Origin of the sequence: Flavobacterium ginsenosidimutans (genome assembly GCF_003254625.1) — a bacterium.
Taxonomy (GTDB): Bacteria; Bacteroidota; Bacteroidia; order Flavobacteriales; family Flavobacteriaceae; genus Flavobacterium; species Flavobacterium ginsenosidimutans.
Window position 1 is genome coordinate 57,672 of record NZ_QJRJ01000072.1, and the last position, 115,343, is coordinate 173,014.

114 protein-coding genes (2 of these 114 cut by a window edge) are annotated in these 115,343 nt (G+C 31.5%); 101 read left to right on the forward strand and 13 right to left on the reverse strand.

Features of this window, described 5'->3' with window-relative positions; all coding sequences use genetic code 11:
* Nucleotides 1–3,081, reverse strand: the beginning of a protein-coding gene (locus tag DM444_RS06710; protein WP_111285031.1) for an alpha-2-macroglobulin family protein. 3,198 nt of this gene lie to the left of the window's left edge; only the first 3,081 of its 6,279 coding nucleotides appear in the window; the start codon lies at nt 3,079–3,081; its stop codon lies off the left edge, out of view.
* Nucleotides 3,082–3,295: 214 nt separating this feature from the next.
* Between DM444_RS06710 and DM444_RS06715 the strand changes: the two genes are divergently transcribed.
* From DM444_RS06715 to DM444_RS06730, 4 genes are all read left to right on the forward strand, one after another.
* Nucleotides 3,296–4,651 carry a UDP-N-acetylmuramate--L-alanine ligase gene (locus tag DM444_RS06715; RefSeq protein ID WP_111285032.1) on the forward strand — a complete coding sequence of 452 codons (1,356 nt, stop codon included), beginning with the start codon at nt 3,296–3,298 and terminating at the stop codon, nt 4,649–4,651.
* A gap of 144 nt (nt 4,652–4,795) precedes the next feature.
* Nucleotides 4,796–5,485 (forward strand): RadC family protein, encoded by a 690-nt coding sequence (radC, locus tag DM444_RS06720; protein WP_111285033.1) that lies wholly within the window; start codon nt 4,796–4,798, stop codon nt 5,483–5,485.
* A 3-nt stretch (nt 5,486–5,488) separates the two neighbouring features.
* Nucleotides 5,489–6,175 (forward strand): YjjG family noncanonical pyrimidine nucleotidase, encoded by a 687-nt coding sequence (locus DM444_RS06725; RefSeq protein ID WP_111285034.1) that lies wholly within the window; start codon nt 5,489–5,491, stop codon nt 6,173–6,175.
* A gap of 2 nt (nt 6,176–6,177) precedes the next feature.
* Nucleotides 6,178–6,942 (forward strand): hypothetical protein, encoded by a 765-nt coding sequence (locus DM444_RS06730; protein ID WP_204251669.1) that lies wholly within the window; start codon nt 6,178–6,180, stop codon nt 6,940–6,942.
* A gap of 16 nt (nt 6,943–6,958) precedes the next feature.
* Here the strand turns inward: DM444_RS06730 and DM444_RS06735 are convergent, their stop codons facing one another.
* Entirely contained in the window at nt 6,959–8,236 is a 1,278-nt protein-coding gene (locus DM444_RS06735) for a replication-associated recombination protein A (RefSeq protein ID WP_111285036.1), read from the reverse strand.
* A gap of 174 nt (nt 8,237–8,410) precedes the next feature.
* On the opposite strand from DM444_RS06735, the gene DM444_RS06740 reads away from it, so the two are divergent.
* Nucleotides 8,411–9,178, forward strand: coding sequence for a rhomboid family intramembrane serine protease (locus DM444_RS06740; RefSeq protein ID WP_111285037.1), 768 nt, complete (start codon nt 8,411–8,413; stop codon nt 9,176–9,178).
* A 58-nt stretch (nt 9,179–9,236) separates the two neighbouring features.
* On the forward strand, nt 9,237–9,743 hold the full coding sequence (locus DM444_RS06745) for a hypothetical protein (protein WP_239455604.1): 507 nt from the start codon (nt 9,237–9,239) through the stop codon (nt 9,741–9,743).
* A 1-nt stretch (nt 9,744) separates the two neighbouring features.
* Here DM444_RS06745 and DM444_RS06750 read toward each other — a convergent pair whose 3' ends face one another.
* From DM444_RS06750 to DM444_RS06790, 9 genes are all read right to left on the reverse strand, one after another.
* Nucleotides 9,745–10,548 carry a DUF2490 domain-containing protein gene (locus tag DM444_RS06750; protein WP_111285038.1) on the reverse strand — a complete coding sequence of 268 codons (804 nt, stop codon included), beginning with the start codon at nt 10,546–10,548 and terminating at the stop codon, nt 9,745–9,747.
* Between the two features lie 49 nt (nt 10,549–10,597).
* Nucleotides 10,598–11,332: a 23S rRNA (guanosine(2251)-2'-O)-methyltransferase RlmB gene (rlmB, locus tag DM444_RS06755; protein WP_111285039.1), complete on the reverse strand. Its 735-nt coding sequence runs from the start codon at nt 11,330–11,332 to the stop codon at nt 10,598–10,600.
* An 84-nt stretch (nt 11,333–11,416) separates the two neighbouring features.
* A complete protein-coding gene (locus DM444_RS06760) occupies nt 11,417–11,875 on the reverse strand; it encodes a lipid-binding protein (RefSeq protein ID WP_162614929.1) in 459 nt (152 codons plus the stop codon).
* A 63-nt stretch (nt 11,876–11,938) separates the two neighbouring features.
* Nucleotides 11,939–12,574, reverse strand: a complete 636-nt coding sequence (locus DM444_RS06765; RefSeq protein WP_162614930.1) for a DUF5011 domain-containing protein — start codon at nt 12,572–12,574, stop codon at nt 11,939–11,941.
* A gap of 13 nt (nt 12,575–12,587) precedes the next feature.
* Nucleotides 12,588–14,033, reverse strand: coding sequence for a SusD/RagB family nutrient-binding outer membrane lipoprotein (locus DM444_RS06770; RefSeq protein WP_111285042.1), 1,446 nt, complete (start codon nt 14,031–14,033; stop codon nt 12,588–12,590).
* 16 nt (nt 14,034–14,049) lie between these two features.
* Entirely contained in the window at nt 14,050–17,232 is a 3,183-nt protein-coding gene (locus DM444_RS06775) for a SusC/RagA family TonB-linked outer membrane protein (RefSeq protein WP_111285043.1), read from the reverse strand.
* 566 nt (nt 17,233–17,798) lie between these two features.
* Complete coding sequence (locus DM444_RS06780; RefSeq protein ID WP_111285044.1) at nt 17,799–19,259, reverse strand: SusD/RagB family nutrient-binding outer membrane lipoprotein; 1,461 nt, start codon at nt 19,257–19,259, stop codon at nt 17,799–17,801.
* A 12-nt stretch (nt 19,260–19,271) separates the two neighbouring features.
* On the reverse strand, nt 19,272–22,550 hold the full coding sequence (locus DM444_RS06785) for a SusC/RagA family TonB-linked outer membrane protein (protein WP_111285045.1): 3,279 nt from the start codon (nt 22,548–22,550) through the stop codon (nt 19,272–19,274).
* Between the two features lie 88 nt (nt 22,551–22,638).
* Nucleotides 22,639–23,958, reverse strand: coding sequence for a BamA/TamA family outer membrane protein (locus tag DM444_RS06790; RefSeq protein ID WP_239455605.1), 1,320 nt, complete (start codon nt 23,956–23,958; stop codon nt 22,639–22,641).
* 563 nt (nt 23,959–24,521) lie between these two features.
* Between DM444_RS06790 and rpsL the strand changes: the two genes are divergently transcribed.
* From rpsL to ctlX, 37 genes are all read left to right on the forward strand, one after another.
* Nucleotides 24,522–24,905, forward strand: a complete 384-nt coding sequence (gene rpsL, locus DM444_RS06795; protein ID WP_007136570.1) for a 30S ribosomal protein S12 — start codon at nt 24,522–24,524, stop codon at nt 24,903–24,905.
* A 24-nt stretch (nt 24,906–24,929) separates the two neighbouring features.
* A complete protein-coding gene (rpsG, locus tag DM444_RS06800) occupies nt 24,930–25,406 on the forward strand; it encodes a 30S ribosomal protein S7 (RefSeq protein ID WP_026727879.1) in 477 nt (158 codons plus the stop codon).
* Nucleotides 25,407–25,417: 11 nt separating this feature from the next.
* The gene (gene fusA, locus DM444_RS06805; protein WP_111285046.1) at nt 25,418–27,574 is read left to right on the forward strand and encodes an elongation factor G; all 2,157 of its coding nucleotides are present in this window, start codon (nt 25,418–25,420) and stop codon (nt 27,572–27,574) included.
* A gap of 10 nt (nt 27,575–27,584) precedes the next feature.
* Entirely contained in the window at nt 27,585–27,890 is a 306-nt protein-coding gene (rpsJ, locus tag DM444_RS06810; protein ID WP_007803605.1) for a 30S ribosomal protein S10, read from the forward strand.
* A gap of 404 nt (nt 27,891–28,294) precedes the next feature.
* Nucleotides 28,295–28,912 carry a 50S ribosomal protein L3 gene (gene rplC, locus DM444_RS06815; RefSeq protein ID WP_111285047.1) on the forward strand — a complete coding sequence of 206 codons (618 nt, stop codon included), beginning with the start codon at nt 28,295–28,297 and terminating at the stop codon, nt 28,910–28,912.
* Entirely contained in the window at nt 28,912–29,541 is a 630-nt protein-coding gene (gene rplD / locus DM444_RS06820) for a 50S ribosomal protein L4 (RefSeq protein WP_111285048.1), read from the forward strand. Before rplC ends, rplD begins: the two co-directional genes overlap by 1 nt.
* A 7-nt stretch (nt 29,542–29,548) precedes the next feature.
* A complete protein-coding gene (rplW, locus tag DM444_RS06825; protein ID WP_008464286.1) occupies nt 29,549–29,839 on the forward strand; it encodes a 50S ribosomal protein L23 in 291 nt (96 codons plus the stop codon).
* 9 nt (nt 29,840–29,848) lie between these two features.
* Nucleotides 29,849–30,673 carry a 50S ribosomal protein L2 gene (gene rplB, locus DM444_RS06830; RefSeq protein WP_110347732.1) on the forward strand — a complete coding sequence of 275 codons (825 nt, stop codon included), beginning with the start codon at nt 29,849–29,851 and terminating at the stop codon, nt 30,671–30,673.
* Nucleotides 30,674–30,679: 6 nt separating this feature from the next.
* Nucleotides 30,680–30,958, forward strand: a complete 279-nt coding sequence (gene rpsS, locus DM444_RS06835) for a 30S ribosomal protein S19 (RefSeq protein WP_008464288.1) — start codon at nt 30,680–30,682, stop codon at nt 30,956–30,958.
* A gap of 6 nt (nt 30,959–30,964) precedes the next feature.
* Nucleotides 30,965–31,378: a 50S ribosomal protein L22 gene (rplV, locus tag DM444_RS06840; protein ID WP_007803631.1), complete on the forward strand. Its 414-nt coding sequence runs from the start codon at nt 30,965–30,967 to the stop codon at nt 31,376–31,378.
* Nucleotides 31,379–31,383: 5 nt separating this feature from the next.
* A complete protein-coding gene (rpsC, locus tag DM444_RS06845) occupies nt 31,384–32,142 on the forward strand; it encodes a 30S ribosomal protein S3 (protein WP_008464292.1) in 759 nt (252 codons plus the stop codon).
* A 19-nt stretch (nt 32,143–32,161) separates the two neighbouring features.
* Nucleotides 32,162–32,587, forward strand: a complete 426-nt coding sequence (gene rplP / locus DM444_RS06850; protein ID WP_008464295.1) for a 50S ribosomal protein L16 — start codon at nt 32,162–32,164, stop codon at nt 32,585–32,587.
* Between the two features lie 13 nt (nt 32,588–32,600).
* Nucleotides 32,601–32,792: a 50S ribosomal protein L29 gene (rpmC, locus tag DM444_RS06855; protein ID WP_008464297.1), complete on the forward strand. Its 192-nt coding sequence runs from the start codon at nt 32,601–32,603 to the stop codon at nt 32,790–32,792.
* Between the two features lie 17 nt (nt 32,793–32,809).
* Nucleotides 32,810–33,070, forward strand: coding sequence for a 30S ribosomal protein S17 (gene rpsQ / locus DM444_RS06860; protein ID WP_007803646.1), 261 nt, complete (start codon nt 32,810–32,812; stop codon nt 33,068–33,070).
* 2 nt (nt 33,071–33,072) lie between these two features.
* Complete coding sequence (rplN, locus tag DM444_RS06865) at nt 33,073–33,441, forward strand: 50S ribosomal protein L14 (protein WP_007803649.1); 369 nt, start codon at nt 33,073–33,075, stop codon at nt 33,439–33,441.
* 11 nt (nt 33,442–33,452) lie between these two features.
* Nucleotides 33,453–33,767, forward strand: a complete 315-nt coding sequence (rplX, locus tag DM444_RS06870) for a 50S ribosomal protein L24 (protein WP_007803650.1) — start codon at nt 33,453–33,455, stop codon at nt 33,765–33,767.
* A 2-nt stretch (nt 33,768–33,769) separates the two neighbouring features.
* Complete coding sequence (gene rplE, locus DM444_RS06875; protein ID WP_111285049.1) at nt 33,770–34,321, forward strand: 50S ribosomal protein L5; 552 nt, start codon at nt 33,770–33,772, stop codon at nt 34,319–34,321.
* 3 nt (nt 34,322–34,324) lie between these two features.
* The gene (gene rpsN, locus DM444_RS06880) at nt 34,325–34,594 is read left to right on the forward strand and encodes a 30S ribosomal protein S14 (protein ID WP_031456037.1); all 270 of its coding nucleotides are present in this window, start codon (nt 34,325–34,327) and stop codon (nt 34,592–34,594) included.
* Between the two features lie 104 nt (nt 34,595–34,698).
* Nucleotides 34,699–35,097, forward strand: coding sequence for a 30S ribosomal protein S8 (gene rpsH, locus DM444_RS06885; protein WP_008464306.1), 399 nt, complete (start codon nt 34,699–34,701; stop codon nt 35,095–35,097).
* A gap of 18 nt (nt 35,098–35,115) precedes the next feature.
* Nucleotides 35,116–35,658 carry a 50S ribosomal protein L6 gene (gene rplF, locus DM444_RS06890; RefSeq protein ID WP_111285050.1) on the forward strand — a complete coding sequence of 181 codons (543 nt, stop codon included), beginning with the start codon at nt 35,116–35,118 and terminating at the stop codon, nt 35,656–35,658.
* Nucleotides 35,659–35,669: 11 nt separating this feature from the next.
* Nucleotides 35,670–36,020: a 50S ribosomal protein L18 gene (gene rplR, locus DM444_RS06895; protein ID WP_111285051.1), complete on the forward strand. Its 351-nt coding sequence runs from the start codon at nt 35,670–35,672 to the stop codon at nt 36,018–36,020.
* Nucleotides 36,021–36,023: 3 nt separating this feature from the next.
* Nucleotides 36,024–36,548, forward strand: a complete 525-nt coding sequence (gene rpsE, locus DM444_RS06900) for a 30S ribosomal protein S5 (protein WP_085949269.1) — start codon at nt 36,024–36,026, stop codon at nt 36,546–36,548.
* A 10-nt stretch (nt 36,549–36,558) separates the two neighbouring features.
* Nucleotides 36,559–36,741: a 50S ribosomal protein L30 gene (rpmD, locus tag DM444_RS06905; RefSeq protein WP_008464315.1), complete on the forward strand. Its 183-nt coding sequence runs from the start codon at nt 36,559–36,561 to the stop codon at nt 36,739–36,741.
* Between the two features lie 11 nt (nt 36,742–36,752).
* The gene (gene rplO, locus DM444_RS06910) at nt 36,753–37,205 is read left to right on the forward strand and encodes a 50S ribosomal protein L15 (protein WP_095931496.1); all 453 of its coding nucleotides are present in this window, start codon (nt 36,753–36,755) and stop codon (nt 37,203–37,205) included.
* A gap of 13 nt (nt 37,206–37,218) precedes the next feature.
* Nucleotides 37,219–38,565: a preprotein translocase subunit SecY gene (gene secY / locus DM444_RS06915; protein ID WP_007803669.1), complete on the forward strand. Its 1,347-nt coding sequence runs from the start codon at nt 37,219–37,221 to the stop codon at nt 38,563–38,565.
* A 7-nt stretch (nt 38,566–38,572) separates the two neighbouring features.
* Complete coding sequence (infA, locus tag DM444_RS06920) at nt 38,573–38,788, forward strand: translation initiation factor IF-1 (RefSeq protein WP_007136545.1); 216 nt, start codon at nt 38,573–38,575, stop codon at nt 38,786–38,788.
* Between the two features lie 12 nt (nt 38,789–38,800).
* Entirely contained in the window at nt 38,801–38,917 is a 117-nt protein-coding gene (ykgO, locus tag DM444_RS06925; protein WP_002987490.1) for a type B 50S ribosomal protein L36, read from the forward strand.
* Nucleotides 38,918–38,919: 2 nt separating this feature from the next.
* Nucleotides 38,920–39,294, forward strand: coding sequence for a 30S ribosomal protein S13 (gene rpsM, locus DM444_RS06930; protein ID WP_008464322.1), 375 nt, complete (start codon nt 38,920–38,922; stop codon nt 39,292–39,294).
* An 8-nt stretch (nt 39,295–39,302) separates the two neighbouring features.
* A complete protein-coding gene (rpsK, locus tag DM444_RS06935) occupies nt 39,303–39,686 on the forward strand; it encodes a 30S ribosomal protein S11 (RefSeq protein ID WP_026727866.1) in 384 nt (127 codons plus the stop codon).
* Between the two features lie 92 nt (nt 39,687–39,778).
* Nucleotides 39,779–40,384 (forward strand): 30S ribosomal protein S4, encoded by a 606-nt coding sequence (gene rpsD, locus DM444_RS06940; RefSeq protein ID WP_008464326.1) that lies wholly within the window; start codon nt 39,779–39,781, stop codon nt 40,382–40,384.
* A gap of 21 nt (nt 40,385–40,405) precedes the next feature.
* The gene (locus DM444_RS06945; RefSeq protein ID WP_008464329.1) at nt 40,406–41,398 is read left to right on the forward strand and encodes a DNA-directed RNA polymerase subunit alpha; all 993 of its coding nucleotides are present in this window, start codon (nt 40,406–40,408) and stop codon (nt 41,396–41,398) included.
* Nucleotides 41,399–41,460: 62 nt separating this feature from the next.
* A complete protein-coding gene (rplQ, locus tag DM444_RS06950) occupies nt 41,461–41,952 on the forward strand; it encodes a 50S ribosomal protein L17 (RefSeq protein ID WP_095931493.1) in 492 nt (163 codons plus the stop codon).
* A 243-nt stretch (nt 41,953–42,195) separates the two neighbouring features.
* Nucleotides 42,196–43,305: a glutamine-hydrolyzing carbamoyl-phosphate synthase small subunit gene (carA, locus tag DM444_RS06955; RefSeq protein ID WP_111285052.1), complete on the forward strand. Its 1,110-nt coding sequence runs from the start codon at nt 42,196–42,198 to the stop codon at nt 43,303–43,305.
* 111 nt (nt 43,306–43,416) lie between these two features.
* Complete coding sequence (gene eno, locus DM444_RS06960; protein ID WP_111285053.1) at nt 43,417–44,709, forward strand: phosphopyruvate hydratase; 1,293 nt, start codon at nt 43,417–43,419, stop codon at nt 44,707–44,709.
* A gap of 153 nt (nt 44,710–44,862) precedes the next feature.
* A complete protein-coding gene (locus DM444_RS06965) occupies nt 44,863–46,140 on the forward strand; it encodes a citrate synthase (protein WP_111285054.1) in 1,278 nt (425 codons plus the stop codon).
* A gap of 63 nt (nt 46,141–46,203) precedes the next feature.
* Nucleotides 46,204–47,118, forward strand: coding sequence for a dimethylarginine dimethylaminohydrolase family protein (locus tag DM444_RS06970; protein WP_111285055.1), 915 nt, complete (start codon nt 46,204–46,206; stop codon nt 47,116–47,118).
* Nucleotides 47,119–47,223: 105 nt separating this feature from the next.
* On the forward strand, nt 47,224–48,159 hold the full coding sequence (ctlX, locus tag DM444_RS06975) for a citrulline utilization hydrolase CtlX (RefSeq protein ID WP_111285056.1): 936 nt from the start codon (nt 47,224–47,226) through the stop codon (nt 48,157–48,159).
* 77 nt (nt 48,160–48,236) lie between these two features.
* Here ctlX and DM444_RS06980 read toward each other — a convergent pair whose 3' ends face one another.
* The gene (locus DM444_RS06980; RefSeq protein ID WP_111285057.1) at nt 48,237–48,863 is read right to left on the reverse strand and encodes a MarC family NAAT transporter; all 627 of its coding nucleotides are present in this window, start codon (nt 48,861–48,863) and stop codon (nt 48,237–48,239) included.
* Between the two features lie 152 nt (nt 48,864–49,015).
* On the opposite strand from DM444_RS06980, the gene DM444_RS06985 reads away from it, so the two are divergent.
* From DM444_RS06985 to DM444_RS07270, 58 genes are all read left to right on the forward strand, one after another.
* Nucleotides 49,016–49,381: a CoA-binding protein gene (locus tag DM444_RS06985; protein WP_111285058.1), complete on the forward strand. Its 366-nt coding sequence runs from the start codon at nt 49,016–49,018 to the stop codon at nt 49,379–49,381.
* Between the two features lie 140 nt (nt 49,382–49,521).
* Entirely contained in the window at nt 49,522–50,142 is a 621-nt protein-coding gene (recR, locus tag DM444_RS06990; protein ID WP_111285059.1) for a recombination mediator RecR, read from the forward strand.
* 73 nt (nt 50,143–50,215) lie between these two features.
* Complete coding sequence (locus tag DM444_RS06995; RefSeq protein ID WP_111285060.1) at nt 50,216–51,007, forward strand: polysaccharide biosynthesis/export family protein; 792 nt, start codon at nt 50,216–50,218, stop codon at nt 51,005–51,007.
* 14 nt (nt 51,008–51,021) lie between these two features.
* The gene (locus tag DM444_RS07000) at nt 51,022–53,469 is read left to right on the forward strand and encodes a polysaccharide biosynthesis tyrosine autokinase (protein ID WP_111285061.1); all 2,448 of its coding nucleotides are present in this window, start codon (nt 51,022–51,024) and stop codon (nt 53,467–53,469) included.
* 10 nt (nt 53,470–53,479) lie between these two features.
* Nucleotides 53,480–54,463: an SDR family oxidoreductase gene (locus DM444_RS07005; RefSeq protein WP_111285062.1), complete on the forward strand. Its 984-nt coding sequence runs from the start codon at nt 53,480–53,482 to the stop codon at nt 54,461–54,463.
* A 24-nt stretch (nt 54,464–54,487) separates the two neighbouring features.
* A complete protein-coding gene (locus tag DM444_RS07010) occupies nt 54,488–55,879 on the forward strand; it encodes a UDP-glucose 6-dehydrogenase (protein ID WP_111285063.1) in 1,392 nt (463 codons plus the stop codon).
* A gap of 67 nt (nt 55,880–55,946) precedes the next feature.
* The gene (locus DM444_RS07015) at nt 55,947–56,411 is read left to right on the forward strand and encodes a UpxY family transcription antiterminator (RefSeq protein WP_111285064.1); all 465 of its coding nucleotides are present in this window, start codon (nt 55,947–55,949) and stop codon (nt 56,409–56,411) included.
* Between the two features lie 280 nt (nt 56,412–56,691).
* The gene (locus DM444_RS07020) at nt 56,692–57,981 is read left to right on the forward strand and encodes a nucleotide sugar dehydrogenase (RefSeq protein WP_111285065.1); all 1,290 of its coding nucleotides are present in this window, start codon (nt 56,692–56,694) and stop codon (nt 57,979–57,981) included.
* Nucleotides 57,982–58,013: 32 nt separating this feature from the next.
* Nucleotides 58,014–59,021 carry a mannose-1-phosphate guanylyltransferase gene (locus tag DM444_RS07025; protein ID WP_111285066.1) on the forward strand — a complete coding sequence of 336 codons (1,008 nt, stop codon included), beginning with the start codon at nt 58,014–58,016 and terminating at the stop codon, nt 59,019–59,021.
* Nucleotides 59,022–59,034: 13 nt separating this feature from the next.
* The gene (gene rfbB / locus DM444_RS07030; RefSeq protein WP_111285067.1) at nt 59,035–60,081 is read left to right on the forward strand and encodes a dTDP-glucose 4,6-dehydratase; all 1,047 of its coding nucleotides are present in this window, start codon (nt 59,035–59,037) and stop codon (nt 60,079–60,081) included.
* 50 nt (nt 60,082–60,131) lie between these two features.
* Complete coding sequence (locus DM444_RS07035; protein ID WP_111285068.1) at nt 60,132–62,552, forward strand: SLBB domain-containing protein; 2,421 nt, start codon at nt 60,132–60,134, stop codon at nt 62,550–62,552.
* Between the two features lie 7 nt (nt 62,553–62,559).
* Complete coding sequence (locus tag DM444_RS07040) at nt 62,560–63,618, forward strand: Wzz/FepE/Etk N-terminal domain-containing protein (protein ID WP_111285069.1); 1,059 nt, start codon at nt 62,560–62,562, stop codon at nt 63,616–63,618.
* Between the two features lie 3 nt (nt 63,619–63,621).
* Complete coding sequence (locus DM444_RS07045; protein WP_111285070.1) at nt 63,622–64,590, forward strand: SDR family oxidoreductase; 969 nt, start codon at nt 63,622–63,624, stop codon at nt 64,588–64,590.
* A gap of 44 nt (nt 64,591–64,634) precedes the next feature.
* On the forward strand, nt 64,635–65,912 hold the full coding sequence (locus DM444_RS07050; RefSeq protein ID WP_111285071.1) for a nucleotide sugar dehydrogenase: 1,278 nt from the start codon (nt 64,635–64,637) through the stop codon (nt 65,910–65,912).
* Between the two features lie 67 nt (nt 65,913–65,979).
* A complete protein-coding gene (locus DM444_RS07055; protein ID WP_239455607.1) occupies nt 65,980–66,546 on the forward strand; it encodes an acyltransferase in 567 nt (188 codons plus the stop codon).
* A 194-nt stretch (nt 66,547–66,740) separates the two neighbouring features.
* Nucleotides 66,741–68,195, forward strand: a complete 1,455-nt coding sequence (locus DM444_RS07060; protein WP_239455609.1) for a lipopolysaccharide biosynthesis protein — start codon at nt 66,741–66,743, stop codon at nt 68,193–68,195.
* Nucleotides 68,196–68,245: 50 nt separating this feature from the next.
* A complete protein-coding gene (gene wecB / locus DM444_RS07065) occupies nt 68,246–69,367 on the forward strand; it encodes a non-hydrolyzing UDP-N-acetylglucosamine 2-epimerase (protein WP_111285073.1) in 1,122 nt (373 codons plus the stop codon).
* A 10-nt stretch (nt 69,368–69,377) separates the two neighbouring features.
* Entirely contained in the window at nt 69,378–70,466 is a 1,089-nt protein-coding gene (locus DM444_RS07070; protein ID WP_111285074.1) for a polysaccharide pyruvyl transferase family protein, read from the forward strand.
* The gene (locus DM444_RS07075; protein WP_162614931.1) at nt 70,459–71,544 is read left to right on the forward strand and encodes a glycosyltransferase family protein; all 1,086 of its coding nucleotides are present in this window, start codon (nt 70,459–70,461) and stop codon (nt 71,542–71,544) included. The genes DM444_RS07070 and DM444_RS07075 overlap by 8 nt, the downstream gene beginning before the upstream one ends.
* 8 nt (nt 71,545–71,552) lie before the next feature.
* On the forward strand, nt 71,553–72,653 hold the full coding sequence (locus DM444_RS07080; RefSeq protein WP_111285076.1) for a glycosyltransferase family 4 protein: 1,101 nt from the start codon (nt 71,553–71,555) through the stop codon (nt 72,651–72,653).
* 3 nt (nt 72,654–72,656) lie between these two features.
* Entirely contained in the window at nt 72,657–73,778 is a 1,122-nt protein-coding gene (locus DM444_RS07085) for a right-handed parallel beta-helix repeat-containing protein (protein WP_111285077.1), read from the forward strand.
* Between the two features lie 9 nt (nt 73,779–73,787).
* The gene (locus DM444_RS07090) at nt 73,788–74,810 is read left to right on the forward strand and encodes an EpsG family protein (protein ID WP_111285078.1); all 1,023 of its coding nucleotides are present in this window, start codon (nt 73,788–73,790) and stop codon (nt 74,808–74,810) included.
* 26 nt (nt 74,811–74,836) lie between these two features.
* Complete coding sequence (locus DM444_RS07095; protein ID WP_111285079.1) at nt 74,837–75,955, forward strand: glycosyltransferase family 4 protein; 1,119 nt, start codon at nt 74,837–74,839, stop codon at nt 75,953–75,955.
* A gap of 375 nt (nt 75,956–76,330) precedes the next feature.
* On the forward strand, nt 76,331–77,479 hold the full coding sequence (locus DM444_RS07100; RefSeq protein ID WP_204251667.1) for a glycosyltransferase family 4 protein: 1,149 nt from the start codon (nt 76,331–76,333) through the stop codon (nt 77,477–77,479).
* A complete protein-coding gene (locus tag DM444_RS07105) occupies nt 77,472–78,077 on the forward strand; it encodes a sugar transferase (RefSeq protein WP_111285080.1) in 606 nt (201 codons plus the stop codon). Before DM444_RS07100 ends, DM444_RS07105 begins: the two co-directional genes overlap by 8 nt.
* Complete coding sequence (locus tag DM444_RS07110) at nt 78,064–78,681, forward strand: acetyltransferase (protein ID WP_111285081.1); 618 nt, start codon at nt 78,064–78,066, stop codon at nt 78,679–78,681. The genes DM444_RS07105 and DM444_RS07110 overlap by 14 nt, the downstream gene beginning before the upstream one ends.
* On the forward strand, nt 78,678–79,817 hold the full coding sequence (locus tag DM444_RS07115; protein WP_111285082.1) for a DegT/DnrJ/EryC1/StrS family aminotransferase: 1,140 nt from the start codon (nt 78,678–78,680) through the stop codon (nt 79,815–79,817). The genes DM444_RS07110 and DM444_RS07115 overlap by 4 nt, the downstream gene beginning before the upstream one ends.
* 19 nt (nt 79,818–79,836) lie before the next feature.
* Nucleotides 79,837–80,385: a dTDP-4-dehydrorhamnose 3,5-epimerase gene (rfbC, locus tag DM444_RS07120; protein ID WP_111285083.1), complete on the forward strand. Its 549-nt coding sequence runs from the start codon at nt 79,837–79,839 to the stop codon at nt 80,383–80,385.
* Nucleotides 80,385–81,236, forward strand: coding sequence for a dTDP-4-dehydrorhamnose reductase (gene rfbD, locus DM444_RS07125; RefSeq protein WP_111285084.1), 852 nt, complete (start codon nt 80,385–80,387; stop codon nt 81,234–81,236). The genes rfbC and rfbD overlap by 1 nt, the downstream gene beginning before the upstream one ends.
* A 56-nt stretch (nt 81,237–81,292) precedes the next feature.
* Nucleotides 81,293–82,177, forward strand: a complete 885-nt coding sequence (rfbA, locus tag DM444_RS07130) for a glucose-1-phosphate thymidylyltransferase RfbA (RefSeq protein ID WP_111285085.1) — start codon at nt 81,293–81,295, stop codon at nt 82,175–82,177.
* Nucleotides 82,178–82,261: 84 nt separating this feature from the next.
* Entirely contained in the window at nt 82,262–84,229 is a 1,968-nt protein-coding gene (locus tag DM444_RS07135) for a polysaccharide biosynthesis protein (protein ID WP_111285086.1), read from the forward strand.
* Nucleotides 84,230–84,360: 131 nt separating this feature from the next.
* Nucleotides 84,361–85,224, forward strand: coding sequence for an ABC transporter permease (locus DM444_RS07140; RefSeq protein ID WP_111285087.1), 864 nt, complete (start codon nt 84,361–84,363; stop codon nt 85,222–85,224).
* Entirely contained in the window at nt 85,225–86,523 is a 1,299-nt protein-coding gene (locus tag DM444_RS23585) for an ABC transporter ATP-binding protein (protein ID WP_162614932.1), read from the forward strand.
* Nucleotides 86,510–87,781, forward strand: coding sequence for a glycosyltransferase family protein (locus tag DM444_RS07150; protein ID WP_111285088.1), 1,272 nt, complete (start codon nt 86,510–86,512; stop codon nt 87,779–87,781). Before DM444_RS23585 ends, DM444_RS07150 begins: the two co-directional genes overlap by 14 nt.
* Entirely contained in the window at nt 87,744–88,736 is a 993-nt protein-coding gene (locus DM444_RS07155) for a glycosyltransferase family 2 protein (protein ID WP_111285089.1), read from the forward strand. Before DM444_RS07150 ends, DM444_RS07155 begins: the two co-directional genes overlap by 38 nt.
* Entirely contained in the window at nt 88,733–89,680 is a 948-nt protein-coding gene (locus DM444_RS07160) for a glycosyltransferase family 2 protein (RefSeq protein WP_111285090.1), read from the forward strand. Before DM444_RS07155 ends, DM444_RS07160 begins: the two co-directional genes overlap by 4 nt.
* Nucleotides 89,681–89,687: 7 nt before the next feature.
* Entirely contained in the window at nt 89,688–90,464 is a 777-nt protein-coding gene (locus DM444_RS07165) for a glycosyltransferase (RefSeq protein ID WP_111285091.1), read from the forward strand.
* Nucleotides 90,461–91,234 (forward strand): glycosyltransferase family 2 protein, encoded by a 774-nt coding sequence (locus DM444_RS07170; RefSeq protein WP_111285092.1) that lies wholly within the window; start codon nt 90,461–90,463, stop codon nt 91,232–91,234. The genes DM444_RS07165 and DM444_RS07170 overlap by 4 nt, the downstream gene beginning before the upstream one ends.
* Before the next feature lie 67 nt (nt 91,235–91,301).
* Complete coding sequence (locus DM444_RS07175) at nt 91,302–92,375, forward strand: glycosyltransferase family 2 protein (protein ID WP_111285093.1); 1,074 nt, start codon at nt 91,302–91,304, stop codon at nt 92,373–92,375.
* A complete protein-coding gene (locus DM444_RS07180) occupies nt 92,375–93,505 on the forward strand; it encodes a glycosyltransferase (RefSeq protein ID WP_111285094.1) in 1,131 nt (376 codons plus the stop codon). The genes DM444_RS07175 and DM444_RS07180 overlap by 1 nt, the downstream gene beginning before the upstream one ends.
* A 41-nt stretch (nt 93,506–93,546) precedes the next feature.
* Nucleotides 93,547–95,022, forward strand: coding sequence for a hypothetical protein (locus tag DM444_RS07185; RefSeq protein WP_111285095.1), 1,476 nt, complete (start codon nt 93,547–93,549; stop codon nt 95,020–95,022).
* 66 nt (nt 95,023–95,088) lie between these two features.
* Nucleotides 95,089–96,255, forward strand: a complete 1,167-nt coding sequence (locus tag DM444_RS07190) for an acylneuraminate cytidylyltransferase (RefSeq protein ID WP_111285096.1) — start codon at nt 95,089–95,091, stop codon at nt 96,253–96,255.
* Nucleotides 96,242–97,117 (forward strand): N-acetylneuraminate synthase family protein, encoded by an 876-nt coding sequence (locus tag DM444_RS07195; RefSeq protein ID WP_111285097.1) that lies wholly within the window; start codon nt 96,242–96,244, stop codon nt 97,115–97,117. The genes DM444_RS07190 and DM444_RS07195 overlap by 14 nt, the downstream gene beginning before the upstream one ends.
* 5 nt (nt 97,118–97,122) lie before the next feature.
* Nucleotides 97,123–97,941 carry a polysaccharide pyruvyl transferase family protein gene (locus tag DM444_RS07200; protein ID WP_111285098.1) on the forward strand — a complete coding sequence of 273 codons (819 nt, stop codon included), beginning with the start codon at nt 97,123–97,125 and terminating at the stop codon, nt 97,939–97,941.
* Between the two features lie 38 nt (nt 97,942–97,979).
* On the forward strand, nt 97,980–99,377 hold the full coding sequence (locus DM444_RS07205; protein ID WP_111285099.1) for a glycosyltransferase family protein: 1,398 nt from the start codon (nt 97,980–97,982) through the stop codon (nt 99,375–99,377).
* Nucleotides 99,378–99,383: 6 nt separating this feature from the next.
* The gene (locus DM444_RS07210) at nt 99,384–100,817 is read left to right on the forward strand and encodes an MBOAT family O-acyltransferase (RefSeq protein WP_111285100.1); all 1,434 of its coding nucleotides are present in this window, start codon (nt 99,384–99,386) and stop codon (nt 100,815–100,817) included.
* Nucleotides 100,817–101,698, forward strand: a complete 882-nt coding sequence (locus DM444_RS07215; RefSeq protein WP_111285101.1) for a hypothetical protein — start codon at nt 100,817–100,819, stop codon at nt 101,696–101,698. Before DM444_RS07210 ends, DM444_RS07215 begins: the two co-directional genes overlap by 1 nt.
* The gene (locus tag DM444_RS07220; RefSeq protein WP_111285102.1) at nt 101,695–102,795 is read left to right on the forward strand and encodes an acyltransferase family protein; all 1,101 of its coding nucleotides are present in this window, start codon (nt 101,695–101,697) and stop codon (nt 102,793–102,795) included. Before DM444_RS07215 ends, DM444_RS07220 begins: the two co-directional genes overlap by 4 nt.
* 33 nt (nt 102,796–102,828) lie before the next feature.
* Nucleotides 102,829–103,983: a glycosyltransferase family 4 protein gene (locus DM444_RS07225; protein WP_111285103.1), complete on the forward strand. Its 1,155-nt coding sequence runs from the start codon at nt 102,829–102,831 to the stop codon at nt 103,981–103,983.
* A 98-nt stretch (nt 103,984–104,081) separates the two neighbouring features.
* Complete coding sequence (locus tag DM444_RS07230; RefSeq protein ID WP_239455611.1) at nt 104,082–105,512, forward strand: glycosyltransferase family 2 protein; 1,431 nt, start codon at nt 104,082–104,084, stop codon at nt 105,510–105,512.
* A gap of 51 nt (nt 105,513–105,563) precedes the next feature.
* Nucleotides 105,564–106,511, forward strand: a complete 948-nt coding sequence (locus tag DM444_RS07235) for a hypothetical protein (RefSeq protein WP_111285105.1) — start codon at nt 105,564–105,566, stop codon at nt 106,509–106,511.
* 45 nt (nt 106,512–106,556) lie between these two features.
* Nucleotides 106,557–107,543, forward strand: a complete 987-nt coding sequence (locus DM444_RS07240) for an exostosin domain-containing protein (RefSeq protein ID WP_162614933.1) — start codon at nt 106,557–106,559, stop codon at nt 107,541–107,543.
* Nucleotides 107,540–108,535, forward strand: coding sequence for a glycosyltransferase family 2 protein (locus DM444_RS07245; protein WP_111285108.1), 996 nt, complete (start codon nt 107,540–107,542; stop codon nt 108,533–108,535). The genes DM444_RS07240 and DM444_RS07245 overlap by 4 nt, the downstream gene beginning before the upstream one ends.
* A 1-nt stretch (nt 108,536) precedes the next feature.
* On the forward strand, nt 108,537–109,517 hold the full coding sequence (locus DM444_RS07250) for a hypothetical protein (protein ID WP_111285110.1): 981 nt from the start codon (nt 108,537–108,539) through the stop codon (nt 109,515–109,517).
* 1 nt (nt 109,518) lies between these two features.
* A complete protein-coding gene (locus DM444_RS07255) occupies nt 109,519–110,637 on the forward strand; it encodes a glycosyltransferase (RefSeq protein WP_111285112.1) in 1,119 nt (372 codons plus the stop codon).
* Nucleotides 110,634–111,722, forward strand: coding sequence for a glycosyltransferase (locus tag DM444_RS07260; RefSeq protein WP_111285113.1), 1,089 nt, complete (start codon nt 110,634–110,636; stop codon nt 111,720–111,722). Before DM444_RS07255 ends, DM444_RS07260 begins: the two co-directional genes overlap by 4 nt.
* Before the next feature lie 15 nt (nt 111,723–111,737).
* Complete coding sequence (locus DM444_RS07265; RefSeq protein WP_111285115.1) at nt 111,738–113,078, forward strand: O-antigen ligase family protein; 1,341 nt, start codon at nt 111,738–111,740, stop codon at nt 113,076–113,078.
* A 67-nt stretch (nt 113,079–113,145) separates the two neighbouring features.
* A complete protein-coding gene (locus DM444_RS07270) occupies nt 113,146–114,540 on the forward strand; it encodes a sugar transferase (protein WP_111285117.1) in 1,395 nt (464 codons plus the stop codon).
* A 2-nt stretch (nt 114,541–114,542) separates the two neighbouring features.
* On the opposite strand, the gene DM444_RS07275 is transcribed toward DM444_RS07270, so the two are convergent.
* Nucleotides 114,543–115,343: the 3' portion of a lipoprotein N-acyltransferase Lnb domain-containing protein gene (locus tag DM444_RS07275; protein ID WP_111285119.1), read on the reverse strand. 336 nt of this gene lie beyond the right edge of the window; the window shows 801 of its 1,137 coding nt (coding positions 337–1,137); its start codon lies off the right edge, out of view; its stop codon occupies nt 114,543–114,545.

Below are 115,343 nucleotides of genomic sequence, written 5' to 3' on the forward strand. Positions count from 1 at the left end.
CCCGATTCTTAATATGTTGTAAAACTCCTTCTTTAGCGGAATTTTTATTGTCGTTTCGTGGTTTTCTAAATGAATAATTTTTTCAAAAAAGACCTTACTATCATAATTTCCAATTGTTGAAATATAAAGTTCCGGAACGACAGAGGTTAATTTTAATAATACAAAACCATCTTTTTTCGCATCTTCATTTATCTGTACAGCGGAAAATAATACGCTTGGATTGAATTTATCTTTGCTTTGTTTAATCTGGAATTTAGTTGTGTTTTCTATTAAATTATCAAAACTATCTTTTGCTGAAAAGACAATTTTGTAGTTTCCAGATTTGTAATTTGAGATAAAATCTAATGCGATTTTTTTATCTTTTTCAGTGTCTACTTTTTTCGAATACACTAAGACTTCATCTTCTTTGCTATATTCCTGACCGTTTTGTTCGTACGGAAATAGTTTTTCAAAATCTTCATCAGATAGTATTTGAATTTCTGGCGTAGGCCATACTCGCTTTTTGAATTTGCTTGGCAAAGGACGTACGAAATATATTTTAATTTCACCTTTCACAGCTAAAAATTCACCATTTAAATTGGTGCTTTTTAGAATAATTTCATTTTTATCTTTTGTATTAATTTGTGGATTAATTACAGTTTCAAGAACCAAATCATGATATCCCACTTTTACATTTGTTTGTGCATCGTGAGTTTCTCCATTTATATCAGTTACTTGTGCTTCTATAAGATAATTGAAAACTGGAAGATCTTTTTTTGAACTTTCCTCAGAAGGAACAGCGATAAAATCAATCGCAAAATTCCCCGATGCATCTGTTTTGGTTTCGCCTGTTACTAAAACTTCATTTGAACTTGATGAATAGTAGTCTCTCGAGTAATAGCCTGCATATCGTGTAACTTTATAAGTAACTTTTGCATCAGAAATCGAACTTCCAGCAAAAGCTTTGGCGTTTCCTTTTACCTTTATGGATTGGTTTACTTTAAAAGTTTCTTTTTTAGGTTCAAAAGTGACTTCAAATTTTGGGCGTTTATATTCTTCAACTCTAAAGTAGGTTTGAGAATTTTCTAAGTCAACATGATCCCAAAACGGGTGATCGTTTTCTTTTTTATTATAAATAATATCATTTTTCGAATTGTCAGATTCTTCAGCAGAAATTCCAAAAGAACCTGTCAAACCTGATTTTGGTAAAATAAATTCGCCAGAAAAAGAACCAAATTCATTGGTTGTTACATCAAATTTATTGATTTCATTATAAGATGCGTCTCTAAAAATAATTTTAAAAGAAGTTTGCGGAACAACGCTGGTTTTGTTTTTCTTCTTTTTAATAGCAATTCCTTTAAAATAAAGAGTTTGCCCAGGACGATAAATGGCTCGGTCCAAATAAAATTCGACTTTTCCTTTGTAATCGTCATCTTCATCTTCAGTTTCACTTTTATTATAATCTACGCTGTAATTGATGTAATCTTTGTGAATTAGAATACTGTCATTTGAAGTAAACAATTCAAGCGTATCACCCTTGAATTTTACATTTTTAGTATTGTAAACTGCGATTCCATTTTTTCCTGTTTTAAAGGTGGCACTATAAGTTTTTATGGTAACATTTTCTATAGGTTTTCCCGTTTTTCGATCTAAAACCTGATATTTTTCGATTTCATTTTCTTGAGAGGCCAGAACACTAATGTTTGATGAAGTTATAGTTTCATACGTATAAGCTTTTGTATTTTTAATATCAGAATTGCTTTCAAAATAAACTAAATAAGATCCAGTTTTTATATTTGGCAAAAGTATTTCGGTGGTATATTTAAAATAGTCTTTTTTGTTTACCAGCGAATATTCTTTTGTGTAAGAAGGAGCATTTTTTAAAACAACGCTATTCACCAAACTATCTTTGTTTAGATTTCTTGTTTTAAAATCAAGAAGCAGTTTATGAGTTATTTTATAAAACGAAACTTTTAAAGTATCTACATTTTTGTAATGAATAAACGCCCTCGCATTTTGTTCATTGTAAATGTATTTCTCCAGCTGGACATATAAAGATTTGGAAAGAATGTTTGCTTTTCTCTGTATCGCAAGTTTATAAGCATTTGATCGATTATTTACTTTTATTATACTGTCAAGAATTGCTATGGCGTCGATATTATTATTTGGCTTCAATTCTCTTGATGCTTCTCGATCAAGAATTGAGGCTTTCTCCAATTGAATTTTCTGAATAAGCGAATTGTCTTTTACAGTTTTTTGAAAGCGAATTATGACATCAAGATACTCTTCATTGGAGAGATTCAATTTATTTTTTAGAAACTCAATGCGCTCCCATTGATTTTCCTGCTTTGGATTTATGGTTTCTTGTTTTTGGTATAATGATATTGCTAAACGTAAATCGTCATAAGCGATAAAGTCTAAATTTAGTTTTATGAAATTGGCAGAGCTTCCTAATAAGTCATTTTTGTATTTAATTATATCTTCTTGAGCAAAGCTAGCGGAATAAACTTTTGAACTATAAATGTCGATATTTTCTTTGATGATATAATCAAATAAATTTTCGTTTTTAAATTCTTCTAAAGTCGAATAGTCAAAAATCTGATCGTATTTTGAAAGTGAAGTATTTTTTAAAACAAGTTCATTTTCTAAACTCTTTTTTAAAATTAAATTGATTTGAGACATAAAATTTACTGCTGTCCAAGTTAAAAAGTCATCATTTAGAGTTTTGATATTTGTTCTATTTCGTATGGAATAATTATTTTGGATAAAATATTCATTAAGGCATTTTGCATAAATGAGATTCAAAATTGCTTTTGAAGGTATAGAAACTCGATTTATATCGGTTTTTAGATTATTTAAGATTTTATTCTGAGCATTTTCATCAATAAGAAGCAGATATTTTGAATGATAGAAAAAACATTTTATCATTTCGGCTTCATCTTTATCTGAAACGGCATCTTTATAGATTTTTTCAACTAATTCATTAGCTGATTTGGTTTTTCCTTCATTTTCAAAATCAATTACTTTTTCCCATTTCTTTTCATTTTGTTGTGCAAATACAGAGGTAGAGATAAATAATAAAACAAATAATATATTTTTCATAAGAGAGTTTTAATCTATAGATGATTAAATTTTAAAAAAGGTTGGGAAGACAGAATTACTTTTAAAAATAATTTTCGTACAAATTAATAATTTATTTCCAAAACCAAATAGAGCATTCTATATTTCATTATTTTTGAAGAATAATTACAGCGTTTTATTAGTTATTTGCTATTTCGATTAACCGATGAAACAGTTTAACGATTAAACATTTTAAATGAAAACACATTTCATCGCCATTGGCGGAAGCGCAATGCACAATCTGGCATTAGCATTACATAATAAAGGATACCAAGTTACAGGAAGTGACGATGCTATTTTTGAACCTTCAAAATCAAGATTAGAGAAAAAAGGAATTCTTCCTGCAGAATTGGGCTGGTTTCCAGAAAAAATCACTTCAGATATCGATGCAATTATTTTAGGAATGCACGCAAAAGCGGATAATCCTGAATTATTAAAAGCGCAGGAATTAGGTTTAAAGATTTATTCATATCCTGAATTTTTATACGAGCAATCTAAAAATAAAACGCGTGTTGTAATTGGTGGTTCTCATGGTAAAACAACGATTACGTCAATGATTCTTCATGTAATGCATTATCATAATATTGCAGTTGATTATATGGTTGGTGCGCAGTTGGAAGGGTTTGACACAATGGTACATTTGACTGAAGAAAATGATTTTGTTGTTTTGGAAGGGGATGAGTATTTATCTTCACCAATTGACAGACGTCCGAAATTTCATTTATATCAGCCAAACATTGCTTTGATTTCTGGAATTGCTTGGGATCATATTAATGTTTTTCCAACTTATGAAAACTATGTGGAGCAGTTTGAGATTTTCATCGAAAAAATTACAAATGGCGGAATTTTAGTTTATAACGAAAATGATCCTGAAGTAAAACGTGTTTCTGAGGCAGCGACAAATCCAATTAGAAAAATTGCTTATTCAACTCCAGAATATTCTGTAAACGATGGTGTGACTTTATTAAAAACTCCAGAAGGCGATATGCCAATTGAAGTTTTCGGAGCGCACAATTTAAACAATCTTGCCGGAGCAAAATGGATTTGCCAAAATATGGGAGTTGATGAAGCAGATTTTTACGAAGCAATTGCAAGTTTTAAAGGTGCTTCTAAGCGTTTAGAAAAAATTGCCGAAGGAAAAGGGAAAGTTGCTTATAAAGATTTTGCGCATTCGCCAAGTAAAGTTGCTGCAACGACAAAAGCGGTAAAAGAACAATATCCAAATAGAACTTTAGTAGCTTGTTTAGAATTGCATACTTATAGCAGTTTAAATGCTGAATTCTTGAAAGAATATGAAGGCGCTCTAGAATATGCAGATGTTGCGGTTGTTTTTTATTCGCCAGATGCGGTAAAAATTAAACAACTGGAAGAAGTAACTTATGAGCAAATTGCTACTGCATTCAATAGAAAAGATTTAATTATTTATACGAATCCAGCTGAGTTTAAAGAATACTTATTCAACTTAAATTTAGATAATTCTGCACTTTTATTAATGAGTTCAGGAAATTATGGAGGCTTAAATTTTGATGATGTTAAAGGTTTGATTGCCTAAATTCGTCAATTAGAAAATTAGATAATGTGCCAATTGTTTTTCAGTTGGCACATTTTTTTTGTAATTATCTAGTCAGAAAACATAATAATTATTTGAAAGACTTTTCTTATTTTTAATATCTTCGTTCTGTAAAATTTAAATAGTATGGAACAATCTCATTTCGCTATAAAAAACTGGTCAGATGATGACAAGCCGCGCGAAAAATTAATGCTCAAGGGAAAAGAAGCTTTGAGTGATGCTGAATTATTAGCAATTTTAATTGGCTCAGGAAGTCGTAATGAATCTGCGGTTGCATTAAGCCAGCGTATTTTAGCTAGTGTTGGCGGATTAAATTCATTAGCAAAATTATCTATTGCTCAATTAATGAAATTTAAAGGAATAGGAGAGGCAAAGGCTGTTACAATTGTTGCGTCTTTAGAGTTATGCGCACGTAGGAGATCAGAAAAAGCAGTTGAAATGACTAAAATAACTTCGAGTAAAAAGGTTTTCGATTTAATGCAGCCAGTAATAGGAGATTTATCTCATGAAGAATTTTGGGTGCTTTTTCTTAATAATTCCAATAATGTGATTTCAAAGGCTCAACTGAGTAAAGGGGGCATTGGCGGTACAACTGTTGATGTTAGATTGATTTTTAAATTGGCGTTTGAGAAATATGCTACAGCCTTGATTTTGTGCCACAATCATCCTTCTGGAAGTTTGATTCCTAGTGATGCAGATAAACAAATTACTAGAAAAATTCGCGAAGCAGGAAGTAAGTTAGATGTTAAAGTTTTAGACCATATTATTATTACTGAATCAAAATATTATAGTTTTGTAGATGAAGGAATTTTTTAATAGATGAATACCAAGATTACAGACATTTTTTTTGACTTAGACCACACACTTTGGGATTTTGATAAAAATTCGGAAATGGCTTTTGATCGTATTTTTAAAAGTAAATATCAAGAGATTATTACTGAAGATTTTATCAAGGAATATATTCCAATTAATCAAGAATGTTGGAGATTATATCAGAATGATAAAATTACGCATCAAGAATTGCGTTATAATCGTTTGAAGTTTTCTTTTGATGCATTGAATTATGCTATTTCAGAAGAAAATATTTTGGAAATTGCTAATGATTATATTGAATTTCTTACTGATAATAATTACCTTTTTGATGGCGCAATTGAAGTTTTGGAATATTTAAAACCTAAATACAAACTTCATATTATTACAAATGGATTTGCTCAGGTGCAGGAAAAGAAAATTAATAATGCTTCACTTGGAGGTTATTTTAGTACCATTACAAATTCTGAGTTAGCAGGCGTTAAAAAACCAAATAGTATTATATTTGATTATGCATTGAATCTGGCAAACACTTCAAAAGAGAACAGCATTATGATTGGCGATGATTTTGAAGCTGATGTGAATGGCGCATTGAATGCAGGTTTAGATGCCATTTTTTTTAATGAAAAAAAGCTGGATATTTCCGGAAATTATAAACAGATTAACCATTTACTAGAACTAAAAAAATATTTATAATGATGAAGATTAAAATTTTACTTACTGCACTTTTATGCTCATTTATTGGATTCGCACAGTCTGTTAATGATTACAAAGCTGTAATTGTACCTTTAAGATATGATTTTACAAAAACAGATAATCAATATCGTATGGCTACATTAAGCAAATCAAATTTATTAAAAGCAGGTTTTGAAGCTTTTTATACCAATGAGCAACTTCCTGAAGGATACACAGATCGTTGCCAGGTTTTGTATATTGATGTAATTAAAGATAGTGCATTTTTGACAACTAAACTTAGCGTGCAATTCAAAGACTGTTTTGGACAAGTTGTTTATACATCTGAAGTTGGAAAAAGTAAAGAGAAAGATTATGAAGTAGCATACAGAGAAGCGCTAGATAATGCTTTTAAGTCAATTTATGCTTTGCATTATAAATATAGTGGCAAAGAAGTTGCAACTTCAAGAACGCCAGTTGCTGCAAAAGCTGCTGTTGCAACAAGTGCTGTAACTACTGTGGCTGCAACTCAAGTTGTTTCAGTTACGCCTTCTCCAGATTTAAAAGATCCAAACTTGTTATATGCTCAGCCAACAGAATCTGGATATCAGCTAATCGATAAAACACCAAAAGTAGTTATGAAGCTTTTCAAAACTTCTCAAAGCAATGTTTTCATCGCTTCAAAAGATAATGTTCAAGGCTCTTTAATCTTAAAAGAAGATGGTCAATGGTATTTTGAATCTTATCAGAATGATAAATTAGTTTCAGAAAAAATTGTAGTTAAATTCTAAAAAAATAAAATACGGTTTAATAACCGTATTTATCCTTCCAACGGTTCTTTAAAAATTCGCGGTTGCTATTCTCTCGAGAATTGCTTCCCGGATTATAAAGAACCGTTTCTTTTATAGCGTCTGGTAAGAATTCTTGTTCGGCAAAATTATTAGCATAATCATGCGAATATTTATATTCATCGCCATATCCTAATTCTTTCATTAATTTAGTTGGAGCATTTCGCAAATGAAGTGGTACAGGTAAGTCGCCAGTTTGTTTTACCAATTGCTGCGCATTACCAATTGCCATATAAGAAGCATTGCTTTTTGGCGATGTAGCCAAGTAAATAGCGCATTGACTTAAAATGATACGGCTTTCTGGATATCCGATCGTAGTAACAGCTTGAAAGGTATTATTTGCCATTATAAAAGCTGTCGGATTGGCATTCCCAATATCTTCACTAGACAAAATAAGCATTCTTCTGGCAATAAATTTTACATCTTCTCCTCCTTCAATCATTCTTGCCAGCCAATAAACCGCACCGTTAGGATCGCTACCACGAATAGATTTTATAAATGCAGAAATAATATCATAATGCTGCTCGCCGGTTTTATCATACAAAACCGTATTTTGCTGTACCAGTTCTAAAACACGGTCGTTAGTTATAGTGATTTCGTCACCTTGGGAAGCATTAATTACAAGTTCGAAAACATTAAGCAGTTTTCTACCATCACCGCCCGAAATACGCAATAAAGCTTCAGTTTCTTTAAGGTTTATCTTTTTTGTTAATAAATAGGCATCCGTTTTCATTGCGCGTTCTAAAAGAGCCTCTAAATCGGCTTTTGTAAAAGCATTTAAGATATAAACTTGACAACGTGACAATAATGCAGGAATAACTTCAAAACTAGGGTTTTCTGTTGTTGCTCCAACTAAAGTTATCCAGCCTTTTTCTACAGCAGCTAAAAGTGAATCCTGCTGTGATTTACTAAATCTGTGGATCTCGTCAATAAATAGGATAGGATTTTTAGCTGTAAAAAGTCCGCCGCTTTGTTTTGCTTTATCAATAACATCGCGAATATCTTTGACCCCAGAATTGATGGCGCTTAATATATAAAAAGGCCTTTTTGATTCTTGAGCAATGATTTGTGCCAATGTTGTTTTTCCGGTGCCAGGAGGCCCCCAAAAAATCAACGAAGGAATTATTCCTTTTGATATTTGCTGTGTTAACGAACCGTTTGGTCCAACCAAATGCTGCTGGCTGATATAATCTTCTAATTTCTGCGGACGAATGCGCTCTGCTAATGGTGCTTCCATTTTACAAAATTACTATTTTAAGATTTAAATTTAATTCATTGAAAGTTAAAACAGCTTGCAGAGTGAAGGATTGTTCTGATTTGAGACAATTTAATGCTCTCTGGTATGACAAATTATCAGTAAAATATTTTTGGATAGTTTTTTGAGTTCTCCTAAATGTTATTTTGTAAAAATATGGGCGATAGTAATTTTAAGTTTTCAAATTCGGTTATAGGACTTCCATTGTTTTTTGTCCTTTTTTTATGGATTGTATACTGGCTACAAATCCGCTTTGATTTTGATTTTTACCGATACGGAATTTACCCAAGAGACCTTCTAGGTTTACAAGGCGTTTTATTCAGTCCGTTCATTCATGAAAACTTAGATCATTTATACAATAATAGTATTCCATTAATAATTCTATTGGCGGCAATGCAATATTTTTATCCAAAACAAACATTTGGCGTTATTGCATACGGAATAATATTTTCGGGATTAATTACTTGGATAGTTGGAAGAGAGAATTTTCATATCGGCGCTAGTGGGTTAATTTATGTTTTGGTAAGTTTCATTTTCTTTAAAGGAATTCAAACTAAATATTACAGATTGGTGGCTTTATCTTTGACTGTAATTTTGCTTTATGGCGGAATGATATGGTATGTTTTTCCAGATGTTGATCAATCTATTTCTTGGGAAGGGCATTTAGCGGGTCTTATTACGGGCTTTGTTTTGACATTGTTTTATAAAGCACCCGAATATGCAAAACCAATTGTTTACGATTGGCAGCGTCCAGATTTTGATCCAAGCAATGATCCTTTTATGAAACATTTTGATGAAGATGGAAATTTTATTGTTTTTTACAATGAAGACGAAGAAAACGAAATGGAATATTTTTCGTCTAGTCATTCGGTAAATTATATTGTGACCAAAAAGGAAGCACCAGAAGAAGATACTGCTCCGTGATTTTCTTTAAGATAAAAAGATTAAATTTGTTAGATAACAATTTAATTTTTCGGGCATTATGAAGAAAATGAAGGTTTTAGTTTTGTTCTTGTGTTTTGTTTTTAATGCAAAAGGTATTGCTCAATGTGAAATCAAAAATAGGATGCTGGCAGATGGCAGCATGATATATTACTTTGAGCCGGCTGTATTTTATACAACAAAATCAAAATCGCTTAAAATTAATATTGTTACAGACAAAGAGAATTATTTTGTTGCATTACAGCCAACGCCATTTCCTGAAAAGAAAATCGGAAAAAAGATTAAAGATGATCTTCTAATTCATCTTGCAGATAATAAAACATATAAGTTAGTGCATTATGATACACAATATCGACGTAACGATTCTATCATGCAGGTTCTTTATTTGATAGATAATAAAGATCTTGATGCGTTTTCTAATTACGAAGCGGTGATCGCAGAAATTAATATGCAGGGGACAGAATTTATGAGAAGCTATAATTTTAAGCTTCATAAAAATGCTATAATCGAGCAGCTTAAATGCTTTTTGAAGAAAGAAGAAGACTAAACTATTCTTCGTCTTTTGCTTCAGGATGTTTTTTGGCTTCAATTTTCTTTTGAAGGTTTCGAATAAGGTTACTGAAAGTTACGGTAAGCGAGGCCGCATTGGTTGTTTGATTTCCATTGTTACGTGGAAGATATTCATTGCAATAGGTTAGTTCAACCTGAATGTCATCTGAAAATAAATAACCAGCTCCAATATTTAAACGATTCCGATCAAAGAAACTTTCACCCGTGACTTTTGTTCCAGATTTGAAATAAAGCTCATCTGAAGCAATTGCGTATACAACGCCACTTCTTAATATTTTACTATTGATAGGTTGTATATATTTAATTTGCTGGCGATATCGAAAAACGTTTTCATAATCATCATCTTCATTCCTCATATGACGGAATTCAGTACGCATTCTTGTGCTTAAAGTGTATCCTGTTTTATGAAAATAGTAAATGCCTTGAAGAGCAAAACGTGTTTCGGGAGATTCGAACTGACCTATTTCGGGTACATCTCTATTATTAAAATAGGCAATAAAAGCGGAGAATTTCCATCTTGGAGAAAAGTAGTAATGTCCCCATCCTCTTATAGATCTTTGTATAGTATTTTCGAATAAGTTTGGTGAAGATTCGGTACTGCTGTAAGCTGAGGCAAAATCTATTTCAGTAGCCCATTTTTTACTCAAGGTCTGGTTAAACTGAATTTCATTCCAGAACTGATTATATGTAGTATTTTGTCCGTAGCTGTTTGTAATTAATAAAACTACAAACAGACATCGGAAAATTATGATTTTTGATTTTGAATTAGATTTTGAAAGCATTAATTAAAGGTATTTAATTATTCATTCGCATCTTAAATCTCAATGTGTTTTAGCTTCTTTGTCGAACGGCTTCGTATAGAAAAGCACCGCATGCAACCGAAACATTCAAGGATCCAATTGTGCCAAACATTGGTAACTTAGCTTTTTCATCTACTATTTTTAAAACAGAAGGATTAATTCCTCGATCTTCAGAACCCATAATAATAGCGACTGGTTCTGTTAGTGAAATATCATATATGTTTTGATCTGTTTTCTCAGTTGCAGCTACTGTTTTAATCCCAGAGCCTTGTAAATAGAAAATAGCATCTTTGATGTGTTCAACTTTAGAGATCGGGACATTAAAAACAGCTCCAGCCGAAGTTTTAACTGTATCTCCATTTACAGGCGCCGAACCTGCTTTTTGTATGATGATTCCATTTACACCTGTACATTCTGCTGTTCTAATAATAGCCCCAAAATTTCTTGCGTCAGAGATTTGATCTAATATTAAGAAAAGAGGTTTTTTGCCAGACTCGATTGTTGATTCAACAAGATGTTCTAAATCAATGAAGCCAATAGGAGAGATAGTTGCTACAGCTCCTTGGTGATTATTTGGAGTAAGACGATTTAGTTTTTCAACAGGAACATAAGAGAAGTTAATGTTTGCACGTTTCATTACCTTCATTAAGTCTTTCATAAGTTCACCAGAAATATCTTTCTGGATAAATACTTTATCTACTTCTTTTCCTGCCTGAATTGCTTCTATGATGGCTCTAATGCCAAATATTTGATGTTCTTTTTCCATTGGGCAAATATAGGTAATATGTTTATATAAAAAAACCACCCCAAATGAATGGGGTGGTTTAAATAATAATTCTTTATGGGAATATTAGTGTTCGTCTTCAAAGAAACCAGTTCTTTTATAACCTTTTATTTCATAGACAGTTCCTGCATCTGGGTCATCTGAGAATGTAGCTTTAAAAGAGATAGCATCAACAGTATGTCCTCCAGTAGATGTAGTACCATTTTTAGTGATTTTACCTTCTGTTATATTCACATTGATATCGTATCCATCAACGCTACTTGCTAAATTGCTTCCTGCAAATGACAATGCGCTAAGAGTTACAGGTGACTTTACTTTAAAATCCCAGATGTGGCCTTTATCATCAATCCACATCTCTTTTCCATCATTTGCTGATGTATTGTAAGTAGAAATAAGTGCATAGTCTGCTACTACTGTTCCATTAACTAATGTTTGAACGTACCAGTCTCCAGACATATCCTTTGTAGATGTTCCTCCTGGATTAGTATCGCCAACTTCATCACAAGCTGCAAACGACGTAAGCACAAGTACAGCTGCTAGAATACGTGTTATATTTTGTTTTAATTTTTTCATTTTAATATTTTTAGATTAACGTTTGAATATTCTATCAGCAGTACCGAAGAATGCAGTAGCAGTAATTGACCATTTCCAGTTGTTCTGGTCTGTAATTGTCCCAATGTTACTTTCTGCATCGATACCTGTCGAAGAAGCATCTTCTTTGAAAGGTGCATAAACTTGTTTGTCATCTATATTATAGAATTCCATCTGTAATACGTTTGGATCACCTACAAGATACCCAGTAGCGTTGTCTGTAAAATAGTGTCTGTCTCCTGTTCCTACTCTAGTTACATTATTTGCATTACCACTTCTAAAAAAAGTACCTGTCAAATCAATTGTACTTGGTTTGTTACTCAATACAACTACAGTACGTGTAAGTGAAGCAGGAAAACCATCACTATTTACTGCAGAGTATCTAAGTTTGTAAACTGTAGGTTTACTAGTATCAACTGTACCTGTAATTGTTACTGGAAGAGCTTTACCGTCAGCTTCCGCTTCTACACCAGCTTCTGTATATGTATCTCCTTGTGTAAGAACAACTAATGCATCACCATTCATGGTCAAGTTTGCATATGCAGTTACTTTTGAAACTCCATCGGTAGATTCTTCACATGAAGTTAATAATAGTCCTGAAACTACCATTAAAGCTATAAATATTTTTTTCATTGTTTTAATTTTTTTAGTTAACATCCCACCACACTGGAGCAGTTATTTTTGCTAGAGCAGGTGCGTTTGGATTTCTTGTTTTTACAGTATTTGGTAAAACAATTCTTCTAGGGAATAATCCACCTGTTACATTTTCAACAGATACTCTAAATTGTCCAGGGATGTAGTCTTCGTCGTCTTGAGGAACAGAAGATTCTTTAGGGAAACCAGTTCTGTTTTGCTCTAAGAAAGATTCGTAACCATTTCCAGGGAAACTAGCAATCCATTTTTGAGTGATAATTGCCTCGATTTGAGCAGCTGTTCCTGTTGCAGGAAAAGCATATTTACCACCTGCGGCAACAAAAGCATCTGCACTCAAAGTGTATTTTTTAAAATTCGCAGCAACACCTAAATCATATTTTTCTTTAGCTCCAGCTCCAGCGTAGTATCGTGTAAGCGCTTCAGCTTGTAAGAAATAGCTTTCTTCTGCACTTAAGAAATATACAGCAGTTGTTGGGTGTAAAGTTACTAATGAAAGCCCTGTTGCAGCATTTTCAAAATCACCTTGATTGTTAGGGTTTCCTGCTCCATAATATTTATCCAAACGAGGATCTAAATTTGACTGTAAGTAAGTGTATAAAGTTTTACTAGCTCTAAGGTTTAGAGTTGTGTTCAACTGTCTTCTGTCAGTTTCATACAATGGGTTACTTCTGTCTGCTGCATCTTCAAATTGATTATAAGGAGCTCTAGTATTCATTCCGGCATCAACATCCAAGAATTGAGCACCAGAATTAATTAAGGTAGTAATTCCTGATTGAGCCAAAGTAGGATCAACTTGTGTTAATCTCAAGTGTAATTTTAGCAATAAAGTATTACCAAATTTTGTCCAGTTATCCATTTGTCCTCCGAAAATGAAATCATCATTTGCTGGTGCTGAGCCTACTGAGCTGCTTAAGTCTTTTGATAAAGCTAGTTTTAAGTCCGCAATCATCAAATTATAAACTTCTTTTTGAGTATTGAATTTAGGTTGCAAAATGTTTGGGTTATTTGCTTCAGCATAAGGAATAGCATCGTATAAATCAGTCATTACTTGTGAAGCTTCTACTTCAAGAACAGTTGCAATTAAGTAATAATTCCAATTTCCTTCTTTTTCAGCTTGTGCTTTTACAACTCTAATGTCATTTAAAGCATCGAACATTGCTGTATAACCCAATTGATAATCATTAGTTCCAATACTATATTGATCAATATCTTTGTATTGATTTGAAGTAGTATTTTGTGTCCAGAATTGAGACCAGAATCCACCAATTAGGGCGTAATATGATCCTTGTGCACCTACAAGACCTGCAATACCTGCAGGTAAGATAGTGCTATTAGCTTGTCCAGGAGGTAAAGAATCTGGATCTCTATTAATGTCAAATGTTTCATCACATGACACCAATAAGAAAAGTGCTGCTATTAATGTTGTTATTTTTTTCATTTTTCTATATATTATTTTAGAATGATAATTTTAAAACTCCACCCACTGATCTTTGTGATGGGTTAGATGCAAATTCTCCAAAATCAGAGATTACGCCTGTACCGTAAGTTCCAGTTTCAGGATCTGTATATGGGTTTGCTCCTGGAGTCCACATGAAAAGGTTTCTTGCGTAAATTCCAAGTGAAATTTTGTTTAATCCCATATTTTTAGTAACTGAAGAAGGGAAGTCATAATTAAAATTAATCTCTCTTAATCTAACGAAAGTTTTGTCAATTACGTGAGTTCTTTCAATACCAGGGTTGTTTGTAGTATTGTAGAAATTAGTAACAGTTTCGAATGTAAGCGGAGTTGTGTTTTCAGTATAAGTAACATTTCCTGACGCATCTACATGTTCATTAACTGAGTTAGGAACGATAAATGGGTTTCTATCATTATAAGTAGTTTCGATACCATTTCCTACGAAATGAGAAAGTCTTTTAGTATAAGAATAGAATTCTCCACCTTGTTTCCAGTCTAATGAGAAAGCTAAGTTAAAGTTTTTGTACTTGAAAGTGTTTTGTAATCCCATTACGAAATCACGTTGTGAATTTCCAATTTTTTCAATATCGTCACTTACTTCGTACATACCAGTTGATGCATTTACAATATATTGTCCAGCTGCATTTGTTTTTGGAACTTGAGAATAGAAAGTACCGATTGGCTCTCCTTTAGTTGCTCTAAAAGTTACACCATAAGCACTTGTTAAATCAACATAAGAATTTCCTCCAGTTAATTCAGTAACCTCATTAAGGTTTTTAGTGAATGTATAAGTTAGGTTCCAAGAGAAATCCTTGTTTTTAATTGGACTACCACTTACAGAAAGCTCAATACCTTTGTTCACTACGTCTCCAGCATTAATAGCTTTAATTGTGTAACCTGTAGAAGGATCTAAAGGTAAGTTTACAATTACATCAGAAGTTGTTTTGTGGTATAATGCGATATCATAACTAATTCTGTTTTTGAAGAAAGATCCCTCAGCTCCAATTTCATACTCTACAGTACTTTCTGGTTTTAAATCAGGATTTCCAAGTCTTCCAGAAGCTTCAAAGAAACTTACTCCTCCAAGTGGAGATGCTAGTATACCAAAGTTTGCAGCTGCAGAACCTGAAATATAAGAATCTTCAGTTACATATGGTGAAGTATCATTTGCAATTTTAGATGCAGCACCTCTTAATTTTAAGAAAGTACTTCCGTTGTCAATTACAATTGCACCAAGTGATAAAGACGGGTAGAAATATGCGTTATTACTAGTTGGTAAAGTAGAAGTTTTATCTTCTCTTCCTGTAATAGTAGCAAAATATCTGTTCTTGAAAGCAAATTCAGCAGAAGCATAAACTGCACCAGTTCTTCTTAATGTGTTTGTTTGTGTAATTACTGGTCTAAGAGCTGAGTTTGAAAGCTCGTAGTATCCTGGAATTCCTAAATTAGTAACAGTATTGAATAATTGGTCAGATTCTCTTTTGTTGTAGTTGAAACCTCCTAAAAGATTCAATGTCCAATCTTCGCTTAAGTTTGTGTTGTAGTTAAGGTTAAAGAATGTATCGAATTCGCTGAATTCTGATCTTCCTTCTGTAACTCCACCAACTACTGGGTTTGCACCAGCTACATCTTGAGGAGTACCTGGAAGGTAATCTACAATTGCTCCATGACTTTTAAGTCTTTCTGTTCTATAGTTACCACCAATTTGCCATGTAGCTGTAAGCTTATCAGTTAATTTATAACTTAAGTTAATGTTACCAAAAAGGTTGTTTCCAAATATTTTTGTGCTGTTCTCGTTGATTGAGAAATATGGATTGGAAGCATAAGGAGTGAAATAATAGTCTGGAGTATTAAAAGGATTATTTTTGTAATCTTTTAAATCTACAATACTTATGTCACGTGGGATTTGTAATAAATCTTGCTGTAAAGTTGAACCTTGACCAGCATCATCACCTTGTCCTGTATTAACAGCACTTTGGTTTTTGTATACGTAATTAAAAGAAGTTCTTAAAGTGAATTTTTTACCTTTTAATCCTCCATTAAATCCTAATGATTGTTTTTGGTATAAGTCAGCATCAGTTGGAACAACTCCATCACTGTTTACATTAGAGAATACTAAAGAGAAATCTGAAGTATCACCACCTCCGCTAAGAGTTGCAGATTGTGTAGACATTACACCAGTGTTGTAGAAGTCTCTTACGTTGTCATTTAAGCTAACATAAGGTTTAAGCTGTTGAGTATTGTTGTATACAGTTCCCCATGGTCTAACTTCTCCATTGAATGCAGGTCCCCAAGAACCATTTTCATTACTGTAAGTGTTAGCTCCTGAATAACCTTGTCCACTCCATCCTTGTCCAAATTGGTTTTGTAAGTGAGGAACTCTCGCTACTTCACTAAATTCTGTTGAAGCTAATAAGTCAACTTTAATTCCAGAGTTTGCTTTCCCTTTTTTAGTTGTAATAATAATTACACCACCCCCAGCTCTTGAACCGTATAATGCAGATGCTGCAGCACCTTTAAGAACAGTCATACTCTCGATGTTATTCGGGTCAATGTCACTGATACCATTTCCAGCATCATATGATCTTGTAGTGGTAGTAGTTCCTGTAGCACTGTTGTTGATTGGTGTTCCATCAACTACGTAAAGAGGTCCATTGTTTCCTGTAATAGTATTCAAACCACGGATAACTACTTTAGTAGAAGCTCCTGGTTGAGATGGAGCAGTAATATCAACTCCGGCAATTTTACCAGAAAGAGTTTCAAATGGGTTAGTGTTAACTACTTGTGTAAGAGCATCTGCTTTTAAAGTTGTTGTCGCATATCCAAGAGATTTTTTCTCTCTTTTAATACCGAAAGCAGTTACAACTACGCCTTCAAGTTCTTGTGCTCCTGCATCTGCTAATTTTACATTTACAGTAGAAGAACTTGCAGCTACTTCTTGAGTTTTCATCCCAATGTAGCTAAATACCAAAATTTGGCTTGGTGACACTTTGATAGAGAATTTACCATCAAAGTCAGTTTGTGTTCCTGTTTTAGTTCCTTTAACTAATACACTAACACCCGGTAAAGGCATTCCTGCATTATCAGAAACTGTACCAGAAACAGCTCTTTCTTGCGCAAAAGAAAGTTGCGCGACTAGTACTAATAACAGTACTAAGAATCCATTGAACTTTAGTTTCATTTTTAAATATTTTGAATTAGTCCGACAAAAATCTTAATAATTTGTTAATCTACCTAATATAAAAAGCTTTTTTTTTAGTTAAATAATGATTTTGAGGTGGTATTTTGCTGTTTTATCGATTAAAACAGGCTTAAAATTACAAAAGCGTAATTTTTAGTGTTAAATTTGATAATAATTAAAAATTTTGTCAACCGCTTAAATGTTAAATTTATAGACGAAGGGTATTTAAATGTTTTTTTTATAACTTTTATCTTAAAAAAACATCTGGATTAACTGCAGAAATTTGTTAAAAAATCGTGAACCTTTAATATTCAGTGTTAATAGATATGTGAAAATTTTATGTTTTGATGATTCTTCAAAAATAGAGACAAAGACTTTTGTCTATTAAATAGATTAAAAATAATGTTTTCTTTTTGATGGTTTTAATGGTTACAGTTTTGCGATTTTCTTATGTTTTTTAATGAAATTAAGCTTAATGTAAAATTATAGTTAATAGTTTTTTTTAAATAAAAAAGCGGTTGCATGATGTTTTGCAACCGCTTTTTATTTATTGTAATATTTATAAGTTAGAATTTATCCCAAAACAATTTAGTTTCTGCAGCGTCGCCACCAATTGCGGCACTTGCTTCTGTATAACTTACTTTATTTAATGACTGTTCAATAATTGGATAAGTATAGCGCATCGGGAAACCTGATACAGCGTCAGGTGGTGCAACTAATACAGGAAAGTCTAATCTTCTGTAGAATGACCAGCCTTCAAATGAATTATTATAAAAAGCGATCCAGCTTTGAGTTCCTATTTTTTGTTTCCATGTCCCTTCAGCAGTTGTGTAAGCAACATCAGGATTTGCTAAGTAAGTTGTAGCATCAGCTTCTGTTCCTCCCCAATCTAAAATGGAAGCAGTTATTGCAGCATTATAATGTGCTTCTGCATCTGAAGGAGTTCCGTATAAAGATCTTTCAGCTGCTTCCGCCAATAGAAATTCAGCTTCAGCGTAGTCTAAGATTGTTCCTGGGAAGTCTGGAGCCTGAATCGTTGGTGTGATATGTGTTTTTTGTGCAAATGAATTACTTGCTCCATTTTCCCCTCCAATATATTCGATTTCTGGTGTCGATGGGTCGTCCATATTGTCGTCAAAGTATTTTGGACGTCTCGGGTCACTCAAATTGTTCATCATATCGATTATAGTACTAGTTGGAACAAAATCAGAACGGCCACTCGCAACAAGATCTACATATAAAGGATTGGTGTTTGGTGTAGCAGTAAGATACTTTAAATCTGCATTGTCAAGATTTGATGTGAACACAAACGGAGCAGCACTTGATACGGTTGCTTGTGCCAATGCGCTTTCGGTAGGGATATCAGAAATGGTTATACCCATTCTTAATTTTAGAGTGTTTGCAAACTTAATCCATTTTGGTATATCTCCTCCATAGATCCTGTCATTGTCTCCAAAGCTTTTACCACCAGTATCTAATTTGGCTATTGCGTTGTTTAATCGGGTGATTAAATCTTTGTAAATTGTTAAGCCATCGTCGTACTTTGGTGTTTTGTAGTTAAGGTTTATAGCTTGAGAATATGGGACATTTCCGAATGTCTCAACTAATATGGCATAGGTGTAAACGTTTAAAACTTCTATGATAGCAAGTTTGTTTTGTTTGTCTAAAGGGTTTTCTGTTAGGCCAAGCGGTGTATTGGTAATGTTTTTGGCGCTTTGGTCTAAATCCTTTAGCACGTCTTTATATAAGAATTGCCAGTGTTGTTCTGGGATTGTTCTTGTAACTAAGTCGTAATTACTTTCGTCTGTGTAAACCGTCTCTGTAAAATACTGATTAATTAATCTAATAATGTTATTGTTGACATTTGTGTTTGTCATTTGATCTACCAAACTTTTTTGGGCACTTGTAAACAAAGCTTCTCCCGGTACATTTGATGGATCTTTTACGTTAACATTTAAATTTTCTATATCATCAGAGCAGGACGAAAAGGTTACTGCGGTTAGTATGATTATAAATATCTTTTTCATGATTTCTTGATTTTAAAATTGGATTTTAATGTTGAAGCTGATGTCTCTTGTAGATGGTAAAGATCCTGTTGAGTAGCCTTGTAAGTTACCAGCTCCTAATCCTGATTCTGGATCTGCATCTGGTAAGTTTTTGTGTATAATCCAAAGATTTGTTCCAACAACGCTAAAAGTCATTCCATTCATGAATGTGTTTTTTAATACTTTTTCTGGTAAAGAATATGTAATTGCTGTTTGTCTTAGTTTGATATAGCTCGCATCATACACAAATGCTTCATCTGGCAAACCTCTTCTGTAACCTTGAGCTCCAAATCGGCTTGCTTCAATTCTGGTGGTATTTACTGAGCCATCAGGATTTACTCCAGGATTTATAAATCCTCCACTATCAGATCCAGAAGTCAATGGATTTCTGATAGGGTTTCCTAATTCATTTAAATATGCTGTGTCGTCTGGTAGACCTGTTGCTAAACCATAATAACGGTCTAGTGAGAAGATCTGCCCGCCTTTTTGCATATCTATTAAGAATTCAAAAGAGAAGTTTTTGTAAGTGAATTTGTTGTTTAAACCTCCTGTGTAATCTGGATTTGCATTTCCAATTGCATTGTCTGATGTTGAAGTTTTTATATATTGACCATTAGTAGGGTCAACAACTCGCTGTCCGTTTAAGTATGTGTATTTTGTGCCATATATTACACCGTATGGTTGTCCGATAGCAGCGTTTATTGTTACACCTCCTTGAAAAGATCCTAATTGTAGATTATCGATACCATCTAAAAGGTCTAATACTTTGTTGCGATTTCTGGCAAAGTTTAAATTTACTTCCCATGAAAAACTATCTGTTTTTACCGGAGTACCATTTAAACTTATTTCAATCCCTTTGTTTTCAATTTCTCCTGCATTAATTAATTCATAAAGATATCCTGTAGAAGCAGTAAGTCTTAATGGGATTATTTGGTCAATTGAATTAGATTTATAGTAAGAGAAATCAAATCCTAATCTCTTCTTGAAGAAAGAAAGTTCTAAACCTGCTTCGTAGCTTTTTGTACGTTCTGGTTTTAAGTTTGGATTGTTCTTAGTGTCTTTTACTGATGCTGATGCGGCTCCGAATGCTGTGTTAACTGCATAGGTGTCTAAGACTCTGTCGAAACCAGGGCTGTTTCCAACTTCAGCATAGTTAAGTCTTACTTTTCCAAAGGATAGCCAATCTGCTTTTACGAATTTAGAAAATACAAAACTGGTAGAAACGGAAGGGTAGTAGTAAGAACTATTTGCTTCTGGAAGAGTTGAAGAGTGGTCTCTTCTGATTGTTCCCTCAAGGAATAAATAATCTTCATATCCAAAAGAAGCGCTTCCGTAAAGACCGTCTACACCAATAGCTTCGTCTCTTTCAACAGGTGCTAATAGTGGACTTACAGTATTTTGTAGGGAGTATAATTTTGGGATAGCAAGTCCGCCGTTTGTTGCAGCGAATATTGAATTGTAATAACTTCTTCTAATGTTAACTCCGACAACACCTTTTAAATTTAGTTTTTCTGTGATGTCTGTGTTGTAGTTTAACATGAAGTCATAATTGTATTCGCTGAAACCTATGTTTTTTCGTGAGTAACCTGATGATGCTGGGTTTCTGTTAAGAGAACCATCTCCACCTCCAGTTCCAATTCCAAAATCAACTGGCACACTTCCGATGGCTCTTCGTTCTTCTTGAAGTTCATCATAGGTGTCTACTGACATTCTTCCGAAAGCATCTAGCCAACTTGCGATTTTATAGTTTAAAGAAACATTTCCAATGAATCTGCTTCTGCTGTCTGATTCGTAATTTTCATAACGTTGAAAATAAGGGTTGTCCCAAAATATAGGAGTTGGATTAGTGTACGAGTTAGGATTCCATGTTACATTTCGTCCAGTAAGTTGATAAGCTTGTTTTAGACCTTGTATGTCAACGTTAGTTTGCCACCATTGTCTAAAATTTCCAGCGATGTTGTCATTGTATCCTGTACTGTTTCTACCAATTGTACTTGTTTTTGTGAAATTTCCATATCCAGCTACAGTTAATCTGTCGTTGATCAGGGTAGACGCATTCAATGTGAAAGTGTTTCTCTTTAAACTACTGTTTGGCATTAAACCTGTTTGATCAAGATTGTTAGCTCCTAATCTTAAATAACCATTTTCTAAGCCTTTATCTATTGAGATAGAGTTGGTAAGTGCTACTGGTTTTTCAAAAAAAGTAATTGGACCATTTTTTGCGGCTACCCAAGGTGTAGCTTTCATGTAATTTGGAGATTCAGGGTAAAATGCATCCCATTGATAAACCATTAAATTTGGATCAAAAGCTTGTCCATACGAAGCATCTTCAGTTAATGGAGTTACATTGTCTAAAATTCCGTCTCCGTTTATATCAATATGATCTAAATACGAATCTTCATCGGGGCCATAATAAGGTCCATATCCACCACCATACTGTTTTTGATATTTTATGAAAGTGCTTTTGTCGATAGAACCAATTGTTACACCTGAATTAACAGTAACAGAGAAACCTTTTGCTTTTTTGTTTCCTTTTTTTGTTGTTATAACAACAACTCCATTAGCAGCTCTTGATCCATAAAGTGCACTTGCCGCAGAACCTTTAAGGACGTTGATGGATTCGATGTCTTCAGGGTTAATGTCTGATGCGGCGCTTCCGTAGTCATAACCTGCTCCAGATTGTTCCTGATCTCTTGTGTTTGAATTGTTGTTGCTTACTGGAACTCCATCAATAACAAATAAAGCTTGGTTGTTTCCTGTTAGAGAAGAATTTCCTCTAATTACGATATTGGTGGAACCTCCAAAGTTTGTTGTTCTTTTTACTTGTACTCCAGAAACTTTTCCTGATATCGCATTTACAAAGTTGTCGCTTTTAACTGCGGCAAGGTTTTCTCCTTTAACTTCTTGAGTTGCATAACCAAGAGATTTTTTCTCTCTGGATAATCCTAAAGCTGTAACTACAACTCCCTCTAGTTGTTGTGCGTCGCTTGATAGTTTAGCATTAATTTTTGTTGAGCTAGCTGGGAATTCTTGAGATTTCATTCCAATGTAGCTAAAAACTAAAACTTGACTTGGTGTTGCTTTGATAGAATATTTTCCATCAAAATCGGTTTGTGTTCCAGTTTTTGTTCCTTTTACTAATACACTTACGCCTGGTAAAGGCATATTTGCATCATCGGTAACAATACCTGAAACAGTTCTTTCTTGCGCAAAGGTTAGTTGCGCGATTAGTGCTAGTAAAAGCACTAAGAATCTGTTAAACTTTGGTTTCATATTTGGTAAATATTTTGAATTAGTTATGTAATATTCGTAATTACTTACTAAAATTCCTAATATTTTGTTAACAGATTTTTATAAAAGATTAAAATTTAACATTATAACAGATTGTGAGGATACTGTTATAAAATTTTATTTCGGTTTGATTTGTGCTTCCGTTGGCTATAATTATCTTTAATAAACCATTTTTTGTTAGTAGTCCTAAACCTATGCCAGCACTGATTAAACTGTTGAATTTTTCGCTGTTTTTTATTGAAGTTTGATCTTGGTAAATCCCATAGTCAAGTATGGTGTGTATGTATAAATTTGAACTAAGCAGGTATCTGTATTCGGTAATGAATAGATTTGCAATATTTCCTTGTAAGCTATTTTCTGAGAAACCTCGAATTGAATTTAATCCTCCAAATCTGAAAAGTTCATTTGTTATGTAATTGTCACTTTTTAAATATAAGATTTGAGGGTTGATATAGATAAAGTTCTTTTTGTTTAATTCGAAATTGTAAGAAAAATTTAAGTTAGCATAAAATTGATTGGTTGCTACTGCGGTTTCGGCAGTGTTGTTTGTGGTTCTTTTTCCATAACCCAATAATAGATTTGCATATGATTTTCTTGGAAGCAGGTAATTGGAGCTGTTGATTTTTTTGTATTCTAGGGTAGAGGTGAGGTATGAGTTTTTAAAATCACTTAGTGTTGTGCTGTTGGTATTCTGGATGTCGCTTGATTCTGTTGATTGGTATCCAATGTATATTTTAGAGTTGTAATTTAAATAATAGCCTAAATCTATTGCGGTTTTTGTGTTTTGAAATGTACTGTCTTGTTTAAAAATATTTAGTTGGGCTTTTATTCCTAGCGCGGTTTTAAAAATATAAGGAACTTCAAGTCTTGTGTTGAATGTTGTTTGTTTATTGCCGTCACTTTTCCAGTATAGTGAAAATTGTTCGCCTGCATGAAGAGTGTTTATTAAGGAAATATCTAAATATCCGTTAAGTTGTATTTTTTTGCTGTCATCGTTTGAAAATCCAATATAGCCGTCAAAAGTGTTTGCTTTTCTTTTGTCTAGATATGTGTAAACTTTTGTTGAGTCTTTGGTGAATAAGATTTCGGGATATTTGGTTTGAGAAATAAACTCAAAGCTATTAATATCGTCAGAAAGTTTTTTAACGGTTTCTTGGTTGAAGGTATTGTTGAGATATTTTCTATTCAATTGCTTTAATGCTCCTTTAGGAAAATAATCTTTCAAAGAAGGGTTGGTGTAATTTACAATAATTGAGTTGAGGGTTCTTTTTTTTTCGGAATCAAAATTTAAGTCAGCGTAAATTATTGAATTCTTTTTTTTGATATTTTCCAGTTTGATTTTTGAAAAAGCAAAACCAGCTTTTTCTTTATCTGATATTTCTTGGTTCAAAAAATTTTCAAGTTCTGAATAGGGGATAATTATGCTGTCTTTTGATGTTTTTTTTGAATTATACAAGAGACTATTTGTACCTATATATATATGTAGCTCTTTTATCTTGTTTTTTAAGTCTATTAAAACTGTATAAGTGCTGTCATTTACCTTTTTGTTTTCTAGTGTTTTGGAATCTATGTAGCCTTGTTTTGTTAGTTTGTTTAAAGTTTCAGAAATTTCATTGTTGAGAGATTTTATGTTAACATGTTTTCTGATGTAAGGAATAGAGTCGATTGTTAAGTTTTGTTGTTTGTTAATTCCGTTTATATTCAGATAAAAAGATTGCGCAAAACAATTTGTTGATAGAAGTAAAATGAGTATGTATTGTAATTGTTTCAAAAGCAATTGTTTTGTTAGTTAAATGTAAAGCAAATATCTAATGTTTCTTTGTGAAATCATAGATATAAATAATGTTGTTGAAAATTAATGATTTAACGTTTGTATAGTGAAAAATATTTTATACATTTGCAACCCCGTAAAAAGCGGGAATTTAATAAACATAATAATTTTTAGTATTAATTATGCCAACAATTCAACAATTAGTAAGAACAGGAAGAACTCAGATCACTAAGAAGAGTAAATCGGTTGCTTTAGATTCTTGTCCTCAAAGAAGAGGGGTTTGTACGCGTGTTTACACTACTACACCAAAAAAACCAAACTCTGCAATGCGTAAAGTTGCGCGTGTACGTTTGACAAATGGTAATGAGGTGAATGCTTACATCCCAGGAGAAGGACATAATCTACAAGAGCACTCGATAGTATTAGTGCGAGGTGGAAGGGTAAAAGATTTACCAGGTGTTAGATATCATATCGTTCGTGGAGCTCTTGATACGTCAGGTGTTGCAGGAAGAACGCAAAGAAGATCTAAGTACGGTGCTAAACGCCCAAAAGAAGCAAAAAAGTAATTTAAAAACTTTTAAGAAAAAGACATGAGAAAAAGAGCGGCAAAGAAAAGACCACTTTTACCGGATCCAAGGTTTAATGACCAATTAGTAACACGTTTTGTGAATAACTTAATGTGGGATGGTAAGAAATCTACAGCTTTTAAAGTATTTTATGATGCTATTGATATCATTGAAACTAAAAAGCAAAATGATGAGAAAACTTCATTAGAGATCTGGAAAGATGCTTTAACAAACGTTATGCCTCACGTAGAAGTACGTAGCCGTAGAGTTGGTGGAGCTACATTCCAAATCCCAATGCAAATTCGTCCAGACAGAAAAATTTCTATGGCAATGAAGTGGTTAATACTTTATTCAAGAAGAAGAAATGAAAAATCTATGGCTCAGCGTTTAGCTTCAGAATGTTTAGCTGCGGCTAAAGAAGAAGGTGCTGCGGTTAAGAAAAGAATGGATACTCACAAAATGGCAGAAGCTAATAAGGCATTCTCTCACTTTAGATTTTAATTCGTAAAGAAATGGCTAGAGATTTAAAATATACTAGAAATATCGGGATCGCTGCTCACATTGATGCTGGTAAAACAACAACAACTGAGCGTATTCTTTTTTACACTGGAAAATCACATAAAATTGGTGAGGTACACGATGGTGCTGCAACAATGGACTGGATGGCGCAAGAGCAAGAAAGAGGTATTACAATTACTTCTGCTGCTACAACTTGTACTTGGAATTTTCCAACTGAGCAAGGTAAGACTCTTCCAGAATCATTACCTTATCACTTTAATATTATTGATACTCCTGGACACGTTGATTTTACTGTAGAGGTAAACCGTTCTTTACGTGTACTTGATGGTTTAGTTTTCTTATTTAGTGCTGTTGATGGTGTTGAGCCACAGTCAGAAACTAACTGGAGACTTGCTGATCAATATAGAGTTCCTCGTATGGGATTCGTAAACAAAATGGACCGTCAAGGTGCTAACTTTTTAGCTGTATGTGGACAGGTTAAAGATATGTTGAAATCGAATGCGGTTGCAATTACTTTGCCTATTGGTGATGAAGCAGATTTTAAAGGTATTGTTGACTTGGTGAAAAATCAAGCTATTGTATGGCATGATGAAACTCAAGGGGCTACTTTTGATATCGTTGATATCCCGGCTGATATGGTTGATGATGTAAAACACTACCGTTCTATCCTTATCGAAGAGATTGCAACTTATGATGAGAATCTTTTAGATAAATACATGGAAGATGAAAACTCTATTACAGAGGAAGAAATCAACAATGCATTAAGAGCGGCTACTATCGATATGGCAATCATTCCTATGCTTGCTGGTTCTTCTTTCAAAAACAAAGGAGTTCAATTCATGTTAGATGCTGTTTGTAAATATTTACCATCTCCATTAGATAAAGAAGGTATCGAAGGAATTCACCCTGATGATGCTGAATTATTAGAAGAAGATCAAACTAAAATCTTACGTCGCCCAGATGTAAAAGAGCCGTTTGCTGCTTTAGCATTTAAAATTGCTACTGATCCATTCGTAGGTCGTTTAGCTTTCTTCCGTGCTTACTCTGGACGTTTAGATGCTGGTTCTTATGTTTTAAATACTCGTTCTGGTAACAAAGAGAGAATTTCTCGTATTTACCAAATGCACGCTAACAAACAAAATCCAATCGAATTTATTGAGGCTGGAGATATTGGAGCTGCTGTAGGATTTAAAGATATTAAAACTGGAGATACGCTTTGTGATGAAAAGAATCCAATTATCTTGGAGTCTATGAAGTTTCCAGAGCCTGTAATCGGTATTGCTATCGAGCCTAAAACTAAAGCTGACGTTGATAAAATGGGTATGGCTTTGGCTAAATTAGCTGAAGAGGATCCAACATTTACTGTAAGAACTGATGAGGCTTCAGGTCAAACTATTATTTCTGGTATGGGTGAGCTTCACTTAGATATCTTAGTTGATCGTATGAAACGTGAGTTTAAAGTAGAGGTTAATCAAGGTGAGCCACAAGTAGAGTACAAAGAGGCGTTTACTAAATCTGCTCAACATAGAGAAACTTACAAGAAACAATCTGGAGGTCGTGGTAAATTCGGTGATATCGTATTTAGAATCGAACCTGCTGATGAAGTTGATGGTAAAGTTCCAGTTGGATTACAGTTCGTAAATGAGGTAAAAGGTGGTAACGTACCTAAAGAGTATATTCCTGCTGTTGAAAAAGGTTTCCGTGAGGCTATGAAAACAGGTCCATTAGCTGGATATGCTGTTGATAGTTTGAAAGTAACTTTATTAGATGGGTCTTTCCATCCTGTGGATTCTGATGCTCTTTCTTTTGAATTAGCTGCTAGAATGGGTTATAAAGAGTCAGGACGTGCTGCTGGAGCTGTTATTCTTGAGCCAATCATGAAAATCGAAGTTATTACTCCTGAAGAAAACATGGGTGATATCGTTGGTGACTTGAACCGTCGTAGAGGTCAAGTTAATGACATGGGTGATAGAAATGGTGCTAAAACTATTAAAGCTGATGTGCCTTTATCAGAAATGTTTGGTTATGTAACTACATTAAGAACATTATCTTCTGGTAGAGCTACTTCAACAATGGAGTTCTCTCACTATGCAGAAACACCTTCTAATATTTCAGAAGAGGTAATCAAAAAAGCAAAAGGTAACGCTTAATTTTAAGAAAATGAGTCAAAAAATCAGAATAAAACTAAAATCTTACGATCATATGTTAGTAGATAAATCTGCTGAAAAGATCGTGAAAACAGTAAAAACTACTGGAGCAGTTGTAACAGGTCCAATTCCGTTGCCAACTCACAAAAAACTTTTCACTGTATTGCGTTCTCCGCACGTTAACAAAAAAGCGAGAGAGCAATTTGAAGTAATGTCATACAAGAGATTGATTGATATTTATTCATCTTCATCTAAAACTATTGATGCTTTAATGAAACTTGAATTGCCAAGTGGAGTTGAAGTAGAGATTAAAGTATAATTTTTTTATATTTTTTTATATAAAAAGCGAGACATTATTTGTCTCGCTTTTTTTGTTTTTAAAAGTTGCTTTTAGTTTGCGGAATTTGAATTTTTGCGATTTTTTAAAATTTGTATTTTTTTATAAAAGCCTTTGTTTTAAAGGGATGCGAGTTTTTTTTGTTGTGATTTAATTAATTTATTGTTAAGCCCGGAATGTTTGAAGGTTGAAAAAACAGAATCAAATTTTGTTGTAAATAAAGTTTGTTTTGACGGTGTTTTGATGCTTGGATTTTGATTATGAGCGATTTAATTTTCGCAACTGTTTGGTATATTCAATTTTAATATCTACTTTTGCACTCCCTGTTTGGAAATTTCTGTTATTTTCAAATTGAAGGGAATTTTAGTAATTAATAATTAATATTTATGTCTGGGTTAATTGGTAAGAAAATCGGCATGACTAGTATTTTTGACGAAAACGGGAAAAACATTCCTTGTACAGTAATCGAAGCTGGTCCATGTGTTGTTACCCAAGTCAGAACCAACGAGGTTGACGGGTACGAAGCGTTGCAACTTGGTTTCGATGACAAAAACGAGAAACATTCTACTAAAGCGGCTTTAGGTCACTTTAAGAAAGCTGGAACTGTTGCTAAGAAAAAAGTCGTTGAATTCCAAGATTTTGCAACTGAACAAAAATTAGGAGATCTAATTGATGTTACTATTTTTGAAGAAGGAGAATTTGTAGATGTACAAGGTGTATCTAAAGGTAAAGGTTTCCAAGGTGTTGTTAAACGTCACGGTTTTGGTGGAGTTGGACAAGCTACTCATGGTCAGCACAACCGTTTAAGAGCGCCAGGTTCTGTAGGAGCTTCTTCTTATCCATCTAGAGTATTCAAAGGAATGCGTATGGCTGGAAGAATGGGAGGAGAAAATGTGAAAATTCAAAACCTTAGAGTTTTAAAAGTAGTTGCTGAAAAGAATCTACTTGTTATTAAAGGATGTGTTCCTGGACATAAAAACTCTTATGTAATCATTCAGAAGTAATGGAAGTAAAAGTATTAGATTTCAACGGAAAAGATACTGGTAGAAAAGTTCAACTTTCTGATTCAGTATTCGCAATTGAACCAAATAATCACGCAGTATACCTTGATGTAAAGCAATATCTTGCTAATCAAAGACAAGGTACTCATAAAGCTAAAGAAAGAGCTGAAGTTGCTGGAAGTACGCGTAAGATTAAAAAACAAAAAGGAACTGGTACAGCTCGTGCGGGAAGTGCTAAAAATCCTTTGTTTAAAGGCGGTGGAACAGTTTTTGGGCCAAGACCAAGAAGTTATTCATTCAAATTGAATAAAGGCTTAAAGAGATTGGCTAGAAAATCAGCTTTCTCAATTAAAGCAAAAGAGGCTAACATTGTAGTTCTTGAAGACTTTAATTTTGAAGTACCAAACACTAAAAATTTCATTAACGTTTTGAAAGCTTTAGGGTTAGAAAATAAAAAATCTCTATTCGTGTTGGGTGAGTCAAATAAAAATGTATATTTGTCGTCACGCAATTTGAAGGCTTCAAATGTCGTAACTAGCTCAGAATTAAGCACTTACGCAATATTAAACGCTAATAATTTAGTGCTTTTAGAAGGTTCTTTAGAGTTAATTGAAGAAAATTTAAGTAAATAATAGGAATATGAGCATCATAATTAGACCTATAGTAACGGAAAAAGTAACCAAAGAAAGTGAAGTTCTAAACCGCTTCGGATTCGTTGTTAACAAAAAAGCAAACAAAGTTGAGATTAAGAAAGCTGTTGAAGCTGCTTATGGAGTGACTATCGTTTCTGTTAATACAATGAATGTGAGACCAGATAGATCTACTAAATACACTAAAAGTGGTTTAATAAGTGGAAAGACAAATGCATACAAAAAAGCAATTGTTCAAGTACAAGAAGGAGAAACAATTGATTTTTACAACAATATCTAAGATAGAAAAATGTCAGTAAGAAAATTAAAACCTATTACCCCAGGTCAGCGATTTAGAGTTGTGAATGGTTATGACGCCATTACAACTGATAAGCCGGAACGCTCTTTGATAGCGCCGATAAAAAACTCTGGAGGTAGAAATAGTCAAGGAAAGATGACCATGCGTTATACGGGTGGTGGTCACAAGCAGAGATATCGTATTATTGATTTCAAAAGAACTAAAGATGGAATTCCAGCTACAGTGAAATCAATCGAATACGATCCAAATCGTACTGCGTTTATCGCTTTATTAGCTTATGCTGATGGAGAGAAAACTTATATTATCGCACAAAACGGATTGAAAGTTGGTCAGAAATTAGTTTCTGGTCCAGAATCTCAACCTGAAATCGGTAATACTTTACCTTTAAGCAGAATTCCTCTTGGAACTGTTATATCTTGTATTGAGTTACGTCCAGGACAAGGAGCAGTAATTGCTCGTTCAGCTGGAACTTTTGCTCAGTTAATGGCAAGAGACGGGAAATATGCAACAATTAAAATGCCATCTGGGGAGACAAGATTGATCTTGCTAACTTGTTCGGCTACAATTGGAGCTGTTTCTAATTCTGACCACCAATTAGTTGTATCTGGAAAAGCAGGTAGAACAAGATGGTTAGGAAGAAGACCTAGAACTAGACCAGTAGCGATGAACCCAGTTGATCACCCTATGGGAGGTGGTGAAGGACGTTCTTCAGGAGGGCACCCACGTTCAAGAAACGGAGTACCAGCTAAAGGTTACAGAACTCGTTCTAAGAAAAACCCGAGTAACAAGTATATCGTAGAACGTAGAAAGAAATAATAAGATATGGCACGTTCATTAAAAAAAGGACCTTTCGTTCATTATAAATTAGACAAGAAAGTTCAAGAAAACGTAGAAAGTGGTAAAAATGCAGTTGTTAAGACTTGGTCTAGAGCTTCAATGATTACTCCAGATTTCGTTGGACAAACTATCGCAGTTCATAACGGTCGTCAATTTGTACCAGTTTACGTAACAGAAAACATGGTAGGTCACAAATTAGGAGAGTTTTCACCAACTAGATCTTTTAGAGGTCATGCTGGAGCAAAAAATAAAGGTAAAAAATAAGAAGCAATGGGAGTTCGTAAAAGAGAAACAGCAGATGCGAGAAAAGAGGCTAATAAGTCTATTGCTTTCGCAAAATTGAATAACTGCCCTACTTCACCTAGAAAAATGCGCTTAGTAGCGGACTTGGTAAGAGGTCAGAAGGTAGAAAGAGCACTTAACATTTTAAGATTCAGTTCTAAAGAAGCTTCAAGAAAATTAGAAAAACTATTATTATCTGCAATCAACAACTGGGAGCAAAAAAATAGTGAAGGTAATTTAGAAGAAGCTGGATTATTTGTTAAAGAGATCAGAGTAGATGGTGGAATGATGTTAAAAAGACTTCGTCCAGCTCCACAAGGTCGTGCACACAGAATAAGAAAACGTTCTAATCACGTAACAATCGTGCTTGGAGCTATCAATAACACACAAAGCAATTCTTAAGCAGCATGGGACAAAAGACAAATCCAATTGGAAATAGACTTGGTATCATCAGAGGATGGGACTCAAACTGGTATGGTGGAAATGATTACGGTGATAAATTAGCCGAAGATCACAAAATCAGAAAGTATATCCATGCTCGTTTATCAAAAGCTAGTGTATCAAAAGTAATCATCGAGAGAACTTTGAAACTTGTAACCGTTACTATCACTACTGCTAGACCTGGTATCATTATCGGAAAAGGTGGACAAGAGGTAGACAAGTTAAAAGAAGAACTTAAGAAAGTTACTGACAAGGAGGTTCAAATCAACATCTTTGAAATCAAAAGACCTGAGTTAGATGCTTATCTTGTGGCGACAAGCATCGCTCGTCAAATCGAAAGCCGTATTTCTTACAGACGTGCAATCAAAATGGCTATTGCTGCTTCAATGCGTATGAACGCTGAAGGTATCAAAGTTTTGATTTCTGGTCGTTTGAATGGTGCTGAGATGGCGCGTTCGGAAGGTTTCAAAGAAGGTAGAATTCCTCTATCAACTTTCAGAGCTGACATTGATTATGCACTTGCTGAAGCTCATACTACTTATGGTAGAATGGGAATCAAAGTGTGGATCATGAAAGGTGAAGTTTACGGTAAGAGAGAACTTTCTCCACTTGCTGGAATGGATAAAAAACAATCTGGTACAGGTGGTGGAAAAGGTGGAGATGCTCCTAGAGGCAAATCTAACTTTAACAAAGGTGGAAAACCAGACGCTCGTAAAAGAAAGTAAATTTTTAAACTAAAGAAAAATGTTACAGCCTAAAAGAACAAAATACCGTAAGGTACAAAAAGGTAGAATGAAAGGTAACTCTCAAAGAGGGCATGAACTTTCAAATGGAATGTTTGGTATTAAATCTGTACATGAAGATGGAATGTTCTTAACTTCTCGTCAAATCGAAGCTGCGCGTATTGCTGCAACTCGTTACATGAAGAGAGAGGGACAATTATGGATTAAAATTTTCCCAGACAAACCTATTACTAAGAAGCCTCTTGAAGTACGTATGGGTAAAGGTAAAGGAGCAGTTGAGTATTGGGCTGCTGTTGTTAAACCAGGAAGAATTATGTTTGAAGTTGGAGGAGTTCCGTTATCAGTTGCAAAAGAGGCATTGCGTCTTGCAGCTCAGAAACTTCCAGTAAAAACTAAATTCGTCGTTGCTAGAGATTTCGAAGCATAATTTATAATTTATTATGAAACAATCAGAAATAAAAGATCTTTCTGCAGCGGAGTTGCAAGAAAAGCTTAGTCAAACTAAGAAAGTATATGCTGACCTAAAAATGGCTCATGCTATCTCTCCAATTGCTAACCCACTTCAAATTAGAAGCGTTAGAAGAACAGTTGCAAGATTAGCTACAGAGTTAACTAAAAGAGAGTTACAATAATTGTATTCTGCTGAAAGATGGAAGAAAAAAGAAATTTAAGAAAAGAAAGAATAGGTGTTGTTACTTCAAATAAAATGGATAAGTCTATTGTTATTGCTGAAGTAAGAAAAGTAAAACACCCATTATACGGTAAGTTCGTGTTGAAAACAAAGAAATATGTTGCACACGACGAAACAAACGACTGTAACATTGGAGATACTGTAAGAATTAGCGAAACGCGTCCTTTAAGTAAAACAAAATGTTGGAGATTAGTTGAAATCTTAGAAAGAGCTAAATAATTATGGTACAACAGGAATCAAGACTAAAAGTAGCAGATAACACGGGAGCTAAGGAAGTTTTAACTATCCGTGTTTTAGGAGGTACCAAAAGAAGGTATGCCTCTGTTGGTGACAAGATTGTAGTATCTATTAAAGATGCAACTCCAAACGGAAACGTTAAAAAAGGAGCTGTTTCAACTGCAGTTGTTGTGCGTACCAAAAAAGAAGTGAGAAGAGCTGATGGTTCTTATATCCGTTTCGATGACAATGCATGTGTTCTTTTGAATGCTGCAGGGGAAATGAGAGGAACACGTGTTTTTGGTCCGGTAGCAAGAGAACTTCGTGAAAAACAATTCATGAAAATTGTATCATTAGCACCAGAAGTGCTTTAATTCGTTTTAAGATGATAAAGCTAAAAATAAAATCAGGAGATATCGTAAGAGTTATTGCTGGAGACCATAAAGGTGCTGAAGGTAAAGTTTTGCGTGTTTACCGTGAGAAAAATAAAGCGATAGTTGAAGGTGTAAACATGGTTTCAAAACATACAAAACCAAGTGCTAAAAACCCTCAAGGTGGTATCGTTAAGAAAGAAGCTTCTATTCAAATTTCTAACATTTCTCTAATTGATCCTAAAACTAAGGAGACAACTAGAGTTGGTATTAGAGTAGAGGGAGATAAGAAAGTAAGATTTTCAAAAAAATCTAATCAAGTACTATAGTAATGGCATATACACCTAGACTAAAAGAAGAATATAAGAGTAGAGTAATCTCTGCTCTTAAAGAAGAGTTCGGATATACAAACGTAATGCAAGTTCCAAAACTTGAAAAAATCGTTTTGAGCCGTGGAGTTGGTGCAGCTGTATCTGATAAAAAACTTATTGACTATGCTGTTGATGAGTTAACAAAGATCACTGGACAAAAAGCAGTATCTACAATTTCTAAGAAAGACGTTGCGTCTTTCAAATTGAGAAAAGGGATGCCTATTGGAGCAAAAGTAACTTTACGTGGAGAAAGAATGTATGAGTTTTTAGATAGACTTATTACTTCATCTTTACCACGCGTTAGAGATTTTAGTGGTATCAAAGCTACTGGTTTCGACGGAAGAGGTAACTACAATCTTGGAGTTTTAGAGCAAATCATTTTCCCAGAAATTGATATTGATAAAGTAAACAAAATTTCAGGAATGGATATTACATTTGTTACTACTGCAAAAACAGACAAGGAAGCAAAGTCATTATTGGCTGAATTAGGATTACCTTTTAAAAAGAATTAAGACATGGCTAAAGAATCAATGAAGGCCCGTGAGGTTAAAAGAGAGAAAACGGTAGCTAAGTATGCTGAAAAGAGAAAAGCTTTATTAGAAGCTGGAGACTATGAAGGTTTACAAAAATTACCTAAAAATGCTTCACCAGTTCGTTTACACAACCGTTGTAAATTAACAGGTAGACCAAGAGGTTATATCCGTCAATTTGGTATTTCTCGTGTAACTTTCCGTGAAATGGCTAATAATGGATTAATTCCTGGTGTTAAAAAAGCATCTTGGTAATCTCGCAATAAGTTATTACTTTTGCAAACCAAAAAATAATTTTAATTGATTAAAGGTTCGGGAGACGTGTGTCTCCCGAAAACCATAATCGCAATCAAATACATATGTATACAGATCCTATTGCAGATTATTTGACTAGAGTTCGTAACGCTGTGGCTGCAAACCACAAAGTTGTTGAAATTCCAGCTTCTAATCTTAAAAAAGAAATAACTAAGATCTTATTTGATCAAGGTTATATCTTAAGTTACAAATTTGAACAGAACACTGTACAAGGTTCTATCAAAATTGCTTTGAAGTATGATAAAGATACTAAAGAGCCTGTAATCAAAGATATCCAAAGAATTAGTAAACCTGGTTTACGTAAGTACGCAGGTGCTGCCAAATTACCTAGAATCCTTAATGGATTAGGAATTGCTATTGTTTCTACATCAAAAGGTTTGATGACTGGAAAACAAGCTAAGCAATTAAATGTAGGTGGTGAAGTAATTTGTTACGTATACTAATTTTAAACACTAGATAAGATGTCAAGAATAGGTAAAAGCCCAATTGTAATCCCTGCTGGTGTAACTGTTGAAGTTAAAGACGGTATTATTACAGTAAAAGGAAAAAAAGGTCAACTGGTTCAGGAGTTTTCGGACGTAACTGTAACTGTTGAAGGTGATCAAGTTTCAGTAGAAAGATCATCTGATCATAAAGACCATAGAGCAAAACACGGATTATTCAGATCTTTGATCAGTAATATGGTTGTTGGTGTATCTGAAGGTTTCACAAAAGAACTAGAATTAGTTGGAGTTGGTTATAGAGCTTCAAACCAAGGTCAAAAATTAGATTTAGCTCTTGGATATTCTCACAATATTGTTTTAGAAATTGCTCCAGAAGTATCTTTAGAAACAATATCTGAAAAAGGTAAGAACCCTATCGTAAAATTAACATCATTTGATAAACAACTTTTAGGTCAAGTTGCTGCGAAAATCAGAGGTTTCCGTAAGCCAGAGCCATATAAAGGTAAAGGTGTTAAATTTGTGGGTGAAGTATTAAGAAGAAAAGCAGGTAAATCAGCTTAAAAAATAAGATTATGTCATTAACAAAATCTGAAAGAAGACAGAGAATTAAATTCAGAATTAGAAAATCGGTTAGTGGTTCTGCTACAAGACCAAGACTTTCTGTTTTTAGAAGTAATAAAGAAATTTACGCTCAAATCATTGATGATGTAAATGGAGTTACTATATTAGCTGCATCTTCTAGAGAAAAAGAAATAGGAAAAGGTACTAACGTTGAAATTGCTGCTGCTGTTGGAAAATTAGTTGCAGAGAAAGCGTTAAAAGCTGGGATTGATACCATCACTTTTGATAGAGGTGGATATTTATATCACGGTCGTATTAAATCATTAGCGGAAGGCGCAAGAGCTGCTGGACTTAAATTCTAATATATTATGTCTAAATACAAAAATGTAGAATTGGTAAAACCTAGTGGTCTTGAACTTAAAGATCGTCTAGTAAGTGTTAATCGTGTTACTAAAGTTACAAAAGGTGGTAGAGCTTTCGGTTTTTCTGCTATTGTAGTTGTAGGTGATGAAAATGGAGTTGTTGGTCATGGATTAGGAAAATCTAAAGATGTTTCTGAAGCAATTGCGAAAGCAGTAGAAGATGCTAAGAAAAATTTAGTTAGAATTCCTTTGAACGGACAATCTGTTCCTCACGAACAAAAAGGTAAATTTGGTGGTGCACGTGTATTCTTAATTCCAGCGTCTCATGGTACTGGAGTTATTGCTGGTGGAGCTGTTCGTTCAGTTCTTGAATCAGTAGGTATTCACGATGTATTGTCTAAATCTCAAGGATCATCAAATCCACATAACGTAGTAAAAGCAACTTTTGATGCTTTATTGCAAATGAGAAGCGCTCATACTGTTGCAAAACAAAGAGGTGTTTCTTTAGAGAAAGTTTTTAAAGGTTAATTAGGAAATTATGGCTAAATTATTAGTAAAACAAGTAAGAAGCAAAATCAACTGCCCTCTTTCTCAAAAAAGAGGATTGGAAGCTTTAGGTCTACGTAAAATTGGACAAGTTGTGGAGCATGAGTCAAATCCTGCTATCCTTGGGATGATAAACAAAGTTAAACACTTAGTTTCTGTTGAAGAAGCTAAATAACAAATACTGTTATGAATTTAAGTAACTTACAACCTGCTGAGGGGTCTACACACAATCAAAATAAAAGATTAGGTAGAGGAGAAGGTTCTGGAAAAGGTGGTACCGCTGCACGTGGACACAAAGGAGCAAAATCTCGTTCTGGTTATTCTAAAAAGATTGGTTTTGAGGGAGGGCAGATGCCACTTCAAAGACGTGTACCTAAGTTTGGTTTCAAAAACATCAATCGTAAAGAATACGAAGGTGTTAATTTAGATACTCTTCAATTATTAGTTGATAACGGTGCAATTACTGATTCTGTTTCTATGACAGAGTTTGTAGCAAATCGTCTAGCTACTAAAAATGAAATCGTTAAGATTTTAGGTAGAGGAGAATTGAAAGCAAAATTAAAAGTAACTGCCCACAAATTTACTGCTACTGCAAAAGCTGCTATTGAAGCTGCTGGTGGAGAAGCTGTAACTATATAACTTATCTATTAAGATGAAGAAATTTATTGAATCAATAAGTAATGTTTGGAAAATCGAAGAACTAAAAAATAGAATCTTAATTACATTAGGATTGCTTTTAGTATATCGTTTTGGAGCACACGTTACGCTTCCTGGAATTGACGCAACGCAATTGACTGGTTTAGCGGGACAAACTAAAAATGGTCTAGGATCTATTCTAGACATGTTCACCGGGGGTGCTTTCTCTAAGGCTTCAGTTTTTGCCTTAGGTATCATGCCTTATATTTCTGCGTCTATTGTTGTTCAGTTGATGGGGATTGCGATTCCATATTTACAAAAACTTCAAAATGATGGGGAAAGTGGTAGAAAAAAGATTAATCAAATCACTCGTTGGTTGACAATCGCTATCACATTGGTTCAAGGTCCAACTTATATCTATAATTTATACAGAACATTGCCTAGTAATGCATTTTTGCTAGGCTTTAATTCTCCTGAATTTTTGTTCTCGTCTGTTATCATTTTGGTTACTGGTACAATTTTTGCTATGTGGCTGGGTGAGAAAATTACAGATAAAGGTATTGGAAATGGTATTTCATTGTTAATTATGGTTGGTATTTTAGCTCGTTTACCACAAGCTTTTATCCAAGAGTTTACAACTCGTGTTACCAATAACAATGGAGGTCCAATGTTATTAGTTATTGAAATTATTGTGTGGTTATTAGTTATCATTTCTTGTGTATTGCTTACAATGGCAGTACGTAGAATCCCTGTGCAGTATGCTCGTCGTACAACTACAGGAGATTACGAGCAAGATTTGGCAGGAGGTAATAGACAATGGATTCCTCTAAAGCTTAATGCTTCTGGAGTTATGCCAATTATTTTTGCTCAGGCAATTATGTTTATTCCTGCAGCTGTAGCTGGATTGTCTAAATCAGATACATCACAATCTATTGTTGGTGCATTTAGTAATATGTTTGGTTTCTGGTATAATTTTGTTTTTGCAACTTTAATTATTGTATTTACATTCTTTTATACTGCAATCACTGTACCTACTAACAAAATGGCTGATGATTTAAAAAGAAGCGGTGGTTTTATCCCAGGTGTACGCCCAGGAGCTGAAACTTCTGATTTCCTTGATAAAGTGATGTCTTTAATAACTTTCCCAGGATCTTTATTCCTTGCTTTGATTGCTGTGTTCCCAGCTATTGTTGTAAGTATTATGGATGTACAACAATCTTGGGCAATGTTTTTTGGAGGTACCTCATTAATAATTATGGTTGGTGTTGCAATAGATACTATTCAACAGATCAATTCATACTTGTTAAATAAACATTATGATGGTTTAATGAAGACTGGTAAAAATAGAAAAGCGGTAGCTTAATATATTTATGGCAAAACAATCAGCAATAGAACAAGACGGATCAATAATTGAAGCATTATCAAATGCTATGTTCCGTGTGGAGTTAGAAAATGGACATATTGTAATTGCTCATATTTCTGGTAAAATGCGAATGCATTACATCAAATTACTACCTGGTGATAAGGTGAAACTAGAAATGAGTCCTTATGATTTGTCAAAAGCAAGAATTACTTATCGATATTAAAGGATATTCACTATGAAAGTTAGAGCATCAGTAAAAAAGAGAAGTGCCGAGTGCATTATCGTGCGTAGAAAAGGGAGACTGTACGTAATAAACAAAAAGAATCCTAGATTTAAACAAAGACAAGGATAATTATGGCAAGAATAGCAGGGGTAGATATCCCAAAAAACAAAAGAGGTGTTATCGCACTTACCTACATCTTTGGATTAGGAAAAAGTAGAGCTATTGAGATTTTAGAAAAAGCTCAAGTTAGCCAAGATAAAAAAGTTCAAGATTGGAATGATGACGAAATCGGAGCAATTCGTGAAGCTGTTTCATTTTACAAAATTGAAGGAGAATTACGTTCTGAAATTTCTTTGAACATTAAACGTTTAATGGATATTGGATGTTACAGAGGTATTCGTCATAGATCTGGTCTTCCATTAAGAGGGCAAAGAACTAAAAACAACTCAAGAACAAGAAAAGGTAAAAGAAAAACTGTTGCTAACAAGAAAAAAGCAACTAAATAATAAGTAATATGGCTAAAGCAACTGCAAAAAAACGTAAAGTTATCGTTGAATCAACGGGTGAGGCTCATATTTCTGCCACTTTTAATAACATTATTATTTCTTTGACTAATAAGAAAGGTGAAGTTATCTCTTGGTCTTCAGCTGGTAAAATGGGTTTCAGAGGTTCTAAAAAGAACACTCCTTATGCAGCTCAAATGGCAGCAGAAGATTGCGCTAAAGTAGCACTTGAGGCAGGACTTAAAAAAGTGAAAGTTTATGTAAAAGGACCAGGTAACGGACGTGAGTCTGCTATCCGTTCTATTCATAACGGTGGAATTGAAGTTACTGAGATTATCGATGTTACTCCAATGCCGCACAACGGATGTCGTCCTCCAAAAAGACGTAGAGTTTAATTTTTTATTTTTATAGTATAAACAAGGTAGAACATAGATTATCGAAGGATTAGACCTGAATTCATAATTTCTACCTTAAATTTTTTTTTAAAATGGCAAGATATACTGGTCCTAAAACCAAAATCGCTCGTAAATTTGGCGAGGCAATCTTCGGAGATGATAAATCTTTCGAAAAAAGAAATTACCCACCTGGACAACACGGGATGGCTAAAAAAAGAGGAAAAAAATCTGAGTACGCTGTTCAGTTAATGGAAAAGCAAAAAGCTAAATATTCTTATGGAATTTTAGAAAAACAATTCAGAAATTTATTCGAAAAAGCATCAGCGACTAAAGGAGTAACTGGTGAAGTTTTATTACAATTATGCGAAGCAAGATTAGATAATGTTGTTTTTAGAATGGGAATTGCTCCATCTAGAAGAGGTGCGCGTCAAATCGTTTCTCACAGACACATTACTGTAAATGGAGAGGTTGTTAATATTCCTTCTTACCACCTTAAGCCTGGTGATAAAGTTGCAGTTCGTGAAAAATCTAAATCTCTAGAAGCTATCGAACGTTCTTTATCAAATTCAAGTCATGTTTATGAATGGATTACTTGGAACAATGATCTTAAAGAAGGAACTTTTGTTTCTGTACCTGCGAGACTTCAAATTCCAGAAAACATTAAAGAACAATTAATCGTAGAGTTGTACAACAAATAATAATTGACTTAGTCGAAATTTATGGCAATATTTAATTTTCAAAAGCCCGATAAAGTTATCATGATCGATTCAACCGATTTTGAAGGTAAATTCGAATTTAGACCTTTAGAACCTGGTTATGGATTGACAGTTGGTAATGCACTTAGAAGAGTTTTGCTTTCAGCATTAGAAGGTTATGCAATTACATCTGTTCGTATCGAAGGTGTAGATCATGAGTTTTCTACTATTTCAGGTGTTGTTGAAGATGTTACCGAAATTATCCTTAATCTAAAACAAGTACGTTTCAAACGTCAAATTGAAGATATCGATAATGAATCAGTTACTATTTCTGTTTCTGGTAAAGATCAATTAACAGCAGGTGATTTTCAAAAATTTATTTCAGGTTTCCAGGTTCTGAATCCAGACTTAGTTATTTGTAATTTAGATTCAAAAATCAAATTGAATTTCGATTTAACTATCGAAAAAGGTAGAGGATACGTGCCTGCTGAGGAAAACAAAAAACAGAATGCTGCAATTGGAACGATTTTTACAGATTCTATTTTTACTCCGGTAAAAAATGTAAAATATGCAATCGAAAATTTCCGTGTAGAGCAAAAAACAGATTACGAAAAATTAGTTTTTGAAATCAAAACTGATGGATCTATTAATCCAAAAGACGCTCTTACTGAAGCTGCTAAAGTTTTAATTCACCATTTCATGTTGTTTTCTGATGAAAGAATTACACTTGAGGCTGACGAAATTGCACAAACAGAATCGTATGATGAAGAGTCATTGCATATGAGACAATTGCTTAAAACTAAGCTTGTTGATATGGATTTATCTGTGAGAGCATTAAATTGCTTGAAAGCGGCTGAAGTTGATACACTTGGTGATTTAGTATCGTTCAATAAAAATGACCTAATGAAATTCCGTAATTTCGGTAAAAAATCTTTAACTGAACTTGATGAACTTGTTGCAGTGAAGAATTTAACTTTCGGAATGGATTTAGCTAAATACAAATTAGATAAAGAATAATTTACTTCATATTTTGCTCTCCATAGTGGATTGTAGCAAGATGAAGATAAAAAAAACACGTCATGAGACACGGAAAAAAATTCAACCACTTAAGCAGACAGACTGGACATAGAAAGGCTATGTTAGCTAATATGGCTTGTTCTCTTATTGAGCACAAACGTATTAATACTACTGTTGCTAAAGCTAAAGCGCTTAAACAATTTGTTGAGCCTTTAATCACAAAATCAAAAGAAGATACGACTCACAATCGTCGTATTGTTTTTGCTTACTTGCGCAGTAAATATGCGGTAACTGATTTGTTCAGAGATGTAGCTGCTAAAGTTGGAGACCGTCCAGGAGGATACACTCGTATCATTAAAGTTGGAAATCGTTTGGGAGATAACGCTGATATGGCGATGATCGAACTTGTTGACTTCAATGAACTTTACAACGGAGGTAAAAAAGAAGTTAAAAAAGCGAAAAGCCGTCGTGGTGGTAAAGCTAAAAAAGCTGAAACTGCTGCTCCAGAAGCTCCTGCTGCTGAAACAGAAACGACTACTGAAGCTTCTGAATAATTATGAGAGTAATCATTCTATAATATTAAAGGATAAACTAATTTTTAGTTTATCCTTTTTTTTTGATTTTTTTGAAATCATAAAAATGTAACTTATTTAAAATGTTAGGTTTTATTTTTACGAATGAAAGTTTTAAAAAATCTTGGAAGCGCTCTTTTAAAGAAGTAAATTTGCAAAATATCTAATTATAAATGAAGCTTTTTAGTTTCATACACAATTAAAAAAAACAATACAAATTAAAGAATGAAATACACAACACGACAAAGCGCCATTTTATTACTAAGTGATGGAACTATTTTTCATGGAAAGTCTATCGGTATTAGCGGTAAAACTTTTGGTGAAGTTTGTTTTAATACTGGAATGACCGGATATCAGGAGATTTTTACAGATCCTTCGTATTTTGGGCAAATTATGGTTACTACTAATCCGCACATCGGGAATTATGGTATAAATGATTTAGAAGTTGAATCAGACAGCGTGAAAATTGCTGGTTTAGTTTGTAAAAATTTTAGCTTTAACTATTCTAGAGAAGGTGCTTCAGGTAGCTTAGAAGATTATTTTGCAAAACAAAATTTAATCTGTATCTCTGATGTAGATACTAGAGCTCTGGTTAGTTATATTCGTGATAATGGTGCAATGAACGCTGTTATCTGTACAGATGGAACTTCAATTGAAGACTTGAAAAAAGAATTGGCAAATGTGCCAAATATGGAAGGTCTTGAGTTAGCGTCAAAAGTGTCTACAAAAGAACCTTATTTTATTGGAGATGAAAATGCGACATTCAAAATTTCGGCACTGGATCTTGGAATTAAAAAGAATATCTTGAGAAACTTTGCAAAAAGAGATTGTTATATTAAGGTTTTTCCATACGATACAAGTTATGAGGAGTTAAGTGCATTTAATCCAGATGGATATTTCTTATCTAATGGGCCTGGTGATCCAGATCCGCTTCATGGAGTAATAGAGGTTGCTAAGAGCATTATTGCAGATGATAAACCTTTGTTTGGGATCTGTTTAGGTCATCAGATTATTGCATTAGCAAATGGAGTTCAGACTTATAAAATGTTTGGAGGACACCGAGGGATTAATCATCCAGTAAAAAATCTTCTTACAGGTAAAGGAGAGATTACTTCTCAAAATCATGGATTCGCTGTAAAAAGAGAAGCTTTAGAAGGTCATCCAGAATTAGAGCTGACTCATATACATTTAAATGATGATACAGTTGCGGGGATGCGAATGAAGAATAAGAATTGTTTTTCTGTTCAATATCACCCAGAAGCTAGTCCAGGACCACACGATTCGTCATATTTGTTTGATCAATTTGTTGAGAACATTAAAAGTAGTAAGGTCTAAAACGATGTAGTTAATAAATAAAGGTGTTTAATGACTAAAATGCGTTTATAGTATTAAATATTTTTATAATTTCGAAAAAAAAATATAATTTATTAATAAAAAACAAAAATAATGAGTATTATAATTAAAGTTCACGCAAGACAAATTCTTGATTCTAGAGGTAATCCTACTATTGAAGTTGATGTAGTAACTGAAAATGGAGTTTTAGGTAGAGCTGCTGTTCCATCTGGAGCATCAACTGGAGAGCACGAAGCTGTTGAATTACGTGATGGAGGTAAGGCTTACCTAGGTAAAGGTGTTTTGAATGCAGTGAACAATGTAAATACTGTTATTGCTGAAGAATTAGTTGGAACTTCTGTTTTCGAGCAAAACACAATTGACCAACTAATGATTGATTTGGATGGAACTCCAAACAAATCTAAATTAGGAGCTAATGCTATTTTAGGTGTTTCTTTAGCTGCTGCAAAAGCTGCTGCTAACGAACTTGGTTTGCCATTATACAGATATGTAGGTGGAGTTTCTGCTAATACATTACCAGTTCCGATGATGAACATCATCAATGGAGGTTCTCACTCTGATGCACCTATCGCATTCCAAGAGTTTATGATTTTCCCAGTAAAAGCAACTTCTTTTACACATGCAATGCAAATGGGAACTGAAATTTTCCACAACTTGAAAAAAGTATTACACGATAGAGGTTTAAGTACTGCTGTAGGTGATGAAGGAGGTTTTGCTCCAAACTTGGCTGGCGGAACTGAAGATGCTTTAGATACTATTAAATTAGCAGTTGAAAAAGCAGGATATTCTTTCGGAGACGAAATTATGATTGCTCTTGACTGTGCAGCTTCTGAATTTTACGTAAACGGAAAATATGATTATACTAAATTTGAAGGTGAAACTGGAAAAATCAGAACTTCTGAAGAGCAAGCTGATTATTTAGCTGAACTTGCTGCTAAATATCCAATTATCTCTATCGAAGACGGTATGTACGAAGATGACTGGGATGGATGGAAATATTTAACTGAAAAAATTGGAAATAAAGTACAATTAGTTGGTGATGATTTATTTGTTACTAACGTTGCTCGTTTGTCAACTGGTATTGAAAAAGGAATTGCTAACTCAATCTTAGTAAAAGTTAACCAAATTGGTACTTTAACTGAAACTATTGCGGCTGTAAACATGGCAAAAAATGCTGGTTATACATCTGTAATGTCTCACCGTTCTGGAGAAACTGAAGATAATACAATTGCAGATTTAGCTGTTGCTTTAAACTGTGGTCAAATTAAAACTGGTTCTGCTTCTCGTTCAGATCGTATGGCTAAATACAACCAATTATTGAGAATTGAAGAAGAATTAGGAAATACAGCTTATTTCCCTGGTTTAAATGCTTTTAAAATCAAATAATTGAACAAATTATATATTGGAAAAAACCATCTGTTTTTGCAGATGGTTTTTTTTTGGACTTTTAACAAATTCATAGCAGTATTCTTTTTTTAATTAGTCTTAAATTCATTAGATTTGATAAATTATTATTTAAAGAATTATTTCCAGTATATTATGTCAAAAATAGCTACATTAGAAATAGATGGTAAAAAGATTGAGCTTCCAGTAATTACAGGGAGCGAAAACGAATCAGCTATCGATATTAACAAATTACGTGATTTAACAGGTGTTATTACAATTGATCCAGGTTACAAAAACTCAGGATCTTGTACAAGTGAAATCACTTTCCTAGATGGAGAAGAGGGAATTTTACGTTACAGAGGATATTCAATCGAAGATTTAGCTGAAAAAGCTAGTTTCTTAGAAGTTTCTTATCTTTTGATTTTTGGAGAATTACCAACTGCTGCACAATTAGAAGAATTCGAAAATGGTATTAAAAAACATTCTTTGGTAAACGAAGAAATGAAAAATATCATTGATGGTTTCCCAAAAACGGCACACCCTATGGGAGTTTTGTCTGCTTTAACAAGTGCTTTAACAGCATTTAACCCTAAAGCAGTGAATGTTGATAATGAAAAAGAAATGTACGAGGCTATTTGTAAAACAATGGCAAAATTTCTTGTAATTGCTACATGGACTTATAGAAAATCTATGGGCTATCCTTTAAACTACTACGATAATACAAAAGGATACGTAGAAAGCTTTATGCAATTAATGTTTAAATTGCCTACAGGGCCTTACGCTGCAAACCCAGTAATTGTAAATGCTTTAGATAAATTATTTATTCTTCACGCAGATCACGAACAAAACTGTTCTACTTCTACAGTTAGAATGGTAGGTTCTTCTCATGCTGGTTTATTTGCTTCAGTTTCTGCAGGAGTTTCTGCTTTATGGGGACCTCTTCACGGTGGTGCAAACCAAGCTGTTTTAGAAATGCTTGAAGAAATTAATAAAGACGGTGGAGATACAGATAAATTCTTAGCGAAAGCAAAAGATAAAAATGACCCATTCCGTTTAATGGGATTCGGACACAGAGTTTACAAAAACTTTGATCCAAGAGCTAAAATCATTAAAAAAGCAGCAACAGAAGTATTAGAAACTTTAGGTGTTGAAGATCCAATTTTAGAGATTGCAAGAAAATTAGAAAAAGCAGCTCTTGAAGATGAATACTTCAAATCAAGAAATTTATATCCAAACGTTGATTTCTATTCTGGAATTATCTACAGAGCATTAGGAATCCCGACAGATATGTTTACTGTTATGTTTGCAATTGGAAGACTTCCAGGTTGGATTGCGCAATGGAAAGAAATGCGTGAAAACAAAGAACCAATTGGAAGACCAAGACAAATTTATACAGGACATCCTTTACGAGAGTTTAAGTCTAATAAATAAAAAAACGAAAGCTTCACTTACATGTGAAGCTTTTTTTATCTTTGCTCAAAATATAATAAAGTTATGTTGCAATTAAATGTAAAGAACGAAACGTCTCGGCTTCGTGCTGTAGTTCTGGGTTCTGCTGTTCATAATGGGCCGACTCCAACACTTGAGGAAGCTTATGATCCTAAGTCATTGGAACATATTAAAGCAGGAACTTATCCTGTAGAAAAAGATATGGTTGCTGAAATGGATGCTTTTAATGCTGTTTTTAAAAAGTACGATGTAACCGTTTATCGCCCAGAAATGATTGAAAATTACAATCAGATTTTTGCTAGAGATATAGGATTTGTAATTGATGATGTTTTTGTTAAATCTAATATTCTGCCAGATAGAGAGCGTGAATTAGATGCAATTCAATATGTAATTGATCAAATCGACCCAATAAAAGTGGTTCGTCCTCCAGAAGAAGTTCATATAGAAGGAGGAGATGTTATGCTTTGGAATGATCATATTTTCATCGGAACTTATAAAGGAAGCGATTATAAAGATTACATTACTGCAAGAACAAATATGCATGGCGTAAATTATATTAAATCGCTGTTTCCAAATAAGATTGTAAAAGAATTTGATTTAGTGAAATCTAAATTAGAAGCGAGAGATAATGCTTTGCATTTGGATTGTTGCTTTCAGCCTGTTGGGAAAGATAAAGGGATTATATATAAAAGAGGTTTCCGCGAAGAAGCAGATTATCTTTATTTGGTAAAACTTTTTGGAAAAGAAAATCTATTTCATATTGAAAGAAATGAAATGTATAATATGTTTTCAAACGTGTTTTCAATCGATGAAAATGTTGTAGTTTCTGAAAAGAATTTTACAAGATTAAACAATTGGCTTCGTGAAAAAGGTTTTAAAGTTGAAGAGATTCCATACGCTGAAATCGCAAAACAAGAAGGTTTGTTGAGATGTTCAACGCTTCCATTAATTAGAGATTAAATAATTGTTTCAAGTTTCAGGTTTCACGTTCTAGAAAAACTTGAAACCTGAAACTTGACACGAGGCTTTAGCCGAATTGGCGAAGCAAACAAAAAAACATAAAAAATGAAACAAACTACTAATGCTATCGTAATGATTCGTCCAGTTGCATTCAGAATGAATGAACAGACGGCAGTGAATAATTATTATCAAAAAGTATTAGACGGACTTTTACCAAGTACGGTTAATGCTAAAGCGCAACAAGAATTCGATACTTTTGTCGAAAAACTTAGAGCTGTAGGTGTTGACGTTACTGTAGTTGATGATAATTTGCAAACGGATACTCCAGATAGTATTTTTCCAAATAACTGGGTTTCGTTTCATGAAAATGGTGATGTAGCATTGTATCCAATGTTTGCTGAAAATCGTCGTCAAGAACGTCGCGAAGATATTTTGGATACTTTGGAAGAAAAAGGATTCGAAATTGCAAATATCATGGATTATACTTCTGCAGAAGAAGATGGGATTTTCTTAGAAGGAACGGGAAGTTTATTATTAGATAGAGCTAACGGAAAAGCATATTGCGCTTTATCACCAAGAGCTGACGAAGAATTGTTTATAGAATTCTGTGAAGATTTTGATTATGCTCCAGTTATTTTCGAAGCTTTTCAAACAGTTGATGGAGAACGAAAACTAATTTATCATACCAATGTAATGATGTGTTTAGGTGAAACTTTTGCTGTCATTTGCGCAGATTCTATCGACGACAAAAAAGAACGCAAAATGGTTTTAGATAATCTTAAACAAGATCAAAAAGAGGTTATTTTAATTACGGAAGCTCAAGTGAATAATTTTGCCGGAAATATGCTAGAAGTTAGAGGAAATGATGATAAACGATATATCGTTATGAGTGCATCGGCTCATCAAAGTTTAACCCCGAAACAAATTGCTCAATTAGAAAATCATGCTGAAATTTTAAGTTCAAGTTTAGATACAATTGAAGCTTGTGGCGGTGGAAGTGCAAGATGTATGATGGCTGAAGTTTTCTTGCCAAGAAGTTAAAATGAAAGATCTAATAAAAAAGAAAGGGATAAAATCACGTTACGATTTTATCCCTTTCTTTTTTATTATTGGTTGAACTAAAAATTTCCTTTAATAATATTTACAATTGCACTAACAATATATTGAATTCCAATTGAGATAACTATAAAACCAACAATCCTAGAGATTGCAACAATTCCTGAAGCACCTAATATTCTGGCTAAATAATGAGCGCTTTTTAGAATGGCAAAAATAGCTACTGCAATTGCAAGAATCGCTAACGAAGAAATTATGATTTCGTTTAATTCATGATGTTCTTGATAAAAAGCAATTAAAAGAGACATTGAACCAGGACCAGCAAGCATCGGAATTGCTAAAGGGGTTAATGCAATGTCATTTCTGTGTTGTGCTTCATTTTCAATTTTTTTATTGATTCCTCGCTTTTTATTAAATTTTCCCGAGAGTAAAGAGAAACCAGAATTCACAATTACTATTCCGCCGGCAATTCTTAAAGCATCGATGCTAATTCCGAAAAAGGTTAGCACATATTGACCAATGAAATAAGAAACTAATAATATTATAAAAACGTTAATTGCTGTCCAAAGAGAAATTCGAGATCTTTCTTTTTGAGAGTCATGTTGCGTTAATCCAACAAAAATTGGCACAGTTCCGATTGGATTTAGTACCGAGAATAAAGCGGCAAATAAGTAAATGAATAATTCCATGTTGTTTGGGTTGGTAAAGTAAATGTAGTTATTTTTTGATGTTTTGTATGAAATTATGTTAGAATAATATTTTTTAATTGCTATTGATTCTGAATCAAAGACATAAAATTAAATGGTTCTTTTTAATTACTTTTGCAGTCTAAATAAAAACGATGAAAAGTAAAAAAACACTAGTTATAGGAGCATCAACAAATTCAGACCGTTATTCATACAGAGCTGTAAATATGCTGGTAGGAAAAGGACATTCTGTTTTAGCAATTGGACAAAAAGCAGGAGAAGTTGCAGGTGTGAAAATTCAAACTAAGGCTATACCAGTTAAAAATATTGACACAATTACATTGTATCTAAATCCCGTTCGTCAAAGAGATTATTACAATTATATTATTGAAGCACATCCTAAACGTGTAATTTTTAATCCTGGAACTGAAAATCCAGAATTGTATCAATTATTGGAGTTAAATGATATTCAGGTTGAAGTAGCTTGTACATTAGTTTTGTTAACAACAAATCAATATTAAGAGCTTTAAAAAATGAGAATAGACTTCGGAAATCAGTATTGAAAAAGATGTTTTTTCTGGATAAAATTCCAGTATTTATAAGTATTGAATTTAATTGCTGTAATGCGAGCTAAACCATTAAAAGTATTACTTTTGTCGTCATGGAATTTTCATCAAAATTAATCGAAAAAGCTGTAAACGAAATGTCACAATTACCTGGTATTGGTAAGCGTACGGCACTTCGATTAGTTCTTCATCTGCTAAAGCAGCCTAAAGAACAAACTTCTTTTTTATCTCAGGCATTATTAAATATGCGTGAGGATATTAAATTTTGCGAAAGTTGCCATAATATTTCTGATACTAAAATCTGCGAAATTTGTGCAAATCATATCAGAAATCATGAGACGATATGCGTTGTAGAAGATATTCGAGATGTCATGGCGATTGAAAATACAGGTCAGTACAAAGGAATTTATCATGTACTTGGAGGAAAGATTTCGCCTATTGAAGGAGTTGGCCCCAATCAATTGAATATTTCAAGTTTAGTTGAGAAGGTAAAATCTGGAAAAGTGGCTGAAATTATTTTTGCTTTAAGTTCGACGATGGAAGGAGATACAACAAATTTTTATATCTATAAACAAATTGCAGATTCAGAAATTATAATTTCTACAATTGCTAGAGGAATCTCTGTAGGTGATGAACTAGAATATGCAGACGAAATAACATTAGGACGAAGTATTTTGCATAGAGTTCCTTTTGAAAAAACATTTAAAAATAATTAAACTAAACCCCAAATGACAAGTAGGTTTTTCGATAGATTAAAGGAAAAGCTATATTTGCGATAAAATTGAACCAATGACAAAAAAAAGCTTTTTTCTATTTTTCTTAATGTCAATATTATTTACATCGTGTATTCCAATTAAAGATTTGGTTTATCTTCAAGACAAAAATAATTCGGATGAGAAGACAACTATTGCTGCTGTGGAATCAAAACCATATCGATTACAGGTAAATGATGTTGTAAGAATTAACATAAAAGCAATTGACCCAAAATTTGTTTCTATTTTTAATACTACAGAAGATCAAAATGGACAAGCAGGTAGAAGCGAGGCTGCTTTATACTTCGATGGGTTTACTGTTGATGATCACGGAAATATTAGGATGCCGATTTTAGGTGAAATTAATGTTATAGGTTATACTCTTGAAGAGGTTCGTTTAAAAATAGAGAAAAAATTACATGAAGAATATTTTAAAAGCGAAGCGAATGTATTCTTAACAGTTAAGCTTGCTGGTTTTAGATATACAATCAATGGAGAGGTTGGAGATACTGGTACTAAAACTTTATTTAAAGATAATGTGACTATTTTAGAAGCCATTGCAAATGCAGGAGATATTACTACAGTTGGGAATAGAAAAGAAGTGACTGTAATTCGTCAGACTCCAACAGGAGTTCAGATGCATGATATTGATCTTACAGATGTAAATGTAATGAAATCACCATATTATTATTTACAGCCAAATGATTATATCTATGTTAAACCATTGAGACAAAAAACTTGGGGAACAGGACAAACGGGAATACAGTCGATCTCGACAATTATTACATTATTGTCTTTAGCAACAACAGTTTACCTCATTATTAAATAAAAAAGAGTTTAAAAATGTTAGATATTAAAGACTTTTCTATTTTTGAAAATCATTCCAATTTTGATTTTAAAGGTTTTTTGTTGAAAATTGCTAGTTATTGGAAATGGTTTCTTGCGAGTTTAATTATTGCCTTCACAATTGCTTATCAAGTAAACATTCGTAAAGAAAAAATTTATGGAATGCAAACTATGATTTCTGTAAAAGAAGAAAGTAATCCCTTTTTTACTTCTAATACGAGTTTGGTTTTTAACTGGGGGGGGATTTCCGATCAAGTAAACGGAATTTCTACAATTTTGCAATCCAGATCTCACAATGAGTTAGTTGTAGATAAACTTCAATTTTATATTGATTATCTGGAGCAGGGGAAATATAACTATGTAGATTCTTATGGAGCAGTTCCGTTTTATGTAGAGATTGATAAAACAAGAGGGCAGCTTGTTAATAAATTAATAAGTATAACGTTTCTGAGTGAAAATGAATACCAAATTCAAATTCCGTTTGAAAATAGTTCAGTTTCATTACTCAATTATAGTACTAATACTTACAGTAAGACTTCTGTGCAACCCGTTAGTTTTGTGAAAAAATACAAAGTTGGTGAACGAGTTGATCTTCCTTTTTTAAATTGGAAACTTCAGATAAAAGATAATCCTGGGTTTTATAAGGGGAAAGAATATTTTGTTAAATTTAATGATTTTGATGGAACTGTATCTCGTTACAAAGGGATAGACGTTGATGGTGGTAAAAGTGGCGGTTCAATACTTACTTTGTCTATGCAGGGGACAAATAAAGCTAGAATGGTTGATTATTTGAATTCTACTGTAAAAATGCTTATCAAAATACAACTTGATGGTAAAAACCAATTTGCGACAAATACTATTCGATTTATTGACAGTACTCTTGTTGCTATGGAATCTCAGCTTAAACAGAATGGTAATGAATTAAAATCTTTTCAAAAAGATAAAAATATTTTTGAAATTGAAGATGGTGGAGCTAAGGTTTCTGATAAGATAACGAGTTTTGATGTTGAGAAAGACCAAATAAGCAGAAAGATCGCATATTATAATTCATTAAAAACATATTTAAATGGGAGTGTTGATTACTCAAGATTACCAGCTCCTTCGGTTGCAGGAATTGAAGATCCAAATATTATTACCAATGTTTCAAAACTTATAGCGCTTTCTACTCAAAGATCTGAGATGGCCTATGCTGTTAAGAGTGAAAAAATATTTAAAGATTTTGATAATCAAATGGCAGCAATAAAAAATGTTCTTCAGGAAAACATTGTTACTGCAAAAGCATCTTTGCTATATGATTTGTCTTTAGTAAATGCAAAAATTGGTGAGGCAGAAAGTACAGTAAAAAGACTTCCTGCTGAGCAACAGGAGTTGCTTAAAATCAAAAGGAAATATGATTTAAATGACAACATTTATACTGAGTTTCTTAAAAAAAGAAATGAAGCGGAAATTGTAAAAGCTTCTAATTTGTCAGATATTCATTTTATAGATCCTGCAAAAGATATAGGTGGAGGATTAGTTGGACCTAAAACTTCTGTAAATTATATATTAGCCCTCTTTTTAGGGATTTTAATTCCTCTACTGTTTGTATTTGCAATTTTCTTTGTCAATAATTCGATTCAAAATGCAGAAGATATTAGTAAGATAACACAAATACCATTACTTGGTGTTATTGGAGTGAATAAGGATTCTATAAATTTAGCTGTTTTTGATAAGCCCAAATCTGCTCTTTCTGAGGCTTTCAGGGGAATACGATCTTCACTTCAGTTTTTATATAAAAAACAGCAAGTAAACGGGGCAAAAACTTTAATGATTACTTCTTCAATTAGTGGTGAAGGAAAAACATTTTGCTCTATCAATATAGCAACAGTTTTTGCTTTAAGCGAAAAGAAAACGGTAATTGTTGGTTTGGATTTAAGAAAGCCCAGATTAGCAGATGAGTTTAAATTAACTACACCTCTTGGAGTTGTTAATTATCTAATTAGACAAAACAGTTTGGAAGAAATTACCAATTCAACTCCTATTCCAAATCTTGATGTAATACTTTCAGGGCCAATTCCTCCTAATCCTTCAGAGCTTATTTTAAGTGATGCTATGAAAGAATTAATTGATGAATTAAAATTGAAATATGATTATATAATTCTTGATACGCCACCAGTTGGTTTAGTCGCAGATTCGTTAGAATTAGTGCAGTTTGCAGATGTTATCTTGTATATTGTTAGACAAAATTATACGAAGAAAGACATGATAACGTTGTTAAACACAAGGCTTAAACGTGGTGAATTAAGTAATGTTAGTATTGTGTTGAATGGCTATGAGAATAAAGCAAAATACGGAGCGGCTTATGGTTACGGATATGGTTACGGAGCTTACTCAAATGGTTATCATGAAGAGGAACCAAAAATAGGATTCTGGAAAACACTTTTAAATCGATTTAGAAAAAGCTAAATTTTGATAGATGGAAAATAAAACGAAAAATACAATTTTAATTACGGGAGGAGCTGGATTTATCGGTTCAAATCTGACGGAGTATTTTTTAGATTTAGGATATAAAGTAGTTTGTTTAGATAACTTCTCGACAGGGCATCGTCATAATTTAAAAGATTTTTTAAATAATCCTGATTTTAAATTAATTGAAGGAGATATTCGAAATTTAAACGATTGTAATTTGGCAGTCGAAGGTGCAGACTATGTTTTGCATCAAGCAGCTTTGGGTTCTGTTCCTCGATCAATAAAAGATCCAATTACTACAAACGATGTGAATGTTTCTGGGTTTTTAAATATGCTGACTGCAGCACGCGATGCAAAAGTAAAGAGATTTGTTTATGCTGCAAGTTCTTCAACTTATGGAGATTCGCAAGGATTACCAAAAGTAGAAGATGTTATTGGGAAACCATTATCGCCATATGCAATTACTAAATATGTAAATGAATTGTATGCTGAAATTTTTAGTAAAACATACGGATTGGAAACAATAGGTCTTCGTTATTTTAATGTTTTTGGAAGAAAACAAGATCCTAATGGAGCTTACGCCGCTGTTATTCCAAAGTTTGTAAAGCAATTTATGAATCACGAAAGCCCAGTAATTAATGGAGATGGAAATTATTCTCGTGACTTTACATATATCAACAATGTTATTCAGATGAATGAACTGGCTATGACTTCTCAGAACCCAGAAGCAATTAATTCTGTTTATAATACTGCTTATGGTGATAGAAATACACTAAATGATTTGGTAAAGTATTTAAAAGAATATTTGTCTGAGTTTGATCCAAAAATAAAAGACGTTTCAGTTATTTATGGAGAAAACAGAGCAGGCGATATTCCTCATTCGCTGGCAAGTATTGAGAAAGCAAAAAACATGTTAGGATATAATCCAAAATATTCTTTACAAGAAGGATTGAAAGAAGCAGTTGGATGGTATTGGAATAATTTAAAATAAATAGATCAAGATAAAATAGATCAAATGAAAATTACAAAAATTTGCTGCATTGGTGCAGGATATGTTGGTGGGCCAACTATGGCGGTTATTGCTCAAAAATGTCCACATATTCAGGTTACAGTTGTTGATTTAAATGAACAAAGAATAGCGGATTGGAACGATCCGAATCCTGAAAACATTCCGATTTATGAACCAGGTCTTTCTGAAATTGTAGCAGAAGCAAGAGGTAGAAATTTATTTTTTTCTACAGATGTTGATAAGGCAATAGATGAAGCTCAAATGATATTTATTTCAGTAAACACTCCTACTAAAACTTACGGTAAGGGTAAAGGAATGGCGGCTGACTTAAAATATATTGAACTATGTGCAAGACAAATAGCAAGAGTAGCAAAACAAAATAAAATTGTAGTTGAAAAATCAACTCTACCAGTTCGTACAGCAGAGGCAATTAAGAGCATATTGGATAACACTGGAAACGGTGTTCAATTTCAAATTCTATCTAATCCAGAGTTTTTGGCAGAGGGAACTGCGGTAACTGATCTGTTAAATCCAGATCGTATTTTAATTGGGGGAGACACAACTGAAGAAGGCGAGGAAGCAATTAATGCATTGGTTGATGTTTATTCAAATTGGGTAAGTAGAGATAGAATTTTGACAACAAATGTTTGGTCTTCAGAATTGTCTAAACTTACAGCAAATGCATTTTTAGCACAACGTATATCTTCAATAAATGCAATGTCAGAACTTTGTGAAAAAACTGGTGCAGATGTAAATGAAGTTGCGAGAGCTATTGGTATGGACAGCAGAATAGGACCAAAATTTTTAAAAGCTTCTGTAGGATTTGGAGGTTCTTGTTTTCAAAAAGACATTCTAAATCTAGTTTATATTGCAAAATCATACGGATTAAATGAAGTTGCAGATTATTGGGAACAAGTAATTATTATGAACGATCATCAAAAAAGAAGGTTCTCAAATAAAATTGTTCAGACATTATATAATACAGTAGCTGATAAGAAAATTACATTTTTGGGTTGGGCTTTCAAAAAAGATACAAACGACACAAGAGAATCTGCTGCAATTTATGTTGCTGATGACTTAATAAATGAACAGGCTAAAATCTCAGTCTTTGATCCGAAAGTTTCTAAAAATAAAATGTTGAACGACTTAGATTATTTGGAAACAAGAATAAGCCAGGAAAATATTGATGCTCTGAGTGTGTTTGAAAATGCTTATGAAGCTTGTAAAGGAGCACATGCTATTGCGATCTTAACGGAGTGGGATGAATTTACAACTTATGATTGGAAAAAGATTTACGATTCAATGCATAAACCAGCTTTTGTTTTTGATGGAAGAAATATTTTGAATGCTAAACAATTAGAATCAATTGGTTTCGTTTATAATGGTATTGGCTCATAAATTGGTTTTGTAGTTTGTAAGAGATATGAAGTGATACAAATTTTGCTTCATTCATAAAGAAAAAAAAATGAATTGGTACGTAGTTTATACAAAACCTAAATGGGAAAAGAAAGTTGCGGATAAGCTTAATCAGCTGGGAATCGAATGCTATTGTCCTTTAATTACTCAGGTTAAACAATGGTCGGATCGAAAAAAGAAAGTTGAGGCGCCTCTTTTTAATTCTTATGTTTTTGTGCAATTACCCGATTCAGAGCGGAATTTAGTATTTCAAGTTGCTGGTGTTGTTAGATATTTGTTTTGGCTTGGAAAACCAGCAATTGTAAAGGATCAAGAAATTGAAATTATAAAAAAAAGTCTAAAAGCAACAAATATTAGCGATATATCAGTTTCGGCGTTTCAAGTCGGTGATAAAATCAAATTAGAGTCGGGAGCATTCAGTAATCAAAATGCAATTGTACAAGAGGTGTCTAATAATTATTATGTCCTAGTCTTAGAAGCATTAGGATGTGTATTGAAGATAAAATATAAATGATTTTAAAAATCAGATGATAACAGAAGAAAAAGTCCTTTTGGGATTTTTTTCTTCTGTTTTTTTTATTATGTATTTATTTACAGTCTGATTAATAGATTGTTGTAAATATTTGTTTTTGCATTGTAAGTTGTTTTGCTAGTATTACGTAAAACCGTATTGAATAACTAGACTTATTATGCTATATTTGCCGAAAATGATTAATTTAGGTATCTGAGTCAGAATTTTGTGACTGAGAACGGCGAAGCCATGAGTTTAAGTGACCAGAATAAATTAAAAAAATATGAAGTTGGAAAATAATGTAAGAATTGCAGTTATAGGCTTAGGTTATGTAGGATTGCCTCTAGCGCGATTATTTGCTACCAAATATTCAGTTATTGGCTTTGATATAAACGAGTCAAGAGTTAGTTCCTTACAATCTGGAACCGATAGCACTTTAGAAGTCGAAGACGATGTTTTGCAGAAAGTTTTAGTAAAAAGCTTAAATGAAGAAAAAGGTTTGTACTGTACTACATCAATAAATGATATTAAAGAATGTAATTATTATATAGTTACTGTTCCTACTCCTGTAGACAAAAATAATAGACCAGATTTAACCCCTTTGTATAAATCGAGTGAAACGGTCGGGAAAGTTTTGAAAAAAGGAGATATTGTTATTTATGAATCAACTGTTTATCCAGGAGTAACAGAAGAGCAATGTGTGCCCGTTTTAGAAAAAGTTTCAGGTTTAAAATTTAACGAAGACTTTTTCGCAGGATATTCTCCTGAAAGAATCAATCCTGGGGATAAAGAACATACAGTTGAAAAAATTTTAAAAGTTACTTCAGGTTCAACTCCAGAAATAGGTTTAAAAGTTGATGCTCTATACAAATCTGTAATTACAGCAGGAACACATCTTGCGCCTACCATAAAAGTTGCAGAAGCTGCGAAAGTTATTGAAAATTCTCAGCGAGATATTAATATTGCTTTTGTTAATGAATTGGCCAAAATATTTAATTTAATGAATATTGATACCCAAGAAGTATTAACGGCAGCAGCTACTAAATGGAATTTTTTGCCTTTTAAGCCAGGTCTGGTCGGAGGGCATTGTATAGGAGTTGATCCTTACTATTTAGCGCAAAGAGCACAAGAATTTGGATATCATCCTGAAATAATTTTAGCAGGAAGACGTTTAAACGATAGCATGGGAGAATATGTCGCTTCTCAAATAGTGAAGCTGATGATAAAAAAAGAAATTTCAGTTAATGGTGCAAATCTGTTAATGTTTGGAATTACTTTTAAAGAAAATTGTCCAGATGTTCGCAATACTAAAATTGTTGATGTAATAAAAGCTTTAAAAGATTACGGAATAACAGTTACTGTTTTTGATCCGCTTGCTAATATTGAGGAAGTAGAGAGAGAATATAAACTAGAAACTGTAAATATTTTGCCTAAAGAAAAATTTGATGCATTGGTATTAGGAGTAGCTCACTCAGAATTTCTTGAAATTGATTTTTCAAATTTGCAAAAAGATAAAAGTTTAATTTATGATGTAAAAGGAGTTTTAGGATCTTTAGCTGATAATAGGCTTTAAGCTTTAGAATTTCTTTTTTTATTTAAAAACATATGAGTTCAAATAAATCCGTTACACATGTAATTCTTACTGGAGGAGTTGGAAGTAGACTATGGCCTCTTTCGCGCAAAAGTCGACCAAAACAATACCTTGAAATATTTGATGGAAAATCTTTATTTGAAATGACTGTTGAAAGAAATAGTCATCTAGCAAATAAAGTGATGGTTGTTGGAAATGTTGATAATTTTCAACTGAGTGGCAAAGTAATGGATAAAACGAGTACTTCTTATATAAATATTGTTGAAGCTACTCCTAGAAATACAGCTGCGGCAATAGCATTTGCAGCATTTGCTTCAGAACCAAATGATATTTTAATTATAACTCCTTCTGATCATATTATAGATTTAATGGAGAATTATAATGAGGCAATAAATGAAGCAGTCACAAAAGCTGACGAGGGATTTATTGTGACTTTTGGTGTAATTCCAACCAAGCCAGAAACAGGTTATGGTTATATAGAAGCCAAAGGAGATAATGTCGTTTCATTTCGTGAAAAGCCAAACGAAACGACTGCAAAGGAGTTTATTGCAAAAGGTAATTTTCTATGGAATAGTGGTATGTTTTGTTTTAAAGCAAGTGTTCTTTTGGAAGAATTAAAACAATTTCAGCCAGATGTTTATAAAAAATCAAAACAGGTATGGGAAGCAAGTAAAGATGGTTTCTTAGATTTGGATTTATCTATGGAAATTCCATCAATTAGTATAGATTACGCCGTAATGGAAAGAAGTAAAAAAATTAAAGTTGTACCAGCTTCTTTTTCTTGGTCAGATTTAGGATCGTTTGAATCTGTTTATGACTATTTAATATCTAAAGGACATCCAATTGATAATAAAGGAAATATGGTTATTGGGTGTGATAAACATACAACCTTTCTTGGTTTAGAAAACACAATTTTTGTCTATACAGATACTGCTAACTTGATTTTGCAAAAAGAAAGTTCACAAGACGTAAAAGATATTTATAGCGAATTAGAAAAGCAGAATTCCGAATTATTGAAGTAATTAGAAAAATAAAATGAAAAAGATTCTTATAACTGGTGGAGCTGGTTTTATTGGTTCTCATGTAGTGAGGCGTTTTGTTAATAAATACCCTGAGTATCAGATTTTCAATTTGGATGCCTTGACTTATGCTGGAAATCTTGAGAATATAAAAGATATAGAAGATAAATCTAATTATAGCTTTATTAAAGGAGACATTGTTGATGAACAATTTATTAATGAACTTTTTCAAAAACATAATTTTGATGGTGTCCTGCATTTAGCAGCAGAATCTCATGTTGACCGTTCGATCGAAGACCCTTTGGCATTTGTAAAAACAAATGTAATTGGTACCATGAATTTGTTAAATGCGACAAAAAAACAGTGGAAAAATAATTTTGATGGAAAAAGATTCTATCACATTAGTACAGATGAAGTGTATGGAACTTTAGGGGCCGAAGGATTATTTACAGAAACAACGGCGTATTATCCTAATTCACCTTATTCAGCTTCAAAAGCTAGTTCAGATCATTTTGTTAGAGCTTATGGTGAAACTTATGGTTTGCCTTATGTTTTAACAAATTGTTCTAATAATTATGGATCTTATCATTTTCCCGAAAAATTAATTCCTCTATTTATAAATAATATAATTAATAATAAGCCATTACCAGTATATGGAGATGGAAATTATACTCGTGATTGGCTATTTGTTGAAGATCATGCCATTGCAATAGATTTAGTTTTTCATGAAGGTAAAAATCATGAGACTTATAACATTGGCGGGTTTAATGAATGGAAAAATATTGATTTGGTGAAATTATTATGCCAGATTATGGATCAAAAGTTGGGAAGATCAGAAGGAACTTCTCTACAATTGATAAGATTTGTAAAAGATAGACCAGGGCATGATTTAAGATACGCAATAGACGCCTCTAAAATTAATAAAGAGTTAGGTTGGAAACCAACCGTAACTTTTGAAGAGGGCTTGGAAAGAACAATTAATTGGTATTTAAATAATGAGGAATGGTTGCAGAATGTTACATCTGGTGCTTATAAAGATTACTATAAGAAACAATATTCATAATACTATATATTACTTTAAATTGAACTTAATGTTTTTAAGATTAAATTAACATGAAAAAACTAATATACGTTTTTACTCTATTTTCTATTTTTTTACTTTCTTCTAACGCAATTGCTCAAGATATACTAAAATCTAAAGACTTGAGTACTGTTAAAGTTGATTATTTGTCAGACGATCAATTATCCAAAATTAGTGCACAGCTTAAAAGTAATAATACCACAATTGAGCAAGTAGAGCAGGCATTACTATCGAAAGGAATGAGCCAGACAGAATATAATAAATTAAAAGCTCGCCTTAATGACGTGAAACCTGTTGGGAATGATGCAAAATCAAATAACCCTCAGATGAATACACAGGATTATGGGAAAGTGCAGGATAAGTTTAGCAATGAAAAAGTAAAAGATTCTGCTAATGCTTTGATTTTTGGATCTGAATTATTTGATAACCCAAATTTGAATTTTGAGTCTGACTTAAAATTGGCAACTCCTGTAAACTATGTTTTAGGACCTGGGGATGAGTTGCAAATTAGTATTTATGGTGTTCAAGAGTTTAATGCTAGTTCTCCAGTTTCCTCTGAGGGGAGAATTTCAATTCAGTATGTAGGACAAATAACGGTTGCTGGAATGTCTATTGAAGCAGCTACTCAAAAAATAAAAGCAGCGATTTCCAAAGTTTATAGTACAGTGCGTTCGGGACAATCTCAAGTTAGTGTTGTTTTAAATCAGATAAGAACAATCAAAATAACAATTGTTGGCGGTAAGCAACCAGGTAATTATTCTATTTCTTCTCTAGCAACTGTTTACAATGCTTTACATTTAGCAGGAGGACCTGGAAAAAATGGTTCTTATAGAAATATTGAGTTAATTCGAAATAATAAGGTTTACAAAAATGTAGATATTTATAGATTTTTAGTAAAAGGAGATCAGTCTGATAATGTTGGTTTAAAAGAAAATGATGTAATTCGAATTCCAGCATACAGCAATCGAGTTACTCTTGAGGGAGAAGTAAAGCGTCCTGGCATTTTTGAGATGAAAAAAGGAGAGAACTTCTCCGATTTATTAAATTTTGCTTCGGGTTTTAATGAATTTGCCTACACAGCTTCTGTAAGTGTTGTACAAAAGACAGCTAAAGAATTTAAAGTTCACGACATAAATGAAAGTGAATATAACTCATATCTTCCTCAGTCGGGAGATGTTTTTAGGATCACAAAGATTTTGAATCGTTTCGAGAATCGAATTAAAATCGAAGGAGCTGTTTTCAGACCAGATTATTATTCATTTACTCAGGGAATGCGTGTATCTGATCTTATAACTAGAGCAGAGGGACTTAAAGAAGATGCGTATGGTAAAAGAGCAAGAATAGTTCGTCTAAAAACTGATTTAACTACAGAAATTGTTAATGTAGATTTAGATAGTGCATTGTCAGGGGATCTAAATGCGGATCTCGAGTTAAAAAGAGAAGATATTGTTACCATATACTCGATTCTAGATTTTAGAGAAGAATATAAAGTTACTATTGATGGAGAGGTAAAAAATCCTGGAGAATATGAATTTTTAGAGAATTTAACTCTAAACGACTTAATTGTGCAAGTTGGTGGTTTAACTGGTTCAGCATCTAAAAGAGTTGAAATTGCTAGAATGATAAAATCTGACTTTATAGATGATTCCGATCCAAAGCGTGTTGAATTAGTTCAATTTGAAATTACCGCAGATAATAATGAGCAAGCTAAGAATTTTGTTTTAAAACCTTTCGATGTAGTTAATATTCGAAGAATAGCAGTTTATGAAAAACCTCAAATGGTGGTTATAAAGGGTGCTGTCGCATATCCAGGAAAATATGTTTTAGCAAATAAAAAAGAAACGGTTTATAATGTTGTGATGAGAGCTGGTGGATTGACATCTGTAGCAAATATTGAAGGAATGAAAATAAAACGTCCTATTAAACAAGATGAGATTGATAAAATTAAGAGTGTTGATTTAAATTTAGCAAATAATGACACATTGAATGAAAAAGTCGTTCAAAAATTAGAGGAAGAATTGAAATACGCTACAATTCCTGTTGATTGGGAAAAAATCATGAAAGACAAAAGACATTATTCAAATGTAACCCTTTTTCCTGGTGATGAAATTGAGGTAGCGGTATACAATGAAGGGGTAAAGGTTACAGGTAATGTTTTGTTAACCTCTGAAATTCCTTACAGAAGTGGAAAAGGGTTTAAATACTATATAAATTCAGTAGGAGGAGTTGATAATAAGGGATGGAAGAAAAAAGCATATATTATATACCCTAATGGTAAAGCAGATGTAACTAAATCATTTTTATTTTTTAGAACTTATCCAAAAGTTTATCCAGATTCACAGATTGTTGTTCCTGAAAAGCCTGAAACCCATAAAATGAGTACAGGTGAATGGGTAACTATTGGAAGTTTATTAACAAGTTTGTCATTAGTAATTTTAACCGCTTTTAAATAAAATATTGATGAATAAAATTGCTAAAGAATCTGAGGAAATTTCAATGAAAGAAATATTTGAGCAGGGAAAAGAGTGGTGTTATTATTTAATTTCAAAATGGAAAACTCTTCTAATAGTTGGAGTTTTGGGGGCAATTCTAGGATTAACTTATTCAATAATAAAAAAACCAATATATACTGCTGAATTATCTTTTGCTTTAGAAGATGACCAGAATGGGGGTGGAATAGGTGGTGCATTGGGTATAGCAAGTACTTTGGGGCTTAATCTAGATAATGGCGGAGGAGGAATGTTCTCAGGAGCCAATTTGACTGAATTATTCAAGTCTCGTTCAATGGTCGAAAAGACACTGCTTTACCCTGTTAATATTGATGGAAAGGTTATTACATTAGCAGAAATGTATATAAAAAATAAAGATTGGAGAAAAAAGTGGGAAGACTATCCTAAATTGAAAAATCTTCAGTTTTTTCCAAATTCAAATAGAGAAAAATTTACAAGAGCTCAAGATAGTATACTAGGTGTTATCTACAAGAACATTAGTGAAACAGACTTAACAGTGGGACAAAAAGATAAGCAAGCAGCAATAATAAAAGTTGCATTCATTTCCACAGATGAATTATTTGCAAAATATTTTTGCGAGACTTTGGCATTTCAAGTAAAAGATTTTTATATAGAAACTAAAAGTAAAAAAGCTAGAATCAATATGGCAATTCTAGAACGTCAAACAGATTCGATACGCAATGAACTTAATGGTGCAATAACAGGAGTTGCTGTTGCTAGTGACAATACATTTAATCTAAATCCAGCTTTAAATGTTCGAAGAGCGCCTTCTGCACGTAGACAAGTTGATGTGCAATCGAATACAGCAATATTGGCAGAGTTGGTAAAACAAACAGAATTGGCAAAAATTACTTTAAGAAAGGATATGCCGTTAATTCAGGTAATCGACAAACCAATTTTACCATTGCAAAAGAAAGAAATTGGAAAAATTAAAGGAATTATTTTAGGCGGGTTTCTCTTTGGTTTTTTCGCTGTTGCATTTTTAATTTTGAAAAAAATAATTACTTAGTATATGAAGATTTTAATTACCGGAGGTGCTGGTTTTATTGGTTCCAATTTAATCGAGTACTTTTTGAATAAAGAATATAAAGTTGTTTGTCTAGACAATTTTTCCACAGGACATAAACACAATATAGAGAATCACTTTTCGAATCCAAATTTTACTTTAATAGAAGGAGATATAAGAAATATTGAGGATTGTACAAAAGCAGTAATTGGAGTTGATTATGTGCTCCATCAAGCAGCATTGGGTTCAGTTCCAAGATCAATAAATGACCCTATTACAACAAATGATGTAAATGTTTCAGGTTTTCTAAATATGTTGGTAGCTTCTAGAGAAGCTAAAGTTAAGAGATTTGTTTATGCTGCAAGTTCGTCTACATATGGTGATTCTAAAGGCTTGCCAAAAGTAGAAGATGTAATAGGAAAACCATTATCTCCTTATGCAATAACAAAATATGTTAATGAACTTTATGCAGAGATATTTAGTAATACGTATGGTCTTGAAACCATAGGGTTGAGATATTTTAATGTATTTGGGAGAAAACAGGATCCAAATGGTGCTTATGCGGCTGTTATTCCAAAATTTGTTATGCAATTTATGAATTATGAAAGCCCGGTAATCAATGGTGATGGGAATTATTCGCGTGACTTTACATACATTGACAACGTCATTCAGATGAATGAACTTGCAATGACAACTCAAAATAAAGAAGCAATAAATACCGTTTATAATACTGCATATGGTGATAGAACAACCTTAACACAATTGGTTCATTTATTGAAAGAAAATTTAGCTGAACTTGATCCAAAAATAAAAGAGGTTGAAGTTGTCTACGGTCCTAATAGGTTGGGAGACATACCACATTCTTTAGCAAGTATTGAAAAAGCAAAAACTAACTTAGGATATGCGCCAAAATTTTCTATTCAACAAGGAATTAAAGAAGCGGTAAACTGGTATTTCGAAAATTTAAAAAAATAGGTTTATTTCCTGATTTTAAATAAAAGGCTCAAGAAAAGATATAGATGAAAAAAATTGCAGTTATAGGTTTAGGTTATGTGGGGCTTCCGTTGGCAAGATTATTTGCAACAAAATTTCAAGTAGTAGGTTTTGATATTAATCAAAAAAGAATAAATGAACTTCATGCAGGACAAGACAGTACTCTAGAAGTTGAAGAAAGCGAATTACAAGCCGTTTTATGCGATAATTTATTTAGTAAGGGGACTGGACTTTTTTGTTCGTTCTCTTTAGAGGATATAAAAGATTGTAATTATTATATTGTAACTGTTCCAACTCCTGTTGATAAAAATAATCGTCCAGATTTAACTCCTTTATACAAATCAAGCGAAACGGTTGGTAAAGTTCTTAAAAAAGGAGATATAGTTATTTACGAATCAACAGTTTATCCTGGAGTGACCGAGGAAGAATGTATCCCAGTGCTAGAGAAAATGTCAGGTCTACAATTTAATGTTGACTTTTTTGCAGGTTATTCGCCTGAGAGAATTAATCCTGGAGATAAAGAACATACTGTCGATAAAATTTTAAAAGTTACTTCTGGTTCAACTCCAGAAATTGGAATCGAAGTCGATTCATTGTATAAAAGCGTGATCGTTGCCGGTACACATTTGGCTCCAACCATTAAAGTGGCAGAAGCAGCAAAAGTAATTGAAAATTCACAAAGAGACATTAATATTGCTTTTGTTAATGAGTTGGCTAAAATTTTTAATTTAATGAATATTGACACGCATGCTGTTTTAGAGGCGGCGAGTACCAAGTGGAATTTTTTACCGTTTAAGCCTGGTTTGGTAGGTGGACACTGTATAGGTGTCGACCCTTATTATTTAGCACAGCGTGCACAAGAATTCGGATATCATCCTGAAATTATTTTGGCAGGACGTAGATTAAATGATTCTATGGGAGAATATGTTGCTTCTCAAGTGGTGAAACTGATGATTAAAAAAGATATTTCAGTAAGTGGAGCAAAACTTCTGATGTTAGGCATAACCTTTAAAGAAAATTGCCCTGACGTTAGAAATACAAAGATAGTAGATGTGATTAGAGCTTTACAAGAATATGGTGTAGATATAATAGTTTATGATCCATGGGCCAATCCTGATGAAGTTGCTCATGAATATAATATAAGCTGTACTAATAAACAGCCAAAGGAGAAATTTGATGCAATCGTTCTAGGAGTCGCTCACAAAGAATTTATTGATTTAGATAAATCTTTTCTGCTAAAGGACAAGAGTGTTTTGTATGATGTTAAAGGAGTTTTAAACGGTAATAGCGATGGCACATTGTAAGCGATTAAATGTTTAACGTTTTTTATAATATTCTCATTTTTTTAATCCTTAAATACCATTTGCTTAGATGATGCAAAAACTTAATAGAAAAATAGTAAATCTGTTTTGGAAATTATATTGTTATAAGGTTTTGAAAGCCATTTGCAGAAAAGGAGACAATATAGATATAAAACTCCCTATAACAATTGTAAATCCTAAAAATCTAACCCTTCACAGTGATACCTACATTGGACCAGAGGCTTGGATTTCTGCTCATGCAAATGTAGAATTTGATTCAGGCGTTATCATTGGACCCCGATTAAAGATTTATACTGCAAATCATAATTATTTAAATGATGTTGCGATTCCTTATGATGGGGTAACTATATTAAAAAAAGTTACAATTGGAAAAAACACTTGGATTGGCGGAGATGTTATAATATTACCGGGAATAAATATTGGTGAGGGAGTTGTTGTGGGGGGAGGCTCAGTAGTGACAAAAAATATTCCCGATCATGCTATAGTGGGGGGAAACCCAGCGCAAATTATAAAATATAGAGATGTAGAATTGTACAACAAATTGAAAGAAGAGGATAAAATTTATCTAAAGTTAAAAACTAATAACAAAATTGATTTCTCAACAAAATATGATTGATGCCAAACACATCGATTTGGTAAAAATTATTTTTAATAAAAAGACTTATTCAATTTATTAATTAAAATAAATGAATAAGTCTTTTTATTAAGTTGTGTAATATTCTAAATTAAAATAAGATTTAAAAATAAGTGTCAGATTCTAAAACTATTGCAAAAAATACACTCTTTCTCTATATAAGAATGTTCTTTACTATGTCTGTAAGTCTTTATACTTCCAGAGTCGTGTTAAATACCCTAGGAGTTAGTGATTATGGTACTTATAATTTAGTTGGAGGAGTCGTGACCTTGTTCAGTTTTTTTAATGCGGCGATGTCTTCGGCGACACAAAGATTTTTATCATTTGAGATTGGACAAAATAACTTCATTAGACTAAAGCAAGTATTTAATGCTACGCTAAATATTCATATCGGAATTGGATTATTGATATTGATTTTAGCTGAAACAGTCGGATTATGGTTTGTAAATAATAGACTTAATATTCCTGTGGAACGAATGGAGGCCGTAAATTGGGTTTTTCAATTTTCAATTTTTACTTTTCTGATAGGAGTTATTCAAGTTCCATACAACGCAATGCTTATTGCTCATGAAAAAATGAATGTGTATGCAATTTTAAGCATAGTAGAAGTTTTTTTTAAATTACTGATAGTCTATCTGTTAGTTTTGTCACCAATTGATAAGCTAAAAACGTATTCGGGATTAATTTTTGTTGTAACATTTATAGTTGCGCTTTTATATAAAATTTACTGCAAAAGAAAGTTTGATGAAAGTAAATATCAATTCTATTATGAAAAAGGTTTATATAAAACTTTGATTTCTTATTCTGGATGGAATTTATTTGGAAACATTGCAAGTGTTGTTAGAGCCGAAGGGAGTAATGTAATGCTTAACATATTTTTCGGTACTCTATTAAATGCAGCTTATGGAATAACTTTACAGATTCAAGGAGCCGTCAGTCTTTTTGTAACCAATTTTCAAACAGCAGTTAATCCTCAAATTATAAAAAAATATGCTGCAGGAAATTTGGAAGAAAGTAAAAAACTGATTTTTCAAAGCTCAAAATTTTCATATTTTCTGATGTTTATAATTGTCTGTCCAATTATTTTTAATATTGATTTTATTTTAAAAATTTGGCTGAAGACAGCACCAGAATATACAGCATTATTTGTTTGTCTTTGCTTAATAGATCTTTTAATTAACTGTATTTCGGGTCCCTTAATGACAGGTGTCTTAGCTACAGGAAATATTAAATGGTATCATATCATAATTGGATCTCTCACATTTTTAAATTTGCCAGTTTCTTATTTTTTATTAAAAATTTATTCGCATCCAGAAATCATTTTTAAAGTTTCTATTTCTATAAATATCTTGTCATTACTTTTCAGGCTATTTTTCTTAAAAAAATTAATGGGTTTGAATGTAAAGTATTTTTTTTACGAAGTATTATTGCCAATTATTGGAGTTTCCATTGGGGTTGTAGGTTGCATGTTTATAATTACACAATACATCATTCTGAGAAATGAATTATTAAATGTTATATTCCTTAGCTCATGTAGCATTGTTATTAGCATATTGTTGATATGGACAATAAGCCTAAGTAAATTAGAAAAAGTATATATAATAAATTTAATTAAAACAAAGCTGAAATAATTTTATGAAAAATGATTTTAGATGCTTAATGTTTGCTTTATAATTATCGTATGATCAAAAATTTAATAATATTTGGCACCAGACCAGAAGCTGTTAAAATGGCGCCTCTAATAAAAGAATTTAATAAGTTTTCGGATAAATTTGATACCAAGGTTTGTGTTACAGGACAACATAGAGAAATGCTGGATCAGGTTTTGGATTTTTTTGATATACAACCAGATTATGATTTGAATTTGATGAAAGTTAATCAAAATCTGTATTCCCTTACAGCTGATATTATTTTAGAATTGAAAATGATACTAGAGGACTTTAAACCTGATTATGTTTATGTTCATGGTGATACAACCACGACTATGGCGGCTAGTATCGCAGCCTTTTATTCAGGAACAAAAGTGTGTCACGTTGAAGCTGGTTTGCGTACCTATAATAAATGGGCTCCTTTTCCAGAAGAAATTAATAGACAAATTACAGGCCGAATCGCAGATTTTCATTTTGCGCCAACAGTCATTTCTGAGCAAAATTTGTTGCAAGAAAATGTTGATCCAAGCAAAATTATCGTGACAGGCAATACTGTTATTGACGCATTAATTGATAGTTCCAAACGAGTCGATGATATTGATAATGAAGAAATAAATTATCTGAAAACTATTGTAGATTGTAATTCAAAATTAATTTTAGTAACTGGACATAGACGAGAAAATCATGGAGATGGGTTTCTTCAGATATGCGAGGCACTAAAAGAAATTGCAACAACAAATAGTGGTGTACAAATTATTTATCCCGTGCATTTAAATCCAAATGTAAAAGAGCCTGTTTATAAAATTTTATCCGGAATCAAAAATATCCAGTTAATAAAACCTCTAGCGTATCCAGCTTTTGTCTGGTTAATGAATCAATCGTATTTAATCATAACTGATAGTGGAGGTGTACAAGAAGAAGCTCCTAGTTTAGGAAAGCCTGTTTTAGTAATGAGAGAAACTACGGAAAGACCTGAAGCAGTAGCAGCAGGAACAGTTATCTTAGTGGGAACAGATAAAAACAAAATCGTTGAAAAAACAAATTATTTGCTTACTAATAATGAGTTTTACACCCAAATGAAATCTTTACATAATCCATATGGAGATGGAAAAGCTTGCGAAAAGATAGTTCATTTTATCGGATCAATTAAATAATTAAAAAAGAATGGATACGATTATAAAGATTGAAGGGGCGTATGGAGAATCCAATTTTGGAGATGATCTTCTGATGAATGTATTTGAGAACTTTTTTGTGGAGGAGTTCCCAAATTCAGAAATTTATTTTTCTGGACAAGAAGCGGATTATCCTGAGAAAATTTTGATCAAAGGTTTATACAATAAGAAAATAAAGGAAGATCTTTTAGTATATGGTGGAGGTACTCAATTTTTTTCATTTTCAAGCGAGAATAAAAAAAGATCTTTGTTTGAGGTAATAAAATTATCTATTGTAAATCCTCAGTTTTTTTTTAAAAAAGTAAAGCAGAAAATTTTTAGAGAAAAAGCATATTCTAAAAAAACAGCTTTCATTGGAATCGGTTTAGGGCCATTTAGCGACAATAAAATTTATATTGATTATACTATTAATAAAATGATCAGTAGCAATTTTATTGCCGTTAGAGATCATATTTCAAAAAAATATTGTGATGACTGGAAACTTAATTCGGTCTTAGGAGCCGATGTAGTTTTTTCAAAATACTTTAAACAAACTTTTCCATCTGTGTCTGAAAAACATAAGGCAAAAAAGAAAATTGGAATCATCGTAAGGGATTGGAATTGGGATGAATCTGGGAATTCATACGTCGATCCATTGATGGAAGTTGAAAGATACTCTTCGAAATATGAGTTCGAATATATAATTTTTGCACCCATGAAGGATAAAAAATGGATGCAAAAGTTAAATGGGCATAATGTTGTAATGTGGAATCCTGATATAGATTCAATTCAGTCATTTCTTGAAAAATTAAATGATTATTCAGGATTTATTTCGGCAAGATACCACGGTGCAATTATTGCTTCGTTATTGAATAAACCTGTTGTTTGTATCGAAATTGAAGATAAGCTCAGAATTTTGACTGAACAAGTTAAAGAATTTAAGCTTTGGGAAAAGCCTTTTGATAAAGCGCAATTGAATTCTCATTTTGATCTATTTGAAACAGAAATTGATTATTCAGCATCTTTAAATGCACTTAGAGAAAGTGCTGATAATATGTTTAAAAATTTTAAAGAAACATTTCAAAATAAATATAATGACTAAAAAACTTTTAGTTTTAGGGCCATATCCCAATCAGAATAATATAAAAGATGGTTTGGTTCAACGTATAAAGAAAATCGATAAATTTATGGCGAACGAAGATAGGGTATATCTTCAAGTATCTTTAAAAAAATTCATTTTGCCTGTAAAAGAAAAATATGGTGAGAAAGTGGTTTTTTATCAATTGAATTTTATTTTGGGATGGTGGTTTATTCTTTATCATGTTTTGACTAGTTCCAAAATTTATTCACACACTATTTACAATTTACTTTGGATTAAGTATTTCTTTCCTTTCATAAACAAGAAAATCATATTGGATGTACATGGTGCTGTTCCTGACGAAAAAAGAATGGAGGGGGATATAAAAATGGCCGATTATTATGAAACATTTGAAAGAAAATGTTTTGAAAAAATATCAACAGCTATATTTGTCACAGAAGCAATGGAAAAACATTATAAAACAAAGTATTCTGATTTTAACTTTGAGGCTATAAATTTTGGTATTATTCCTGAAAATTTAGTAGGTAATTATGAGGTAGATAATGGCAAGGAAACGGAAGAAATAATCAAAAAAATTGATCTTAAGGAAAGTGATATTCTTGTTATTTATAGCGGGGGATTGCATGTTTGGCAAAATATTGATGAAATGTTGGATTTAATAACATCTAAAATAAATGATCAAAATATTGTTTATCTTTTATTAGTAAATGATAAAACCAATATGATCAAAAAACTCAATGAAAGAAGCATCAACAAACGTATTTTTGTTGATTCTGTTTTACCAGATAAACTTAAATATTATTACAATTTAGCAGATTATGGATTTGTCTTGCGAGATGATAATGTTGTAAATCGTGTAGCAAATCCAACAAAACTTATTGAATACCTTTTTTACAATATTACACCTATTGTCAAATTACAGGCAATTGGAGATTTTGAAAAATACAATTATTATAAAATAAATAAAGAGGAGTTTTTAAATAATGATCTAGAGAAAAACCTTAATCAACAGAACAAAGAAGTGGTTAAAAAGATCTTTAGTACCTACAACGAAAATCAAATAAAAGCGCTTTTTATATAATTTAGGTTATGCAGGCACATAAAATAGCATTTTATATTGGAGATTTTACACGTTCAGGAGGAACAGAAAGAGCCTGTACTTCAATTGTAAATAGTTTAGCTTCTCAAACATCAAATAAGGTTTATTTAATTGTGACAAATTCAATAGAAGAAAAACCTTTTTTTTCAATAAACTCGGATGTTACAATTCTTTATTTAAATAGTAAATATTCATTAGGGAAATATTTGACACTAATTTACCGTTTAAATAATGTAATTAAAAGCAATAATATTGAAGTTGTTGTTGCAGTAGAGGTTTTTTCATTATTATTCATTTTGCCAATAATTTTGATTGGCAAGCTAACAAGAAAAAAAACTAAGTTAATTGTGTGGGAGCATTTTAATTTTACTGTTGATCTTGGAAAAAATTTGCGAAGAAAGTTTAGATGGTTAGCTGGTAGATTTGCAGATGCAATTATTGTTTTAACAAAAAGAGATGTTGTATTGTGGAAGAGCAACTTAAAAATAAACGGAAAAATATTAGCTATAAATAATCCTTCTTCATTCGCTGTATCAAAGAAAGAATATAATAAAGAATCTATTAATATTGTAGCGATTGGTCGATTAACTTATCAAAAAGGTTTTGATCGTTTAATTGAAATTTGGTATGAGTTTCTTGAGAAATATTCTAATGGCAAAAATTGGAAATTACAGATTATAGGAAGTGGAGAAGACAAAGAGATGCTTGACAATTTAATTGTAAAGTATAATTTAAATAATGTTGAGATGGTAAGTAATACCTCTTCAATATCAGATTATTATGAGAATGCTTCTTTTTTGGCAATGACTTCGAGATTTGAAGGATTGCCAATGACTTTGATTGAAGCGCAATCTTTTGGTTTGCCAATTATTGCTTATGATTGTCTAACAGGACCTTCGGAAGTTATAACTCAAAAATCTGGTTTTTTAATCGAAGACAATAATAAAGAGGAATTTGTTGAGAAATTACAATTTTTAATTTCTAATGACGCTTTACGTAGCGAAATGAGTGAAGTAGCGAAAGAAGAAATGAAACGATTTTCAGAAATTGAAATAACACAGCAATGGAAAGAGCTAATAGAAACATTTTGAATTATGGAAAAGATCGAACTAAAAAAGTTTCAGTTTTTATACCTAATGATTTTAGTGTCTTTAAATTCTTGTTTTGGACAAGAGTTTAAGTATAGAAACGTTAGTAATGTACCGTATTTTGTACAAAAATTAGACGAACAAAAAGAAAGAATCAATTTGCTAAATGCTGATAATTATGTTGATGCAACAGAATATTTGCCAAAAAACTTTGTTAATGATGCGTCAGTAGATTACACAGCATATTTACAAAAGGCTATTAATGAAAATTCGAATATTAAACTACCCAATTTTCCTGTTTTAATTAGCGATTCAGGACTGGATATTCAAAATGACCGCAAAATTGTTTTTGATAGTAATTCGAGACTAATATTAAAAGCATCTGATAAAACCAATTATGAAATTTTACGAATTCATAGTAAAAGGAATATAGTTGTTTTTTCGCCAAAAATTACTGGTGATAGAAAGATCCATATTGGACAAAAAGGAGAATGGGGAATGGGGATTTCAATTAAATCATCGGAAAATGTCAAAATTATAAATTCAAATATTAATGATTGTTGGGGAGATGGTATTTATTTGGGACAATCTGGAAATGTTACAAACAAAAATATTATACTTAATTATGGTATTCTGGATAATAATCGAAGAAATGCTATTTCGGTTATAAGTTCAAACGGATTAGTTATTTCAAATTTGATTCTTTCTAATACAAATGGGACTAATCCTCAAACAGGATTAGATTTTGAACCTAATTCAAATAATGAAGTTTTAGATGATATTGAGGTAAAAAACTTATACACTTTCAATAATGCTAAACAAGGAGTGTTTTTTGTTTTAGGAAACTTAAACGGTGGTGTTAACAAAGTTGGAATAAAGATGGATACCCATGCTGACAGATATTCCGTTCGATCGATAGCGTATCTTTATAAAGGAAACAAAAAGTCGAAAGCAATAAACAGTAATAAATTGGGCGGTAACATAACCCTGTCAAACATTACTTCTGCAAACAGCAAATATCCTTTTCAAGTTTTTGATGGATCTGAACAAAATGATATTCAAATAACAGTTAAACCTGTTGATAAAAAAGGATATAAATCATATGATGACTTCATTAAATTAGAGTAGTTTTTTGCTATGTTAGGAATAAAAAGAACAATTAGCATACAAGAAAAACTACTATATTTTACAATTTCTTTAGTTTATGCTTTTTGGCTTGCAGGATTACCATCTGAAATTTTCAGAGATAGGAATAACTATGAAGTTTACGCCACTGATTATGATATGTTGCTTGAATTGTATATAAGTACTTATACAATATTTGCAAGAGAACCTGTTTTTCTTTATTTTAACAAATGGTTGTCTGTTTTTAATGATCCAATAACTACTATTCAAATTTTTGTTTTTTTTATATGCTTTAGTCTGTCTTTTTTTATTTTAAAAACATCTAGAAACTTTGTTATAGCAGTGCTTTTCTTTTTGTTTATGTTTTTTAATGCACAAGCATTTGCAATTCAGTTGGTTACTTTGAGACAAGGTATTGGCTTAGGATTTTTGTTATGGTATATTTTATATGTTAAGAAATATAACTATTTAAATTTAGTTAAGTTTACTGCTATTTTAGGATTTATTCATACTTCCTTTTTAATTGTTGCTTTTTTGTTATTTGTTGATTGGTTTGTCTTAAACAAAACAAAATATAAGAGTTTTAATTTTCGATTGTTTTTTTTAGCTACAATTTCAATTTTCATTAATCTTCTTTTATTTGCTATTACCAAGTTAATTGGTGCAAAGCAAGATTATTCGGATTTTGAATTTTCATCTGGAGGGGGAGCTTTTATTTTATGGTTTACTGTATTTGTATATATTCTCGTTTTTAAACCTAAAACCTATGAACTCACAAAAGATAAATATATGCATGCCCTAACAATTTCAGGATTGGTTATTTATTTAACGTCCTATTTTTTAACTCCTATTGCCGGAAGGATTATTGGGACTTATTTGCCATTTGTTTTTTATATACTTATGTATAGACCTAAGCTTCAAGATATAATTTTTATTATCACAGTGATTTTCGTGTTTATTATATTATTTGTGAATGGTGGCGCCGAAGGATTTATGACGGTTAGCTTAGGAACCTTATTACGTGAAATGTTTTAGTTTTTTAATAATTTCAATACTACAAAATGAAAATTGCGATTAATTGTAGTTTTTTTATACCAAAAGGAGGAGGAATAAAAGAATACATTTATAATTTAACTACCAACTTGGCAAAAGTTGATTCGGTAAATGAATACGTCTTATATGTTGCATCAGATTATTATGATTACGCACTTAAGGAACTACCCAAAACGATGAGAATTAAAGCAACTCCTTTTAGCTCAAAACAAGCTATTAGAAGAAGTTTGCTTGAAAACTCATTTTATCAAAAAGAAGAAAAAATAGAGAAGTTTGAAGTTTTTCACTCACCATTTTTTCATGTTCCCAATCTTAAAACTGCTAAAAGATTAATTACAGTTCACGATTTAAGACTTTGCCGTTACCCAGAAACATACACCTTTTTACGATATCAGTTTTTAAAAAGAGCTGTGAAAAAATCAATTCTGGTTGCAGATAAAATTATTACAATTTCTGACTTTACAAAAAATGAGTTGTTACACTTTTATGATGTTGAAGAAAGTAAAATTACTTCGATTCATGAAGCTATAAATTTAGAAAGTTTTAATGTGAAAAATATCGATAATTATAATTTCAAACTCAATAAAGATTTAGAAAAAGACAGCTTTGTATTAAGTGTTGGGCATCTTGAACCAAGAAAAAATTACAACAATTTGATTAAAGCTTTTAAAAAAATCCAAAATGAAAGTAACTTAAGGAAGCTTAAATTAGTGATCGTTGGGAAAAAAAGTTTCGATTACGAGCAGACATTAAAAAATGTAATATTAGATAGCAATATTTTGCATCTTGATTTTGTCGATTTTAAAGATTTATTATGGCTTTATTCAAATGCAAAACTATTTGTCCAGCCTTCATTTTATGAAGGTTTTGGATTTGCTCCCCTAGAAGCTGCAGCATTAGGTACAGTTTCTGTCGTGAGTAATACATCTTCAACACCTGAAATCTGCAAAGAAAGTGCTTTTTATTTTGATCCTTTTGAAGTTGAAGATATAGCAGCTAATATTAAAACGGCATTGATTGACGAAGTTTTGTTTAAGGAGAAACAAGATTTGTTAGCATCAAATCTTAGCAGATTTTCGTGGCAGAAAAATGCTGAAGAAACGTTAAAAATTTATAATTCTATATAATTGATTTTTTACTTCCCATAGATTATGCATAGCTAGGGAGGTATCAAAATTAGGTTAGGAAGTTATTGTCGTTGCTGAGAAAACGGAAAGAGCTAATGAAATAGGGTTGATGTAATAGATTTTATTGATTTAAAAATTTCATGTTCAGGAACAAATCCTTTAAATGAATTAAAAACCTTGACTCAATTTAGAAATTCTAAAGTATACCAATAACAAAAAAAATGATTAATCGAAAGCTTTAATAATAAGATTAAAATATTTTTTTGGTTTTTTTTCAGACTAGCTCTATATATTTAAATTGTATTTTCAAAAGCTCTTAAAAAGAATTTATCTTTTTGTGCATTTAAGGCTTTTAAAATGCTCAGCTTAATAAATATGAAAAAAATAATTCGAATTACTACTGTTCCAATATCTTTAAAAATTCTTTTAAAAGGACAGCCAAAATTCATGTCATCCTATTATGAAGTTTTAGGGATTTCGTCTGGTGGACAGGAACTTTTAGATGTAAGTACAGACGAAGGAATAAGGGTTCTGCCTGTAGAAATGACTAGAACAATTTCTCCCTTAAAAGATTTAAAATCATTATACATCTTGTATAGAATTTTAAAAAAAGAAAAGCCTTTTATTGTACACACACATACCCCAAAGGCTGGAATTATTGGAATGCTCGCTTCAAAATTAGTTGGTGTTCCTAACAGATTACATACTGTTGCAGGATTACCACTTATGGAAGCCACAGGTAATAAAAGAAGGCTTTTAGATTTTGTTGAAAAAATGACTTATAAATGTGCAACTAAAGTGTACCCTAATTCAAATGAATTATATCATTTTATATTGAAAAATAATTATGCAAAATCTGATAAGCTGAAAGTTTTAGGAAATGGTAGTTCCAATGGCATTAATACTTCTTTTTTTGACCCAAATGTTGTTTCGGAAACAGATCGACAAAAACTAAAGTCAACCTTAAATATATCTGATGAAGATTTTGTCTATGTATTTGTAGGACGTTTAGTTGGTGATAAAGGAATTAATGAATTAGTTAAAGCATTTACTCAAATAAGCGAGAAAAATGTAAAATTACTTTTGGTTGGTCCTCTTGAATCAGATTTAGACAAATTGGAGACTCAAGTTTTAAAAACTATAGAAAGTAATGATAAAATTATTTCGACCGGATACCAAAAAGATGTTAGGACATACTTATCAATATCAGATGCACTTGTATTTCCAAGTTACAGAGAAGGATTTCCAAACGTTGTATTGCAGGCTGGCGCAATGGGATTACCTTCTATAGTTACAAATATAAACGGATGTAATGAAATAATAGTAAAAGATATAAATGGCACCATTATTTCTGTAAAAAATATGCAAATGCTATACGATGCGATGATGAAATTTTATCTTGATAAAAATTATTTTTTAAAGTTAAAATCGAATGCTCGTCAAATGATTACGAGTCGTTATGAACAAAATGTTATATGGAATGCTATTTTGTCAGAATACAAAAACTTTGAAAAAAATGTATAGAAAAGTATTTAAGAGAGTAATTGATTTTATATCAGCAGTTTTAGGTTTTATATTTTTATTTCCCTTATTTATAATTATTACATTATTCTTGGCTTTTGCAAATCGAGGAAATCCATTTTTTTTTCAGAATCGACCAGGTAAAGGAGGACGGATTTTCAAAATAGTAAAATTTAAGACAATGAATGATAAAAAAGATTCTGACAATAACTTATTGCCTGATTCTGATCGTCTAACAAAAGTTGGTATGTTTGTCAGAAAAACTTCTTTAGATGAGATCCCACAGTTAATAAACGTAATAAAAGGAGATATGAGCCTAATTGGACCACGTCCTTTATTACCTGAATATTTGGCTCTTTATAATGATTTTCAAAAGCAACGTCATAATATTAAGCCGGGTATTACAGGATGGGCACAGGTAAATGGAAGAAATGCAATTTCGTGGGAAAAAAAGTTTGAATATGATGTATGGTATATTAAAAATTTATCTTTTTTCTTAGATATAAAAATACTTGTAAAAACCATCCAAAAAGTTATTAAAAGAGAAAGTATAAATGCAGATAATTCTGTAACAATTGAACGTTTTAATGGAGGAAACTAAATATTTGTATGGCGCAAGCGGTCACTGTAAAGTCATTATTGATGTTTTAAAGAGCAATAATGTCAATCTAAAAGCAATTTTTGACGATAAGCCTAAAGAAGCAGAAATAGTGGGTATTCCAGTTATTAATGCATCAAAAATAAATGATATAAATAATGGACAATTTATTGTGTCTATTGGTGATAATGAAATTAGAAAGCGTATAGCTGAAAAAATTAAAATGTCATTTTTTACTGCAATTCATTCAACTGCAGTTGTTTCTGAGAACTCAAAGATAGAGGAAGGAACTGTTGTAATGGCAGGTGCAATCATAAATTTTGGGGCTGTAGTTGGTAAACATTGTATAATAAATACTGGAGCAATTGTAGAGCATGATTGTAAAATTTATGATTATGTACACATTTCTCCAAAAGCAGCATTAGCAGGAAATGTTACTATAGGGTCAGGGACACATATTGGTATAGGAGCTTCAATAATTCAAGGAATTAATGTAGGAGCAGGAGTAACAATTGGTGCTGGTTGTGTTGTTATTAATGATGTTCCCGATTATGCAGTAGTGGTAGGAAATCCTGGAAATATAATAAAATATAATTCGTTAATATGAGTAATTCAAAAATTTGGTTGTCTTCTCCACATATGGGAGGTGGCGAAATAAAATATGTAAACAAAGCTTTTGATACCAATTGGATAGCTCCTTTGGGGCCAAATGTTCAAGGTTTTGAAAAAGATTTAGAAAAATATCTGTCTGAAAATGTACATATTGGCGCATTAAGTTCAGGAACAGCAGCATTGCATTTAGGTTTGATACTTTTGGGAGTTAAATCAGGTGACGAAGTAATTTGCCAAAGTATGACTTTTTCGGCATCTGCAAATCCTATTTTATATCAAGGAGCTGTTCCTGTTTTTGTTGATAGCGAATTAGACACATGGAATATATGTCCAGTTGCTTTGGAAAAAGCCATTCTTGATAGAATTAGAAAAGGAAAAAAGCCAAAAGCAATAATTGCCGTTCATCTTTATGGAATGCCATATAAAATTGATGAAATACATGCGATCGCCGATAAGTATGAAATTGCAATACTTGAAGATAGTGCTGAAGCATTAGGAAGTCATTATAAAAACAAAAAATGTGGTACGTTTGGACAAATTGCCGCACTTTCATTTAATGGAAACAAAATCATAACAACTTCAGGAGGAGGCGCAATTGTTGCGCAGAATGAAGATCTTAAAAATAAAGCAATTTTTCTTTCAACACAGGCGAGAGATAACGCACCACATTATCAACATAGTGAAATTGGTTTTAATTACAGAATGAGTAATATTTGTGCCGGTATTGGAAGAGGACAAATGGAAGTTTTAGATGCACACATCAAATTAAGGAGAGATATGCATGATTTCTATGCACAATATTTTGCAGATATTGATGGGATTACTATTTTAAAAGAGCCAAGCCAAGATTATTACTCGAATCATTGGTTGTCAGCAATTGTTATTGATCCCGGAAAAATTGGAAAAAACAGAGAAAATTTAAGACTGGCTTTTGAATTGGAGAATATTGAAAGTCGCCCTCTTTGGAAACCAATGCATTTGCAACCAGTTTTTGAAAAATATCCCTACTATGGTGAAAAGGTTTCTGAGCTTTTGTTTCAAAATGGTTTATGTCTTCCTTCTGGATCAAACTTAATGGAAGAAGATAGATTAAGAATAAAAAATGTATTAAATACATTTTTTCAGAAATAAAATTGGATTTTAAATTATCATGAAAATCGAAGAAACATTTATAAAAGATCTGGTAATTATAGAGCCAATATTATTTGGAGATGAAAGAGGTTATTTTTTTGAATCTTATAGTAAAACGAAATTCGAAGATTTAGGAATTAATATTGATTTTGTTCAGGACAATCAATCATTTTCTAAATATGGAACTTTAAGAGGATTACATTATCAAAATCCTCCTTTTGCACAAACTAAATTAGTACGTGTTTTAGAAGGCAAAATTATTGATGTTGCTGTAGATTTAAGAAAAGATTCTCTTACTTATGGAAAGTCATTTAGTATTTTACTTTCAGCAGAAAATAAAAAACAATTGTTAGTTCCTCAAGGTTTTGCGCACGGATTTTCAGTGATCAGTGAAACAGCATCGGTAATGTACAAATGTGATCAATTTTATAATAAAGCTTCAGAAGGCGGAATAAAATATGATGATCCTTCTTTAAATATTGATTGGGGAATGGATTTGAATGATGCAATCGTTTCTGATAAAGATCAGATTTTGCCTTTTATTGAAAACTGTAATAGCCTATTTTAATGAAAAAAATTCTTGTAACAGGTGCAAGTGGGCAATTAGGATCTGAACTTTCAGTTTTATCATCAAAATACCCAGAATATGAATGGATTTTTGCAGATAGAACAAAAATCACATTAGACAGTTTAGATCTTTTGCCTATTCAGTTAAATGAAATTAAGGCAGATGTGATTTTGAATTGTGGCGCTTATACTGCGGTTGATAAAGCTGAAACAGAAAAAGATTTAGCTTTTGCAATAAATTCTTCGTCAGTAGGAATAATAGCAAAATATGCTTGGGAAAACAATATTAAGTTAATCCATATTTCTACAGATTACGTTTTTGATGGTACTTCTTCTGTTGCATTAGATGAAGAAGCATTAACAAACCCTATAAATGTGTATGGCGAAAGTAAATTGGCGGGAGAAATTGCATGTTTAAACCAAAATCCTAACTCTATTATTGTAAGAACTTCTTGGGTTTATAGTAAATTTGGAAACAATTTTGTTAAAACGATGCAGCGATTAATGCAAGAGAGAGAGGAAATTAGTGTAGTGAATGATCAAGTTGGTTCGCCAACTTATGCAGCAGATCTAGCACAGGCAATGATCAATATTGTTAATTCGCCAAATTGGATTTCAGGAATATATAATTATTCTAACGAAGGAGAAATAAGCTGGTATGAATTTGCTTTGAGTATTAAAGAGTTAGGGGGTTATAATTGTAAGGTGAATGGTATTCCATCTTCTTCTTATCCAACTCCAGCAAAAAGACCAAACTTTTCATTGTTAGATAAAAAGAAAATAAAGTCAATTTATAATTTGGAAGTTCCATTTTATAAAGAAAGTCTAAAAAAAATATTCATAGAAAATTAAAAGTTTGAGTTTTGCATTCTGTCTAGACTCTGTGTTTTTGAAAATAAAAATAAATTATGAAAGGAATTATATTAGCTGGAGGTTCTGGTACTAGATTACACCCCCTAACGTTAGCAGTCAGTAAACAGCTAATGCCCGTTTATGATAAGCCAATGATTTATTATCCTCTTTCAACTTTAATGATGGCAGGGATCAATGAAATTTTAATAATTTCAACACCACATGATTTACCTCATTTTAGAAGACTTTTGGGAGATGGCAGTACAATTGGTTGTAAATTTAGTTATGCAGAACAAGCTAATCCGAATGGATTAGCTCAGGCATTTGTAATTGGCGAAGAGTTTATTGGAAAAGATAAAGTAGCTCTGGTTCTTGGGGATAATATTTTCTTCGGAACAAATATGCAGCAACTTTTGAAAAATAATTCTAATCCAGATGGAGGTGTTGTTTTTGCCTATCACGTTGCAGATCCAGAAAGATATGGAGTAGTTGAATTTGACGAAAACAAAAATGCAATTTCAATAGAAGAAAAACCTTTGGAGCCAAAATCTAATTATGCTGTTCCGGGTTTATATTTCTATGATAATTCAGTAGTAGAGATTGCTAAAAATATTAAACCAAGTGCTCGTGGCGAATATGAGATAACAGATGTAAATAAAGTCTATCTGGAAAAAGGACAGTTAAAAGTTGGAATATTAAGTAGAGGAACAGCTTGGCTAGACACAGGAACATTTAATAGCTTGATGCAGGCAGGACAATTTGTTCAAGTTATTGAAGAAAGACAAGGTCTAAAAGTAGGATGTATTGAAGAAATTGCTTGGCGACAAGGCTTTATTAATGATGAACAACTTGAGAAATTAGCGCAACCACTATTAAAATCAGGATATGGAACGTATTTAATCGAATTTCTAAGACAAAAGGAAAAAAGTGTTAAAATTTAATTTGTATCTTTAACTAATTATTTAAAACCTTTAATTTGTATTTTTGTACAAAGTTCGAATTACAGGTACTTAAAAAAAGCTCAATTGAATACAGACAAGCTAAATAATATAACCTCTTTGTTATATAACACTTTCTCGCCAAGAAATCTTCGGGCAAATATTAATAATCTAAGTTATTTGCCTAGATGGATTATTGTTGCGATAGATGTAATGGTTCTGGTTTTTTCTTTTTCTCTTACCTATTTGCTTTTTGAAGGTACGGCAATTGGATATATTATTACTTCTCATGATTTTTATTTCGTTGGAAGTTTAATTATTGTTAATGTGTTTTTTTTCTGGCTTTTCAGAACTTATTCAGGAATTATTAGACACTCTTCTTATATAGATGCAATAAAATTATTGTTTTCTCAAATGTCTGTTCTTGTATTTTTCTTATTCATAAATTTAGTATTTGAATTATACTCGGGACATAAAGCTTTTTTAAATACAGCACTTTTTATCAATCTAGTTTTGTCTTTTTGCGGACTATTTTTATACCGTGTTGTAGTAAAGCAAACATTTGAAATGTATTTTTCGGAAAAGTCTACAAGTAAATTAATTCGAACTGTAATTTATGGAACAGATGCTAATGCAATTTCTGTAGCTAATGCGTTAAAATTCGAAAGCCCTTCTCGTTTTAAAATAGTTGGTTTTGTAGATAAGAATAACCAGAATGCTTCTAAGCGTATGCTAGATCTTCCGATTCTTATTTTAAGAAAAAAACTTCCTGCCTTAATGCGTTCTGTAGCAGCAGAAGGTGTAATTATCGCAGATAAGAGCTTAAGCAAAGACGAACAGCTTATTATAGTTGATCAATGTTTGGAATTTAACTACAGAGTATATACAGTTCCACTTATTTCGGATTGGGAAAATCAAAAGGAAATTTCTCAAAAAGTAAAGAATATTCAAATTGAGGATTTATTAGAAAGAAAACCTATAGTTCTTGATAGTAGATCTATTTCAAAACAATTAAAAGATAAGACAATACTAATTACCGGAGCTGCTGGTTCAATCGGTAGTGAAATTGTAAGACAGGTTTTAAACTTTAATCCAAAAAATGTAATTGTTTTGGATCATGCCGAAACACCGTTACACAATTTGTGCTTGGAGACTCAGGCTATGGATTTTAGCACTAAAATCGTAGCCGTAATTGCAGATGTAAGAAGTAAAAAAGCATTAGAGAAGGTTTTTAAAAATTATAATCCGCATGTCGTTTTTCACGCTGCTGCATATAAGCATGTACCTTTAATGGAAGAAAACCCGTCGCAGGCTATTCAAACGAATATTAAAGGAACAAAAAACCTAGCAGATTTAGCTTGTAAATATCGTGTAAAGAAATTTGTAATGGTTTCTACTGATAAAGCGGTTAATCCTAGCAACGTAATGGGAGCCAGTAAACGTATTGCAGAAAAGTATGTACAATCTCTGTTCTTAAAAAATCAAAGAGAAAAAGTAGAAGGCGGCACAAAATTCATTACGACTCGTTTTGGAAATGTTTTAGGTTCAAACGGTTCAGTTGTTCCTTTGTTTACTAAGCAGATTGCAGAAGGAGGGCCGGTAACCATAACGCATCAAGATATTATTCGTTATTTTATGACAATTCCAGAAGCATGCCAACTTGTATTAGAAGCAGGAGCAATGGGGAATGGAGGAGAAATTTATATTTTTGATATGGGAAAACCAGTGAGAATTATTGACTTGGCAAAGAAAATGATTAAGTTAGCTGGTTTTATACCTGACAAAGAAATAAAAATTAAAATTGTAGGTTTAAGACCTGGTGAGAAGCTTTACGAAGAATTATTAAATGATACGGCTAAGACATTGCCAACATATCATAATAAAATCATGATTGCTCAGGAAATTCAAGATGAGTATGAGACTCTACATAATGATGTTGATGAACTCATTGGAATTGCCGATTTTTATGAAAATGATGATATCGTTGCAAAGATGAAAAAAATTGTCCCAGAATTTAAGAGTATGAATTCTACTTTCGAAATTTTAGATAAATAATTAGAGATAAAAATATAAATCAAATATAGGCAAAAGGTGTTTTTTAAAACGCCTTTTGGCATTTTTAAACAAAATTTAAATGTTAAAAATCTTGTTAAAATTTAAAAATCAAGGTTTTTATATTCTTTCCAATGGATTCTAAAAATACAAACGATTGGCTGTTTGAGATAACACCAAAAAATAAATTTTTTACGCTTAATTTCAAGGAAATTTGGCATTATCGAGATTTATTAATGCTTTTTGTAAAAAGAGATATTATTACAGTTTACAAGCAAACTGTTTTAGGGCCTCTTTGGTACTTAATACAGCCTTTATTTACTTCTATTACTTTTACCATTATATTCAATAACGTTGCTGGTATTAAAACAGGATCGATTCCGCCATTTCTATTTAATCTAGCAGGAATTATGGTATGGAATTATTTTACATCCTGTTTAAATGGAACTTCAGATACTTTTAAGTCTAATGCGGCAATATTTGGTAAAGTTTATTTTCCAAGAATTATAACTCCACTATCAATAGTAATTTCAAATTTGATCAAATTTGGAATCCAGTTTTTCATATTTGTTGTTTTTTACATTTTCTTTTACTGGCAGGGAGCAGATTTAAGCTTGAATGGATCTTTACTATTCTTTCCTATATTAATTGCTTTTATGGGAATTTTGGGACTTGGTTTAGGAATGATGATTTCATCAATGGTTACGAAATATAGGGATTTAAATAATTTAGTTGGTTTTGGAATACAATTACTTATGTACATCTCTGCGGTAATGTATCCAATGGATTTAATTAAAGAGAAATTGCCTAAACTAGGATGGGTAGTAGAATATAATCCGTTAGCTTATGTTATTGAAACTTCTCGTTATATGCTTTTGAATATAGGCAGTATATCAATTTTAGGATTAGGATATACAATGACACTTACAATAGCTGTTTTTTTTGTTGGATTATTGGTTTTTAATAGAACAGAAAAAAGCTTTATAGATACCGTATAAATGAAAGAAATCATATTAAAAGCCGAAAATATTTCTAAACAATATCGTTTAGGTCAAGTTGGAACAGGAACTTTAAGTCATGATATAAACAGATGGTGGCATAAAATTCTGGGAAAAGAAAATCCATATTTGAAAATAGGAGATGTAAATGATCGCTCGACCAAAGGAACTTCAGATTATGTTTGGGCATTACAAGATATTAATTTTGAAGTTGAAAGAGGTGAAGTCTTAGGAATAATTGGTAAAAATGGAGCTGGAAAGTCAACACTTTTAAAAATTCTTTCAAAAGTAACAGCTCCTACAACTGGAAGTATTAAATCTCGTGGCCGCATTGCTTCTCTATTAGAGGTTGGAACTGGTTTTAATGGAGAAATGACTGGACGAGAAAATATTTTCCTTAATGGTGCCATTTTAGGAATGACCAAAAAAGAAATTACTTCAAAACTAGATGAAATTATTGAATTTTCAGGATGCGAACGTTATATAGACACGCCGGTTAAAAGATATAGTTCAGGAATGACAGTTCGTTTGGCATTTGCTGTCGCTGCTTTTTTGGAACCTGAAATTTTAGTTGTAGATGAGGTTTTGGCTGTCGGAGATGCAGAGTTTCAGAAAAAAGCTATCGGCAAAATGCAGGATATTTCACGTAGCGGAGGACGTACAGTTTTGTTTGTCAGTCATAATATGGCAGCGGTTAAACAATTATGTACTCGTGGAATCGTATTAGAATACGGGAAAGTAGTTTTTAATGATACAAGTCATAATGCAGTTGACTTCTATTTGTCTCAAAATTCAGAAAAAAGCGAACAATTATTAGAAGAAAGAACTGATAGAAGGGGGTCTGGTAAAATTAAAATTAAAGACCTTTACTTTGTTGACAATAAAAAGAATGAAGTAAGCCAAGTTATATCAGGAGAGGCATTAAATATTTGTTTAGAAATTGATAAATTGATAGATATTGATTTTAATAAATTGCGTGTTGGTATAAATTTTATAGACCAAAATGAAAATATTTGTTTATCATTCTTAAGTGATGAAATGAATACAAATTTTTCATTTTTAGAAAAGTCAAATATTTTTATGTTAGAAATTCCAAATTTATATTTGCGAGCCGAAACATATAATATTAGAGTTCTTTTAGCTGAAATTGATTTTGATGAAAATAATTTTTTAGATGTTATAGAGAATGTAAAATCTTTAGAAGTTCTACAAGGTTATATTTGGGAGAATGGTAAATTTAATCGTAAAGGCAATTATGCAATATTGCCAGGTAATTTTTTGCCATATGGAAAAGAATAAAAAAAAGATACTGGTTCTTGGTATTGGGCAGTCTAATTTCTTAAATCAACTTTATGGTGAAATTTTAAAGATTAATAATGACTTCAGTTTTCATATTGATACTTATACACATTTGCCAAATGATAAGTATAATGAAAGTAATAATGTTTTTAAAGAAAATTTAGATTTTGAGCAGCACTATAAAAGCATTTCAAAATGGAGGAGAGCATTGATTTTTTTAAAATCATTTAAAAAAAAATTCTATAAGGAAACTTTCCTATTTGAATTAAATCAAAAAAAGGCAATCCGAAAAGCATTAAAAGTGTGCATGAAATATGCGTTGAAAGAGTATGTTTACGAAAATTATATTCAAACAAAAAAATTTGACGTGCTTCATTTTCATTTTTGCTCATTTTATAATTTAGAATATCTTCACTTTGTTGAAAAAGAAACTAAAGTGATATGTAGTTTCTGGGGCTCAGATTTATTTAGAATGGGGAATGTATATAATGACTACTATGTTGGAAGAGCTTTAAACAAAGCCACTTTAATAACAGTGCAATCACCTGAAATGGCTTTAGTAATTAAAGCTAAGTATGGTATGCATCTAAGCGATAAAATTAAAGATGTAAGATTTACTATTAGTACTGAAATTTACAATGCAATTAATCTAAATAGAAGCAATAGACAATTATTAGCAAAGTTTAAAGAAAAGTATAAAATAAAGGATTATTTGGTTGCATTGGGGCATAATGCTTTTAAAGAGAATAATCACTTGAAGATGATTCAGGTTTTAAATAGCTTACCTGATGAATATAAAAATAAGATAAGCTTTGTTTTGCATTTGGGCTACGGAGGAGAACTGCAATATCTTAAAGAATTGAAAATTGCAATTCAGCAATATAATAGTTTAGATATTATAATTATTAATGATTTCCTTATACCTGAAGAAATTTCTAAATTGCGTTTAATTACAAATGTTATGATTCAGGCACCTGAAAGCGATGCATTGAGTGGAGCAATGACTGAAGTGCTATATGCTGGGAATAATGTAATAGCTGGTGGTTGGTTACCATATGGAATATTAAGACGAAACAATATTCATTTTGAGGAAATTGACAAATTTGAGGAATTACCTCTAAAACTTAAAAAATTAATAGATAATTTAGAATCTAATTTAAATACAGGAATAACTAATATGCAAAGTATTGAAGCTTTTTTATTTCCTGAAAGAACATCTAATGATTGGATTAATTTATTTAGTTTTATTTGTGAATAATCCCTTAGTTTCCATAATTATACCAACATATAATCGAGCGCATCTTATAGAAGAGACACTCGATTCAATCTTAATACAAACATATCAAAATTGGGAGTGTATTATTGTTGATGATGGATCAACCGATAATACAGTTGAAGTCATTAATAAATTTATAAAAAAAGATAGTCGTTTTCAGTTACACCATCGTCCATTAGATAGAAAACCAGGCGGGAATGCTTCAAGAAATTATGGATTTGAATTAAGTAAAGGAGAGTTTATTAACTGGTTTGACGATGATGATGTAATGATGGATGCTTTTCTTAGTGAAAAGCTCGAATTGTTTTCTGAAGAGATTGATTTAGTTATTTGTTCAGGTACTTATACCGATCAAAATTTGACAGCATTGAAAAATATCGATTTGGAAATAAAATCTTATTTATTTAAAGATTATGTTTTATGGAAACTGCAAATACTTACTCCATCAATTCTTTTTAGGAAAAGTTTTTTAAAGAATAAAGAATTATTCAATGTTAATATTGCAAGAGGCCAAGAAGCTGAACTTTTTTCGAGATTATTTTACAATTTGAGCCCAAATAAATATATAATTTTGAATAAATCATTGTTCTTATATCGTCAGCATGAAAAGACGAAAACTTTTACAAACTTTAAGTACATAAAATTATTTGAGGAATCTAAAACGATAATTGCAATTGAAAATTTAAAGAAAAGTATTCAATTAAATGATTTAGAGTTAGTCGGTCAATATTATTTCAATATTGTAAATTCATTTTATAGAGGATTAGAACAAAAACATTTTAAAAACTGTTTTTTTATTACTCGAAAAGCTAGTTCTCAATTCTATTTGATAAATAAAAAAATAGGAATTGAATTTTTTTTAAGTGCATGCTTTTTTATGTTAATTAACAGAGGAAGTTATAAAGCTGAAAAATATTTCAAAAAATTCTATTCATGATTAATCCTGTTATTTCGATAATAATTCCAACCTACAATAGAGCTCATTTAATTAATGAAACACTCGAAAGTATATTAATACAAACTTATAAAAACTGGGAATGTATAATTGTAGATGATGGATCTACAGATAATACTGCCGAAATTGTGTCTCAATATATTGAAAAAGATGAGAGATTTCAATATCATCAAAGGCCTCAAGAAAAAATAAAAGGACCAAATTCTTGTAGAAATTACGGTTTTGAGAAAAGCAAAGGTTTATGGATAAATTGGTTTGATAGTGATGATTCTTATAATGAAACAGCTTTAGAAACTTTTGTTGAGAACTTAGAACCAGAGATAAATGTTGCTGTTGGTAAATTAGTGAAAATTGATTCTGTAACTAAAGAAATTATTGGGTACAATAGAATTTTTTCTGAAAATTTAATTGAAAAATATTTTACCGGATTTCTTAGTTTTTATGTTTGCGGACCTCTGTGGAGTAGAGATTTTTTAAATAATCAAGAAGAATTGTTCGACGAAAATATTCGATATCTAGATGATTGGGATTTTAACTTGCGAATGCTTTATCAAAAACCGAAAATTAAATTTATTGATAAAATCTTGTTTAAATATAATATCAATTTGAATTCATTGTCCAATCAGATTTATAGTCTTAATTCGGTAGAAATTAATTCAGAGATAACAGCACGAGAAAAACAATTGAAAATAATTAAGAAAAATAAATCATTAGATTATTTAGCTTGCTTAAAATATGTTAGAGAAAGATATAAGATTATTTTAAGAGATATTCTGACTTCTAATGAGAAACATATTGATAAAAAGAAATTATTCTTTATGATATTGAAAAAGGATATGCAAACTAAAAACCCTTTATTTTATAAAATAATTTTAGGTTACTTTTCTTTTCTAATCTTTAAAAAGGGATATTTTTTCTTCAAATAATTAATAGATGATACCTAAAATTATACATTACTGTTGGTTTGGAGGAGCTGATCATTCAGATATTCAAAAAATGTGTATAGATTCGTGGAGGAAACATTTACCAGATTATGAAATTATTTTATGGAATGAAAGTAATTCTGATATGGCACATCCTTTTGTTAAGTTTGCTTATGAAAGTAAAAAGTATGCATTTGTAGCAGATTATGTTAGACTAAAAGCAGTGCGTGATTATGGAGGAATTTATTTAGATACAGATATGTTTGTTTTAAAAACATTTGACGATCTATTAAATGACTCTTTTTTTATAGGCGCAGAAGATAAAAAATTAATAAGTGCAGGAATTTTTGGTGGCGAAAAAGATTCAGAATACATAAAAGAGTGCTTAAAGTATTATGAAAATCTTAATCCTCAGAATTGGCAATTAAAATTGGCTATACCAAGAGTTTTGACTAGATCATTTGAAACTTATAGCGGTAAAAAACTTCATGTTTTTGATAATATAATATGCGAAAGGGATGTAAAGGTTTACACGCCAGATTTTTTTTATCCACTACCTTTTGATGTAAACAAACCTTTCCAAAAAGATTTTTTGAAATACGCAACCTCAAATACTATTGCAATTCATTTGTGGGAAGGATCTTGGATCGATTTTGATTTTTTTCAATTAATTAGGCGAAGAGATTATTTTCTTGCAATAAAAAAAATAGATTTAAAAAAAAGACCGACTTATAATTTTTTTAAAAAAACATTAAAAACATTAATCTACTCTTGCAAAACTAAATGATTTCCATTGTCATAAGAAACAAAAATGAAGCTCAAGCCTTAGAATCTATTTTAAGTATTTTAAGGAAAGTATATATTGAAGATATTGATGAAATTATTGTTGTAGACAATAATTCAACTGATAGAAGTGTTCAAGTTGCTGAAAAGTATAATTGTAAGATTGTAACTATTGAAAATTTCACATACGGAAAAGCAATTAATTTAGGGATAGAAAATGCGAGAAACAACTTGATTTTATTGTTAAGTTCCCATGCTGTCCCTGTAGGCAATTCTTTTTTTAAAAACTCAGTAATAGAGTTTAATGAAAATCCAAACTTGGCAGGTATGCGATATATTAATTCTTATTCAAACTATATTCGGGCAAACAATAATAATTTTTTTGTAAATGATGGATTAACTTTCGGACTTATGGCAGGTTGTGCAATGGTAAATAAAGAAGTTTGGAGTAAATTCAAGTTTGATGAAAAACTTGTATTTAGTGAGGATAAAGAATGGTCAGATCGCGTTATGAAATCCGGTTTTTTAATTAAAGATTTTAATGAAACTTTCTTTTATCATATTAAACGTGACGAAAAAGGTAGTTTAAATCGATGGAAAAATGAAACAACAGCCTATTATCAAATACATAAATTAAAGTACCCTTCTTATGTTAAAATTATCGGTTCATTTATAAAAAATATCTTTAACATCTTAATAAAAGAAAGTTTTAAAAAGATTTCCCGTGAAATTAAATTACTTATTTTAAAAATAAAAGTGAAAAGATCTTTATAAACCAAAAGATTATTCTGAAAAATAAAGTTTCTGATATGAAGTTAGATCAAGTTTTAAAAAACTATAAATGATATCGATAGTTCTAACCAATCGTAATCGGGATCTAAGTATTGTGAAAAAATGCTTGGATTCTTTAGCGCAACAATCGCGAAATGATTTCGAATTGTTTTTTATGGATTATGGCTCTAATAGAGAATACCTTTTAAATTTAGAACAATTAATTTTAAAATATCCTAAAATACAATTTGTTTCTTGCCCAGTTTCATATCAATTATGGAACAAAGCTAGAGCGATCAATATCGCTTTAAAGAAATGTAAAACAGAATTTTTCTTTGTCGCTGATATTGATATGATTTTTCATAATGACTTTGTGAAAAGACTTTATCAGCTTAAAAATGAAAACGTTATAACTTATTTTCAAGTTGGCTTTTTAAGCCAAGAAGAAACTAAACAGAATAAGGATTTTGACAATTCTAATATTGAATTTGTTTCAGGAATTGAAGCGACTGGAATGACATTGTATCCAACTAGTTTACTAAAGGAAATTAATGGTTACGATGAATTTTATCATGGTTGGGGAGCCGAAGATACTGATACGCATATTCGACTACGTAATTTGGGTATTGAGGTGGTTTTCTTTAACAAAGAGACTCTTTTGAAGCATCAATGGCATCCCAAATATTATAGAACCAACCAAAGCAAAGATCCTTATCATTTTAATTTAGAAAAAATTAACCACTCTTATATTCATTTTACTGATGAAATAAAAGTAATAAAAGCAAATATAAATAATGAGTGGGGAGTTATGCCAGTAGAAGATTTCTATTTAAAATTGTCAAATGCACCAGATTATACCATTGAAATTGATTCTGAAAAAATAAAGCTCAATGCGCTATTGTCTCAGTTTCCTAATTTTACTCATAAAGTGATTTGGATAAAAATTAAAGATGTATCATTTAAAAGTAAAATAGTGGAATTGACAAAGAAGACTTTGAGAAAAAAATATAAGACTTTTTGGACAATGAAAGCAATTAATGATATGATTTTGTTGGAGATCATTAAAGACTATAAAAATAATCCTTACGAATACATTTTTGATCAAAATCAGAATACAATAAACTTAAAAATTTACTTTCCATAATGAAAATTTTAATGGTTTCCATTCCATCTCTGCATTTTTTTAGATGGGTAAATCAACTTCAAGATTCGGGTCATGAAGTATATTGGTTTGACATAACAGGAATGGGAGGAAAAAATAAAAAATTAAGTTGGATTGATCAAAAGTCAAATTGGAAAGTTAGATGGGATTTTCCTGGGAGGATACAGCTAAAAAGTAAGTTTCCATTAATTTACAGGCAGATTCAAAGAATAAATGAAAAAGAAACGGCAAAAAAATTTGAAGAATATTTATTACAAATACAACCAGATGTAGTACATAGTTTTGCTTTATATTTATCGTGTGCGCCTATTATTTCGATAATGGAAAAATACAATAGTCAAAAATGGATATATTCTTCTTGGGGCAGTGATTTGTTTTATTTTCAAAATGAACCTAATTATTTAAAAGACATTAAAAGAATATTGCCGAGAGTTAATTTTCTTTTTACAGATTGTTATAGGGATTTTCAAATCGCACAAAGACACGGTTTTAATGGTAAGCTTTTAGGGGTGTTCCCTGGACCAGGTGGAATTGATCTCGAAGAGATAGAGAAATTTAAAATGCCTAAATATGAAAGAAATACAATTCTCATTAAGGGTTTTCAAGGAAGATCGGGAAGAGTCATTCCAGTACTTAAAGCATTAGAAAAGTTAGAAAATAAACTTAAGAATTTTAAAATAATCGTTTTTGGATCAGATATTGAAACATTTGATTATTTGAATAAATCTCCCTTGAAAAAATGGAATAACTTTAAAGCGATTGGTAAAATAAATCACGAAGAGGTTTTTAAATTAATGGGGGAATCCTTATTATATATTGGTAACAGTAATTCTGATGGAATGCCAAACACATTATTGGAAGCAATTTCTATGGAGGTTTATCCTATTCAATCAAATCCAGGAAAGGCAACTCAAGAAATCATACAAAATGAAATGCAAGGTCTTTTAATAGAAAATTGCGAAGATATTGATGAGATCAAAACAAAAGTAGAAGATGGAATTTTATTTATATCAAAAAACAATTATAACCCTAAAGAACTTTTGAAAGGATTAGAATATCATTACGTAAAAAATAAGGTTTTGGAGCAATATAATAGCATTATATTTCCTTAAAAATGAGCAAATTTTTTTGCATTTAAATATTTCGAACTATAATGAATGAAAATATTAAATCTCAAGAAGAGATTAAAAAAATAATTATTGACATTGAACAGAAATGGCCTGTCGATAGATGGATAGTAAATGGAATACACATTTGGCCACTTGTTCGGATTAAAATTTATACACACTATTTAAGTAAATTGCTTTCTGTTGCAAATGGAAATAATTCTAATAATGTTGCATCAGCTAAAAAAAATGCATGGACAGAAAAAATTAAAAAGAGTTATAGTATAATTTCGTTTCTTTATTTTTTAATGTTTTTTTTCTTGCGATTAAAAAAGAAAAAAATTGTTTTTTTTGGTGCTCACTTTCACCGTGTTCTTCAAAACGGAGTATATTTTAATCGTTTTTATGACTCAATGATAGAAGCGCATAATTTGAAAGAAGATGTGTATGTAATAGAATATAGAAAAGTAAATCCTTTAAATTTTAATCAGCAGGCAATTATTGATCTAGAAAAATACCTAGGAGCGTACAGATTGATTATAAAAATGCTTAACAAATTTAAAAGCAAAGAAAATGTTTATGCTCTAGAAGGGTATAAAGAGTTTTATGATTATTTAGATTTGAAAATGCTTGGAATTGAACTTGAGAGTTTAATAAACTGGAGTTTGAAGATTAATTCTTTAAAAAGATTTTTTAATATTTTGTTTAAAAAGATCGAACCTCAAAAAATTGTGTTTTTAGGTTATTATGGTTTGGATGATTTAACAGCTGCAGTTGTTTCTGCAAACGAGATGCAAATTAAAACTGTAGATTTACAGCATGGCACCCAAATAAATAACATGGCTTTTAATTCGTGGACAAAGTTTCCTGAAAGTGGATTTAATACCGTTGTAAAAGAATTCTGGACTTGGGATGAAGAATCAAAAAAAGCTATAGACTTATGGGCAAGTAAAACTAGCAATACTACAGCAAAAACAATAGGCCAGCCTTACGTCTCTTATTGGTTGAATAAAAGAAAAGAAGACTTTTCGAAACCAAATAAAATTCTTTATACATTACATCTTTCTAAAATTGAGGAAATGTTAGGTTCAGATTTAATTTTTGTAATAAAAAATATAAATTATCAATGGATACTTAGATTGCATCCTCGAAATTCTATTGCTAAAGAAGATTTAGAAAATTTCCTTGAAATTAACAAAATAAAAGACAAAGTAATTATTCAAAGCCCTATTGAAATGCCTTTGCCTAAAGTGTTAAGTGAATCGGTTCTTCATGTAACAAATTATTCAGGCGCATTAATTGAAGCTAGAATGATGAATATACCATCGGTAATTATTAATAAACTTGGATTAGAGATTTATGAGCAATATATAGATAATGAGCTTGTTCATTTTATAGATAATGAATCTTTAGATTTTTGTGCCTCTTTTCAAACTTTAATCAGAAAAATAGAAACGAGAAAATCAGTAGATGGTACATATAAAGTGTTTAATCCTTTGCTCAATGATTTTAATATTATTTAAAAATCTTATCCTATTAGACAATCGCATAAATTTTAATCGCTTAATTTTGAACATTAAATATTCTATATGAAAAAAACCGCCATAATTCCACTTCGTAAGAACTCAAAAGGAATTCCAGGAAAGAATAAAAAAAAGATGCTCGGACGCCCACTTTTTTCATGGGTTCTGACTGAAGCAATTTTTTCTGAGCTTGATGAGGTATACGTTTTTACAGACGATCAGGAAATTATAGATTATATTAAAAGAGAATATTTTTGGACTTCAAAAGTAAAGACACTTTTAAGAAATGATGAAAATGCTTCTGATACTGCATCAACAGAAAGTGCTATGCTTGAATTTGCAGAGCTTGTAAAGAATGATTTTGACTTGTTATGTTTATTGCAAGCAACTTCTCCAATGACAAAAGCTCAGGATATTAATGCAGCGCTAAATGAAGTTCTTGTTAATAAAAAAGAATCAGCATTAACGGTCGTAAATACACATCGCTTTATCTGGAACGCAGATGGAACTCCAAGTAATTATGATGTTTTTAAAAGACCGAGACGCCAAGATTTTGAAGGATTGCTTATTGAAAACGGAGCAGTATATGTTACTACAAAAGAAGCTTTTTTAAACTCAAAAAACAGAGTAAGCGGTTCAATTGGTTTAGTAAAAATGCCAGAGGAATCTTTGGTAGAAATAGATAGTTTGTCAGATTGGGATATTCTGGAAAAACTGTTAGGAGATCGTCAGAAGAAAAAGAAAGTGCATCAACGTATAGATTATTTAGTTTTAGATGTAGATGGCGTTTTCACCGATGGATGTGTTTATTATGATGAGGATGGAGAAATGGCTAAAAAATTTGATATGCGTGACGGGATGGGATTGGAAATTTTAAGGCAAAATAACGTTGAAGTGATCGTAATGACCTCAGAAAATTCTGAATTAGTTGCGCAGAGAATGAAGAAATTGCAGATTAAACACACTTTTTTAGGAGTAAAAGATAAATTTTCCTTTTTAACACATTTTCTTTCAGAGAGAAATAGTAGTTTTGGCGCCGTTTCGTATGTGGGCGATGACGTAAATGATTTAGCTAATATTTGCAGTGTTGGTTGGTCATTTACTCCTGCAGATGCGACAGATATTGTTAAGGCAAATACAGATTATGTTTTAACTCATAAATCAGGAGCCGGAGCAATACGAGAAACTTGTGAAATTTTATTAAAGTACAATAAACGTTATGAAGGAATTTAAAAAACCTTACGTGATTGCCGAAATTGGATGCAATCATAAAGGTGAAATGGAAATAGCAAAAGAATTAATTAAGATTGCAAAAATCTTCGGAAACGCAGATGCAGTAAAATTCCAAAAACGTAATAATAAAGAGCTTCTTACAGAAGAGCAATATAATGCGCCACACCCAAATTTTTCTAATTCATATGGAGAGACTTATGGTGCGCACAGAGAGTTTTTAGAATTCAATGTTGAACAGCATAAAGAACTAAAAGCGTATTGCGATGAAATCGGAATTACTTATTCAACATCTGTTTGGGATACGACTTCAGCAAAAGAGATTGCGTCCTTAAATCCAGATTTTATTAAAATTCCTTCTGCTTGTAATAATAACTTCGAAATGCTAGAATGGCTTAGCGAAAATTATTCAGGAGAAATTCATATTTCGACAGGAATGACAACTAAAGATGAAACAGATACTCTGGTTGATTTTTTCACTAAAAAAGGGAGAAACCAAGATTTAGTTTTATATAACTGTACATCTGGTTATCCAGTTCCTTTTGAAGATGTTTGTCTTTTGGATATTAATATTTTAAGACAAAAATACGGTCACTTGGTAAAACACATCGGTTTTTCAGGACATCACTTAGGAATTGCTGTAGATATGGCTGCTTATACTTTAGGAGCTAATATTATTGAAAGGCATTACACTATTGACAGAACTTGGAAAGGTACCGATCATGCGGCTTCTTTAGAGCCTATGGGTTTACGTAAACTTACAAGAGATTTAAATGCAGTTTATCAAGCTTTAACTTTTAAATCTGCTGATATTTTGCCAATCGAACAAGTTCAAAGAGATAAACTAAAAAATAAAAAGGTTTAAATTATATGTTTTTCTCAAACACAATTAGACTTTTTTGGTGGAATGAAAAGATCATTCAAGGAAAAAATAACGAAAATTATGGGGATCTTCTCGGGAAATATCTTGTAGAGAAAATATCTTCGAAAAAAGTGGTTTTTGCTTGGCCAAAAAAGTTTTCCATTTTAGATTGGTTTGCTCCAATTTATGTCACTGCGGGAAGTATTTTAGCAAATGTAAATTATAAATGTATTGTTTGGGGGAGTGGAATAATTGACCAAAAAAGTAAAGTAAATAATGCAGTTTTTCTTGCCGTTCGCGGGCCACAGACTAGAAAATATCTTTTAGATCTTTCTTTTGAAGTTCCAGAAGTTTATGGAGACCCTGCATTATTATTACCAAGGTATTTTAATCCAAAAATTGATAAAAAATACAAGTATGGTTTTGTACCTCATTATAATGATTTCAAGCTAGTTCAAGATTGGTTTAAAGATAATCCAGAAGTACTTTTAATTGATATGATGACCAATGATATTGAAACAAAAACGGTAGAGTTTCTTCAATGCGAAAAAATTATTTCATCTTCACTTCACGGAGTTATTATTGCTCATACGTATAATATTCCAGCAGTTTGGCAGAAGTTTTCAGATAAGGTATTTGGGGATGATGTAAAGTATCAAGATTATTTTGAATCTGTTGAAATGCCATTTTTTAAACCAGAAATTAGGCTTGAAAAATACTCTAGTTCAGAACTAGAAAACCTTTTTGGAGAACTTCCAAATCTTCCAGAAAGAAAGATTATAGATCAATTATGCGACGGATTATTGAATGTCTGTCCCTTCAAATAAAAGCTTATTAGCTAGAATATTTTAGACTTTTGTTTTCAATGAAAAAAAACATATTTATCTTTTTACCTGACGGAGTTGGACTTCGAAATTTTGCCTTAACCTCTTTTAAAGAAATTGGAAAAAAAAATAATTTTGATATTACATATTGGAATAATACGCCATTTTCTATTACTGAGAAATTAGGTTTTAAAGAATTAAAGATTCAGGAAAAATCAGTGCATCCATTAACTATAGTTTATAGTCGTGCGCGTAAAAGAATGGAGCTAAATTTTTTTGATAAGAAGTTTAATGAAGAAGTTTACAACACTTATAATTTTCCGCAATCTTATAAAGGGATAAATAATGCTGTAAAAAGTATAATGGTTGATGTTCTAACGACTTTTGGTTCTAACGATAAAGGTATAAAGTTTGTCCGTGAGCAGATAAAAAAAGGAGAACGTACAACAAGTAAATACAAGGAAAGCAAAAAACAGTTGGAAGAACACAAACCTGATTTCGTTTTCTGCACCAATCAGCGCCCAACTCAAGCGATTGCTTCTATTTTGGCTGCACAGGATTTAGGAATTCCAACAGGGACTTTTATTTTTTCGTGGGATAATCTTCCGAAAGCAACAACCTTAGTAGAAACAGATTACTATTTTGTGTGGAGTGACCACATGAAAAAAGAGGTTTTAATGTACTGTCCGTATGTAAAAGAGGAACAGATTTTTGTTACTGGAACCCCTCAATTTGAAAGCCATTTTGATAAAACTCTTTTACAATCAAAAGAAGAGTTTTTTGCAACACATAATCTAGATCTTAACACAAAATACATTTGTTATTCTGGAGATGATATCGTGACTTCTCCTTTAGATCAATATTATTTAGAAGATTTAGCATTATCGGTAAGAGAGTTAAACCAAAACGGATATTCTTTAGGAATCATTTATAGAAAATGCCCTGTAGATTTTACTGATCGTTACGATGAGGTTTTAAATAAATACAAGGATGTAATTGTGAACATAGATCCATTATGGAGTCCTGTTGGGCAAAGCTGGAATGAAATTATGCCAACAAAAGAAGATTTTGCATTACAGACAAATATTTGTGAATACACAGAATTTGTAGGTAACATTGCTTCTTCTATGGTCTTTGACTTTTCTGCTCATGATAAATCTTGTCTGTTTTTTGATTACGAACAACCACAATTAAAAAAAGGAATTCGTGATATTGGACAAAATTATAAATACATCCATTTTAGATCGAAACCTTCTGAAGAGGCCGCTTTGTGGGTAAGAAACAAAAAGGATTTAACAGCTATTGTTAAAGACATTATTGACGGAAAAACTTCAAGTGTAAAAGAGAGTAAAAAATGGTTCGAGATTATTGTTGGGCCAAATCCTACTAAAGCATCTGAAAAAATCTGGGAAAGTATAAATAGTCTTTTAAAGAAATAATTATTTATGTTTTTTAACTCTTTGGCATTTGCCATCTTTTTGCCAATTGTTTTTTTTCTGTATTGGTTTGTTTTTAATAAAACCAAGAGCACACAAAATGCTTTATTAATTCTAGCAAGTTATTATTTCTATTCTTGTTGGGATTGGAGATTTTTATTTCTGTTAGTTTTCTCAACATTTCTAGATTATTTTACAGGAATTCAAATCGAAAAAAGTAACTCCGAAAAAGGAAGAAAGTTTTGGTTCTGGCTTAGTATTTCAGTCAACTTAGGCTTTTTAGGAATTTTTAAATACTATAATTTCTTTGCATCTTCATTTGCAGAAATGTTCACTTCTTTTGGATTCAAAGTAAGCCCATTTTTGCTAAATGTGATTCTTCCAGTTGGGATTTCATTCTATACTTTCCATGGATTATCTTATGTAATTGATATTTATTATAAAAGAATAAAAGCCGAATATAACTTTATTGATTATTCTCTGTTTGTGAGCTATTTTCCACTTTTAGTTGCAGGACCAATAGAAAGAGCGACACATTTACTGCCAGAACTAAAAGAAAAACGCGAATTTAATCTTGAAAAAGCAAAAGAGGGAGTTTATCAAATTGTTTGGGGATTGGTAAAAAAAGTAGTGATTGCAGATACTTGTGCAGTATATGCTAATGCTATTTTTGATCATTACCCTTCAATGAATTCTTTTTCATTAATTATGGGGGCAATTTATTTTGCTTTTCAGATTTATGGCGATTTTTCAGGTTATTCAGATATTGCGCTTGGAGTATCTAAATTATTTGGTTTAGATTTATTACGAAATTTCAATTACCCATATTTTTCAAGAGATATAGCCGAGTTTTGGCGTCGCTGGCATATTTCGCTTTCATCTTGGTTTAGAGATTATTTATATATTCCTCTCGGTGGAAGCAAAGGAGGACTTTGGATAAAAATCCGAAATACCTTCATCATTTTTATCGTTAGTGGGTTTTGGCATGGTGCCAACTGGACATACATTGTTTGGGGATTCATAAATGCTGTTTATTTTCTTCCGTTATTACTTTCAAATAGTAATAGAAATAATATGGATTCCATAATTCTAAAATGGAATCTAGATTCTGTAAAAGTATTATTTAGTATTCTAACCACATTTTTATTGACCTGTATTGCTTGGGTGTTTTTTAGAGCAAGAACTATTACAGATGCTATTTTATATTTAAAAAGAATATTTACTAATGGCGAGTTTAGCCCTCAGTATTTAGATAATGAACGATATAATTATGAATTATTATTGATGATTAGTCTGTTTGTTTTAGTAGAATGGAATAATAAAACTAAAGTAGAACCAATTTCAGGAAAAAAAAGTTGGTTGAAAATGGCACTGGCAATTATGGCAATTATTGCTTTCGGAACTTATTCTGATTATAAAGAATTTATTTATTTCCAGTTTTAATGAAGAAGTTTTTATTATACATATTAGGAGTTTTTCTTTTAACAGTTTTGATAGCGGTTCTCTTGGACGGATTGTATACTTATTCTTTTATACAGTCCAAAAACCGTGGAAAAATAGAAACTGTTTTCAATTCTACAGCAAAGAAGTATGATGTGGTTATTTTAGGTTCTTCAAGAGCTAATAACCATTTTGTTTCTCAAATGTTTGAAGATAAAGGATTAAAAACGTTTAATTACGGAATGAGTGGCGGACATTTATTTGAAGCATCTTTAATGTTGAAATTGATGATAGAAAGAAAATATGAAATCAAAAATATAATTCTCGAAGCAGATTTAAATCTTTCAAATGACCAAGAATCCGAAGGAGTTGCAACAAAATTTCTGCCGTATATTCATTGCTCAAAAGTTATAAAAGATCATTTTTCGACAGAAGAAAACTTTAACGAATTGTATTATATTCCTTTTTATAGATATGTAAAGTTTGATTCTAAAATTGGTTTTAGAGAAATTTACAAAATAGCAGTAAATGAAAAAACAAATGCTTTGGATAACTTAGGATATTATCCATTGGAAAAACACAAAAATGGCAATATGAAAAACAATATTGTCAATCTAAATCCTTTGCCACGCAATAAATATTATGAAGAGATAAAAAATATTTGTAAAAAGAACAACATCAATTTTATTGCTGTTATGACTCCAATGTGTGAAAATGTAGTTGGAATGAATTATTTTGACAAAGTAAAAAAAGCATATCCAGAAATTCACAATTATGAAAATACAGTTATAGAAAATAAATATTTTTCGTCTTGCGGACATATGACAGATGAAGGAGCTAAAAGGTTTACAGCAAAAATTTTAAGTGATTTTTTCAGTTTATGAATGTAATTAAGTTAGAAAAGTTAGATTATATTGATGTTATTAGAGGAATAGCTATTTTAATGGTTGTAGTTACTCATACTGCTCAGCAAGGATTGGTTAAATTGCCTCATCTGTTATCTGTATCTCTGAGTTTTGGAGCAAGAGGTGTACAGCTTTTCTTTATTGCTAGTGCTTTTACTTTGTTTCGATCTTATAAGAAAAGAAATAAAATTGAAAAAAATCCAGTTAAAAACTTCTTCATCAGACGATTTTTTAGAATTGCTCCAATTTATTATTTAGGCATTATATATTATATATTTAGGATAATGTACAATCTTCCTTATTGGCAGGCAAGTCAACCTCATATTACTATTGGCAATGTGATTTCTAACTTTTTTTATTGTCATGGTTTAAGTCCTTATTGGATTAATAGTCTTGTTCCAGGTGGATGGTCCATAACAGTCGAAATGTTTTTTTATATTTTGTTTCCTTTCTTGTTTAAAAGAATAGAAAACATCAATTCTGTGTTTATATTTTTAAACTTTACTTTATTAGCCAAATTGGTTTTACAGGAGCTTTTCCAGCATGTAAGTTTTATTTCAGATTCCTATTTGTGGAGAGAATTCATTTTTTATTATTTTCCAAGTCAATTACCAATTTTCGCATTAGGTATAATTTTATATTTTCTAATTGAAAATCCTGATAACATAAAATTGGTTAAGATTAAAAATCTTGCCTTTTTTTTCATTTTGCTTCCTTTACAAATTGGATCAAAATTCGATTTTCTATATTTAAATCATATAATCTTCGGTATAATCTTCGTAGTTTTTGCTCTTCTTTTGAGTAAAGGAAAACTTAATTTTTTATCTAAATCATTTATACGATATATTGGTAAAATAAGTTTTAGTATTTACATAATACATTTTATAGTTATAGCATGGTTAGCTAAGTTTCATTTAATTGATTTCTGCAATAACGGCTTAATTAATTTACTCTTACGATTTATATTAATCTTGTTTTTTTCAGTTCTTATTTCAACTTTAACTTATCGTTTAATTGAAATCCCGTTTCAGAATTTGGCTAAAAGAATTATTCTAAAGACAGAAAATGATAATTAAAATAAAAAACTGTTTTTTCAAAAACAATTAAATATGCATATAGCTTTTTTAACGCCTGAATTTCCTCATCCTCAAGTTGCTTATGCAGCTGGAATAGGAACTAGTATAAAAAATCTTACTACAGCATTAGGTAATGAAAATATTAAAGTTACCGTTTTTGTTTATGGTCAGAAAAAACAAGAGATTTTGGAAGAAAATGGGGTTACGATTCATTTAATTCAAAATAAAAATTATAAACTTTTTAGTTGGTTTTTTCATCGAAAATATATTCAGAATTATGTCAATTCAGTTATTAAAAAAGAGAAAGTTGAATTACTAGAAGCTCCTGACTGGACTGGAATTACTGCTTTTATGAATTTAGATGTGCCTCTAGTAATTCGTTTTCACGGAAGTGATACTTATTTTTGTCATTTGGAAAATAGAAAGCAGAAACGTAAAAATTTTTGGTTTGAAAAATTAGCCATAAATCAAGCAAAAGCTTTTATTTCACCAACGAAATTTACAGGAGAGATTTCAAAAAAACTTTTTAATATAAAAGAAAAAGAAATCATAACCATTCATAACGGTCTGGATCTTGATAATTTTGAAAACCAAACCCCTAAAGAATTCGAAAAAAATCTGATTCTATATATTGGAACTCTGATTAGAAAGAAAGGAGTTTTAGAACTACCTGAAATTTTTAGAAAAGTTCGGAATGATAGTCCTGAAGCGAAATTAGTTTTAATTGGTACAGATTCGTTCGATATAAAAACAGGTTCAAAATCAACATGGGAACTAATGAAAGATTTGTTCACTGAAGAAGACTTGAAGAATGTAAACTATTTGGGCAAAATTCCTTACAATGAAATTCAAACTTATATAAAGAAAGCAAATATATGTGTGTTTCCAACTTTTGCAGAAACCTTAGGAATGGTAACTATAGAATCAATGGCCATGAAAAAAGCGGTTGTAAACAGTAATATTGGTTGGGCACAAGAGATTATTGTAGATGAAGAAAGCGGTTATTTGGTTTATCCTTCAAATCATGATCTTTATTCAAATCGAATTATTCAGTTACTTAAAAACAATTCACTTTGTCAGGAAATTGGAGAAAAAGCTAGAATTAGGGTAGAATCTCAGTTTGATAGCAATAAACTGGTGAAAGAAAATGTAGAATTTTATAAAAAGATAATCAATAAGAAAATCTAATGGTAGTTGTTTGTCATCAAAATAATAAAGTCGTAAAAGTTTACAGGGATGGAAAAGTAATTCCATTTGAAAGATCTTTAAATATCGCTTCGACTTTAATGATATTAGCGAAAAAATTTCCAGTAGATAGATTAATTTGGATCCATATTACTATGGAATCCAACATAAATTGGGAGGCACTAGATTCAATTTTTCATCATGACAAAATCATGGCATCTTTCAATAAAGATAGTGAAGAATATTTTTCTGATGGTATTGGATATATTGATGAATCTATATTTTTAAATGTTAACAAAAATGTTAGTTATCCAACTTGGTTGACTAGTAGTGCCGTTGGAGGAATTAGTTCGAAAGTACTCTTGCAATTTGAAGATAAAATTAAGCTAAAAAAAGACTTTGATTATTTTTTGCATAGTTTAGCAAAAATGGGAGCCATAAAAGGATTATTTTGCTATTCGGAACCAAGGCTCGTTATAGATAAAACGATTTCAGTTCCAAGTGAAAAGGCAAATATTTATACCTTATTTCAGTTTGCAAAACAGCATTATCGTACACGCTGGATATTCATACTTTTTTTTAATCTCTTAATTTTTGAGAAACGATTTCCCTTAGCTGCTTTGTTGTATTCTTTACCATTTAAAAAACGAAATAAGGGAAATATTGATTTGTCTACAATACCTGTTCAATCAAAATTGATCGTTTTAGATTCGAAGACTATCGACGTTGTTATTCCAACAATTGGCAGAAAAACGTATTTATATGATGTTCTTAAAGATCTTTCTCAGCAGACTCATTTGCCTAATAATGTAATTATTGTAGAACAAAACCCAATTCAGGGGAGTATAAGTGAATTAGATTATCTAACTAAAGAAGAATGGCCGTTTGGTATAAAACATATATTTACTCATCAATCAGGAGCTTGTAATGCTCGAAATCTGGCTATGAGTCAAATTTCTAGTGAATGGGTATTTCTAAGTGATGATGACATAAGATGCGACAAAAATTTGATAAAAGATATTTTTTGTAAAATAGAGCAGTATGGAATTTCAGTAGTAACAACTTCTTGTTTGCAAAAACATGAAAAATTAGTTTATAAAGATATTCATCAAACCAGTATTTTTGGTTCGGGATATAGTTTTGTAAAATCAAGCTGTTTAATTAATGTCTCTTTTACAATGGCTTTAGAATTTGGCTATGGAGAAGATTTTGATTTCGGAATGCAATTACGACAAGAAGGATTTGATGTAATCTATTTCCCTGATCCAGCTATTCTACATTTAAAAGCTCCATTTGGAGGATTTAGAATTAAACTTCAGTTTCCTTGGGCAAATGAAAAATATCAGCCAAAACCATCTCCAACAATTATGTATACAAAACAGAAATATTTGAGTCCAAAACAAATTAAGGGTTATAAATTAAGACTGTTTATAAAATCAATCAAAAAAGAATCTCTTTTTAATTGGGTTGAATTTTATACTACATTTAAACAAAGATGGAATGTTAGTTTAGATTGGAGTAAAAAAATATAAGAATGCAAAGTTTTTTATTAAACAAAGGAATTTAAAGAAGTTAACAATTATATGAAGTTAATAAGAAAGCAAATTGCACGCTTTTACAAACATCTCGTTTTACTAAAATATTATTCTAAAAAAATAGATTTTTCTAGTAAACCAAAAAAAACAAAAATTATTATTTGTTTCGACGGTAATTTACCACATGGAGGACTTGTAGATCGATTAAAAGGAATAATATCTTTATATGAAATTTCCAAAATTTTGGATTTTGAGTTTAAAATTTTTTTCACGCACCCATTTGAATTAACAAACTTTTTAGAACCAAACTTAGTTGATTGGATTATAAAAGAAGAAGAACTTAAATATAATGTTTTCACTTCTAAGATTGTCTATTTAATTAATGATTTTACTGCACCTCTTCATATTTTTGAGAGATCAAAAGCAAAAACATTTTTTGTGTATTGCAACGTTGATTATTTAGCGGGATTATACCCTACTAAAAATGAAAGTGAGATAAAAGCTATTTGGAAAAATAATTATAGCAATTTATTTAAAACCTCAAACTATCTGCAGGAGAAGTTAAATGTTCTTAGTTCTGAATCTAGGATAGCATTTCATACTAGATTTACTACGCTTATGGGAGATTTTTCAGATTCAACAAAAAAGATTCTGAGTGAAAAGGAAAAATTTGATTTAACACAAAAAGTTATAAAAGCTATTAATAATAGGACAAGCCAATATCCTGACAAGGTAATATATGTGTTTTCTGATAGTGATTTTTTTTTAAATTATGTTAGAACTAATACTAGTTATAAGACTTTGGCCGGAGTACCAAAACATATAGAAAATAACAATTCTGATCTTGATTATCATTCTAAAACATTTCTTGATTTTTACTATTTAGCAGGTAGTGAGCTTGTATTTTTAGTGGCAATTGATCAAATGTATTACAGTAGTTTTTCAAAATATGCTGCTATAATTGGAGAGGGCGAATTTAAAAGCATAACGAATTAAAATATCTGCTAGAGTATGGTGAAGATATATACAGAACATCTTTTCTTGACAGAAGATAACAGAAAAATAATATTTCCATTATTATTTGATATGGTATACCTGCCAAATAATCACACAAGGTCAAATTTTATTTTTGCAGATTCTCTTTCTGAAGCTGACGTTGCCATTTTTCCTGTAGATATTGTTTCTTTTTTAAGAAAAGATAAGACTAATTTCTTCCATAATTGGATTGAAAAAGTTTCACAAAATAAAATGCCAATTTGGATTTATGCAGGTGGCGATTTTGGATTTGCCCTTAAAAATGAAAATGTTTTAACTTTTAGGTTGGGAGGTTTTAATTCAAAACTGGCTGCTAACACATGTATATTGCCATGTTTTATAAATGATCCATATGATAAAATTTTAAAAAATGATTTTTTTGTACTTCCAAAGAAAGAAAAACCAAATATTGGTTTTGTAGGAAATGCAAATGGATCGTATTTTAAATTTATTAAAGAATTATTACTTTATATCCAAAAGAACGTATCTAATTTAGGCTTAAAATACCCAGAAGATTATCATTCTTTTTATCCAGTAGGAAAAAAAAGGCATCAACTGCTTTATAAAATTCAAAAAGAAAAAAAAATCCAAAGCAATTTTATTTTTAGAGATAGATATAGAGCAAGAAATGAAAATAAAGAAAAAACAACAATTGAGTTTTTTAAAAATATTCAGGATAATTTATATACTTTTTGTCTGCGCGGAAATGGAAATTTTTCTGTTAGATTTTATGAAGCATTGATAATGGGAAGGATTCCAGTTTTAATCGATACAGATGTTAGATTGCCTCTATCTGATAAAATTAATTGGACAAAACATTGTTTAATAGTTTCTGAAGATTCTATTATTCAAGATTTGATTCTTTTTCATACGACTAAAACAGAGATGGAACTTAAGCAAATACAAGAAAATAATAGAAAACTAGTACTAGAAAAACTGAATAGAATAGATTATTTTATTCAGATTGCAAATGAAAAATTTAAAAATAAATGAAGTTCTCTTTAATTATCTGCACTTACATGCGTCCAAAATCATTATTGGAACTTTTACTTTCAATTAAACTTCAGAGTGTTTATCCAAACGAAATTTTGATTGTCGATGGATCATTGGACAAAGAAACAGCTAAAATTCTAAGTGAACATAATTTTAAGAATTTGGAATATTTTTCAGTTTCAGATGAGCATCGTGGGCTTACACGACAAAGAAATTTTGGTATCTCTAAAACTGCTCTTGATTCTGAAATTGTCTGTTTTTTAGATGATGATACAGTTTTAGAATCTAATTATTTTGCGGAAGTTATAAAAACATTTCAATCAAATCATGAAATTATTGGAGTAGGTGGAGTTGCAATTAACGAGAATAAATGGCAACCACAAGAAATCAATGTTTCATACAATAAAAGGAAATACTATTTGTTTGAAAAATATGCCTATAAAGAAGGATTACGAAATGTTGCTCGAAATTATCTGAGACTTAGCTCTAATCTAGGTCCAGGAAAAATGCCCAATTATTCGCATGGAAGAACTTGTGGATTTCCTTTGACGGGAAAAACATACGAAGTTGATTTATTGATAGGAATGTCAATGGCATTTCGGAAAAGTGTTTTGGATAAAATTAAATTTTCAAAATTTTTTGAGGGTTACGGTCTTTACGAAGACGCAGATTTTAGCTTGAGAGCTTTACAGTTTGGAAAAAACATGGTAAATACAAACGCACGATTATCACATTTTCATGCACCGTCTGGGCGACCAAATAAATATAAATATGGTAAAATGGTAGTAAGAAATGGATGGTATGTTTGGCGAGTAAAAAATCCTAATCCGATTTTGAATGATCGTTTGAAATGGAATGCTATCACATTTTTATTGATTTTGATACGATTTACAAATGCGATTAAAGGAAATGAAAAAAAAGACGCTTTTGGAGAAGCAATAGGACGAGTTGTTGGATGCTTTATTTTAATTTTTAATAAACCAAAAAAGTAAAATGAAAACAAAAATTTACATTTATGGACTTTGTAATATATTCTATGATGCATATTATATTCAAGGACTAAATGAAATTTATAAGAATTTTGAGTTTAATGTGTCAAAGTTTCCAGCATTTAGCCAAGGTACTTTTGCTATAATTATTGAAGAAGGAAATCAATCAAAAAAAATAATTATAGACTCAAGAGATTCTAGTGAAATTGGCACTGCAGAACTTGAATGGTGCGATGTTTACGGAAAAATAAATTATAACACTAAGGAACTGCCAGTTAATCATAATAAAAAAGTTGTTCCTATTGGTCCAAGTTTTGGGGTTAAAATCTGGAATTTAAGTGAAACATTGTATTTTTTAAGTCTCAATTTTTTTAAGTTTAGAAAGAACATTAAAAATAAAAAAGAGTTTGTAGCAAATTATTGGAGGCAATATAAAAGGCTGGACCTGAAAAAATATCAACATGTAAAATCTTCTTCGAATGAAATCTTTTTTATGAATTCAATTTGGAAAAAGGAAAATGAAACAAATGAGAATAGGGCTTTATTTATTGAAACATGTAAAAACAATTCGGATCTTAATTTTGAAGGAGGATTTGCTGCTAGAACTAATGGAGATAATTTAGGTTTTGATAAATTAGTATATTCAAAAAAAATTCCACTTAATATTTATATCGAAAAAATTAAAAACTCTGCATTTGTATTCAATACACCAGCTGTTCTTTCTTGCCATGGCTGGAAGTTAGGAGAATTTTTAGCTCTTGGGAAAGCAATTATCACAACTCATCATTATAATGAGTTACCTGCAGATTTAGAGAATGAAAAGCATGTTTTGTATATTGGAAATAAAGACGATTTGCAAAAAAATATTAAGAAATTGATAGACGATCCAAACTTTAAAAAAAGCTTAGAATTGGAAAGTCGAAATTATTTTGACAAATATTTAGCGCCTCAAAAAGTTATTTTAAGATTAGTAGAAAGAAACTAGAATGAATTTTTTAATAATAACACATGTCAATCATATTCATAAAGACAATCAATATTTTGGTTATGGACCATATATTGGAGAAATGAATATTTGGTTGAAATATGTTAATAAAGTAACAATTGTTGCTCCATTAAAAAATGGAAATATTTTGCCTATTGATCTATCTTATCAGTGCAATAATATAGATTTTAAAAATGTTCCAGATTTTAGTTTTACATCTCTAAAAAGCAGAATAGCATCAATTTTTAAATTACCTATTATTTTCTGGAATATATATCTGGCAATGAAAAAAGCAGATCATATTCATTTAAGATGTCCAGGGAATATGGGATTAGTCGCTTGTTTTGTTCAAATTCTATTTCCAAATAAAATAAAAACTGCTAAATATGCTGGTAATTGGGATCCAAATAGCAAACAACCCTGGACATATAGATTACAGAAGTATTTGCTAAAAAATACTTTCTTGACTAAAAATATGAAAGTTTTAGTTTACGGTGATTGGAAAAATCAATCAAAAAATATCAAATCCTTTTTTACAGCTACTTACTCTGATTCAGAAAAAGAGATAATCGATAAAAGCAACGCTAATTTTTACTTTAAGTTTCTTTTTGTTGGAAGTTTAGTGGATGGAAAAAGACCTTTGTATGCAATAAAATTGATTGAAGGATTAATTGAAAAAGGCTATAATGTTACATTAGATTTATATGGAGATGGTGTAGAAAGAAATTCTCTTGAAAACTATATTCGGACTAACAATTTAGATAAATATATTTTCTTAAAGGGAAATCAAAATAGAGAAACTTTAAAAAAGGCATATAAAGAAAGTCATTTCGTTGTATTGCCATCAAAAAGTGAAGGTTGGCCTAAAGCAATTGCCGAGGGAATGTTTTGGGAATGTTTCCCTATTGCGACTAAAGTTTCTTGCGTTCCTTCGATGTTGGATTTTGGGACTAGAGGAATTATGTTAGAAATGAACTTAGAGAAAGATTTAAATGAAATTGCGAAAATAATTGAAAATGAAGAAGCGTTTACGAATAAAAGTAAATTAGCTTCAATCTGGTCGCAAAAATATACAACTGACATTTTCGAAAAAGAAATTAAAGCATTGTTACAAGTATGAGAATCGTACAGATAATAGATTCCTTAGAAACTGGAGGAGCAGAAAGAATGGCCGTAAATTATGCCAATGCACTTTCGGAAAAAGTTGAATTTTCGGGCCTAATAACAACTCGTAAAGAAGGTTTGCTTTTAGATTATTTAGATGAAAAAGTGTCATATTTATTTTTGAAAAAAAAATCAAGTATTGATCCAAAAGCTCTTTCTAGACTGATTAGCTATCTAAAAAGAAATAAAGTAGAAATAATTCATACACATAGTTCTTCATTTTTTATTGCGGCTCTAGCCAAAACTTTTATTCCAAAGATTAAAATTATATGGCATGATCATTTCGGTATTTCTCAAGATTTAGATTCTAGAAAAAACTTAATATTGAAAATAGCGTCATTTTTATTTTTAGGAATTATTTCAGTAAACGATTATCTGAAAAAATGGGCTTTAGATTATTTACATTGCTCGAATGTCTCTTATTTCCCTAATTTTATACACGAATCGGTAGATTCTTCAAGTAATTTTAAACTAAAAGGAATTGATGGCAAAAGAATAATTTGCGTTGCCAATTTGCGCCCACAAAAGAATCATGAACTATTGATAAATGGAGCAGAAATACTTCATCAAAAATTCCCAGAATGGTCATTCCATTTAATTGGTAAAGATTTTCATGATGATTATAGTAAAAATCTTGTAGAAAAAGTAAAAGACCTTGAGCTTACTGAAACAGTATTTTTCTATGGAGAGATGATTAACACACAAAATTTGCTTAAACAATCTGAAATTGCTGTTTTGACCTCTCACTCAGAGGGACTTCCTTTGGCTATTTTGGAATATGGATTGTCGAGCTTACCAGTTGTTGCAACAAATGTTGGGGAAGTAAAAAAAATTATACAGTCTCCGCAAGAAGGTTTGTTGATAGAATCAAACAATTTGGAACAATTTGTAAGATCTGTAGAAAATTTGATCGTACACGAAGAAACGAGAAAAATAATGGGTAAAAAATTATTTTCTCTAGTTGAGCAGAATTTTAGTGAAAAATCAATTTTGAATGGGTACATCGCATGGTTGAAATCTTTGACTACTTTTGCGAAATAAACCTTTATTTATTAAATGAAAAATATAAAATTTACCTATACATCATTAATCATTCTGCATATTGTAATAGCATTTGCTGTCTTTGTACTTCCTTTTTTGTCTAAAATTTATGCTTTTCTAATTCCAGTTATAGGTGCTTTTTTTGTTTTTAAAAATAAAAACAAAAACAATGAAGTATTGTATGTAAGTGCCTATTTAGTGGGAGCTGAGGTTTTTTTACGTATGACAGGTGGAAATTTTAACAATGAGTATGTGAAGTATTTGGTCGTCTTTTTTATGCTTTGCGGTATGGTTTTTAACAACTTTTCTAAAAGCGCATTCATATTCTCATTTTTTTTAATACTACTATTACCTGCTGTTTTAATTACCACAGAAACAGCTAGTTTTGATATTGATATTAGAAAAATTCTAGTTTTTAATTTATCTGGCCCTTTTTGTTTAGCTATATGTGCAACTTATATGATTAATAGAAAAGTTGTCTTTAATGAGCTTCAGAACATATTAAAGGCAATTGGTTTTCCTGTAATAGCAACTACTGTTTATTTGTTTTTATATACGCCAAGTATAAAAGAGGTTGTAACAGGAACTCAATCAAATTTTGCAACTTCAGGAGGGTTTGGTCCCAATCAAGTTTCTACAATACTGGGATTAGGCATATTTGTCTTTTTTACTCAATTGGTCCTGTTCTCAAAATCTAAAAAAGACATTTTTATTAATGGAAGTTTACTCATATTCACAAGTTATAGAGGTATTGTTACTTTTTCCCGAGGAGGAATTTTTACTGCAATAGCAATGATTATTTGTCTGTTTGCTGTTGTTTATTACTTTTCTAACGCTAAAGGGAAAAGCAAATTTGTTTTAGTTTTTTTCTTAACAGGATTAATATCTATTGGAATATGGACTTATACTTCCTTTCAAACCCATGGACTTATCGAAAAAAGATATGCTAATAAAGATGCTCGTGGGAGAGAAAAAAAAGATCGTTTAGGTGGTAGAGAAGAAGTTATGAATGCAGAAATAAATTTGTTTTTGAATAATCCTGTTTTTGGGGTAGGAGCAGGAATGAGTAAATATGAAAGAGTTGAAGAATTAGGACAAGAAGTAGCCTCACATAGTGAAATTACAAGACTAATCGCGGAACATGGTGTATTTGGTATTTTTGCATTTTTAATTCTTTTTTTTACACCAATTATTAGTTATATAAACAACAAGCAACATTTATATTTTCTATCTTTTTTTATGTTTTGGTTACTTACCATTAACCATGCAGCCATGAGAATTGCTGCACCAGCGTTTGTTTATGCACTATCACTTCTTTATGTTCAGGTTAAAATTCCTGAGGAAACAGAAAATTAATAGGTTAGTATTATTTTTTTACGATACATTTGCCATGCCCAATAATCATATTTAAAACCTATTAGCGATGTTTTCAAAAAGGAAAATGCATTTCGAGATTTCGGAAAGGAAAGTTCTACTTTGTCTTTTCGATGCTGCATTTATATTTACAGCTTTGTTTCTGTTGAGTTTACTTTTTGATTATCGATATTATTCTTTAAACGAAAATAGGTTCTTCAAATCTTTCTTACTGATTGGTTATGTATATGTTTTCGGAGCAATTTTCGAAATGTATAATTTACAAACAGCCAGTAATCAGTTTCAGATTCTGAAAAGTGTAATTCTAACTTCACTTACCGCTGTAACGGTATATTTATTTACGCCAGTTTTATCGCCAGAACTTCCTAAACAAAGGGTCGTAATCGTAATTTTTTATTTTGCTATTTTAAGTGCTTTATTGTTATGGCGCTTTTTCTATGTTTACTTTTTGGCATCGCATCGTTTTTCTCAAAATGTGGTTTTGATTTGTGACCAAAGTGAGGTTGAAGATTTAGTTTTAGGACTGGAAAATGTCGATCCGCATTATAAAATTATTGGTTTTGTAAACTCCGATTCGGTTTCAGATGAGAATCTAGATTTTCATTATGTAAAAGAAATAAAAAAAGAAGATTTGGAACATTTTGTAACCACACACAATGTTTCGGAGATTATAATTGCATCACAAAAAACTGATGGTATCACAACCGATTTGTATCAGCAATTGCTTCATCTATTAGAAAACGGAAATATTATTCGAGAATATACTCAAGTTTACGAAAGCAAAACGCAACGAATTCCTGTACACTACATTGGGAGAGATTTTTATCGTTTCTTCCCATTTAGCAGAAGCAACAATAATAAATTATATTTATTGCTGATTCGATTAATGGAACTTTTCTTTTCTTTTCTAGGACTTGTATTCTGCGCTATTTTTATTCCGATCATTATTATCGGAAATCTTTTTGCCAATAAAGGAAGTCTTTTTTATACTCAAGAAAGAGTAGGTAAAAATGGAGTTATTTTCAAAATTTATAAATTCAGAACCATGACCGAGAATTCGGAAGCCAATGGTGCCGTTTTTGCGACTCACAATGATAAAAGAGTTACTCCATTTGGTAAATTTATGCGAAAATCAAGAATTGATGAACTTCCTCAGTTTATTAATGTTTTAAAAGGCGATATGGCTGTAATTGGCCCAAGGCCAGAAAGACCTTTCTTTGTTGAAGAAATTGCAAGTGTCATGCCTTTTTATGAAACGCGCCACGTAATTAAACCAGGACTTACAGGCTGGGCGCAGGTAAATTATTCGTACGGAGAATCAATCGACGAAAGTTTGATTAAACTTCAATACGATTTATATTATATCAAGCACAGAAGTGTATTTCTGGATCTGAGTATTACTTTCAAAACCATTACTACGGTTTTATTCTACCGAGGCCAATAATATTAGATTATAATCGGAATTGGTCTTTTATTGCGAATTGCTGTTCGTACCAATACAATTCCACTTGTGAAAATTAATGGCAAAGTGATAAAGAAATGTGCTTTGTTGATCAAAAACAAAAAGTAAATCACTAAAAGCACAAAATTGATTAACGAAAATCGATAAGTCCATAATTTGTTTTTGAAAATTGAAAACAAAACTAAAACCAATAAAAGTGGACTAAATAATAAAACATTATAATTCATCGCCAGTTCTTGGTGAAAAGAATAAAATCCCATTGTAACAAAGAATATTCCCATTAGAGATAAAATCAAAAAGTAGATTTTATCAACAGTTTTATTTCTTGCTAATACTACAAAAAGTAAAATAACAAGGTAAGTGTAGATATTATTCCACCAAGATTTTGGAGTTTCTTTAGTAAATTCTAGTAATGTTTTGCTTTTGGCAACCAAAGGTTTATTTTGGAAAGTAGTTTTCTCTAAACTGTTTTTTAATTCAAAAGGAAGAAAAATTCTTGTTCCCATTTGATCAACTTTAGTTCCAAAAATAATGCTCGTGCCTAATTGATCATAGAAATGACCATTGAAGTATGGAAATAGAATAGAACGATAAGTTCTGTCAGTATCTTCTTTTTTAGTAATTACATTTTGTCCCAATGATTTATTGATGACATCCACAACCATCGACGTACAGTTTTTATCAATAAATTTATAAGTATACGATCTTTCTTCAGAAAATAGAGCTTTGTTCAAATTATCAAAAATAGTTTGTTTTAAAGCAGGAGAAATAAGAAGTTCTTGTTC

Excerpts from the sequence above, each read along its gene's own strand:
- DM444_RS06715 (WP_111285032.1), top strand. The coding sequence starts at position 3,296 with ATGAAAACACATTTCATCGCCATTGGCGGAAGCGCAATGCACAATCTG.
- radC (WP_111285033.1), top strand. The coding sequence starts at position 4,796 with ATGGAACAATCTCATTTCGCTATAAAAAACTGGTCAGATGATGACAAG.
- DM444_RS06725 (WP_111285034.1), top strand. The coding sequence starts at position 5,489 with ATGAATACCAAGATTACAGACATTTTTTTTGACTTAGACCACACACTT.
- DM444_RS06730 (WP_204251669.1), top strand. The coding sequence starts at position 6,178 with ATGAAGATTAAAATTTTACTTACTGCACTTTTATGCTCATTTATTGGA.
- DM444_RS06735 (WP_111285036.1), bottom strand. The coding sequence starts at position 8,236 with ATGGAAGCACCATTAGCAGAGCGCATTCGTCCGCAGAAATTAGAAGAT.
- DM444_RS06740 (WP_111285037.1), top strand. The coding sequence starts at position 8,411 with ATGGGCGATAGTAATTTTAAGTTTTCAAATTCGGTTATAGGACTTCCA.
- DM444_RS06745 (WP_239455604.1), top strand. The coding sequence starts at position 9,237 with ATGAAGAAAATGAAGGTTTTAGTTTTGTTCTTGTGTTTTGTTTTTAAT.
- DM444_RS06750 (WP_111285038.1), bottom strand. The coding sequence starts at position 10,548 with ATGCTTTCAAAATCTAATTCAAAATCAAAAATCATAATTTTCCGATGT.
- rlmB (WP_111285039.1), bottom strand. The coding sequence starts at position 11,332 with ATGGAAAAAGAACATCAAATATTTGGCATTAGAGCCATCATAGAAGCA.
- DM444_RS06765 (WP_162614930.1), bottom strand. The coding sequence starts at position 12,574 with ATGAAAAAAATATTTATAGCTTTAATGGTAGTTTCAGGACTATTATTA.
- DM444_RS06770 (WP_111285042.1), bottom strand. The coding sequence starts at position 14,033 with ATGAAAAAAATAACAACATTAATAGCAGCACTTTTCTTATTGGTGTCA.
- DM444_RS06775 (WP_111285043.1), bottom strand. The coding sequence starts at position 17,232 with ATGAAACTAAAGTTCAATGGATTCTTAGTACTGTTATTAGTACTAGTC.
- DM444_RS06780 (WP_111285044.1), bottom strand. The coding sequence starts at position 19,259 with ATGAAAAAGATATTTATAATCATACTAACCGCAGTAACCTTTTCGTCC.
- DM444_RS06785 (WP_111285045.1), bottom strand. The coding sequence starts at position 22,550 with ATGAAACCAAAGTTTAACAGATTCTTAGTGCTTTTACTAGCACTAATC.
- rpsL (WP_007136570.1), top strand. The coding sequence starts at position 24,522 with ATGCCAACAATTCAACAATTAGTAAGAACAGGAAGAACTCAGATCACT.
- rpsG (WP_026727879.1), top strand. The coding sequence starts at position 24,930 with ATGAGAAAAAGAGCGGCAAAGAAAAGACCACTTTTACCGGATCCAAGG.
- fusA (WP_111285046.1), top strand. The coding sequence starts at position 25,418 with ATGGCTAGAGATTTAAAATATACTAGAAATATCGGGATCGCTGCTCAC.
- rpsJ (WP_007803605.1), top strand. The coding sequence starts at position 27,585 with ATGAGTCAAAAAATCAGAATAAAACTAAAATCTTACGATCATATGTTA.
- rplC (WP_111285047.1), top strand. The coding sequence starts at position 28,295 with ATGTCTGGGTTAATTGGTAAGAAAATCGGCATGACTAGTATTTTTGAC.
- rplD (WP_111285048.1), top strand. The coding sequence starts at position 28,912 with ATGGAAGTAAAAGTATTAGATTTCAACGGAAAAGATACTGGTAGAAAA.
- rplW (WP_008464286.1), top strand. The coding sequence starts at position 29,549 with ATGAGCATCATAATTAGACCTATAGTAACGGAAAAAGTAACCAAAGAA.
- rplB (WP_110347732.1), top strand. The coding sequence starts at position 29,849 with ATGTCAGTAAGAAAATTAAAACCTATTACCCCAGGTCAGCGATTTAGA.
- rpsS (WP_008464288.1), top strand. The coding sequence starts at position 30,680 with ATGGCACGTTCATTAAAAAAAGGACCTTTCGTTCATTATAAATTAGAC.
- rplV (WP_007803631.1), top strand. The coding sequence starts at position 30,965 with ATGGGAGTTCGTAAAAGAGAAACAGCAGATGCGAGAAAAGAGGCTAAT.
- rpsC (WP_008464292.1), top strand. The coding sequence starts at position 31,384 with ATGGGACAAAAGACAAATCCAATTGGAAATAGACTTGGTATCATCAGA.
- rplP (WP_008464295.1), top strand. The coding sequence starts at position 32,162 with ATGTTACAGCCTAAAAGAACAAAATACCGTAAGGTACAAAAAGGTAGA.
- rpmC (WP_008464297.1), top strand. The coding sequence starts at position 32,601 with ATGAAACAATCAGAAATAAAAGATCTTTCTGCAGCGGAGTTGCAAGAA.
- rpsQ (WP_007803646.1), top strand. The coding sequence starts at position 32,810 with ATGGAAGAAAAAAGAAATTTAAGAAAAGAAAGAATAGGTGTTGTTACT.
- rplN (WP_007803649.1), top strand. The coding sequence starts at position 33,073 with ATGGTACAACAGGAATCAAGACTAAAAGTAGCAGATAACACGGGAGCT.
- rplX (WP_007803650.1), top strand. The coding sequence starts at position 33,453 with ATGATAAAGCTAAAAATAAAATCAGGAGATATCGTAAGAGTTATTGCT.
- rplE (WP_111285049.1), top strand. The coding sequence starts at position 33,770 with ATGGCATATACACCTAGACTAAAAGAAGAATATAAGAGTAGAGTAATC.
- rpsN (WP_031456037.1), top strand. The coding sequence starts at position 34,325 with ATGGCTAAAGAATCAATGAAGGCCCGTGAGGTTAAAAGAGAGAAAACG.
- rpsH (WP_008464306.1), top strand. The coding sequence starts at position 34,699 with ATGTATACAGATCCTATTGCAGATTATTTGACTAGAGTTCGTAACGCT.
- rplF (WP_111285050.1), top strand. The coding sequence starts at position 35,116 with ATGTCAAGAATAGGTAAAAGCCCAATTGTAATCCCTGCTGGTGTAACT.
- rplR (WP_111285051.1), top strand. The coding sequence starts at position 35,670 with ATGTCATTAACAAAATCTGAAAGAAGACAGAGAATTAAATTCAGAATT.
- rpmD (WP_008464315.1), top strand. The coding sequence starts at position 36,559 with ATGGCTAAATTATTAGTAAAACAAGTAAGAAGCAAAATCAACTGCCCT.
- rplO (WP_095931496.1), top strand. The coding sequence starts at position 36,753 with ATGAATTTAAGTAACTTACAACCTGCTGAGGGGTCTACACACAATCAA.
- secY (WP_007803669.1), top strand. The coding sequence starts at position 37,219 with ATGAAGAAATTTATTGAATCAATAAGTAATGTTTGGAAAATCGAAGAA.
- infA (WP_007136545.1), top strand. The coding sequence starts at position 38,573 with ATGGCAAAACAATCAGCAATAGAACAAGACGGATCAATAATTGAAGCA.
- ykgO (WP_002987490.1), top strand. The coding sequence starts at position 38,801 with ATGAAAGTTAGAGCATCAGTAAAAAAGAGAAGTGCCGAGTGCATTATC.
- rpsM (WP_008464322.1), top strand. The coding sequence starts at position 38,920 with ATGGCAAGAATAGCAGGGGTAGATATCCCAAAAAACAAAAGAGGTGTT.
- rpsK (WP_026727866.1), top strand. The coding sequence starts at position 39,303 with ATGGCTAAAGCAACTGCAAAAAAACGTAAAGTTATCGTTGAATCAACG.
- rpsD (WP_008464326.1), top strand. The coding sequence starts at position 39,779 with ATGGCAAGATATACTGGTCCTAAAACCAAAATCGCTCGTAAATTTGGC.
- DM444_RS06945 (WP_008464329.1), top strand. The coding sequence starts at position 40,406 with ATGGCAATATTTAATTTTCAAAAGCCCGATAAAGTTATCATGATCGAT.
- rplQ (WP_095931493.1), top strand. The coding sequence starts at position 41,461 with ATGAGACACGGAAAAAAATTCAACCACTTAAGCAGACAGACTGGACAT.
- carA (WP_111285052.1), top strand. The coding sequence starts at position 42,196 with ATGAAATACACAACACGACAAAGCGCCATTTTATTACTAAGTGATGGA.
- eno (WP_111285053.1), top strand. The coding sequence starts at position 43,417 with ATGAGTATTATAATTAAAGTTCACGCAAGACAAATTCTTGATTCTAGA.
- DM444_RS06965 (WP_111285054.1), top strand. The coding sequence starts at position 44,863 with ATGTCAAAAATAGCTACATTAGAAATAGATGGTAAAAAGATTGAGCTT.
- DM444_RS06970 (WP_111285055.1), top strand. The coding sequence starts at position 46,204 with ATGTTGCAATTAAATGTAAAGAACGAAACGTCTCGGCTTCGTGCTGTA.
- ctlX (WP_111285056.1), top strand. The coding sequence starts at position 47,224 with ATGAAACAAACTACTAATGCTATCGTAATGATTCGTCCAGTTGCATTC.
- DM444_RS06980 (WP_111285057.1), bottom strand. The coding sequence starts at position 48,863 with ATGGAATTATTCATTTACTTATTTGCCGCTTTATTCTCGGTACTAAAT.
- DM444_RS06985 (WP_111285058.1), top strand. The coding sequence starts at position 49,016 with ATGAAAAGTAAAAAAACACTAGTTATAGGAGCATCAACAAATTCAGAC.
- recR (WP_111285059.1), top strand. The coding sequence starts at position 49,522 with ATGGAATTTTCATCAAAATTAATCGAAAAAGCTGTAAACGAAATGTCA.
- DM444_RS06995 (WP_111285060.1), top strand. The coding sequence starts at position 50,216 with ATGACAAAAAAAAGCTTTTTTCTATTTTTCTTAATGTCAATATTATTT.
- DM444_RS07000 (WP_111285061.1), top strand. The coding sequence starts at position 51,022 with ATGTTAGATATTAAAGACTTTTCTATTTTTGAAAATCATTCCAATTTT.
- DM444_RS07005 (WP_111285062.1), top strand. The coding sequence starts at position 53,480 with ATGGAAAATAAAACGAAAAATACAATTTTAATTACGGGAGGAGCTGGA.
- DM444_RS07010 (WP_111285063.1), top strand. The coding sequence starts at position 54,488 with ATGAAAATTACAAAAATTTGCTGCATTGGTGCAGGATATGTTGGTGGG.
- DM444_RS07015 (WP_111285064.1), top strand. The coding sequence starts at position 55,947 with ATGAATTGGTACGTAGTTTATACAAAACCTAAATGGGAAAAGAAAGTT.
- DM444_RS07020 (WP_111285065.1), top strand. The coding sequence starts at position 56,692 with ATGAAGTTGGAAAATAATGTAAGAATTGCAGTTATAGGCTTAGGTTAT.
- DM444_RS07025 (WP_111285066.1), top strand. The coding sequence starts at position 58,014 with ATGAGTTCAAATAAATCCGTTACACATGTAATTCTTACTGGAGGAGTT.
- rfbB (WP_111285067.1), top strand. The coding sequence starts at position 59,035 with ATGAAAAAGATTCTTATAACTGGTGGAGCTGGTTTTATTGGTTCTCAT.
- DM444_RS07035 (WP_111285068.1), top strand. The coding sequence starts at position 60,132 with ATGAAAAAACTAATATACGTTTTTACTCTATTTTCTATTTTTTTACTT.
- DM444_RS07040 (WP_111285069.1), top strand. The coding sequence starts at position 62,560 with ATGAATAAAATTGCTAAAGAATCTGAGGAAATTTCAATGAAAGAAATA.
- DM444_RS07045 (WP_111285070.1), top strand. The coding sequence starts at position 63,622 with ATGAAGATTTTAATTACCGGAGGTGCTGGTTTTATTGGTTCCAATTTA.
- DM444_RS07050 (WP_111285071.1), top strand. The coding sequence starts at position 64,635 with ATGAAAAAAATTGCAGTTATAGGTTTAGGTTATGTGGGGCTTCCGTTG.
- DM444_RS07055 (WP_239455607.1), top strand. The coding sequence starts at position 65,980 with ATGATGCAAAAACTTAATAGAAAAATAGTAAATCTGTTTTGGAAATTA.
- DM444_RS07060 (WP_239455609.1), top strand. The coding sequence starts at position 66,741 with ATGTCTGTAAGTCTTTATACTTCCAGAGTCGTGTTAAATACCCTAGGA.
- wecB (WP_111285073.1), top strand. The coding sequence starts at position 68,246 with ATGATCAAAAATTTAATAATATTTGGCACCAGACCAGAAGCTGTTAAA.
- DM444_RS07070 (WP_111285074.1), top strand. The coding sequence starts at position 69,378 with ATGGATACGATTATAAAGATTGAAGGGGCGTATGGAGAATCCAATTTT.
- DM444_RS07075 (WP_162614931.1), top strand. The coding sequence starts at position 70,459 with ATGACTAAAAAACTTTTAGTTTTAGGGCCATATCCCAATCAGAATAAT.
- DM444_RS07080 (WP_111285076.1), top strand. The coding sequence starts at position 71,553 with ATGCAGGCACATAAAATAGCATTTTATATTGGAGATTTTACACGTTCA.
- DM444_RS07085 (WP_111285077.1), top strand. The coding sequence starts at position 72,657 with ATGGAAAAGATCGAACTAAAAAAGTTTCAGTTTTTATACCTAATGATT.
- DM444_RS07090 (WP_111285078.1), top strand. The coding sequence starts at position 73,788 with ATGTTAGGAATAAAAAGAACAATTAGCATACAAGAAAAACTACTATAT.
- DM444_RS07095 (WP_111285079.1), top strand. The coding sequence starts at position 74,837 with ATGAAAATTGCGATTAATTGTAGTTTTTTTATACCAAAAGGAGGAGGA.
- DM444_RS07100 (WP_204251667.1), top strand. The coding sequence starts at position 76,331 with ATGAAAAAAATAATTCGAATTACTACTGTTCCAATATCTTTAAAAATT.
- DM444_RS07105 (WP_111285080.1), top strand. The coding sequence starts at position 77,472 with ATGTATAGAAAAGTATTTAAGAGAGTAATTGATTTTATATCAGCAGTT.
- DM444_RS07110 (WP_111285081.1), top strand. The coding sequence starts at position 78,064 with ATGGAGGAAACTAAATATTTGTATGGCGCAAGCGGTCACTGTAAAGTC.
- DM444_RS07115 (WP_111285082.1), top strand. The coding sequence starts at position 78,678 with ATGAGTAATTCAAAAATTTGGTTGTCTTCTCCACATATGGGAGGTGGC.
- rfbC (WP_111285083.1), top strand. The coding sequence starts at position 79,837 with ATGAAAATCGAAGAAACATTTATAAAAGATCTGGTAATTATAGAGCCA.
- rfbD (WP_111285084.1), top strand. The coding sequence starts at position 80,385 with ATGAAAAAAATTCTTGTAACAGGTGCAAGTGGGCAATTAGGATCTGAA.
- rfbA (WP_111285085.1), top strand. The coding sequence starts at position 81,293 with ATGAAAGGAATTATATTAGCTGGAGGTTCTGGTACTAGATTACACCCC.
- DM444_RS07140 (WP_111285087.1), top strand. The coding sequence starts at position 84,361 with ATGGATTCTAAAAATACAAACGATTGGCTGTTTGAGATAACACCAAAA.
- DM444_RS23585 (WP_162614932.1), top strand. The coding sequence starts at position 85,225 with ATGAAAGAAATCATATTAAAAGCCGAAAATATTTCTAAACAATATCGT.
- DM444_RS07150 (WP_111285088.1), top strand. The coding sequence starts at position 86,510 with ATGGAAAAGAATAAAAAAAAGATACTGGTTCTTGGTATTGGGCAGTCT.
- DM444_RS07155 (WP_111285089.1), top strand. The coding sequence starts at position 87,744 with ATGATTGGATTAATTTATTTAGTTTTATTTGTGAATAATCCCTTAGTT.
- DM444_RS07160 (WP_111285090.1), top strand. The coding sequence starts at position 88,733 with ATGATTAATCCTGTTATTTCGATAATAATTCCAACCTACAATAGAGCT.
- DM444_RS07165 (WP_111285091.1), top strand. The coding sequence starts at position 89,688 with ATGATACCTAAAATTATACATTACTGTTGGTTTGGAGGAGCTGATCAT.
- DM444_RS07170 (WP_111285092.1), top strand. The coding sequence starts at position 90,461 with ATGATTTCCATTGTCATAAGAAACAAAAATGAAGCTCAAGCCTTAGAA.
- DM444_RS07175 (WP_111285093.1), top strand. The coding sequence starts at position 91,302 with ATGATATCGATAGTTCTAACCAATCGTAATCGGGATCTAAGTATTGTG.
- DM444_RS07180 (WP_111285094.1), top strand. The coding sequence starts at position 92,375 with ATGAAAATTTTAATGGTTTCCATTCCATCTCTGCATTTTTTTAGATGG.
- DM444_RS07185 (WP_111285095.1), top strand. The coding sequence starts at position 93,547 with ATGAATGAAAATATTAAATCTCAAGAAGAGATTAAAAAAATAATTATT.
- DM444_RS07190 (WP_111285096.1), top strand. The coding sequence starts at position 95,089 with ATGAAAAAAACCGCCATAATTCCACTTCGTAAGAACTCAAAAGGAATT.
- DM444_RS07195 (WP_111285097.1), top strand. The coding sequence starts at position 96,242 with ATGAAGGAATTTAAAAAACCTTACGTGATTGCCGAAATTGGATGCAAT.
- DM444_RS07200 (WP_111285098.1), top strand. The coding sequence starts at position 97,123 with ATGTTTTTCTCAAACACAATTAGACTTTTTTGGTGGAATGAAAAGATC.
- DM444_RS07205 (WP_111285099.1), top strand. The coding sequence starts at position 97,980 with ATGAAAAAAAACATATTTATCTTTTTACCTGACGGAGTTGGACTTCGA.
- DM444_RS07210 (WP_111285100.1), top strand. The coding sequence starts at position 99,384 with ATGTTTTTTAACTCTTTGGCATTTGCCATCTTTTTGCCAATTGTTTTT.
- DM444_RS07215 (WP_111285101.1), top strand. The coding sequence starts at position 100,817 with ATGAAGAAGTTTTTATTATACATATTAGGAGTTTTTCTTTTAACAGTT.
- DM444_RS07220 (WP_111285102.1), top strand. The coding sequence starts at position 101,695 with ATGAATGTAATTAAGTTAGAAAAGTTAGATTATATTGATGTTATTAGA.
- DM444_RS07225 (WP_111285103.1), top strand. The coding sequence starts at position 102,829 with ATGCATATAGCTTTTTTAACGCCTGAATTTCCTCATCCTCAAGTTGCT.
- DM444_RS07230 (WP_239455611.1), top strand. The coding sequence starts at position 104,082 with ATGATATTAGCGAAAAAATTTCCAGTAGATAGATTAATTTGGATCCAT.
- DM444_RS07235 (WP_111285105.1), top strand. The coding sequence starts at position 105,564 with ATGAAGTTAATAAGAAAGCAAATTGCACGCTTTTACAAACATCTCGTT.
- DM444_RS07245 (WP_111285108.1), top strand. The coding sequence starts at position 107,540 with ATGAAGTTCTCTTTAATTATCTGCACTTACATGCGTCCAAAATCATTA.
- DM444_RS07250 (WP_111285110.1), top strand. The coding sequence starts at position 108,537 with ATGAAAACAAAAATTTACATTTATGGACTTTGTAATATATTCTATGAT.
- DM444_RS07255 (WP_111285112.1), top strand. The coding sequence starts at position 109,519 with ATGAATTTTTTAATAATAACACATGTCAATCATATTCATAAAGACAAT.
- DM444_RS07260 (WP_111285113.1), top strand. The coding sequence starts at position 110,634 with ATGAGAATCGTACAGATAATAGATTCCTTAGAAACTGGAGGAGCAGAA.
- DM444_RS07265 (WP_111285115.1), top strand. The coding sequence starts at position 111,738 with ATGAAAAATATAAAATTTACCTATACATCATTAATCATTCTGCATATT.
- DM444_RS07270 (WP_111285117.1), top strand. The coding sequence starts at position 113,146 with ATGTTTTCAAAAAGGAAAATGCATTTCGAGATTTCGGAAAGGAAAGTT.